107 protein-coding genes and 2 tRNA genes (2 of these 109 running past the window's edge) are annotated in these 113,187 nt (G+C 67.4%); 50 read left to right on the top strand and 59 right to left on the bottom strand.

Annotation, left to right across the window (positions count from 1 at the left end):
• Window positions 1-226, bottom strand: the 5' portion of a protein-coding gene (locus KXV01_RS05430; RefSeq protein ID WP_005411227.1) for a co-chaperone GroES. It extends 62 nt beyond the left edge of the window; only the first 226 of its 288 coding nucleotides appear in the window; it begins with the start codon at window positions 224-226; its stop codon lies off the left edge, out of view.
• Window positions 227-539: 313 nt separating this feature from the next.
• Here KXV01_RS05430 and KXV01_RS05425 point away from each other — a divergent pair, with 313 nt between their 5' ends.
• The 5 genes from KXV01_RS05425 (at window position 540) to KXV01_RS05405 (ending at window position 8,837) form a co-directional block, all read left to right on the top strand.
• Window positions 540-2,330: an endonuclease gene (locus tag KXV01_RS05425; RefSeq protein ID WP_049411829.1), complete on the top strand. Its 1,791-nt coding sequence runs from the start codon at window positions 540-542 to the stop codon at window positions 2,328-2,330.
• A gap of 68 nt (window positions 2,331-2,398) precedes the next feature.
• Window positions 2,399-2,737 (top strand): divalent-cation tolerance protein CutA, encoded by a 339-nt coding sequence (cutA, locus tag KXV01_RS05420; protein ID WP_005419675.1) that lies wholly within the window; start codon window positions 2,399-2,401, stop codon window positions 2,735-2,737.
• The gene (locus KXV01_RS05415; RefSeq protein ID WP_111096387.1) at window positions 2,734-5,115 is read left to right on the top strand and encodes a protein-disulfide reductase DsbD domain-containing protein; all 2,382 of its coding nucleotides are present in this window, start codon (window positions 2,734-2,736) and stop codon (window positions 5,113-5,115) included. The genes cutA and KXV01_RS05415 overlap by 4 nt, the downstream gene beginning before the upstream one ends.
• On the top strand, window positions 5,112-5,672 hold the full coding sequence (locus KXV01_RS05410; protein WP_049411820.1) for a TlpA disulfide reductase family protein: 561 nt from the start codon (window positions 5,112-5,114) through the stop codon (window positions 5,670-5,672). Before KXV01_RS05415 ends, KXV01_RS05410 begins: the two co-directional genes overlap by 4 nt.
• A gap of 642 nt (window positions 5,673-6,314) precedes the next feature.
• Window positions 6,315-8,837: a sulfite reductase flavoprotein subunit alpha gene (locus KXV01_RS05405; protein ID WP_099485515.1), complete on the top strand. Its 2,523-nt coding sequence runs from the start codon at window positions 6,315-6,317 to the stop codon at window positions 8,835-8,837.
• Window positions 8,838-8,929: 92 nt separating this feature from the next.
• Here the strand turns inward: KXV01_RS05405 and KXV01_RS05400 are convergent, their stop codons facing one another.
• The gene (locus KXV01_RS05400) at window positions 8,930-11,467 is read right to left on the bottom strand and encodes a methyl-accepting chemotaxis protein (RefSeq protein ID WP_111096650.1); all 2,538 of its coding nucleotides are present in this window, start codon (window positions 11,465-11,467) and stop codon (window positions 8,930-8,932) included.
• Between the two features lie 203 nt (window positions 11,468-11,670).
• Between KXV01_RS05400 and KXV01_RS05395 the strand changes: the two genes are divergently transcribed.
• Entirely contained in the window at window positions 11,671-12,510 is an 840-nt protein-coding gene (locus KXV01_RS05395) for an arylamine N-acetyltransferase (protein ID WP_049440936.1), read from the top strand.
• A gap of 65 nt (window positions 12,511-12,575) precedes the next feature.
• Here KXV01_RS05395 and KXV01_RS05390 read toward each other — a convergent pair whose 3' ends face one another.
• Window positions 12,576-12,947, bottom strand: coding sequence for a VOC family protein (locus KXV01_RS05390; RefSeq protein WP_049412954.1), 372 nt, complete (start codon window positions 12,945-12,947; stop codon window positions 12,576-12,578).
• Between the two features lie 82 nt (window positions 12,948-13,029).
• Between KXV01_RS05390 and KXV01_RS05385 the strand changes: the two genes are divergently transcribed.
• Complete coding sequence (locus KXV01_RS05385; protein ID WP_111096649.1) at window positions 13,030-13,746, top strand: ABC transporter substrate-binding protein; 717 nt, start codon at window positions 13,030-13,032, stop codon at window positions 13,744-13,746.
• Here KXV01_RS05385 and KXV01_RS05380 read toward each other — a convergent pair.
• Complete coding sequence (locus KXV01_RS05380) at window positions 13,730-14,641, bottom strand: LysR substrate-binding domain-containing protein (RefSeq protein WP_100478827.1); 912 nt, start codon at window positions 14,639-14,641, stop codon at window positions 13,730-13,732. The genes KXV01_RS05385 and KXV01_RS05380 overlap by 17 nt on opposite strands.
• 98 nt (window positions 14,642-14,739) lie before the next feature.
• On the opposite strand from KXV01_RS05380, the gene KXV01_RS05375 reads away from it, so the two are divergent.
• Window positions 14,740-14,883 carry a hypothetical protein gene (locus KXV01_RS05375; RefSeq protein WP_181452451.1) on the top strand — a complete coding sequence of 48 codons (144 nt, stop codon included), beginning with the start codon at window positions 14,740-14,742 and terminating at the stop codon, window positions 14,881-14,883.
• A gap of 7 nt (window positions 14,884-14,890) precedes the next feature.
• Here the strand turns inward: KXV01_RS05375 and KXV01_RS05370 are convergent, their stop codons facing one another.
• Window positions 14,891-15,457: a GIY-YIG nuclease family protein gene (locus KXV01_RS05370; protein ID WP_111096648.1), complete on the bottom strand. Its 567-nt coding sequence runs from the start codon at window positions 15,455-15,457 to the stop codon at window positions 14,891-14,893.
• A gap of 133 nt (window positions 15,458-15,590) precedes the next feature.
• Here KXV01_RS05370 and KXV01_RS05365 point away from each other — a divergent pair, with 133 nt between their 5' ends.
• The gene (locus KXV01_RS05365; RefSeq protein WP_100478829.1) at window positions 15,591-16,373 is read left to right on the top strand and encodes a D-alanyl-D-alanine carboxypeptidase family protein; all 783 of its coding nucleotides are present in this window, start codon (window positions 15,591-15,593) and stop codon (window positions 16,371-16,373) included.
• Between the two features lie 13 nt (window positions 16,374-16,386).
• On the opposite strand, the gene KXV01_RS05360 is transcribed toward KXV01_RS05365, so the two are convergent.
• Complete coding sequence (locus tag KXV01_RS05360; RefSeq protein ID WP_100478830.1) at window positions 16,387-16,980, bottom strand: TetR/AcrR family transcriptional regulator; 594 nt, start codon at window positions 16,978-16,980, stop codon at window positions 16,387-16,389.
• A gap of 16 nt (window positions 16,981-16,996) precedes the next feature.
• Window positions 16,997-17,593: an NAD(P)H-dependent oxidoreductase gene (locus KXV01_RS05355; protein WP_111096647.1), complete on the bottom strand. Its 597-nt coding sequence runs from the start codon at window positions 17,591-17,593 to the stop codon at window positions 16,997-16,999.
• 125 nt (window positions 17,594-17,718) lie between these two features.
• Here KXV01_RS05355 and KXV01_RS05350 point away from each other — a divergent pair, with 125 nt between their 5' ends.
• Window positions 17,719-18,246: a hypothetical protein gene (locus KXV01_RS05350; protein WP_049412944.1), complete on the top strand. Its 528-nt coding sequence runs from the start codon at window positions 17,719-17,721 to the stop codon at window positions 18,244-18,246.
• 33 nt (window positions 18,247-18,279) lie between these two features.
• On the opposite strand, the gene KXV01_RS05345 is transcribed toward KXV01_RS05350, so the two are convergent.
• Window positions 18,280-19,107 carry an isocitrate lyase/phosphoenolpyruvate mutase family protein gene (locus KXV01_RS05345; protein WP_049412942.1) on the bottom strand — a complete coding sequence of 276 codons (828 nt, stop codon included), beginning with the start codon at window positions 19,105-19,107 and terminating at the stop codon, window positions 18,280-18,282.
• Between the two features lie 165 nt (window positions 19,108-19,272).
• Here KXV01_RS05345 and KXV01_RS05340 point away from each other — a divergent pair, with 165 nt between their 5' ends.
• The 4 genes from KXV01_RS05340 to accC all read left to right on the top strand — a co-directional run bounded on the left by KXV01_RS05340 (window position 19,273) and on the right by accC (window position 22,648).
• A complete protein-coding gene (locus KXV01_RS05340; protein ID WP_099485502.1) occupies window positions 19,273-19,995 on the top strand; it encodes a DOPA 4,5-dioxygenase family protein in 723 nt (240 codons plus the stop codon).
• A gap of 293 nt (window positions 19,996-20,288) precedes the next feature.
• Window positions 20,289-20,732 (top strand): type II 3-dehydroquinate dehydratase, encoded by a 444-nt coding sequence (gene aroQ / locus KXV01_RS05335; protein ID WP_005419695.1) that lies wholly within the window; start codon window positions 20,289-20,291, stop codon window positions 20,730-20,732.
• Window positions 20,733-20,790: 58 nt separating this feature from the next.
• Complete coding sequence (gene accB / locus KXV01_RS05330) at window positions 20,791-21,270, top strand: acetyl-CoA carboxylase biotin carboxyl carrier protein (protein WP_111096646.1); 480 nt, start codon at window positions 20,791-20,793, stop codon at window positions 21,268-21,270.
• 10 nt (window positions 21,271-21,280) lie between these two features.
• Window positions 21,281-22,648, top strand: coding sequence for an acetyl-CoA carboxylase biotin carboxylase subunit (gene accC / locus KXV01_RS05325; RefSeq protein ID WP_049412937.1), 1,368 nt, complete (start codon window positions 21,281-21,283; stop codon window positions 22,646-22,648).
• A 132-nt stretch (window positions 22,649-22,780) separates the two neighbouring features.
• Here the strand turns inward: accC and KXV01_RS05320 are convergent, their stop codons facing one another.
• Window positions 22,781-23,155 (bottom strand): hypothetical protein, encoded by a 375-nt coding sequence (locus tag KXV01_RS05320; protein ID WP_049412934.1) that lies wholly within the window; start codon window positions 23,153-23,155, stop codon window positions 22,781-22,783.
• Entirely contained in the window at window positions 23,152-24,117 is a 966-nt protein-coding gene (locus tag KXV01_RS05315) for a hypothetical protein (RefSeq protein ID WP_049412932.1), read from the bottom strand. Before KXV01_RS05315 ends, KXV01_RS05320 begins: the two co-directional genes overlap by 4 nt.
• A gap of 164 nt (window positions 24,118-24,281) precedes the next feature.
• On the opposite strand from KXV01_RS05315, the gene prmA reads away from it, so the two are divergent.
• The 3 genes from prmA to fis all read left to right on the top strand — a co-directional run bounded on the left by prmA (window position 24,282) and on the right by fis (window position 26,403).
• On the top strand, window positions 24,282-25,202 hold the full coding sequence (prmA, locus tag KXV01_RS05310; RefSeq protein WP_049412961.1) for a 50S ribosomal protein L11 methyltransferase: 921 nt from the start codon (window positions 24,282-24,284) through the stop codon (window positions 25,200-25,202).
• Between the two features lie 42 nt (window positions 25,203-25,244).
• Window positions 25,245-26,012, top strand: a complete 768-nt coding sequence (locus KXV01_RS05305) for a DUF3426 domain-containing protein (protein ID WP_099485495.1) — start codon at window positions 25,245-25,247, stop codon at window positions 26,010-26,012.
• 115 nt (window positions 26,013-26,127) lie between these two features.
• Window positions 26,128-26,403 carry a DNA-binding transcriptional regulator Fis gene (gene fis, locus KXV01_RS05300; protein WP_005419706.1) on the top strand — a complete coding sequence of 92 codons (276 nt, stop codon included), beginning with the start codon at window positions 26,128-26,130 and terminating at the stop codon, window positions 26,401-26,403.
• Window positions 26,404-26,529: 126 nt separating this feature from the next.
• Here fis and KXV01_RS05295 read toward each other — a convergent pair whose 3' ends face one another.
• From KXV01_RS05295 to KXV01_RS05270, 6 genes are read right to left on the bottom strand one after another with little or no spacing between them, the layout of a single operon-like run.
• Window positions 26,530-27,525 carry a phosphatidate cytidylyltransferase gene (locus tag KXV01_RS05295; RefSeq protein ID WP_049412928.1) on the bottom strand — a complete coding sequence of 332 codons (996 nt, stop codon included), beginning with the start codon at window positions 27,523-27,525 and terminating at the stop codon, window positions 26,530-26,532.
• Complete coding sequence (locus KXV01_RS05290) at window positions 27,522-28,151, bottom strand: lysophospholipid acyltransferase family protein (RefSeq protein WP_005419712.1); 630 nt, start codon at window positions 28,149-28,151, stop codon at window positions 27,522-27,524. The genes KXV01_RS05295 and KXV01_RS05290 overlap by 4 nt, the downstream gene beginning before the upstream one ends.
• 13 nt (window positions 28,152-28,164) lie before the next feature.
• Window positions 28,165-28,602: a hypothetical protein gene (locus KXV01_RS05285; RefSeq protein ID WP_049412926.1), complete on the bottom strand. Its 438-nt coding sequence runs from the start codon at window positions 28,600-28,602 to the stop codon at window positions 28,165-28,167.
• Window positions 28,599-29,927, bottom strand: a complete 1,329-nt coding sequence (locus KXV01_RS05280; RefSeq protein WP_099494873.1) for a phosphatase PAP2/dual specificity phosphatase family protein — start codon at window positions 29,925-29,927, stop codon at window positions 28,599-28,601. The genes KXV01_RS05285 and KXV01_RS05280 overlap by 4 nt, the downstream gene beginning before the upstream one ends.
• The gene (locus tag KXV01_RS05275) at window positions 29,927-31,678 is read right to left on the bottom strand and encodes a bifunctional alpha/beta hydrolase/class I SAM-dependent methyltransferase (protein ID WP_099494872.1); all 1,752 of its coding nucleotides are present in this window, start codon (window positions 31,676-31,678) and stop codon (window positions 29,927-29,929) included. Before KXV01_RS05275 ends, KXV01_RS05280 begins: the two co-directional genes overlap by 1 nt.
• A gap of 34 nt (window positions 31,679-31,712) precedes the next feature.
• Window positions 31,713-32,330 (bottom strand): CDP-alcohol phosphatidyltransferase family protein, encoded by a 618-nt coding sequence (locus KXV01_RS05270; protein WP_099485488.1) that lies wholly within the window; start codon window positions 32,328-32,330, stop codon window positions 31,713-31,715.
• A gap of 213 nt (window positions 32,331-32,543) precedes the next feature.
• On the opposite strand from KXV01_RS05270, the gene purH reads away from it, so the two are divergent.
• Both purH and purD read left to right on the top strand, forming a co-directional pair.
• The gene (purH, locus tag KXV01_RS05265) at window positions 32,544-34,127 is read left to right on the top strand and encodes a bifunctional phosphoribosylaminoimidazolecarboxamide formyltransferase/IMP cyclohydrolase (protein ID WP_099495605.1); all 1,584 of its coding nucleotides are present in this window, start codon (window positions 32,544-32,546) and stop codon (window positions 34,125-34,127) included.
• A 61-nt stretch (window positions 34,128-34,188) separates the two neighbouring features.
• Window positions 34,189-35,472, top strand: coding sequence for a phosphoribosylamine--glycine ligase (gene purD / locus KXV01_RS05260; protein ID WP_099495604.1), 1,284 nt, complete (start codon window positions 34,189-34,191; stop codon window positions 35,470-35,472).
• A gap of 104 nt (window positions 35,473-35,576) precedes the next feature.
• Here purD and rpoH read toward each other — a convergent pair whose 3' ends face one another.
• From rpoH to rhlB, 6 genes are all read right to left on the bottom strand, one after another.
• On the bottom strand, window positions 35,577-36,452 hold the full coding sequence (rpoH, locus tag KXV01_RS05255; RefSeq protein WP_049412914.1) for an RNA polymerase sigma factor RpoH: 876 nt from the start codon (window positions 36,450-36,452) through the stop codon (window positions 35,577-35,579).
• 278 nt (window positions 36,453-36,730) lie between these two features.
• On the bottom strand, window positions 36,731-37,444 hold the full coding sequence (gene ung / locus KXV01_RS05250) for a uracil-DNA glycosylase (protein ID WP_111097312.1): 714 nt from the start codon (window positions 37,442-37,444) through the stop codon (window positions 36,731-36,733).
• Complete coding sequence (locus KXV01_RS05245; RefSeq protein ID WP_005411271.1) at window positions 37,441-38,283, bottom strand: response regulator; 843 nt, start codon at window positions 38,281-38,283, stop codon at window positions 37,441-37,443. The genes ung and KXV01_RS05245 overlap by 4 nt, the downstream gene beginning before the upstream one ends.
• 7 nt (window positions 38,284-38,290) lie before the next feature.
• Window positions 38,291-39,238: a permease-like cell division protein FtsX gene (gene ftsX, locus KXV01_RS05240; RefSeq protein ID WP_049441097.1), complete on the bottom strand. Its 948-nt coding sequence runs from the start codon at window positions 39,236-39,238 to the stop codon at window positions 38,291-38,293.
• 3 nt (window positions 39,239-39,241) lie between these two features.
• The gene (gene ftsE / locus KXV01_RS05235; RefSeq protein ID WP_005419728.1) at window positions 39,242-39,928 is read right to left on the bottom strand and encodes a cell division ATP-binding protein FtsE; all 687 of its coding nucleotides are present in this window, start codon (window positions 39,926-39,928) and stop codon (window positions 39,242-39,244) included.
• 160 nt (window positions 39,929-40,088) lie between these two features.
• The gene (gene rhlB, locus KXV01_RS05230; protein WP_088497439.1) at window positions 40,089-41,813 is read right to left on the bottom strand and encodes an ATP-dependent RNA helicase RhlB; all 1,725 of its coding nucleotides are present in this window, start codon (window positions 41,811-41,813) and stop codon (window positions 40,089-40,091) included.
• A gap of 507 nt (window positions 41,814-42,320) precedes the next feature.
• Between rhlB and trxA the strand changes: the two genes are divergently transcribed.
• From trxA to KXV01_RS05215, 3 genes are all read left to right on the top strand, one after another.
• Entirely contained in the window at window positions 42,321-42,650 is a 330-nt protein-coding gene (trxA, locus tag KXV01_RS05225) for a thioredoxin (protein WP_005411275.1), read from the top strand.
• 228 nt (window positions 42,651-42,878) lie between these two features.
• On the top strand, window positions 42,879-44,636 hold the full coding sequence (rho, locus tag KXV01_RS05220) for a transcription termination factor Rho (RefSeq protein ID WP_049441105.1): 1,758 nt from the start codon (window positions 42,879-42,881) through the stop codon (window positions 44,634-44,636).
• A 209-nt stretch (window positions 44,637-44,845) separates the two neighbouring features.
• On the top strand, window positions 44,846-46,420 hold the full coding sequence (locus KXV01_RS05215) for a sensor domain-containing diguanylate cyclase (protein WP_099495603.1): 1,575 nt from the start codon (window positions 44,846-44,848) through the stop codon (window positions 46,418-46,420).
• A 39-nt stretch (window positions 46,421-46,459) separates the two neighbouring features.
• Here the strand turns inward: KXV01_RS05215 and KXV01_RS05210 are convergent, their stop codons facing one another.
• The 11 genes from KXV01_RS05210 to KXV01_RS05160 all read right to left on the bottom strand — a co-directional run bounded on the left by KXV01_RS05210 (window position 46,460) and on the right by KXV01_RS05160 (window position 58,268).
• The gene (locus KXV01_RS05210) at window positions 46,460-47,362 is read right to left on the bottom strand and encodes a TonB-dependent receptor (protein WP_099495602.1); all 903 of its coding nucleotides are present in this window, start codon (window positions 47,360-47,362) and stop codon (window positions 46,460-46,462) included.
• A gap of 80 nt (window positions 47,363-47,442) precedes the next feature.
• Window positions 47,443-49,173, bottom strand: coding sequence for a bifunctional isocitrate dehydrogenase kinase/phosphatase (gene aceK, locus KXV01_RS05205; RefSeq protein WP_111097314.1), 1,731 nt, complete (start codon window positions 49,171-49,173; stop codon window positions 47,443-47,445).
• Between the two features lie 146 nt (window positions 49,174-49,319).
• Window positions 49,320-49,679, bottom strand: a complete 360-nt coding sequence (locus KXV01_RS05200; RefSeq protein WP_005419760.1) for a hypothetical protein — start codon at window positions 49,677-49,679, stop codon at window positions 49,320-49,322.
• Between the two features lie 53 nt (window positions 49,680-49,732).
• A complete protein-coding gene (locus KXV01_RS05195; protein WP_111097311.1) occupies window positions 49,733-50,149 on the bottom strand; it encodes a roadblock/LC7 domain-containing protein in 417 nt (138 codons plus the stop codon).
• Window positions 50,142-50,690, bottom strand: coding sequence for an ATP/GTP-binding protein (locus tag KXV01_RS05190; protein WP_049410698.1), 549 nt, complete (start codon window positions 50,688-50,690; stop codon window positions 50,142-50,144). Before KXV01_RS05190 ends, KXV01_RS05195 begins: the two co-directional genes overlap by 8 nt.
• On the bottom strand, window positions 50,683-51,648 hold the full coding sequence (locus KXV01_RS05185; RefSeq protein ID WP_049410695.1) for a hypothetical protein: 966 nt from the start codon (window positions 51,646-51,648) through the stop codon (window positions 50,683-50,685). The genes KXV01_RS05190 and KXV01_RS05185 overlap by 8 nt, the downstream gene beginning before the upstream one ends.
• A gap of 315 nt (window positions 51,649-51,963) precedes the next feature.
• Window positions 51,964-54,186 (bottom strand): NADP-dependent isocitrate dehydrogenase, encoded by a 2,223-nt coding sequence (locus KXV01_RS05180; protein ID WP_111097310.1) that lies wholly within the window; start codon window positions 54,184-54,186, stop codon window positions 51,964-51,966.
• A 315-nt stretch (window positions 54,187-54,501) separates the two neighbouring features.
• Complete coding sequence (locus KXV01_RS05175; protein ID WP_049410689.1) at window positions 54,502-55,014, bottom strand: hypothetical protein; 513 nt, start codon at window positions 55,012-55,014, stop codon at window positions 54,502-54,504.
• A gap of 45 nt (window positions 55,015-55,059) precedes the next feature.
• Window positions 55,060-55,353, bottom strand: coding sequence for a LysM peptidoglycan-binding domain-containing protein (locus tag KXV01_RS05170; RefSeq protein WP_049410686.1), 294 nt, complete (start codon window positions 55,351-55,353; stop codon window positions 55,060-55,062).
• A 284-nt stretch (window positions 55,354-55,637) separates the two neighbouring features.
• The gene (queF, locus tag KXV01_RS05165; RefSeq protein WP_049410682.1) at window positions 55,638-56,456 is read right to left on the bottom strand and encodes an NADPH-dependent 7-cyano-7-deazaguanine reductase QueF; all 819 of its coding nucleotides are present in this window, start codon (window positions 56,454-56,456) and stop codon (window positions 55,638-55,640) included.
• 492 nt (window positions 56,457-56,948) lie between these two features.
• Window positions 56,949-58,268: a M20 family metallopeptidase gene (locus tag KXV01_RS05160; protein WP_049410704.1), complete on the bottom strand. Its 1,320-nt coding sequence runs from the start codon at window positions 58,266-58,268 to the stop codon at window positions 56,949-56,951.
• A gap of 186 nt (window positions 58,269-58,454) precedes the next feature.
• On the opposite strand from KXV01_RS05160, the gene KXV01_RS05155 reads away from it, so the two are divergent.
• From KXV01_RS05155 to KXV01_RS05110, 10 genes are all read left to right on the top strand, one after another.
• Window positions 58,455-59,699 (top strand): efflux RND transporter periplasmic adaptor subunit, encoded by a 1,245-nt coding sequence (locus tag KXV01_RS05155; protein ID WP_049410679.1) that lies wholly within the window; start codon window positions 58,455-58,457, stop codon window positions 59,697-59,699.
• Window positions 59,700-59,773: 74 nt separating this feature from the next.
• Complete coding sequence (locus KXV01_RS05150) at window positions 59,774-63,007, top strand: efflux RND transporter permease subunit (protein ID WP_111097353.1); 3,234 nt, start codon at window positions 59,774-59,776, stop codon at window positions 63,005-63,007.
• Between the two features lie 34 nt (window positions 63,008-63,041).
• A complete protein-coding gene (locus KXV01_RS05145) occupies window positions 63,042-66,164 on the top strand; it encodes an efflux RND transporter permease subunit (protein WP_111097352.1) in 3,123 nt (1,040 codons plus the stop codon).
• Between the two features lie 286 nt (window positions 66,165-66,450).
• A complete protein-coding gene (locus KXV01_RS05140) occupies window positions 66,451-68,520 on the top strand; it encodes a TonB-dependent receptor (protein WP_111097351.1) in 2,070 nt (689 codons plus the stop codon).
• Between the two features lie 95 nt (window positions 68,521-68,615).
• Window positions 68,616-70,793 carry a YccS family putative transporter gene (gene yccS, locus KXV01_RS05135; protein WP_049439062.1) on the top strand — a complete coding sequence of 726 codons (2,178 nt, stop codon included), beginning with the start codon at window positions 68,616-68,618 and terminating at the stop codon, window positions 70,791-70,793.
• A 140-nt stretch (window positions 70,794-70,933) separates the two neighbouring features.
• The gene (locus KXV01_RS05130) at window positions 70,934-71,728 is read left to right on the top strand and encodes an SDR family oxidoreductase (protein ID WP_100478849.1); all 795 of its coding nucleotides are present in this window, start codon (window positions 70,934-70,936) and stop codon (window positions 71,726-71,728) included.
• Between the two features lie 98 nt (window positions 71,729-71,826).
• Entirely contained in the window at window positions 71,827-73,716 is a 1,890-nt protein-coding gene (locus tag KXV01_RS05125; RefSeq protein WP_111097350.1) for an MFS transporter, read from the top strand.
• Between the two features lie 229 nt (window positions 73,717-73,945).
• Window positions 73,946-74,233 (top strand): CD225/dispanin family protein, encoded by a 288-nt coding sequence (locus KXV01_RS05120; protein WP_005419784.1) that lies wholly within the window; start codon window positions 73,946-73,948, stop codon window positions 74,231-74,233.
• A 34-nt stretch (window positions 74,234-74,267) separates the two neighbouring features.
• On the top strand, window positions 74,268-74,546 hold the full coding sequence (locus tag KXV01_RS05115) for a CD225/dispanin family protein (RefSeq protein ID WP_005419785.1): 279 nt from the start codon (window positions 74,268-74,270) through the stop codon (window positions 74,544-74,546).
• Window positions 74,547-74,589: 43 nt separating this feature from the next.
• Window positions 74,590-75,015 (top strand): DUF2752 domain-containing protein, encoded by a 426-nt coding sequence (locus KXV01_RS05110; protein ID WP_005419786.1) that lies wholly within the window; start codon window positions 74,590-74,592, stop codon window positions 75,013-75,015.
• 583 nt (window positions 75,016-75,598) lie between these two features.
• Here KXV01_RS05110 and ampE read toward each other — a convergent pair.
• From ampE to KXV01_RS05085, 5 genes are all read right to left on the bottom strand, one after another.
• Window positions 75,599-76,486, bottom strand: a complete 888-nt coding sequence (gene ampE, locus KXV01_RS05105; RefSeq protein WP_049415384.1) for a regulatory signaling modulator protein AmpE — start codon at window positions 76,484-76,486, stop codon at window positions 75,599-75,601.
• Window positions 76,487-76,632: 146 nt separating this feature from the next.
• Entirely contained in the window at window positions 76,633-77,538 is a 906-nt protein-coding gene (gene nudC / locus KXV01_RS05100; protein ID WP_111096198.1) for an NAD(+) diphosphatase, read from the bottom strand.
• Between the two features lie 119 nt (window positions 77,539-77,657).
• Window positions 77,658-78,050, bottom strand: coding sequence for an iron-sulfur cluster insertion protein ErpA (gene erpA / locus KXV01_RS05095; RefSeq protein WP_005419789.1), 393 nt, complete (start codon window positions 78,048-78,050; stop codon window positions 77,658-77,660).
• A 31-nt stretch (window positions 78,051-78,081) separates the two neighbouring features.
• Window positions 78,082-78,546 (bottom strand): polymer-forming cytoskeletal protein, encoded by a 465-nt coding sequence (locus KXV01_RS05090; RefSeq protein WP_049415389.1) that lies wholly within the window; start codon window positions 78,544-78,546, stop codon window positions 78,082-78,084.
• Between the two features lie 4 nt (window positions 78,547-78,550).
• Window positions 78,551-79,294 (bottom strand): DUF6776 family protein, encoded by a 744-nt coding sequence (locus KXV01_RS05085; RefSeq protein WP_005411304.1) that lies wholly within the window; start codon window positions 79,292-79,294, stop codon window positions 78,551-78,553.
• A 179-nt stretch (window positions 79,295-79,473) separates the two neighbouring features.
• Here KXV01_RS05085 and KXV01_RS05080 point away from each other — a divergent pair, with 179 nt between their 5' ends.
• The 3 genes from KXV01_RS05080 to KXV01_RS05070 are packed head-to-tail and all read left to right on the top strand — an operon-like array spanning window position 79,474 to window position 84,258.
• Window positions 79,474-80,091: a DUF4126 domain-containing protein gene (locus KXV01_RS05080; protein WP_005419792.1), complete on the top strand. Its 618-nt coding sequence runs from the start codon at window positions 79,474-79,476 to the stop codon at window positions 80,089-80,091.
• A gap of 44 nt (window positions 80,092-80,135) precedes the next feature.
• A complete protein-coding gene (locus KXV01_RS05075; protein WP_049438871.1) occupies window positions 80,136-82,025 on the top strand; it encodes an EAL domain-containing protein in 1,890 nt (629 codons plus the stop codon).
• A gap of 1 nt (window position 82,026) precedes the next feature.
• Window positions 82,027-84,258: an ATP-binding protein gene (locus KXV01_RS05070; protein WP_111096199.1), complete on the top strand. Its 2,232-nt coding sequence runs from the start codon at window positions 82,027-82,029 to the stop codon at window positions 84,256-84,258.
• Window position 84,259: 1 nt separating this feature from the next.
• Here KXV01_RS05070 and bfr read toward each other — a convergent pair whose 3' ends face one another.
• The 3 genes from bfr to KXV01_RS05055 form a co-directional block, all read right to left on the bottom strand.
• A complete protein-coding gene (gene bfr / locus KXV01_RS05065) occupies window positions 84,260-84,730 on the bottom strand; it encodes a bacterioferritin (protein WP_005419804.1) in 471 nt (156 codons plus the stop codon).
• A gap of 142 nt (window positions 84,731-84,872) precedes the next feature.
• Complete coding sequence (locus KXV01_RS05060) at window positions 84,873-85,082, bottom strand: bacterioferritin-associated ferredoxin (RefSeq protein ID WP_005411309.1); 210 nt, start codon at window positions 85,080-85,082, stop codon at window positions 84,873-84,875.
• A gap of 203 nt (window positions 85,083-85,285) precedes the next feature.
• A complete protein-coding gene (locus KXV01_RS05055; RefSeq protein ID WP_111096200.1) occupies window positions 85,286-85,909 on the bottom strand; it encodes an RNA pyrophosphohydrolase in 624 nt (207 codons plus the stop codon).
• A 121-nt stretch (window positions 85,910-86,030) separates the two neighbouring features.
• Between KXV01_RS05055 and KXV01_RS05050 the strand changes: the two genes are divergently transcribed.
• A tRNA-Met gene (locus KXV01_RS05050) sits at window positions 86,031-86,107 on the top strand.
• 55 nt (window positions 86,108-86,162) lie between these two features.
• Window positions 86,163-86,237 (top strand) — tRNA-Gln (locus KXV01_RS05045).
• A gap of 323 nt (window positions 86,238-86,560) precedes the next feature.
• Here the strand turns inward: KXV01_RS05045 and rpsI are convergent.
• Together rpsI and rplM are read right to left on the bottom strand one after the other, a co-directional pair.
• A complete protein-coding gene (rpsI, locus tag KXV01_RS05040; protein WP_005411311.1) occupies window positions 86,561-86,953 on the bottom strand; it encodes a 30S ribosomal protein S9 in 393 nt (130 codons plus the stop codon).
• Window positions 86,954-86,955: 2 nt separating this feature from the next.
• On the bottom strand, window positions 86,956-87,384 hold the full coding sequence (gene rplM, locus KXV01_RS05035) for a 50S ribosomal protein L13 (protein WP_005414692.1): 429 nt from the start codon (window positions 87,382-87,384) through the stop codon (window positions 86,956-86,958).
• A gap of 196 nt (window positions 87,385-87,580) precedes the next feature.
• On the opposite strand from rplM, the gene coq7 reads away from it, so the two are divergent.
• The gene (gene coq7, locus KXV01_RS05030; RefSeq protein ID WP_099485897.1) at window positions 87,581-88,225 is read left to right on the top strand and encodes a 2-polyprenyl-3-methyl-6-methoxy-1,4-benzoquinone monooxygenase; all 645 of its coding nucleotides are present in this window, start codon (window positions 87,581-87,583) and stop codon (window positions 88,223-88,225) included.
• 82 nt (window positions 88,226-88,307) lie between these two features.
• Here the strand turns inward: coq7 and sugE are convergent, their stop codons facing one another.
• Window positions 88,308-88,628 carry a quaternary ammonium compound efflux SMR transporter SugE gene (gene sugE / locus KXV01_RS05025; protein ID WP_005419816.1) on the bottom strand — a complete coding sequence of 107 codons (321 nt, stop codon included), beginning with the start codon at window positions 88,626-88,628 and terminating at the stop codon, window positions 88,308-88,310.
• Between the two features lie 168 nt (window positions 88,629-88,796).
• Window positions 88,797-89,591 carry an adenosylmethionine decarboxylase gene (gene speD / locus KXV01_RS05020; protein WP_005411315.1) on the bottom strand — a complete coding sequence of 265 codons (795 nt, stop codon included), beginning with the start codon at window positions 89,589-89,591 and terminating at the stop codon, window positions 88,797-88,799.
• Between the two features lie 149 nt (window positions 89,592-89,740).
• Here speD and crp point away from each other — a divergent pair, with 149 nt between their 5' ends.
• Together crp and KXV01_RS05010 are read left to right on the top strand one after the other, a co-directional pair.
• Window positions 89,741-90,430 (top strand): cAMP-activated global transcriptional regulator CRP, encoded by a 690-nt coding sequence (gene crp / locus KXV01_RS05015; RefSeq protein ID WP_010482649.1) that lies wholly within the window; start codon window positions 89,741-89,743, stop codon window positions 90,428-90,430.
• Window positions 90,431-90,563: 133 nt separating this feature from the next.
• Window positions 90,564-91,325, top strand: coding sequence for a sulfite exporter TauE/SafE family protein (locus KXV01_RS05010; RefSeq protein WP_049415405.1), 762 nt, complete (start codon window positions 90,564-90,566; stop codon window positions 91,323-91,325).
• Window positions 91,326-91,495: 170 nt separating this feature from the next.
• Here the strand turns inward: KXV01_RS05010 and KXV01_RS05005 are convergent, their stop codons facing one another.
• The 10 genes from KXV01_RS05005 to KXV01_RS04960 form a co-directional block, all read right to left on the bottom strand.
• The gene (locus tag KXV01_RS05005; RefSeq protein WP_049415408.1) at window positions 91,496-92,212 is read right to left on the bottom strand and encodes a haloacid dehalogenase-like hydrolase; all 717 of its coding nucleotides are present in this window, start codon (window positions 92,210-92,212) and stop codon (window positions 91,496-91,498) included.
• On the bottom strand, window positions 92,209-93,003 hold the full coding sequence (trpC, locus tag KXV01_RS05000) for an indole-3-glycerol phosphate synthase TrpC (protein ID WP_111097157.1): 795 nt from the start codon (window positions 93,001-93,003) through the stop codon (window positions 92,209-92,211). Before trpC ends, KXV01_RS05005 begins: the two co-directional genes overlap by 4 nt.
• A gap of 74 nt (window positions 93,004-93,077) precedes the next feature.
• Window positions 93,078-94,109 carry an anthranilate phosphoribosyltransferase gene (gene trpD, locus KXV01_RS04995; protein ID WP_049415415.1) on the bottom strand — a complete coding sequence of 344 codons (1,032 nt, stop codon included), beginning with the start codon at window positions 94,107-94,109 and terminating at the stop codon, window positions 93,078-93,080.
• A gap of 16 nt (window positions 94,110-94,125) precedes the next feature.
• Complete coding sequence (locus KXV01_RS04990) at window positions 94,126-94,713, bottom strand: aminodeoxychorismate/anthranilate synthase component II (RefSeq protein WP_049415418.1); 588 nt, start codon at window positions 94,711-94,713, stop codon at window positions 94,126-94,128.
• Window positions 94,714-94,715: 2 nt separating this feature from the next.
• Complete coding sequence (locus tag KXV01_RS04985; RefSeq protein ID WP_049438876.1) at window positions 94,716-95,495, bottom strand: SIMPL domain-containing protein; 780 nt, start codon at window positions 95,493-95,495, stop codon at window positions 94,716-94,718.
• A 67-nt stretch (window positions 95,496-95,562) separates the two neighbouring features.
• The gene (gene trpE, locus KXV01_RS04980) at window positions 95,563-97,038 is read right to left on the bottom strand and encodes an anthranilate synthase component I (RefSeq protein WP_111097158.1); all 1,476 of its coding nucleotides are present in this window, start codon (window positions 97,036-97,038) and stop codon (window positions 95,563-95,565) included.
• A 304-nt stretch (window positions 97,039-97,342) separates the two neighbouring features.
• Window positions 97,343-98,278: a lipid kinase YegS gene (gene yegS, locus KXV01_RS04975; protein ID WP_111097159.1), complete on the bottom strand. Its 936-nt coding sequence runs from the start codon at window positions 98,276-98,278 to the stop codon at window positions 97,343-97,345.
• A gap of 252 nt (window positions 98,279-98,530) precedes the next feature.
• On the bottom strand, window positions 98,531-99,013 hold the full coding sequence (locus tag KXV01_RS04970; RefSeq protein WP_049415430.1) for a GNAT family N-acetyltransferase: 483 nt from the start codon (window positions 99,011-99,013) through the stop codon (window positions 98,531-98,533).
• 12 nt (window positions 99,014-99,025) lie between these two features.
• Entirely contained in the window at window positions 99,026-99,703 is a 678-nt protein-coding gene (gene rpe / locus KXV01_RS04965) for a ribulose-phosphate 3-epimerase (RefSeq protein WP_019661514.1), read from the bottom strand.
• Window positions 99,704-99,760: 57 nt separating this feature from the next.
• Complete coding sequence (locus KXV01_RS04960; protein ID WP_049415432.1) at window positions 99,761-100,090, bottom strand: DnaJ domain-containing protein; 330 nt, start codon at window positions 100,088-100,090, stop codon at window positions 99,761-99,763.
• A 141-nt stretch (window positions 100,091-100,231) separates the two neighbouring features.
• Here KXV01_RS04960 and KXV01_RS04955 point away from each other — a divergent pair, with 141 nt between their 5' ends.
• The 8 genes from KXV01_RS04955 to KXV01_RS04920 all read left to right on the top strand — a co-directional run bounded on the left by KXV01_RS04955 (window position 100,232) and on the right by KXV01_RS04920 (window position 108,042).
• A complete protein-coding gene (locus KXV01_RS04955) occupies window positions 100,232-101,158 on the top strand; it encodes a phosphoribosylaminoimidazolesuccinocarboxamide synthase (protein ID WP_049415440.1) in 927 nt (308 codons plus the stop codon).
• A gap of 143 nt (window positions 101,159-101,301) precedes the next feature.
• A complete protein-coding gene (locus KXV01_RS04950; RefSeq protein WP_049415443.1) occupies window positions 101,302-101,787 on the top strand; it encodes an Mpo1-like protein in 486 nt (161 codons plus the stop codon).
• A gap of 332 nt (window positions 101,788-102,119) precedes the next feature.
• On the top strand, window positions 102,120-104,948 hold the full coding sequence (locus tag KXV01_RS04945) for a monovalent cation/H+ antiporter subunit A (RefSeq protein WP_111097160.1): 2,829 nt from the start codon (window positions 102,120-102,122) through the stop codon (window positions 104,946-104,948).
• The gene (locus KXV01_RS04940) at window positions 104,948-105,340 is read left to right on the top strand and encodes a Na+/H+ antiporter subunit C (protein ID WP_049438879.1); all 393 of its coding nucleotides are present in this window, start codon (window positions 104,948-104,950) and stop codon (window positions 105,338-105,340) included. The genes KXV01_RS04945 and KXV01_RS04940 overlap by 1 nt, the downstream gene beginning before the upstream one ends.
• Window positions 105,337-106,872 carry a monovalent cation/H+ antiporter subunit D gene (locus tag KXV01_RS04935; protein WP_263467544.1) on the top strand — a complete coding sequence of 512 codons (1,536 nt, stop codon included), beginning with the start codon at window positions 105,337-105,339 and terminating at the stop codon, window positions 106,870-106,872. The genes KXV01_RS04940 and KXV01_RS04935 overlap by 4 nt, the downstream gene beginning before the upstream one ends.
• On the top strand, window positions 106,869-107,375 hold the full coding sequence (locus KXV01_RS04930) for a Na+/H+ antiporter subunit E (protein ID WP_049415453.1): 507 nt from the start codon (window positions 106,869-106,871) through the stop codon (window positions 107,373-107,375). The genes KXV01_RS04935 and KXV01_RS04930 overlap by 4 nt, the downstream gene beginning before the upstream one ends.
• A complete protein-coding gene (locus tag KXV01_RS04925; RefSeq protein ID WP_005411334.1) occupies window positions 107,372-107,656 on the top strand; it encodes a K+/H+ antiporter subunit F in 285 nt (94 codons plus the stop codon). The genes KXV01_RS04930 and KXV01_RS04925 overlap by 4 nt, the downstream gene beginning before the upstream one ends.
• Window positions 107,653-108,042: a Na+/H+ antiporter subunit G gene (locus KXV01_RS04920; RefSeq protein WP_049415456.1), complete on the top strand. Its 390-nt coding sequence runs from the start codon at window positions 107,653-107,655 to the stop codon at window positions 108,040-108,042. The genes KXV01_RS04925 and KXV01_RS04920 overlap by 4 nt, the downstream gene beginning before the upstream one ends.
• Window positions 108,043-108,090: 48 nt before the next feature.
• On the opposite strand, the gene KXV01_RS04915 is transcribed toward KXV01_RS04920, so the two are convergent.
• Both KXV01_RS04915 and KXV01_RS04910 read right to left on the bottom strand, forming a co-directional pair.
• The gene (locus KXV01_RS04915; protein WP_049415459.1) at window positions 108,091-109,056 is read right to left on the bottom strand and encodes a sodium:calcium antiporter; all 966 of its coding nucleotides are present in this window, start codon (window positions 109,054-109,056) and stop codon (window positions 108,091-108,093) included.
• Window positions 109,057-109,128: 72 nt separating this feature from the next.
• Complete coding sequence (locus KXV01_RS04910; protein ID WP_049415464.1) at window positions 109,129-109,785, bottom strand: hypothetical protein; 657 nt, start codon at window positions 109,783-109,785, stop codon at window positions 109,129-109,131.
• A 125-nt stretch (window positions 109,786-109,910) separates the two neighbouring features.
• On the opposite strand from KXV01_RS04910, the gene KXV01_RS04905 reads away from it, so the two are divergent.
• On the top strand, window positions 109,911-110,426 hold the full coding sequence (locus tag KXV01_RS04905) for a hypothetical protein (RefSeq protein ID WP_049415467.1): 516 nt from the start codon (window positions 109,911-109,913) through the stop codon (window positions 110,424-110,426).
• An 85-nt stretch (window positions 110,427-110,511) separates the two neighbouring features.
• Here the strand turns inward: KXV01_RS04905 and hmgA are convergent, their stop codons facing one another.
• Window positions 110,512-111,810 carry a homogentisate 1,2-dioxygenase gene (hmgA, locus tag KXV01_RS04900; RefSeq protein ID WP_049415470.1) on the bottom strand — a complete coding sequence of 433 codons (1,299 nt, stop codon included), beginning with the start codon at window positions 111,808-111,810 and terminating at the stop codon, window positions 110,512-110,514.
• Window positions 111,811-111,895: 85 nt separating this feature from the next.
• Window positions 111,896-113,008 carry a 4-hydroxyphenylpyruvate dioxygenase gene (hppD, locus tag KXV01_RS04895; RefSeq protein WP_180879589.1) on the bottom strand — a complete coding sequence of 371 codons (1,113 nt, stop codon included), beginning with the start codon at window positions 113,006-113,008 and terminating at the stop codon, window positions 111,896-111,898.
• A 129-nt stretch (window positions 113,009-113,137) separates the two neighbouring features.
• On the opposite strand from hppD, the gene KXV01_RS04890 reads away from it, so the two are divergent.
• Window positions 113,138-113,187 carry the 5' portion of a MarR family winged helix-turn-helix transcriptional regulator gene (locus KXV01_RS04890; RefSeq protein ID WP_049415475.1) on the top strand. 442 nt of this gene lie beyond the right edge of the window, so 50 of the gene's 492 nt are visible here — the first part of the coding sequence; the start codon lies at window positions 113,138-113,140; its stop codon lies beyond the right edge, outside the window.

Genomic DNA, 113,187 nt, shown 5'->3' with positions numbered 1-113,187 from the left:
TGTACGAACTGCCGGCGTACTGGCCGTAGATGACCTTGTCGCCGACCTTCAGCGACGGCGCGCGCACGTTGCCGTTGTCCAGCGGCTTGCCCGGGCCGACGGCCACGACCTCACCCTTGGTGGACTTTTCCTTGGCCGAGTCGGGGATGACGATGCCACCGGCGGAGATTTCGTCGGCTTCGATCGGCTTGACCACAACGCGGTCGTGCAGCGGCTTGATGCTCATAAGAGACCTCTTAAGTGATTGATTGGTCTAAAAAAGTCCGGCGATGTTAGCACTCACCCCAGGCGAGTGCCAGAACCGCACGTGAAGAAACCCGACAACGTCGGGAGCAGGGCAGAGATGGAGCCCCGCCGCCCCCTTTCAAGGGCGGAACTAAAAAAAATTTTCCCGCCCGCGCGCCTCGCCCAAGGCGTCGGTCCTGGACAATTTCGGTGACAAGCGTCGCACTGTCAGATATCTGACGTTCATTTACGACAAAGTGTCACTGGATCGGCCTTAGGCTCGGTCAGGCATTCCCAATCACAAGGAGCCGTCGATGCGATTGCTGTCCCCGCTTGCCGCCGCCTGCCTGCTGGCGCTGGCCACTGCGCCGGTCCAGGCCGAGGTCTTCATCAATGAACTGCACTACGACGACAGCACCGCCGCCGGTGACGTCGGCGAAGCGATCGAGGTCGTAGCCACTGCCGGTGAGGACCTGTCCGGCTACCGCCTGTACCTCTACAACGGCAGCAATCCGTCGGCCGCCACCGTCTATGCCAACAATCCGGTCCCGGCCGGCACCGCCGCCGGCTGCGGCAGCGCCACCATCGCCGTGGTCAACTATCCGACCAACGGCATCCAGAATGGTCCGAACGACGGCATCGCCCTGGTCGATGCCAGCGGCAAGGTGGTCCAGTTCCTCAGCTACGAGGGCGCCATCACCGCCTCCGGTGGCCCTGCCGCCGGCATGACCAGCCAGAACATCCCGGTGGCCGAAAGCAACAGCACGGGGCCGGGTACGTCACTGCAGCTGACCGGCAGCGGCAGCCAGTACACCCACTTCACCTGGGCCGATTCGGCCGGCCAGACCTTCGGCAGCTGCAACAACGGCCAGACCTTCAGCGGCGGTGGCACGCCAGGCCCGAACACGCCGCCGTCAGTCTCCACCACCACCCCGGCGCAGGGCAGCAGCACCTTCCCCGCTGCCGCCGACCTGGAAGTGGTGTTCAGCGAGACGGTGAACCTGGCCAGTGGCGCCTTCGCCCTGAGCTGCGGCACCTCCGGCACCGTGCCGCTGACCTTCCCGGCCAGCGGCCGCAGCGTGAAGCTGTCCACCAATACCGCGCTGGTGGCTGGTGAAGCCTGCCGCTTCGACATCCGCGCCGCGCGCATCACCGACCTGCAGGGCGCGCATCCGGCCGCCGACAGCCGCATCGCCTTCACCGTGGCCAGCACCGGCGGCAATCCGGACCCGGGCAACCCGGGCGTGCCGGCCGGCTACTACTCCAGGGTCAACACCAGCAGCCCCAGCCAGCTGCGCTGCTCGCTGCACGCCACCATCAAGGGCCATACCGCCTACCCGTACAGCGGCTCGGGCACCAGCACCTGGACCATCCTGGAAATCGCCGACGAGGATCCGAACAACCCGAACCGCATCCTCGATGCCTACCGCAACCGCAGCTACGCCAAGGTCAGTGACCGTGCGGGCACCGGCAGCGGCCTGACCTACAACCGCGAGCACACCTGGCCGAACTCGCTGGGCTTTGCCACCACCACCGGTGACAAGGGCCTGCCCTACGCGCCGTACACCGACACCCACATGCTGTACCTGACCGACGCGCAGTGGAACGCCGACCGTGGCAACAAGCCGTTCGGCAAGTGCGATGCCAGCTGCGGCGAGCGTGCCACCGAAGCCAACAACGGCCAGGGCGGCGGCAGCGGCGGCTATCCGGGCAACTCCAACTGGGTGCGCACGCCGGACGGCAACACCGGCACCTTCGAGGTGTGGGGCAAGCGCAAGGGCGACATGGCGCGTGCGGTGATGTACATGGCGATCCGCTATGAGGGCGGCAAGGATGCGGCCACCGGTCAGTCCGAGCCGGACCTGGAGCTGACCGACGACCGCAGCAAGATCGTCAAGACCAGCAGTTCGCCGGCCTACATGGGCCTGCTGTCGACGCTGATCGACTGGCACCTGTCCGATCCGCCGGATGATGCCGAGCGTGCCCGCAATGACGTGGTCTACAGCTTCCAGGGCAATCGCAACCCGTTCATCGACCACCCCGAGTGGGCGACCCCGGCCCTGTTCACCTCGGCCAAGCCAGCCACCTGCCAGCTGGCCAACTGACCGCGCAACGCTGCGGTCTACTGCCGCCGCCGGGCCCTGACCCGGCGGCGGCCCTATACTCGACGGTCATGCCGACCGTCGATCCCGTCCTGCTGCTGTTGACCACCTGCCCGGACCGGGCCAGTGCCGAGCGCATCGCGCACGCGCTGGTCGGCGAGCGCCTGGCCGCGTGCGTGACCCGCCTCGATGGCGCGCAGTCCACCTACCGCTGGCAGGGCGAGGTGACCACCGATGCCGAGCTGCAGTTGCTGGTAAAGACCACCGCGAGCCGCGTCGATGATGCAATCGCCCGGATCGTCGAACTGCATCCGTATGAACTCCCGGAGTGCATCGCGGTCGAAACCCGGGCCGGCCTGCCGGCGTATCTGGACTGGATCCGGGCACAGACCCGGGAGGACACTGATTGAAGACTCTGTTTGCGCGTGGCGCCGCCTTGTGCGCCCTGTTGTGGCTCTCGCTGCCCGCCTTGGCCCTGGATGAGAAGGACCTGCTGCCGGTGGACCAGGCGTTCGCGCTGACCGCCATCGCCCCCGAACGGGGCCAGGTGCAACTGCAGTTCAAGATCGCACCGGGCTACTACCTGTATCGCCACCGCACCAGCGTCAAGGCGGATCCGGCCTTCAATGCCGGCGCGCTGCAGATGCCCAAGGGTGACAGGCACCACGATGATTTCTTCGGCGAAGTCGAAACCTATCGGGAGCGCCTGCAGGCCACCCTGCCCGGCACGCCGACGGACGCCGCCGGCACCATCAGCCTGGAAGTACGCTACCAGGGCTGCGCCGATGCCGGCGTCTGCTACCCGCCGCAGAAGCGCGTGGTGCAGGTCACGCTGCCCGGCGGGGCTGTGGCGTCCACTGCGCCTCCCGCGCGCAGCGGTGCGGCCAGCCCGTTCAACAACCCGCTGGCCGGTGCCGGCAACAGCGGTGGCCTGCGCCTGCCGGGCGCGGCCAACAACAGCCAGGCGCTGCCGCTGCCGTCGGAACAGGCGTTCGGCTTCGATGCCATCGCCAGCGACGGCAACACCCTGCTGCTGCGCTTCAGCCCGGCACCCGGCTACTACCTGTACCGCGACCGCACTTCGCTGAAGCTGGAAGGCAGCGCCGGCGTGCTCGCCGACAAGCCGCGCTGGCCGGCCGCGCAGTCGCATCGCGACGAGCACTTCGGCGATGTCTCGGTGTACTTCAACCAGGTGGAAGTGCCGCTGCCGCTGCGCCGCACCGTCACTGATGCGGTCGACAGCACCCTGGTGGTGACCTTCCAGGGCTGCCAGACCGATGGTATCTGCTACCCGCCGATGACCCGTCGGGTGAAGCTGTCGATTCCGGCCGGCAAGCTCAACGCCGGCACCGGCCAGGCGCCAGTGCACGAGGAACCCGTCAATGCGCTGCGCGCTGCCGGTGCGCCGCGTGAATCCGCCAGTGGCCTACCGCTGCGCCTGCTGCCGACCGTACCCAACGACGGCAACGCCACTCCCGCCGCCACGGGCGGCCAGGGCGCAGGCAACGAGTTCGCCACCGACGCGCGTGGTGACAATGCGCTGCGCACGCGTCCGCCGGCGACCACCCCGAACCCGGACCGTTCGTTCGTCTGGGTGCTGCTGCTGGCGCTGGCCGGTGGCCTGGTACTGAACCTGATGCCCTGCGTGCTGCCGATCCTGTCGCTGAAGGTGCTGAGCCTGGCGCAGAGTGGCGAGAGCCCCGAGCGGGCGCGCAGTCATGCCCTCTGGTACACGCTGGGCGTGCTGGTCGCCTTCGCGGGGATCGGCGCGCTGATGGTGGGCCTGCGTGCGATCGGCAACGCCGTCGGCATCGGCTTCCAGCTGCAGCACCCGGGCGTGGTGGCGGCACTGGCCTACATCATGTTCGCGGTGGGCCTGAGCCTGTCCGGCGTGTTCACCCTCGGCGGCGGCATCGGCAACCTTGGCCAGTCGCTGGCCAGCCGCAGCGGCCCGGCCGGTGACTTCTTCACCGGTGCGCTGGCCTGCGTGGTCGGCAGTGCCTGCGTCGGCCCGTTCATGGGCGGTGCGATCGCCTACGCCTTCATTGCCCCGCCGCTGAAGGCGATGACCGTGTTCCTGTTCCTCGGCCTGGGCCTGGCGCTGCCGTTCCTGCTGATCGGCTTCGTGCCAGCGCTGGCCCGCCGCCTGCCCAAGCCCGGCCCGTGGATGGAAACGCTCAAGCACGTGCTGGCCTTCCCGATGTACGCCACTGCGCTGTGGCTGCTGTGGGTGCTGGGCAAGCAGCGCGGCGTGGACGGCATGGCGCTGGTGCTGGGTGGCCTGCTGCTGTTCGCGTTCGGCCTGTGGCTGTTTGAACGCAACCGCTGGACCGGCTCGCGTGCGGTGACCCTGCTCGGCGTGCTGCTGGCGATCGGTGCGCTGGTTCCGGCCTGGGGCGTGACCCAGCTGGCACCGCCGGCGAGGGCCGCACAGGCCGCCAGCGACAACGTGGTCGAGTATTCGCCGCAGCTGCTGGACCGCCTGCGCGCCGACAACCGCGTGGTGTTCGTCAACATGACCGCCGACTGGTGCGTGAGCTGCAAGGCCAACGAACGTGCGGTGCTGTCACGGCCGGAGTTCAAGGAACTGCTCAAGCGCACCAATGCGGTGTACATGCGCGGTGACTACACCAACGTCGACCCGCAGATCACCACGTTCCTGGAAGAGCACAAGGCGGTGGGCGTACCGCTGTACGTGGTGTACGGCCCCGGCGCGCCGCCGACCGTGCTGCCGACCCTGCTGACCCAGGCGGTGGTCGAGGAAGCGCTGCTGCGCACCGCACGATGAAGTGGCAACGGCCAGCGCTGCTGTGGACAGCGGTGCTGGCCGCCGGCCTCGGCCTGTGGGCCGGGCATCGATTGGCACCGGCGCCGACTGCGCGTGAGGCCATGCCAGGCGCGTCTGTTGTGGCGGCGGCACCCGCCCTGCAGGTCGGCGACAGCCTGCCCGCGTTGTCGCTGCCCGATCTTGAAGGCCGGCCCTTGGACCTGCGCCAGCACGCTGCCGGTCGCCCACTGTTGATCAATGTCTGGGCCAGCTGGTGCGCGCCCTGCGTGGAAGAGATGCCCGAACTGGCGCGCTTCGCCGCCACCCAGGGCGACAACGGCGTGCAGGTACTGGGCCTGGCATTGGACACCGCGGACGGTGTGCGCGGATTCCTGCAGCGGATACCGGTGGATTATCCGATCGTGGTCGAGACGCCAGGGCCACGCGATGCCAGCGTACAGCTGGGCAATACGCAGGGGCTGCTGCCCTACAGCGTGTTGTTCGATGCACAGGGACGGCTGGTGAAGGCGAAGCTGGGGCCGTTTGCCCACGGCGAGATCGACGGCTGGGCGAAGTGAGGGTGTTTTTTGCAGGGCTTGCAGCCCTGCACCCTGCTCAATGCAACGGCAACAGCCAAAGCCAAAGCGGGCATTCCGTGGGTTGGCGGGGCGGTGTCGGAGTGCGGGGACGCTGCAAGTACGTCGCTGTAAGCTTGGCAGCCGCATCCATGCGGCTGACACCCCGCACTCCGACACCGCCCCACCTCTGACAGTTCGCGGCTGTTGGTAGGTGTCGACCTTGGTCGACACATCTGTCAGATATCGATATTCAGAACGGAATCAGACCCCGTGCCGACCAACGGTCGGCACCCACCAAAGCAGAACGCCGTTCCGACAGATCGCAGGAAACTGTCGAAGGCGGGGTGGGTCCGGTTGAGGGGGTGTCCGCGGCATGGATGCCGTGACCAAGGCTACAGGGACGTACTTGCGCCGTCCCCCGCAACCGGACCCACCCCGCCTCCTCACAGGAAACCCGCTGTTGCTTCGGCTGTTGCTTCTAAGGTTGCCGGCCAGCGGCCGGCACTACCGCGGGTGCCGGGTGCCGCCCGGCCGGTACCTCCAGCTTGACCGCAGCCGGGGCGCCACGGAGAATTACGCGACTAATTCTCATTTGCTGTTGCGCAGGATGCGGGCGGCAGCCTCCCGGGCCCTCCTTCTTCGATGTTCAAGAACGTCCTGTTCCAACTGCACTGGCTGCTGGGCATCACCGCAGGTGCCGTCCTGGCCGTGATGGGCCTCAGTGGCGCCACGCTGTCCTTCGAGGACGAACTGCTGCGCGCCGCCAATCCCGGCTTCGCCGAGATCGCCGAGCACCATGCCGACGGACAGCCTCCCCTTGCACTCAGTGAGCTGGTGCCGCTGCTGCAGGCCGGCAGCGAACGCCCCCTGCAACGCCTGCGTATCGATGCCACCGGACAGCGGCCGTCGGTCGCGCGCTTTGCCGGGGGCAGGGAACACTGGGTGTACTTCGACCCGTACAGCGGTGAGCGCTTCAGCGCCCTGCGCGGCCAGGCGTTCTTCGACTTCGTCGAGGACCTGCATCGCCACCTTGCCGCGGGCGAACGCGGCAAGTGGATCACCGGCAGCTGTGCCATCGCCCTGCTGTTCTTCACCCTGTCCGGGCTCTACCTGCGCTGGCCACGACGCTGGTGGCACTGGCGCAGCTGGCTGGCAGTGGAGTGGAAACGCAGCGGACGCGGCTTCCTGTGGAGCCTGCACTCGGTCGTCGGCACCTGGGTGCTGCTGATCTACCTGATGAGTGCGCTGACCGGCCTGTGGTGGTCGTTCGACTGGTATCGCAGCGCGGCCAGCACGCTGCTGGGCGTCCCACCGGCGGCCAAGCACCAGGTTGCCACCGATGCGTCGCTGGACCTGCACCGCATTGAAGCCACGCTGTACGCGCTGCCGGGCGTGCGCGCCGGCTTCATTGACCTACGCCTGCCGGAGAAGCCCGGGCAGGCACTGAATGTTCGGGTGATGGCCGGTGATCCGTCGCAGCGCGGCGGCCACCATGATCGTGCGCACGACCTGCTGCAGCTCGATCCGGCCAGCGGTGCCGTTCTGGATGCCCGTCCGTACGCACGCCAGGGCGCGGGCGGACAGTTGGCCACCAGTGTGTTCGCGCTGCATTCGGGCAGCTACTTCGGTGTGCCCGGGCGCGTGGTGGTGATGCTCAGCAGCCTGGGCATGAGCCTGTTCTTCATCACCGGCTGGATGCTGTACCTGGACCGCCGCCGCAGCCAGCGTGCGGCGCGAGGGCTGCGCCAGGCGCTGCCGATGCCGGCCAGCGATGCCGGCAACGCCGCGTGGCTGGTGGTGCATGCCAGCCAGAGCGGACTGGGCGAACAGCTGGCGTGGCGCGCGGCGGCACAGCTGCAGGCGGCCGGCCATGCGGTGCAGGTGCTGCCGCTGGCGCGCATCGATGCCGCGCTCCTGCTGCGTGCATCGAGCGCGCTGTTCGTGCTGAGCACCTTCGGCGACGGCGAGCCGCCCGACGCCGCCCGGCGCGCAGCGCGGCAGTTGCTGGCACAAGCGCTGGACCTGTCGCGCCTGCAGTTCGGCCTGCTCGCGCTGGGCGACCGCCAGTACCCGCATTACTGCGGCTTCGGCCGCCAGTTCGATGGCTGGCTGATCGGCAACGGCGCGCGCCCGCTGTTCGAGCGTATCGATGTCGACGCCGCTTCGGTGCCGGCACTGCGCCAATGGCAGCAGCAGCTGGGTACGCTCACCGGCATCGTCACCGATGACAGCGTGCTGCCTGCGGCTACGCAGATGCATGCGTGGCGCCTGCTCGGCCGCGACCGCCTCAACCCGGGCAGCGTGGGCGGAGCCATCTGGCGTATCCGTCTTGCCGCACCGGCCGACGTGCAGTGGCAGGCGGGTGACATCCTGCACATCGCGCCCCGCCACAATGCGCAGCATGCCGGTGCCGTGTTGAAGGCGCATGGGCTGGATCCGCTGCAGCCACTGCTGGTCGATGGCCATCCGCGCACGCTGCTGGCGCTGGCCAGTGAACGCGAGCTGCCCGAGGCCGATGCTGCGCTGGCGGTGCAGGATGCCTGCCTGTGGCTGGCCGGGCTGCCGCTGCTGCCCAGCCGCGAGTATTCGATCGCCTCCTGCACGGATGATGGCGTGGTGGAGCTGGTGGTGCGGCTGGTGCATGACACCGCCGGTCGCGCCGGGTTGGGCTCGGGCTGGCTGTCGTTGCATGCGCCGATCGATGCCGGCATCGTCGCCCGCGTGCATCGCAACCCCGGTTTCCATCGCGTCATTGGCGCGCCGATGGTGCTGATCGGCAACGGCACCGGCATCGCCGGGCTGCGCAGCCTGTTGCGCGAAGCCGCCCGTGCAGGCGAGCACGGACACTGGCTGTTGTTCGGTGAACGCCAGCGTGCGCACGATTTCCTGTTCGCCGACGAGATCGAAGCGTGGCAGGCCGATGGCCATCTCGCGCGGGTGGACCTGGCGTTCTCGCGCGATGGTGACGGCGGTTATGTGCAGGATCGCCTGCAGGCGGCCACCGGAACACTGCGCGACTGGATGCAGCGCGGTGCGGTGATCCATGTCTGTGGCTCGTTGCAGGGCATGGCCGAAGGCGTGGACCAGGTGCTGCGAACCGCGCTGGGTGATGAAGCGGTGGAAACGCTGCTGGAGAACGGGCGCTACCGCCGCGACGTGTATTGATTCCTGCCGCCGAACGCTGGTGTGAGCCGAGCATGGGCTCGGCTCTACAGTGTTCGTGCAGCCGATGCAGCGCCGAGCCCACGCTCGGCTGACTAGGCCGCCGCGCGCGCCTGAGGTGTCGACTGCAACCGGAACGCGCCCACCGCTTCAGCCAGGGCACGCACCTGGACCTGCATCTGCGCCGTGGAGGCACCGGCCTCTTCCACCAGGCTGGCGTTGCGTTGGGTGCTGGCTTCCATCTGCACGATGGTCTGGTTCACCTGTGCGATGCCGGCATGCTGGTCCTGCGACGCACTGCGGATACCCGCCAGCAGGTCGGCCAGCTGCTGCACGCTGCCGACGATCTCGCCCATCGTGGTGCCGGCCTGTTCGGCCTGCTGGTTGCCCTGTCCCACACGCGCCACCGAATCCTCGATCAGGCCCTTGATCTGCTTGGCCGCCTCTGCGCTGCGTTGTGCAAGCAGGCGCACTTCCGCGGCCACCACGGCGAAACTGCGGCCCTGCTCACCGGCACGCGCCGCTTCCACCGCAGCATTCAGCGCGAGGATGTTGGTCTGGAAGGCGATGCCGTCGATCAGCTGGGTAATGTCGCCGATCCGCCGCGACGCCTCGCTGATGCGCTGCATGGTCGCCACCACCTGGCCGACGGCCTCGCCACCGCGCTGCGCCACCGCAGCCGCACCCTTGACCAGCGCGTCGGCACGGCCTGCGGCATCAGCATTGCGACCGACCGTATCGGTCAGTTCGTGCATGGAAGCGGCGGTCTCTTCCAGGTTGGCGGCCTGCTGCTCGGTGCGCTGTGACAGATCTTGATGACCGGCAACGATCTCGCCAACGCCGCTATCGAGACGGGAGGTGGCGTGCTGGATGCGGGTGACGATGCGGCCCAGCTGCGCGACCGTCGCGTTGGCATCATCGCGCATGCGCGCGAACACGCCCTGCAGCTCACCCTCCATGCGCACGCTGAGGTCACCACGGGCCAGCGCGGCCAGCAATGCCTGCAGGTCGCCGAGGTTGGTTTCAAACGTCGCCAGCAGGCGGTTGATGCTGGTCGACAACGTGCGCACGAAGCCCTGCTTGCCGTCCAGCGTGATGCGACCGTGCAGGTCGCCGTGTGCTGCAGCATCGACCAGGGCAGCGACCTCGGTTTCCAGCAGGGTCTCCAACGCACGACTACGCCATTCCACCGCTACGCCGAGGAATTGCCCTTCGTCGATGACGGGGTTGGCAATCAGCTGGTAGCGCGTGCCGGCATGGCCGATCTCGCGCTCTTCGCGCTGGCGCACGCCGGCCAGGCTGACCAACGCCGGATGCAGGCGTACCGCGTCGCTGCCCACCAGATCCTGGTCCCGGAGGTCCAGCTGCTCCAGCAGCGCCGGATTGGCGTACGCCACCAGGCCTTCTGCATCGATCACCATCAAACCGGTCTGCGCACTGTCCAATGCCTGGCGCACCCGGGTGTTGCCGCGCGCCACGGCACGCTCGGTCTCGATACGCGCGCGCAGGCGCTGCTGCATGTCGACCAGGCGCTGGGCCAGCTGGCCGATCTCGTCGTTGGCGTTGTAGACGCGCAGGGTGGTGTCCAGGCGGTCGTCAGCGATGTCGCTGGCGAAGCGCAGGGTGTCATGGATCGGCTGGCGCACTGCACGCAGCACCAGCACGAGGCTGGTGATCAGCACACCGGCGACCAGCAGCACGGTCAATGCAAACAGCACGCTCATGGTGCGCGCACCAGCCTGCTGGCGGGCCTGGGCACGGGCCAGTGCCGCGACCTGTGCCTGCTGGAATGCGGCCAGCGCAGGCGCTACACCCGCAGCGGCATCCAGCAGCGACTGCGCTTCCACATCCAGGCCGACACGGGCAGCGGTATACCCAAGCAACGCGGCCTGATACGCCTCCATTCCGGTGCGCAGGGTGTCCTGCGCATCCGCGGGCAGGCCCGCCAGCGCGAGATCGAACGGCAGCTTTTCTTCGCTGGCGCGGTCGGCGTGGGTGGAGTCACCGTCGAGCAGCAGCAGCGCCTCCTGCCGACGCATCTTCTGCAGGGACAACGCCAGCGCATCCCGCTGCTGCGCATCCACCTGCCCCTGCAGCGTGTCTGCAGCCTGTTGCAGCTGCGCGGCGAGGCCGGCCTCACCACGGCCCATCTCGTCGACCCGTTCGAACAGGGCAGCCACACCCTGCGAGAACGCGCCTGCAGCTTCGGTCAGCGCTTGCAGGGCCTTGCGCCGGCCGGCATCCATCGGCATCGCGCGCAGCACCTGCAGGTCGCTCTGCAGCGCTTCCTGCACGGCCAGCAGCTGGTCGCGATCGGCATCGTCGAAACTGCGTGCATACTGGATCTGCAGGCGGCGCGCTTCGGCCACCCGCGTGGCCAGGCGCGCGGCCAGATCACTGCCGCGCTGGTAGCTGGCCTGGCTGCGCGCAGCCTGCGTGTTGGCATGCCCGGTCCAGGCATAGACGGCGGCGATTGCGACCAGTCCCAAGCCACAGACCCACAAGGTCGCCTTGAGCTTGTTGGCTACGCTCAGCCGATGCGGTTGCAGCCACGGCAGCAGGCCGGAGGACGCCGGGCGCAGCGCCGCAAGCCGCGTGCGCAGGGACCGGAGGTGGAGGACAACGGCCGACATGACAGACTCCAGGCAGAAGGACGCACCTGTATCGGCCGGATTCAAGGCAACTTTAGAGCATTCGTCGTCCTGGCCCAGCGATGACTGGCGGACGCGGCCTTTGTACCGGGTGCAGGCGACGCTGGCGTGACACGACCATCGCCCTTGACCTCAACCCCGGTTGGGGGAGCACAGTGGACGCGCCTCCCCCTTCCGGTGCCTCCATGACCACCCTCGATGTCCCCCGCTACCTGCAGCGCCTGCAGCTGGATGCACCGCCACCGCTGACCCTGGCCGGCCTGACCCTGCTGCAGCAGCGACACAACGCAGTGCTGCCGTTCGAGACCCTCAGCTGCCTGCTGCGCGATGCGGTGCCGATCGACCTGGACAGCGTGCAGCGCAAGCTGCTGGACGAGCGCCGTGGCGGGTACTGCTTCGAACTCAATGGCGGCCTGCTGGCGCTGCTGCAGGCGTTGGGCTTCGATGCGCAGCCGTTGAGCGCCCGCGTGCTGCTGGCCGCCCAGGACGGCGAACTGACCGCACGTACCCATCTGCTGCTGCGCGTGCAGGTGGAGGGCGATGACTGGCTGGTGGATGCAGGTTTCGGCAGCCTGACCCCGACCATACCCCTGCGCCTGGATGATCCGCAGCCGCAGGCCACGCCACACGAGCGGTACCTGCTGCAGCGCCTGGCCGTTGACGGGGATTTCGTGCTGTCCGCCGAATCCGGCGACGGCTGGCGATCGATGTACCGTTTCGACCTGCACGTGCCCGCACCGATCGACAACGTGGTGGGCAACTGGTACGTGTGCACCCATCCCGACTCCAGCTTCCCTGGCCAACTGCGCGCGTCGCTGACCGGGCCGGACTGGCGACGCACCATCGGCAGCGGCAACTACACCGAGTACCGCCCCGGCCAGGTACCGGACAAGCGTCCGCTGCACGATGTTGCCGACGTGCGCGAGGTACTGCAGCAACGCTTCGGCATGCGGTTGCCCGAAGACCCGCGGCTTGACCCGGCGATCAATGACTGGCTGCAGCGCTCACGCGCCGCGACCTTGTAGCGCCGAGCCCATGCTCGGCTGAGCTTGGGCTGCTGGGTCAACAGCAGCCGAGCATGGGCTCGGCTCTACGCAACCGCGCGCGCCTGCAACGCAATCCGGTTGCCTTCACTGTCGCAGATCTCGGCCACGCGCCAGTCGCCCGCGTCGGCCGGCCCGAAGCGCAACGCAGCTCCCGCGCGCAGTGCACGCTCCAGGCTTACCTCCAGGTCATCGACGCCGATGTAGATACGCGCACCCTGCTCGGAGGGCCGGTAGTCCGCGCCGTGCACCAGCGCCACACTGGCACCGGCGGCCGGATCGGAAAACGGCAGGTAGGCCATCCGGCAGTCGTGCAGCACGATGGGTTCGCCCACCGCCACCTGCAGCCATTGCTGGTAGAACGCGATGGCCCGGGCCAGGTCACGGACCGGTATCTCGACGTGCAGGATCGGATTCATGCGCGCAGGATAACCGGATACTGACACCCCCTTGCAGGGCAGCGCTGGCATGCTGGGTGCCCCTTTCCTCGCGGAGTCCTGCATGTCCCTGGCCGACCATCGACGTACGCTGGCACCGCATGGTTTCTTGCGCGTGGCGATCAACCTGGGCAACCCGGTGCTGGCGCACGGCGATGCGCACTCACCGCGCGGACCGTCGGTGGAGCTGGCCACGACATTGGCGCAGCGCCTGGGTGTGCAGGCACGCTTCACCTGTCACGATGCCGCGGCCTCGGTGGTCGCTGCGGCAGGCGAAGACGGCTGGGATCTGGCCTTCCTGGCCATCGATCCGGCACGCGCCGACTGCATCGCCTTCAGTGCTCCGTACGTGGAGATCGAAGGCACCTATCTGGTGCGCGAGGATAGTCCTGCGCAGCAGGTGAACGACCTCGACCGCGAGGGGCTGCGCATCGCGGTGGGCCGCGGTGCAGCCTACGACCTGTTTCTCAGCCGTGAACTGCGCCACGCGATGATCGAGCGGGCTGAGACGTCGGCGGCGGCCATCACCCTGTTCGACCTGCAGCGCCTGGATGCCGCCGCCGGCGTGCGCCAGCCGCTGCAGGCATGGGCGCGGGCGCATCCCGGCCACCGCGTGCTGGCCGACCGTTTCACCGCGATCCAGCAGGCGGTGGCGGCGCCGGCGTCGCGCCCCGCCGACGCGCTGCAGGCGCTGTTCGAGGAAGTGGAGGCGATCAAGGCCGGCTCGCTGCTGGAGGAGGCGTTCGCGCGTGGCGGGCAGACGGTCACGCTGGTGCGATGAGTGTAGCGTCCGCCATGTGCCGCACGTGTTCGGCAGCCTGCGCGTGCAGCCAGTCGCGGAAGGCGAGAAAGCCGCGGTGGCGGGCCGATCGCTGCGGGTAGACCAGCCAATGCGGCCAGGCGGTTTTCAGGCGCAGGTTGGACAGCGCAACCAGTTGGCCGGACTCCAGCAACAAGCGCGCCCGCGTCACCCGCCCCAGCGCCACGCCCACCCCGTCCAGCGCCGCACGATGGTGTGCCTCCGAATCATCCAGCACCGCTACGAAGCGCGACGGCGGGGTCTGCCCGCTCAACGCGAACCAGGCACCCCACGCACCATCGGGGTCCCCCAGCAGCGGCCACTGGTTCAGTGGCACCCGGTCGATCCCTCCCATGCGTTCGATCAGCGCCGGGCTGGCCATCGGCAGCAGCCACTCGTCGAACAGCGGCTCAACCACCAGGCCCGGCCACTGCCCGCTGCCCAGCCGCAGCGCGGCGTCGAACTGGCGCTGCCGCTCGAAATCAATCAGGCGCTCGCTCGACTGCAGGTTGATCTCGATCTGTGGGTGCTCAGCCACGAAATGACCCAGGCGCGGCACCAGCCATGCCGACGCCATCGACGGCACCGCACTGATCGTCAGCACGTGCTCGGCGCGGGCCGCATAGGGCTGGAAGGCTTCGTTGATCGCATCCAGATGCGGGCCGACCTGGTCGAGCAGGCGCTGCCCCTCCAGGGTGAGGGCGACGCCACGCGGTTGGCGGACCAGCAGTGGCTGCCCGAGCCGCTCTTCCAACTGGCGCATCTGATGGCTGAGCGCACTGACGGTCAGGTTCATCGACGCCGCTGCCCGTGACAGGTTGCCCAGCCGCGCGGCGGCCACGAAACCCTGCAGGGCATGAAGGGGTGGACGGGACATCAGGCTTGAATTCCTCTCAAGGCATGCTTGCGGAAATGTCGCTTTTTGCCCGCCCATGCTGCCCGTATCGTGCAATCCACTCAAGTGGAGGGACGCTCATGAACATCTTCGGCAGCCTGTTGTTCCTGCACGGTCATGTGGCCAACGCCGAGCTGGCACGCGAGCTGGCCAGCCCGTCCACCGCCTCCCCTGCGTGCGCGGCGCGACCGGCCACGCCGCTTCAGCAGCCGGGGACCCGTTGAACGCGGCTCAACCTGCGTACCAGCGCTGGACGTGTTCAGGCAGCCATGGCATTGGGTCGATATCCAGCGCCCGGCAACCGTCGAGAGTGTCACGCAGCACGCGCTCGCCGGGGCCACCGGGCATGCGCAGGCCATCCTCTTCCGGAAGCTGCACCGCCACCCAGTCGTGCAGCCGGTCCATGCGCAGGCGCAGCGCAGCCTGCAGCCATGCCTTCAGCGGGTAACAGCGATAGCCCTGTTCGCCCAACGCATCAACCGCGAGCGACAACGCCTGGTTGGCACCACGTACCCACTCGGTGTGGCCTCCGGCCTTGTCCTGGACCGTCATCGGTGCCGGTGCGCGGTGCGCCTTGAACGGCGAACGCAGCTGCAGCTCCAGATCACGTGCATCGCGCTCGCTCTCTGCTTCCACCAGCGCACCGGCATCGAGGTCGAAGAATTCAAACCAGCGCCGGTGCAATGCGCTGATGCGTCCGAGCGGATCACGTGAGAAGCCGATCTTCGCGTAGTCCTCCCACGCACAAGGGAAGACGTAGGTGAAAACACGACCGTCGATGCGGATATCCGATTGCATGGGCGCAGGCTGCCTCCACCTCAGCCCGGGCGCAACCGGGCGCTACCGTGCACGCTGCAGCGCTCCGGCAGTGCGGCTTCGTGCAGCCGGCACCAACTATTCTTGCTGACTGTCGCTGCCATCTCCGCCCGCCATGCCGTCTGCTGCGCCCGCCCCCCTACCGATTTCGTCCATCACCCTGGAAGCGGCGACCTCCGCGGTGATCCACCAGCACAACGCTGAAACCGCGCGGCAACCGGCATCGCTGACCAAGCTGATGACCGCCTACGCCGCCTATGCGTGCGTCGAAGAGAACGGACGCACGTGGGACGACCCGGTCACCATCGCCGCCGACGATGTGCATGCCGTGGCCGATGATGAAACGCGCATGGGCCTGGTGCCCGGCGAGACAATCACCCTGGCACGCCTGCTGGAAGGGTTGATGGTGGTTTCCGGCAATGACGCTGCATTGGCGATCGCGCGCCACCTGGACGGATCGCAGGCGGCATTCCTGGAGCGCATGAACCGGCACGCACGCCAGCTCGGGCTGCGCAGCACCTGGTTTGCCAGCGTGTCCGGCATCACCACGCCGCACCACGTCTCCAGCGCGCGCGACATGGCGGTGCTGGCCGCCCGCCTGCTGAACGATCATCCGCAGATCCTGGCGATCACCGCGCAGCGCGCGTTCGCCCATGGCAGCTTCAACCGCAGCAACCAGAACGCGCTGCTCGGCGAAGACGGCGTGGACGGCTTGAAGACCGGCTACACCCAGGCCGCAGGCTTCTGCCTGGCCGCCACCGCGTGCCGGGCAGTGCCCGGGCGGGACCAGCCGGTACGCCTGATCACCGTGGTACTGGGCTCTGCAAGCCGCGACGCGCGCGACGCACTGGTGCGCAACCAGCTGGCCGCGGGATTCGCCGCCCTGGCCGGCGGCTGACCGCTCGTGCGGCTCAGCGCCGCTTGACCGTCGCCACGATCAGCCGCTGCAGCTCGGCCACGGCACCGGCCTTGTCCAGCGCGCCGGCAGCCACGCCCTCTGAAAGGGCTTCAGCCGCACCGAGGATGGCCCAGCGCCCCGCCAGCGACACCGTGCCGTCGGCGGCGAACGGGCCCAGCCAGACCTGGCAGTTGTCGATGAAATCCTGCTGGTAGCGCCGCCGCACCTCATACAGTTCCGGCGCCCCCACCAGCGCGGCGAGGATGCCTTGCACTTCACTGCCCTGGCTGAGGACGCAGTCGATGTAGCCGGAGGCGATGGCCGCCGCCCGATCGACCAGTTGCGCCCGGGCGCGGCCGATGCGCTCGTGGAAGACCACGGTCTGGCGTCCGTCATAGTCATCGTAGAGTGCCGCCAGCAAGCCATTGCGGGTCACGAAGTGATCGTAGGCCACAGGCTTGGTCACGCCCGCCGCCTCGGCCAGCCGCCCCAGCGTCAACGCGCCGGTACCTTCTCCGCGGACCAGTGCCCAGGCCACATCCAGCAACTGGCGGGTGCGTTGCTCCCGGGTCATTCGGCGGCGCGTGGGGGTGGCGTTGGCGGGCATCGGCGGAGCACGGCGATCAGCGCATCGGAACACCGATTTTACGGCCGATCGCCAGCGCGGTCTGCAGATGCGCTTCAGCGGCACCGGTATCGGCGTCCAACAGCAGGTCGGACGACAGCACGCGTGCGCCGCAATAGTCGAAGATGCCCATGTCGATCTGCGTCCTCATCGCCGCGTCGTAGCCACGACGTTCGACCATGGCTGCATCGGCGCCGCCCAAGCCGACCAGATGCACATTCAGGCGCTGCAGCTTCTTCACCAGCCTGCCCTGCGCATCCTGTGCGTAGGCCCAGTCGTTGGTGAACACACGGTCGATCCAGCCTTTCAGCAGTGCCGGGAACGACCACCAGTACAACGGGAACACCAGCACCAGCGTATCGGTGGCATCCAGCCGCGCGTGTTCGGCGGCGACATCGGCGGGTACCGCGCCGGTGCTGCGGAACAACGCCTGGTCCCGCGGGTTGAAGCGCGGATCGAAGCCTTCGGCCATCAGGTCGGCATAGGCCACGGTGTTGCCGGCGTCGGCCGCGACAATGGCATCACCGATGCGACGCGCCATCGCGTGGGTCAGCGAACCGGGCTCAGGGTGGGCGATGACAATGAGGCTGTGCATGTGGATCTCCAGGAATCAATACTTACCAATGGTAAGTAGTGATTCCAGGGAAAGCAGCGCCACCGGTGGGACGCTGTTTTCGCGTCCAACGTATAGTGCAGCGATGCCCTGTGGGACACCCGGACATGGATCGACGCCTGCCCCTGACGATACTGACGCTGCTGCTGTCGCTGCCATCCGCCTTCGCGGGTGACCTCAGTCCCAGTGACGCGAAGGCCCTGCGCGAAGATGTGCGCGCCCTGATGACTGCCTACGCCCGCGGCGATGCGGACTTCCTCATCGAGCGCACGCATCCCAGCCTCAAGCGGCTGGCCGGCGGCGATGAGGCCTTCCAGGCGATCACCCGCGATGCGTTGAAGACGCAGCACAGCACCGGCGTGGTGGTCATCAGCGAAGACGTCGGTGTGCCGACCCGGACCTATGCGGCCGGGGAGGAGGAAGTCTGCTTCGTGCCACGCCAATCCCTGGTACGGGTGCGTGAAACCCCGATGCGCAGCACCACGTTCATGGTGGCCGTGCGCCGCATTGGCGGTTCCGGGTGGACGTATCTGGACGGCACGGGGCTGCAGGACAATCCACGCCTGCTTCGCCAACTGCTGCCAGCGCTGGAACCCGGCGTGATCCTGCCCAAGCGGGAGATCGAGGCGTTGTAGTTGCCGGCCCTTCCCGCCATGCAGGGCGCGGGTCTACTGGAACAACGCATTCAAGGCAGCCCCGGACGCCGCCTGCTGCAGGCCATCGAAGCGTCCGTCCTGCACGATCGGCTGGGTCGCCTGCATCAGTCCACCCCACGCGGCACGCGCCAGCGCACCGCCCAGGCTGACCCGGCGAACGCCAAGTGCGGCGATGTCCTGCAGGCTCAGTGCTGTGGGTCCACCGACCAGCAGGTTTACTGGCTTCGAGCCCGCAGCGGCGACCACCGCACTGATCTGCTCAGGCGTACTGATACCCGGTGCGTACAGCACATCGGCACCGGCCTCGGCGTAGGCACGCAGGCGCCGCAGGGTGTCCTGCATATCCGGTACGCCCACGAAGAAATTCTCCGCTCGCCCGACCAGCAGCACGTCGCCGCCCGCGCGGTCGATGGCCGCACGCGCCGCGCGCAACCGCTCGACCGCCTGGTCGATGGGCCTCAGTGGTGCATCGGCCAGGCCGCTGGCGTCCTCGATCGACAACGCCGCAATGCCGGTATCGAGCGCCGCGGCCACCGCCTCCTCCACCGCCTGTGGCGTAGCGCCGAAGCCATCACCGAAGTCGGCATTCAATGGCAACGGGGTCGCCGCCGCCATCAGTCGCAGGTGCTCCAGCGTGGCCTGCAGCGATACCGCGCCGTCCGGCCGCCCCTCACTCCAGGCGCAGCCGGCACTGGTCGTGGCCAGGGCCTGGAACCCCTGCCGTTGCAGATAGCGCGCACTGCCGGCGTCCCACGGGTTGGGCAGCACGAAGCATCCTGCTGCATGCAGCTGGCGGAAGCTGGCGCGCTTGCGCAGGGTGTCGGCATCAGGCGAGGCCATGGCGGGCTCCGGGGCGGCAGACCTGCACCCTAGCCCGCCGTTCGGTCGCGCTCAAGGCGACGAAGGCAGCCGTGCATGAAGTGATGCCGGCTGCTTATTGGACGCCACCGGCGGCCCTGCCCGAGCGTGGTTGCCTGCCCACACAATGCCGTCACGGAGCCCCTCATGCACCCGGACCCGCAGCCCCTCATCGACGCAGGCGACGATGACGCCCACTGGGCCGACCTGCTCTCGCCCGCACGGCGCCGCGTGATCGCCTCGGCGGGGCTGGCCGCCGGCGGCCTGGCCAGCGCCTCCACCGCCGCCGCGCGCGTCGGCAGCGCCGTGAACACCACCGAACCCGGGCGACCCGGCTTCCGCGCCATCGTTCCGCCAGCAGCGAAGGGCCGCAGCCCCTGGGGCCAGGCCACCGCCAGCGAACCGACCCCGCGTCCGGCCAGCGTGCGCCCCGGCGAGGCCACGTTGCCCACCGCCCCGCGCGCCTACACCGACATCAAGAGCTACCACGCACATATCTATTTCGACGAGGACAGCTTCGAGAAGGCAGCCCTGCTGCGGCGCTGGGCCGCCGAGCGCTTCCCGGTGGAGCTGGGCAACTGGAACCTGGAGCCGCGTGGCCCGCACGTCACGCCCTCCTTCTACTTCGGCTTCACCAACGACCTGCTGCCAGTGCTGGTGCCCTGGCTGCAGCTCAACAGCCTGGGGCTGACCATCCTGATCCACCCCAATACCGGCGACGGTCGCGCCGATCACCTGTACTACGCGTTGTGGGTGAACCGCGCGCAGCCGGTGAACGCCTACAACTGGCCGGCGCCGCAACCGGGGGAACAGGAGCCGTTGGAGGAGGTATTCCCGAACGTGGTGCCCACGGTGCCGTTGGAGACCTGAGCGATCAGCTGCCAGGAAACTCCCTGGTGAGGGCACAGCGTGCTGCGCCCTACGCCTCCTCCTCCACGCAGGGTATGGCTCTGCCGATGAGCGGCCCGGGCGTGATCGTCGGCCTACGTGCCCGCATCCACCGCCTGCACGACGTTCAGCGCGCCTTGATCCGGCGTCCGCCATACGGCCACAAGCCCTCCGGCACATTTCAAACATACGATTGAAACGCTGCAAACTTCGCCGAACTGGACAGCATCCACCGGTTCCGCCAGACTGCCGCCCTTTCCCGTCTTCCGGATCCCATGGCGAAGCTGCTGGTCCTGCACGGCCCCAACCTCAACCTGCTCGGCACCCGCGAGCCGGAGGTGTACGGCCACACCACGCTGGCCGACATCGACCAGGCCCTGGCTGCCCAGGCCTCGGCCGCCGGGCACGCCGTAGAGAGCCTGCAGTCCAACGCCGAGCATGTACTGGTGGACCGCGTGCAGGCCGCACGCAACGACGGCACTGCCTTCATCCTGATCAACCCCGCCGCGTTCACCCACACCTCAGTGGCCTTGCGCGATGCGCTGGCAGCGGTGGCGGTGCCGTTCATCGAGATCCACCTGTCCAACCCGCATACCCGCGAACCCTTCCGCCAGCACAGCTTCTTCAGCGACAAGGCGGTGGGCGTGGTGTGTGGCTTCGGTGCCGACAGCTACCGCTACGCGATGGACGCGGCGCTGCTGCGCGTATCCGCCACCTGATTGTCGACCCGAGCGCTCACGGCGCTCTCCTCACCTAGAAGAAACCAAAGAGGCCCTCATGGATCTGCGCAAAATCAAGAAGCTGATCGACCTGCTGGAAGAGTCGAACCTGGCTGAAATCGAAATCAAGGAAGGCGAAGAGTCGGTGCGCCTGTCGCGTGCTCCGGTCGCTGGTTATGCCGCGCCGGTCGCCGCCCCGGTGTACGCCGCCCCGGCCGCTCCGGTGGCGCAGGCCATGCCGATGCAGTCGCCGACCGAAGCCTCCACCGGCGGCACCGCCAAGCCGGGCCCGGCGCTGCCGGAAGGCCATGTGCTGCGCTCGCCGATGGTCGGCACCTTCTATGCCTCGTCCGCGCCGGACAAGCCGGCCTTCGTCACCGTGGGCCAGCAGGTCAAGGAAGGCGAGACCCTGGCCATCATCGAAGCGATGAAGATGTTCAACCCGATCGAAGCCGACACGTCCGGCACCATCGTCGCCATCCTCGGCGAGAACGGCCAGCCGGTGGAGTTCGACCAGCCGCTGTTCGTGATCGGCTGAGGGGCGCGCCATGCTCGACAAAGTTGTCATCGCCAACCGAGGGGAGATCGCGCTGCGCATCCTGCGCGCGTGCCACACCCTCGGCATCCGCACCGTGGCCGTGCATTCCACGGTCGACCGCAACCTCAAGCACGTGGCCATGGCCGACGAGTCGGTCTGCATCGGTCCGGCGCCGTCGCCGCAGAGCTACCTCAACATCCCGGCACTGATCGCCGCCGCTGAAGTCACCGACGCCCAGGCCATCCACCCGGGCTACGGCTTCCTGTCGGAGAACGCCGACTTCGCCGAGCGCGTGGAAGAGTCGGGCTTCATCTTCATCGGCCCCAAGGCTGACACCATCCGCATGATGGGTGACAAGGTCGAAGCCATCCGCGCGATGAAGGCCGCCGGCGTGCCGTGCGTGCCCGGTTCGGGCGGCCCGCTGGGCGAGGACATCGTCGCCAACACCAAGATCGCCCGTGAGATCGGTTATCCGGTCATCATCAAGGCGGCCGGCGGTGGCGGTGGCCGTGGCATGCGCGTCGTGCACGCCGAAGCCTCGCTGAAGACCTCGATCGAAACCACCAAGAGCGAGGCCAAGGCCGCGTTCGGCAATGGCGAGGTCTACATGGAGAAGTTCCTGGAGAACCCGCGCCACGTGGAGATCCAGGTGCTGGCTGACGGCCAGGGCAACGCCATCCACCTCGGTGAACGCGACTGCTCGATGCAGCGCCGCCACCAGAAGGTGGTGGAAGAAGCACCGGCACCGGGCATCACCGCCGAACAGCGTGAGCAGATCGGCAAGGTGTGCACCGAAGCCTGCATCCGCATCGGCTACCGCGGCGCGGGCACGTTCGAGTTCCTGTACGAGGACGGCCGCTTCTACTTCATCGAAATGAACACCCGCATCCAGGTGGAACATCCGGTCACCGAAATGGTCACCGGCATCGACCTGGTGGCCGAGCAGCTGAAGATCGCCGCTGGCCAGAAGCTGTCGATCAAGCAGAGCGACGTGGTGCTGACCGGCCATGCCATCGAGTGCCGCATCAACGCCGAAGATGCTGAGACCTTCGTGCCGAGCCCGGGCACCATCACCGGCTTCCATCCGCCGGGCGGCCCCGGCGTGCGCGTGGATACCCACATCTACAGTGGCTATCGCGTGCCGTCCAACTACGACTCGATGATCGGCAAGCTGATCGTGCACGGACCGGACCGCGAAACCGCCATCGCCCGCATGCGGGTGGCGCTGAGCGAGATGGTGGTCGATGGCATCAAGACCAACATCGCCCTGCAGCAGCGGATCATGCGTGACAAGGGCTTCCAGGCCGGTGGCCAGAACATCCACTACCTGGAAAAGCGCCTTGCCGAGCGCAAGAACAAGCCGATCGCGCTGACCTGATCGGCGCCAGGCACTGGACATGAAAAGGGCGGGGAAATCCCCGCCCTTTTTTTTTGTTGCTGTAGAGCCGAGCCCATGCTCGGCTTGCTGGAAAGCTCAGCCGAGCGTGGGCTCGGCTCTACAGCCGGCGCATCAGCGCTTGCTGGCCGCTTCGGCCGGAATCTGCGAATTGGCCAGCGGCCGCACGCCATTGGGCGAGGTCGGATCGACGATCACCATGGTCTCGGTCGAGCCATCCGGCCACACTACCTGGAAGGTGCTGCCGGCCGGCAGTGAAGCGAACGGCATGCCCGTCTGCGCGCGATAGACCGCAGCGACCTGGCTGGCGCCGGCGCGGCGCACGTCTTCCTGCGCCTTCACCGTGGTCAGTTCCACCTTCGACAGATGCCGGTACCGATCCTCGTAGGTATCGATCATCAGCAGGCCGACCGCACCGGCAGAGTAGGCCACGAACAGCGCCACCCAGAACCAGAACTTGGCCCCATGCAGGAATCGACGGTAATTCATCGCCCGTCCCTCTTTCCAATCAATCGCTTGATCCATTCCTTCATTTTCCCAGCACCTTGCCGCGATACCGCAGCGTCATACACGAAATCCCGGAAATCCTGCGCTCCATCCTGCGAACAGATCCCTCCGTTCGCACAAAAACTGTTGACCAGCACGCTGTCCGCTCCACACGGTAGACCGAGTTCGCAGGCCGCAAGCCGCCATGCAAGCTCACTGAGCTGTTCGCCCGCCACCAGGCCGTCGAGTGCGCTGTCACCGGCGGCACGCACGCCCATGCCCGGCGCGATCGCCATATAGGCCTCCGGGTCACGCGAAGTGCGCACGCGCTCGACCAGGTCACGGCGGTACTCGGCACTGTCATGCAACGGCTCGCCCTCGGCGAACAGCGATGCTTCCGCGGCCAGATTGCCCTGCGCGGCCGCCTTGCGGCGCTCGGCCAGCACCAGTGCCGCACCCAGCTTGTCGCCCGGGACGAAGCCGCCGCACCGCTGCGCCACGCGCTCGCGCGCCTCGATCATCGCCGGCGCCGCGGTCAGGCCCAACCCGCTCAGTACGTTGTTGTCCAGACGGTAGCCACCCGGATCGAGCGCGTACTGCGCGCAATAGTCATACACGCGGCTGAGCATCCAGCGCGCTTCATGGTTACCTGTATCGGCCTGCACGCGCAGGCGCTGGGCGTAGGCATACAGATCGCTGGCGTCTTCGATGTCGGCGCGGAGGTCCAGCGGCAGGCCCGACGGCAGCATGTTGCCGCGCTCGACGGTAGCCAGCCGGCGCGCCAGGGCTTCCGGCACCACCGGCAACGCCACTGCGCTGTCGCGGCCGGCCACGACGGTCGGCAGGTCCGGCGACGCTGATGTCACGCCCGCCGCATGGCCACTGGCCCGGTACCCGGCCACGCCCAGCACGGCCACCGCCGGCAGCACGAGCAACCAGGTTTTCAGGGTCGGGGCGAAGGCCATCGGCGGCGGTGAGCGTTCACGGCGCACAGGAAAGTCCCGAGTTTAGCAAGGCCCGGCGGGCCTGTCTGAACTGCCCCCGTTCATCTCAAGGCGGCATCTCAGGCAATACGGAGACGCCCCGATGGTCTAGCATGGGCCCCTTTCCCGTGATTGCCCCCACCGCCATGCCGTTCCTGGAACTGACCCTGCGCTGCACCGAAGCCACCCAGCCCCGCTATGAGAATGCGCTGGAGGACGTCGGCGCACTGGCCGTGACCCTGCTCGATGCCGAAGCCGACACCAGCAACGAACAGGCCATCCTCGAACCCGGCGTGGGTGAAACGCCGCTGTGGGACACCCTGGTGCTGAGCGCACTGTTCCCCGCCGACAGCAATGCGCTGTTGCTGCTGGCCGCCCTGGAATCGTTCGATCCGGAACTGGACTGGAGCAACGGCAGCTTCCGCGCCGTCGAGGATGAAGACTGGGAACGCGCCTGGCTGGACCAGTTCCAGCCGATGGATTTCGGCTGCCGTACCTGGATCGTGCCGTGGAACCATGAACTGCCGGACGCCGCGCAGGCCGCCGATGCCGCCGTGGTGCGGCTGGACCCGGGCCTGGCTTTCGGCTCGGGCACCCACCCGACCACCGCCCTGTGCCTGCGCTGGCTGGACCAGCTGGCCGTGGACGGCCAGTTGCAGGGCCAGCGCGTGCTCGACTTCGGCTGCGGCTCGGGCATCCTCGCCCTGGCCGCGCTGAAGCTGGGTGCCGCCGAAGCGATCGGCGTGGACAACGATCCACAGGCACTGGTCGCCACCGCCGACAATGCCGAGCGCAACGGCGAGCAGGCGCGCATGCACGTGTACCTGCCGCAGGACGAACCGGTCGCCACCTACCCGATCGTGGTCGCCAACATCCTTGCCTCGGCACTGGACGCGTTGGCCGAGCTGCTGGCCGCGCGCGTCGCTGCCGGCGGCCGCATCGCCCTGTCCGGCATCCTGCAGGGCCAGGAAGGCGAACTGCTGCAGCGCTACGCCGCATGGTTCGACGACCTGCAGGCGACCCAGGATGGCGACTGGATGCGCATCACCGGCATACGCCGCGCCTGATCGTGATTGAATGACCGCTGGATCCGAGCCCGCACCCTGAGCATGTCCGAGCCGAACCCGCCGCGCCGCCCCTTGGCCACCTTCCTGCGCCCCGCGTCGGAAGGCGAGGCTGCACCTGCGACCGATTCACGCACGCCCGACCCGGTGATGCATGACATCCCGCCAGCCCAAGCCCGCAGCCCCCTCGAAGCGGCGCTGCCACCGATGGCGGAAACGCGACAGAGCGATGACATCGTCAACCTCGACGAAGCGGCCGTGATCGAACCCGTCCTTGCCGCTCCGGTCCCGCAGGCCGTGGCCGGAGATGCACCCAGTTTCCTGGGCACCTCGCGGCCACGCGCACTGCCGACGCCACGCTGGCACTGGGGGCTGGTCGCCGGACTGGCACTGCTGCTGGTCCTGCAGAGCGTGCTGGCCGATCGAGCGCGACTGGCCGCCGACGCGGGCAACCGCGCCTGGCTGGGCGCACTGTGCGGCGTACTGCGCTGCAGCCTGCCGGCCTGGCATGAACCCACCGCGTTCACCATGACCAGCCGCGAGATCCGCCCCCTGCCAGGCCAGGCCGGCGTACTGCAGGTGCAGGCCAGCATCCGCAACGATGCGCGCTGGGCACAGGCCTGGCCGGATCTGCGCCTGTCGCTGTCCGATGCCGATGGCCGGTTGATCGGCAGCGGCGTGTTCGCACCGGCGCAGTACCTCGGCGAGAACCCCGGCGCGGCCGTGCTGGAACCGGGCCAGAGTGCACGCATTGCGTTCCGCGTGCAGGAACCCGCCGCATCCACCGTCGCATTCACCTTCGACTTCCTCTGAGCAGGATAGAGGCGACCAGCCGTGGCAGGTCGGGCACGCTCGCGCTAGACTGGCCGCCACCACCTCGTCCGGCCGCGCGCTCCGCGCGCACGGGCCAACCGAATCGGGAACCCCCTTGAACGCTGTCCTCTCTCGTCCTGACAACAGTCGTGGCGCTCCCCGGCCACCGCTGCGTGAACACGTCGCCCAGTCCGTGCGCCGCTACCTGCGTGACCTTGATGGCTGCGACGCGGACGATGTCTACGAGATCGTCCTGCGTGAGATGGAAATCCCGCTGTTCGTGGAAGTGCTCAACCACTGCGAAGGCAACCAGAGCCGCGCCGCAGCGATGCTGGGCATCCACCGCGCCACCCTGCGCAAGAAGCTGAAGGAATACGGCATCAGCGCGTAAGCGTGCGTGGGTAGTGCCGGCCGCTGGCCGGCAACCCCATGAACGATGGCAGGAAGTTGCAGTTGCCGGCCAGCGGCCGGCACTACCCGTGGACCCACGCCATGCGTGGATGGAAGCCCGGCAGAATCACCCGCCTCCGCCGGCCTTCCAGTAGTACCTCACCACATGGAAGAACACGGGCGCGGCGAAGCACACCGAATCCAGCCGGTCGAGCATGCCGCCATGGCCCTCGATCATGTGGCCCCAGTCCTTGATGCCACGGTCGCGCTTGATCGCCGACATCACCAGCCCCCCCCAGAACCCCATCAGGTTGATCAGCAGCGACAGGCCGAACGCCTGCAGCGGCGTGAACGGCGTGATCCACCACAGCGCCGCTCCCAGCGCGCTGGCACTCAGCACGCCACCCACGAAGCCCTCCACCGTCTTCGACGGCGACAGCTTCGGCGCGACCAGACGCCTGCCCAGCAGCTTGCCCCAGATGTACTGCAGCACGTCCGAGGACTGCACCACGATCACCAGGAAGGCGAACAGCAGCACGTTGCGCGACGGGTCATGGCCCGGCACGTGCAGGTTCAGCAGCAGCGGCACGTGCGAGATGCAGAACACGCAGATCATCAGCCCCCACTGCACCTTCGCGGTGCGCTCCAGGTAGTGCGTGGTGTCACCACCGATGGTCGACAGGATCGGCAGGAACAGGAACGCGTAGACCGGAATCAGCAGCGTGTACATGCCGTACCAGTCGATCCACACCAGGTAGTACTGCCACGGCAGCACGATGTAGAACGCGGCCAGCAGCGCGTAGTAGTCGCCCGAGCGGGTCGGTGCCAGAGTGATGAACTCGCGCAGCGCGAACAGCGAGATGATCGCAAACAGTACGATCACCCCGGCGCGACCGAAGAACAGCGCCAGCCCGACCACGATCGCCATCACCCACCAGGCGCGGATGCGCGACACCAGGTTGGCGATGACCGCACTGGGCTGCCCACGCTGCCGCCAGCGCAGGGTCTCGGCCACCAGCGTGGCCAGCACCAGCACCGCGCCGACGCCGGCAAACAGCAGGCCGGTCTGCTGGCCCACGCTGCGCGCGGCCAGGTCACCGGACACGTCCATCAGATAGCTCATGCGCGCCCTCCATTCGGCGCCAGGTCCAGCAGCGCCTGCCGGCTGCGGGCCAGGAATGCAGCCTTGTCCTCGTCGGCCTGCAGCCGCAGCGGCGTACCGAAAGTGGCCGTGCACAGCAGCGGCAGCGGCAGGAACCGGCCCTTGGGCATCACCCGCTTCAGGTTGTCGATCCACACCGGCACGAACTCCAGCTCCGGCCGTTGCCGCGCCAGATGGTAGATGCCGCTCTTGAACGGCAGCAGTGGCTCATCGCCCACATTGCGCGTGCCTTCCGGGAACAGGATCAGCGAGCACTCTTCGTCCACGGCATCGCGCAGTACCTGCAACGGGTCCTGCTGGCGATGGCCGGCCTCGCGCTCGACCAGCACGCCGTTGAACACCGCATCGATCAGGTAGCGGCGCAGGCCGTCGCGTTGCCAGTACTCGGCAGCAGCCACCGGGCGCACCTGGCGCCGCAACGCCGGTGGCATCGACGACCAGATCAGCACGAAGTCACCATGGCTGGCGTGGTTGCCGTAGTACACGCGGCGCTCGCTGGACGGCGCACAGCCGATCCACAGCGCACGGGCGCCGGTCACCACGTGGATCGCGCCACTGCAGGCGCGTGCAATCAATTCGGCGAACATCGGTCCCTCCGGTTCACGTCTGCGGCCACAACACGGCGATTACCAGCAGTGCAAACTGCACGGCCGTCAGCAGGTACTGCCGCAACAGCAGGCGGCGCATACCGGCCCAGCGCAGGTCCCAGCCGCGCAGCGGCGCGTCGGGCTGTGCGCGGCGCAGGCCACTGTCGTGCAGCAGCTGGTCGGTACGGCGCGCAGCGGCTTCGCCGTCCAGGCCTTCATCGCGCAGCAGTTGCAGCAGGCCGGCGTCCAGCCCGACCCGCCATGCGTGGTAAGCCTGTGTGATGCCCGCGGCAATGCTGAGCAGCAACAGGCCGGCGGCGATCATCGCCAGCCCCGCTTCGATGCCCAGCAGCAGCAGCGCCACCAGCAGCAGCCCCAGCGACAGCAGCGCGGGCCAGCGTCCCTGGCGCAGCAGCAGTTGCATGGTCGCCAGATCGGGAACCGGACTCATGCGCCTGCCCCCGCCGCATCAGCAATGGCGCGCAGATGTGCCGGGCCCAGCACGATGCCGGGGCGTGCAGCGCGCACGATCGCCACCGCCGCTTCGGCATCGGCGGCACGCCCACTGCGCAGCAGCCAGGCGGCAACACCGGCGGCACTGCGTGAGTAACCCAATGCGCAGCACACCAGCAGCGGCCCCTGTACCCGCAGTCGCTCAATGGCCTCGGCCGCCTCGCGCAGCTGGTGCGGCGTGGGCACCACCAGGTCCAGCATCGGCACGCTGGCATACGCCGCGCCCGGCGCGCGGCAGGACAGCTCGGCACAGGCATCGACCACGCCCACCAGCGGTGCTGGCAACGCCGCGCGGGGAATACGCCCCAGCCACACGCCATCCGTCACCGGCACCGGCTGCGGCGCACGCCGCGTCCACAGCCGCGAATTGATCCAGGCCGCGCCCAGGTACGGCGCCAGCAGCCAGCGTGCCGCCATGCTCAGGCGACCATCGGCGCGCTTCTGGAACACCGCCGTACCCAGCCCGGCATAGGCCAGCGCCACCAGCAGCAGCGACACCACCGGCCACAGCAGCCACAACGCCGTACCCCGCAGCAGAACCACCGGCACCAGCAGCACAGCGGCCCCCAGCAGGTACAGCGCGGCCAATCGCCACCGCTTGGCATGCCGCGCGATGCGCCAGGCACGCAGCGGTGGCGTGCCCTGCTCCGGCCACAACCACACGCACAGCCAGCCGGCCAGCAGGCCGGTCGGGATGTCGATGAAATGATGCTGGAACGTGGTCAGCACCGAGACGCCGATCAGCAGCGCCCACACATGCAGTACCCAGCGCCAGGCACCGTGCAGGTACTGCGCGAACTTCACCCACAGCACGATCAGCAGCACGATGTGCAGCGATGGCGCCTGGTTGAACGGCTTGTCGAAACCCAGCAGCACATCGAACAGCCAACCGAACACGCCGCCGATCTCCGGCCGCTCGAAACTGAAGCGCAGCGGCCACAGCAGGAAGCAGCTCACCGCGATCAGCTGTGCACTGAACAGCCGCAATGCGTGCCGGTCCAGTTCGAGGCGCTGTCGGCACAGGAAGAACGAAACCGCGTAGAACAGGTCGATCGACCAGTACGGCACGATCGTCCATGGCACGAACGGAATCTGCGTTTCCCAGCCGAACGCCATCACCGGCAGTTCGGCGTGGCGGCCGGCCATCCAGTTGGCGAAGCCGTAGCTGGCAAAGAAGAACGGGCCCAGCAGGGCCAGCCACAGCAGCGCGCGCCGCCAGGGGCGCCCCGCCGTGGCAAGCGGAGTTGCAGCCAGCGTCGCCATCACGCGGTCCGGCGTGCCAGCGACACAGTGAAGATGCCGAAGTCATCGATGCGCTGCGCCACTTTCTCGAACCCGGCCAGGCGCACCAGTTCATCCATTTCCTGCTGGGTGCGGCGGCGCATCACCCATGCGGCGCCACCACGATGACTGGTCAGCGCGCGGGCGATGAACTCCAGCTGCGGGTGCCAGGGCTGGCCGGTGTAGGCCAGGTAGCCACCCACCGGCACCGTTGCGGCGATGCCCTGCAGCGAGCGCAGCACGGCGTCGTTGTCGGGGAACAGTTCGTACAGGCCCGATACCACCGCCAGCGTCGGCGCCGGGTCGACCTGCGCCAGCTGCACCTGATCGAACGCATCGCCCTGTTCGAAACGGGCGATGTCGGACGCACCGAGGCGCTCGATCAACGCCTGGCCCTGGGTCACGTTCAGACCGCTGAAGTCGCGCAGCACGATGCGCTCGGCGCGTTGCTCGCCCTGGCCCAGCGCTTCCAGTACATAACGGCCATGGCCAGCGGCCACGTCCAGCACGCGCACCGGCATGCCCTGCCCGCGCAGGCGCTGGGCGGCATCGCGCAGCAGTTCCTGCAGGTGCCGACCGCGAATGCGGATGCCGCGCCAGCCGATCGCATCCAGGTAGTTGCGGTCGACCAGGCGACCCAACGGGCCCTTGCCACGTGCTTCGTCGCGATAGATGTAGTCCAGCGTGCTGCCCGAATCGAAACCGGTCTGCAGGCCCAGTGCAATGCCCTCGGACAGTCTGCCGCCAAAGCGCAGGCCACCGCGCACCACGCGCCAGCGCAGATCGGCCAGGCTGTTGCGCTCGGGCGGCCAGGCCAGGATCTCAGACTCTTCAAATGTCGGCCCATGGCGGTGCGCATCGCGACGCGACAACTCGCGCAACGGCTCGGCGAAACGCGCCTGGATGAAGCGGCGGATGCGCGCCAGTGCCGGTGCCCGATCACGCTCGCCCAGCGTGTCGTGGAAGAAGCCCGGCAGATGCACGCGCTCCTTGATCGGGCTGGACAGGCGCTCGTAGAAGCGGTCCTGCGGGCCACGGTGGACGACGAAGTCCGAGCCGGACACCAGCAGCTGCACCGGCACGCTGATCGCCTGCGCATCGGCGACGATGCGATCGGCCGCCTCGTACAGGCCCAGCAGCACCCGCACCGAGATTGGCCGGGTGATCAGCGGATCGGTGCGGTAGCTCTCCACCCGCGCCGGATCGTGGGTCAGCCATTGCGGCTTGACGTAACTGTTGACGAAGAAGTTGCCGCGCAGCTTCTGCATCAATGCCAGGCCCGGGCGTGCGAATGGCACGTACAGCTTCACCTTGAACGCCGGGGAGGCCATCACCAGCGCACGCAGGCGTGGCGCGTAGTCGTGCACCCAAGTGGCGGCGACCACGGCGCCCACGCTCTGCGCGATCACCACGATGTCTTCCACCGCGATCCCATGCTCGGCGCCGATGTGGGCGATGAAGCTGTCCAGGTCGCGCACCAGCGCCGGAAAGCCCGGTGCATCGCCACGCGCGCCCGGCGAACGGCCATTGCCGCGCGCATCCCAGGCGAAGAAGGCGGTGTCAGGCAGGTCCAGCTCATCGACCAGATGGGTGACACGCCCGGAGTGCTCGTGCCCACGGTGCAGCAGCACGATGGCCCGGGTGGCCGGGGTGGCGGTGGTGCCCGCCCAGTACCGGTAGAACAGCGGTACCTGGTCGAAGCTGTGGAATTCCCGTTCCTGCGCCTGACGCATGCAATCTCCTGATTGTCTTTTTCTATCTGCTTGATTAATTTGGCGAAACTGCGGTTTCCCGCAGTCCGCGACGGACCCGGTTGATCATCGTCAGCACGCACAGCACCGCCATGGCCGCGGCCACGCCCGTGACCGTCATCGCGCCAACCCACTCAAACGCCAGCAGCAGGCCCAGCGCACCGATCACGAAGGCGCGGTCGCTCTTGCCCATCGGGCCGTCATAGCGGCGGCTGGCGCCGACCATCAGCCCCAGCACGCCGGCGTATTCGCTCAGCGCCGCGGTCCAGGCCAGCAGCCACAGCGCCTCCGGGCGCACGCCCGGCACGCTGAGCAGGCTCAGGTACAGCGCCGCATCGGCGATCACATCGCACAATTCGTTCAGATAGGCCCCCAGCCGCGACTGCTGGCCGAATTCGCGGGCCAGCATGCCGTCCACCGCGTTGAGCGCCATGCGCAGCAGCATCCACAGCGGCAGCAGCAGGTACAGCCATGGCTGCGCCGGCGCGCAGCACCAGACGGCGCCGGCCACCAGCAGCGAGACCACGGCAGCGGCCACGGTCACCGCATTGGCGGTGATCCCCATGCGGTACAGGCCGCGTACGGCCGGGCGCAGGAGGTCCTGAAAACGTCCCTTCAATGCATAGATCGACACGATCCGAACCCGCTGATCCTTGGCAGTTCCGGCACAGCCTACCCGATTGGGGCCGCGCGCCCCATCGAATTGATTGCCGCCCCCCCCCCCCCCGGCCAGACTGTGCCGAAGGCGGCCACAGGCCATCGGTGCGGGTTGATTGCCACCACCAGCGCCCGCCACCGGCCCCCACCGCCTACAATATCGGCCCCGCTCCGCTGCCGATTCTGTCCCATGACTGCTGATCTGTTGCCCGTCCGCCGGGCCCTCCTCTCCGTTTCCGACAAGACCGGTCTGGTCGAGCTGGCCACTGCGCTGGCGGCACGCGGCGTGGAGCTGCTGTCCACCGGCGGCACCGCCAAGGCGATCCGCGAGGCGGGCCTGGCAGTGAAGGACGTGGCCGAGGTCACCGGTTTCCCGGAAATGATGGACGGCCGGGTCAAGACCCTGCACCCGATGGTGCACGGCGGCCTGCTGGGCCGCTCCGGCCTGGATGACGCGGTGATGGCCGAGCACGGCATCGGCGCCATCGACCTGCTGGTGCTGAACCTGTACCCGTTCGAATCGGTCACCGCCAAGGCCGACTGCACCCTGGCCGACGCGGTCGAGAACATCGACATCGGCGGCCCGGCCATGCTGCGTTCGGCGGCCAAGAACTTCGCCCGCGTGGCAGTGGCCACCGACCCGTCGCAGTACCCCGAGCTGCTGGCCTCGCTGGAGGCCAACGACGGCCAGCTGTCGGCCGCCACCCGCTTCGCGTTCTCGGTGGCCGCGTTCAACCGCGTCGCCCAGTACGATGCGGCGATCAGCAACTATCTGTCGGCGGTCACCGCCACCGACGCCGCCGTGCCGGTGCGTGCCGAGTACCCGGCACAGATGAACTCCACCTTCGTGAAGGTGATGGACCTGCGCTACGGCGAGAACCCGCACCAGAGCGGCGCGTTCTACCGCGACCTGTACCCGGTGCCGGGCACGCTGGCCACCTTCCAGCAGCTGCAGGGCAAGGAACTGAGCTACAACAACCTGGCCGATGCCGACGCGGCGTGGGAATGCGTGCGCCAGTTCGATGCGCCGGCCTGCGTCATCGTCAAGCACGCCAACCCGTGTGGCGTGGCCGTCGGCGCCGGCAACGGCGATGCCTACGAGCTGGCCTACGCCACCGACCCGACCAGCGCCTTCGGCGGCATCATCGCCTTCAACACGCCGCTGGACGCCGCCACCGCCAAGGTGATCCTGGACCGCCAGTTCGTGGAAGTGCTGATTGCCCCGGACTACGAGCCGGCTGCGCTGGAATACGCGCAGAAGAAGGCCAACGTGCGCGTGCTGCGCATCCCGCATGGTGACGGCCTGAACAACTTCGACAGCAAGCGCGTCGGCTCGGGCCTGCTGCTGCAGTCCTCGGACAACCGCGGCATGACCCGCGACGAGCTGAAGGTGGTCAGCAAGCTGGCGCCGACCGACAAGCAGTTCACCGACCTGCTGTTCGCCTGGAAAGTTGCCAAGTTCGTGAAGTCCAACGCGATTGTGTACGCCAAGGACAACCGCACGATTGGCGTGGGCGCCGGCCAGATGAGCCGCGTGTACTCGGCGCGCATCGCCGGCATCAAGGCTGCCGATGCGAACCTGGTGGTCGAGGGTTCGGTGATGGCTTCCGATGCGTTCTTCCCGTTCCGGGACGGCATCGACGCCGCCGCTGCCGCCGGCATCAAGGCGGTCATCCAGCCGGGCGGTTCGATGCGCGATGCCGAAGTGATCGCCGCCGCCGACGAACATGGCCTGGCCATGGTGTTCACCGGCGTGCGCCACTTCCGCCACTGATCCGCATCACCAAGCCGGGCCCTGCCCGGCTTTTCTTTTCCGTATCCGAGAACCCTGTCCCATGAAGATCCTCGTCATCGGCTCCGGCGGCCGCGAACACGCCCTGGCATGGAAGCTGGCCCAGTCCTCCCGTGTCACCGACGTGATCGTGGCGCCCGGCAACGCCGGTACCGCCTGCGAAGACAAGTGCCGCAACGTGGCGGTGAAGGTGACCGATATCGACGGCCTGCTGGCGCTGGCCCAGGCTGAAGGCGTGGCGTTGACCGTGGTCGGCCCGGAAGTACCGCTCGTGGCCGGCGTGGTCGACCGCTTCCGCGCCGCCGGCCTGCGCATCTTCGGGCCGACCGCCGCCGCCGCGCAGCTGGAAGGCAGCAAGGCCTACGCCAAGGACTTCCTGGCCCGCCACAACATCCCCACCGCGTTCTATGCCGTGCACACCGACGTGGACGCTGCCCTGGCCTACATCCGCGAGAAGGGCGCACCGATCGTGGTCAAGGCCGATGGCCTGGCCGCCGGCAAGGGCGTGATCGTCGCAATGACGTTGGCCGAAGCCGAAGACGCAGTGCGTGACATGCTCTCCGGCAACGCGTTCGGCGATGCCGGCGCCCGCGTGGTGATCGAGGAATTCCTCGGCGGCGAGGAAGCCAGCTTCATTTCGATGGTGGACGGCGTGCATGCGCTGCCGATGGCCACCTCGCAGGACCACAAGCGCGTCGGCGACGGCGACACCGGCCCCAACACGGGTGGCATGGGCGCGTACTCGCCGGCGCCGGTAGTGACGCCGGAGGTGCATGCACGCGTGATGCGCGAAGTGGTGAACCCGACCGTGCAGGGCATGATCGCCGACGGCATCCCGTTCACCGGTTTCCTCTACGCCGGCCTGATGATCGATGCCAGCGGCGCGCCGAAGGTGATCGAATTCAACGTGCGCTTCGGCGATCCGGAAACCCAGCCGGTGATGCTGCGCCTGCAGTCGGACCTGGTCGAGCTGGTGGAAGCGGCGATTGATGGCCGCCTGGACCAGGTAGAAGCGCAGTGGGATGCGCGCCCGTCACTGGGCGTGGTACTGGCCGCGAAGCCCTACCCGGAAGCGCCGATCACCGGTGACGTGATTTCCGGCCTGGGCGACGTGCCAGCCAGCGCCAAGGTGTTCCATGCCGGTACGGCGTTGGATGCCCACGGCCAGGTGGTCAGTGCCGGCGGGCGCGTGCTGTGCGTGGCGGCACTGGGTGACAGCGTGCGTGATGCGCAGACGAAGGCCTATGCCGGCGTGGCCAAGGTCAGCTGGGCCAACGAATTCCACCGCAACGACATCGGCTGGCGCGCGATCGCGCGCGAGGGGTGAGGCGGGTGCGGCATCAGGGCATCCACGTGGCGTGGATGAGAACGCCGCAAAAAACAAAAAGGCCCGGCAATGCCGGGCCTTTCTTCATTCCAACGCCTTCCCGCTTACGCGGTGAACAGCGCCTTCATCTTCTTCAGCGCGTTCGCCTCGACCTGGCGGATGCGCTCGGCGGACACGCCGTACTCGTCGGCCAGCTCCTGCAGCGTCACCTTGCTGTCGGCATCCAGCCAGCGACGACGGATGATGTCGCGCGAACGCGCATCCAGTTCGGCCAGGCCTTCGCGCAGCAGCTGCATCTGGTTGTCTTCGTTGTCCTCGCGCTCGTAGGCCATCGACGGGTCTTCGTCATCGGCAACCAGGAACGCAGCCGGCGACGGCGGTGCGTGTTCGTTGTCCTCGTCGGTCGGCGCATCGAAACCGATATCGCGACCGGACAGGCGCGACTCCATTTCCATGACCTCGCGCTCGGACACGTTCAGGTCCTTGGCCACCGCGCTGACTTCCGCCGCGTTCATCCAGCCCAGGCGCGTCTTCGACTTGCGCAGGTTGAAGAACAGCTTGCGCTGCGCCTTGGTGGTGGCGACCTTCACGATGCGCCAGTTCTTCAGGATGAACTCGTGCATTTCGGCACGGATCCAGTGCACGGCGAAGGAGACCAGGCGCACCCCCATGTCCGGGTCGAAGCGCTTGACTGCCTTCATCAGGCCGATGTTGCCTTCCTGGATCAGGTCGCCCAGGGCGAGGCCGTAGCCGTTGTAGCCGCGGGCCACGTGCACCACGAAGCGCAGGTGCGAATGCACCAGCTCGCGGGCGGCGTCCAGATCGTTGCCGTCGCGGAAGCGACGGGCCAGGTCCTGTTCGTCATCGACCGACAGCACCGGGATCTGGTGCACGGCACCGATGTAGGCGTCCAGCGAACCGAGCGCACTGGGAATCGGGAGATTGTTTGCCACAAGGGCAGTAGAGGTGTTCTGGCTCATAGGCACCCATCTTAGCAGTCCGGGATTTGGACTGCTAAAGGAGGAAAAAGTTCCAGCATCCTATTGATGCAACACTGGCCCCAAACAGAGCCCTACCGTAGCGCGATTTGATGACAGTGGCGAGCACGCTTTTCGGGATTCACAATCCCTTGCAATTCAAGCAATTACCTGCCGTAAAGCGGCCGATTCCAGTCAAGCGGAGCTGAACGGGCCGTTCTGGAGGCCCATTCAGGCCCGGGGACGTTGCCCGGTGTTCAGGCCCAGCGGCCCGCCGGCACTCAGAGCGCCGAACGCGGCGGCAGCGACCAGTCGATCGGGGTCTGGCCGCGGCGCTGCAGGTACTCGTTGGCCATCGAGAAATGCCGGCAGCCGAGGAAGCCACGATGGGCCGACAGCGGCGACGGGTGCGGCGACTTCAGCACGCGATGGTGACGGGTATCGATGACCTTGCCCTTCTGCTGCGCATAGGCACCCCACAGCATGAACACCAGGCCTTCGCGTTCGCGGTTGAGCACGTCCACCACGTGATCGGTGAAGCCCTCCCAGCCACGTCCCTGGTGGGCGCCAGCCTTGCCCTCTTCCACCGTCAGCACGGCATTGAGCAGCAGCACCCCACGTTGCGCCCACGGAATCAGGCAGCCGTGGTCCGGGCGCGGGATGCCGAGATCGCTCTCGATCTCCTTGTAGATGTTCAGCAGCGACGGCGGCACCGGCACGCCCGCCGGCACCGAGAAACTCAGGCCATGCGCCTGGCCGCGGCCGTGGTACGGGTCCTGCCCGAGGATCACCACCTTCACCTGCTCGAACGGCGTGGCGTCGAACGCGGCGAAGATCTGCGGGCCGGGCGGGAACACCGCCGCACCACTGGCCTTGCGCTGGCGCAGGAAGCTGGACAGCTCGCGCATCTGCGGCTGCAGCAGGTAATCGCCGACATGCTGCTTCCAGCTCGGTTCCAGCTGGATCGTCGGGGTGTCAGCTACTTCATCCATCATCGAATCAGGGGTCCATCGTTCAATCGGGCCAGGCGCAGCTGGAACAGCACCTTGGTGACCAGCAGCCGCTCTTCGATCGGCTTGAGCACCAGGTCGTTGGCACCGGACTGCAGCAGCCCGGTCTGGTTGTGCGGGTTGCCGTCACCGGTCATCACCAGCACCGGCAGGCGGCGCTTGCCGTAACCGAAGTCCACGCGCACGCGCTGCACCACGTCGCGCCCACTCAGTTCGCCCTTCAGGGTGACATCGGTCAGCACCAGGTCGATGCGGTGGCGGCTGCGGCCCAGCGACTCGGCAGTGAGCAGGGTGAATGCCTCTTCGGCGCTGACCACGTGCAGGACGTTCAACTGCTGCCGCTCAAGCATGCGCTTGGTGGCCTCGGCCACCACGCGGCTGTCCTCGATGTAGAGGATGGTGGCGCCGGGGATGGTCTGCGGCTGCACGTAGCCACGGATGAAGGTCGCCAGTGCCTCATGGCCCAGCGCCTTGTCGAAATAGTCGGTGACGTACTCGGTGAAGCGACGCTGCTCCAGGTGCTGCTGGGCATCGCCGGACACAACGATCACCGGCACATAGGCCTGACCGGCGGCTTCGCGCACCATCCGCGCCAGCGCCAGACCGTCGCCATCGCGCAGGGTCAGCGAGGTCGTCACCAGGTCCACCGGGCCCTGCGCCAGCGCCTGCTGCGCATCCTCGATGCTGTCGCAGCCGATCACCTCCACGCCCGGCAGGTCACGCTGCAGGACATCGGCGATCAGCTTGCGGACCAGCTTCGAACCATCGACCACCATCACCCGCGTCGCGGGCCCTTCAAGGTGCTTCAGCGCTTGCGGTTGCATGCCGGTCTCAGGTGTCGGTCGGGCGGGTCTGGCGGAGGAAGTGGCCGGTTACCAGCCAGGCGCCCAGCCAGCCCAGCAGCAGCGTGCCGACCAGGACCAGGCCGCCGTGCAGCAGGTCCAGGCCATGCAGCACGAACGGGCTGCCGTAGCTGCGCGAGAGTTCGGCCAGCGGCACGCGCAGGGCGGCACCGGCGGCGCCGATCAGGGCCAGCGCTACCGCGCCGGCGCCCAGCCCGTACCACGCGCCCAGGTACAGGAACGGGCGGCGGATGAAGCCATCGCTCGCGCCGAGCAGCTGCAGCACGCCGATCTCTTCGCGACGGGCCTGGATGTCAAGGCGCACCGTGTTGCCGACCACCAGCGCGGCGCCCACGCCGAGCAGCACCGACAGCACCTGCACCAGACGTGCACCGAACGCCAGCCAGGCGTCCAGGCGCTGGCGCCACAGCGCATCGTGCTGCACCAGATCGGCCTCGGGCAGGCTTTCCAGCGCGCGTGCCAGACGTGCGTCGTCCTTGCCCTGGCCCGGGGTGATCACCAGCAGCGAGGGCAACGGATTGTCGTTGAGCGCATCGATCGCCTCACCGAGGCCGGCATCGCGCAGTTCCTGCAGGCCCTGCTCGGGTGTGCGCACATTCACTCCGGCCACATCATCGCGGTCGCGCAGCTGGCCGGCCAGGCGAAGCGCACCGGGACCATCGACGTTGCTCTTCAGGAACACGTTGATGTCGCGCGACTGCTGCACGCTGCCGGCGAACTGCTTGAGGTTGTCCAGCGCGATCGACAGCCCCAGCGGCAACGCCAGGGCCAGCGCCATGACCATCACGGTCAGCAGGGTCGCCCACGGCTTGCGGCAGGCGCGGCCCAGGCTGAACACCACGCTGTGCACGTGGTGCTGGAACCAGACGCCCACGCGCGACGGGGCGGCGGCTTCGCTGTTTTCGTTCTTCGCCATCGGTTACTCCGCCAGGTCCTGCGGCGAGATGTCATCCACCAGCCGGCCGTGGTCGAGGATCAATACGCGCTTGCGCATGCGGCGCAGCAGCGGCAGGTCGTGGCTGACCACCAGCACGCTGGTACCGCGCGAGGGCAGCTCGGCGAACAGGGCCATGATCTCCGCTGCCAGGGTCGGGTCGAGATTGCCGGTCGGCTCATCGGCCACCAGCAGCTTGGGCTCGCCGACGATGGCGCGGGCGATGCCGACGCGCTGCTGCTCGCCGGCCGACAACTGCGAGGGCAGTGCTTTCTCACGATGGCCCAGGCCCATGCGCTCGAGCACTGAACGCACGCGCTTGTTGATGTCGCCCCGGCGGGTACCACGCAGGATCAGCGGCAGCGCCACGTTCTCGGCAATCGAGCGATCCATCAGCAGGCGGTGGTCCTGGTAGACCGCCCCCACCGCGCGTCGGTGGCGCGGCACGTCGCCGCCGCGCACCTTCAGCAGGTTGCGCTCGTCGAACACCACCGCGCCGCGGCTGGGCCGCTCGTCGAGGTGGATCAACTTGAGCAGCGTACTTTTACCCGCACCGGAATGGCCGGTGACGAACAGCATCTCGCCCGGCGCGACCTCGAAGCTGACATCGGTCAGCGCCTCGTGGCCACCGGCGTACTGTTTGCTGACATTGTCGAAGCGCAGGACACTCATGCCCCGATTATGCAGGACCGGCGCGACGGCGTGGAGATGGTCACGGGATCGGTAGTGCCGGCCGCTGGCCGGCAGCTATGTGGGTTGCCGGCCAAGGTGGGTGCCGACCGTTGGCCGGCACACCTTTCAAGGCCACCCGACCAAGGTCGGGTGCTACCCGCTAGTTGCCCGACAGCATCCGGCGGATCTTGCGGCCGATGCGGGTCAGGAACGAATCGCCGGTATCGGCGGCGGTACGCACCGGCTTGGCCACCACCTGCACCGGGGTGACCGGGCTGGCGCCGTTGCCGGCGTTGGCCTGCACACCCTCTGCACCCTCGACCGGACGGCCGTGGCGACGACGACGGCGCTTGCGCGGCTTGTGTTCACCATCCACGGCAGCGTCCGGTGCACCTTCGGCGCGCGGCGGACGCGGTGGACGCGGGGCCTGGGCAGCGGCGCCTTCAGCACCGGCGACCGGGGCGGCAGCCCCCTGCTCGCCTTCCACGCGCGGCTTGCGCGGGCCGCGCGAACGGCGCTCGCCGCTGCGCTCGCCGTCACGGCCACCACGACCACCACCACTGCCGGAACGACCGCCACTGCGGCCGCCACCCCGACGCTCTTCTTCGGCGGCGCGGGCTTCGCGCGCTTCACGGAAGATCTGGCCGACGCTTTCGTTGTCCTCGCCTTCCTCGCCTGCAGCCGGCGCCGGGCGTTCCGGGCGCGGCAGCGGCGTCAGCAGTTCCTTGGTGACCGGCTCGGAGGGAATCTTCTGCTCGATGTAGGCCTCGATGTCCGGCAGGCCCATCGCGTAGCGTTCGCAGGCGAAGCTGATCGCATCACCTTCTTCACCCAGGCGCGCGGTACGGCCGATGCGGTGCACGTAGTCTTCGGCATCGAACGGCAGGTCGTAGTTGTAGACGTACTTGATGCCATCGATGTGCAGGCCACGCGCGGCCACGTCGGTGGCCACCAGGATTTCCAGCTGGCCCTTCTGGAAGCGGTTGAGCAGGCTCTCGCGCTTCTTCTGCGGCACATCGCCGGACAGCACGCCGACACGGTAGCCGGCCTTTTCCAGCGAGCGGGCGACGCGCTCGACGAAGACCTTGGTGTTGACGAACACCATGGTCCGCGCGCCTTCGCTGCGCGACAGCAGGCCCAGCAGCAGCGGGATCTTCTCGTCGTCGGCCGGGAAGTAGATGCGCTGGCGCACGCGGGCAGCGGTGATGGTCTCGGCTTCGACCACCAGCTTCTGCGGCTCGTTCATGTGCTCGTAGGCCAGCTCCAGCACGCGATGGCTGAGGGTGGCGCTGAACAGCAGGGTCTGGCGGATGGTGCGTTCCGGCATGCGGCGCAGCAGGAAGCGGATGTCCTTGATGAAGCCCAGATCGAACATGCGGTCGGCTTCGTCCAGCACGCAGATCTCGCAGGCATGCAGCGAAACCACCTTGTGCTGCTTGACGTAGTCGATCAGGCGGCCCGGGGTGGCGATGATCACGTCCACGCCCTGCTGCAGCAGCTCGCGCTGCTTGTCGTAATCCACGCCACCGTAGACCAGCGCGAAACGCAGGCCCAGGTCGGAACCGAACTTCACCGCATCCTTGTGGATCTGGATGGCCAGCTCACGGGTCGGGGCGAGGATCAGGGCGCGGGGATCTTCCGGCTTGCGGTCGGCCAGCGCCGGACGGGTCAGCAGGCGGTTCACGACAGCCACCAGGAAGGCCAGGGTCTTGCCGGTACCGGTCTGGGCCTGGCCGGCAACATCACCACCGGGCAGCGCGACCGGCAGGGTCAGCGCCTGGATCGGGGTGCAGCGGGTGAATCCGGCTCCTTCAAGGCCGGCCTGCAGGGCCGGGTGCAGCTCGAAGGAGGAGAAGGTCAAATCGGTCAGCGGTTTGTCGCTCATGAGTCCGTCTTGGTATGGCCGCCGGCCCGTGGGGCGGCTGGCACTTCATCGTCTGGGGGCACCGTCGCAACTGCGGCCCCTGCGGCGGGTTGGCAGGCAGGGACCACCTGGTCCGCACGCCGCGCAATGCCCCAGTTTACCGCACTCGGGCAGGCAAACCGGAATGCGGCGTCTCACGGCATGCAGAGACACCACCTTCACCCAGCCACACCGGACTTGAACGGCCCGCACGGGGCGCTGGTGTCGCCGACTGCCAGCCCCATCTTCAGGAAGACAGTGAAATCCGACACATACCGGCCATCGAAGCGATCACGATACGCTGGGTTCCAGCCGGCGCCTGTCCCTGCCCCGCGATAGGGGTACACTGCCGGCCGTGAGCGTCCAGGCATCCCGCCGAACGCACCGCGGCAGTGCGCCGCGAGGCAACGACGAGGGTCGCGCCACCGGGCAAGGCCCAGTTCACCCACCTCCGGCATGGCCGGGTGCAATCCAAGACGAGAAACCAAGATGAGCGACAAGGTTGTACATGTCGGCGACGCCGACTTTGATAGCGCAGTGCTGAATTCCAAGGAACCGGTGCTGGTCGATTTCTGGGCCGAGTGGTGTGGCCCCTGCAAGATGATCGCCCCGGCGCTGGACGAGCTGGCCGATGCCTACCAGGGCCGCGCCAAGATCGCCAAGGTCAACGTTGACCACAACCGTGCGCTGGCCGCGAAGTACCACGTGCGTTCGATTCCGTACCTGGTCGTGTTCAAGGATGGCGAGAAGGTCGGCGAGCAGATCGGTGCGGTGGGCAAGGCCCAGCTGGCCGGCCTGCTGGACAAGGCCCTGGCCTGATCCTGCCGGTCTCCGGCAGCCGCCGAGCGCGGCTGCCGGCGGGCGCACCACGCCCATGATGAATGCTGTTCCCGGCGACCCTTGCATGGCGCCGCAGGCCGATGATAGTGTCGGCATATCCGGCCGCGTTCGCGTGCCGCACCCTCTGGACGCAGTTTCTTCCAGACCCATTCCCAACGTTCGCCGCCCCAGCCGGGCGCTCGCACCGTCAAGCGAGGAATAACGCTCTTGTCCGATAACACTTCCGAAACCGGCAGCGCTGATGCGCCCGCCGAAAAGCGCGTGCGCAAGCCCCGCGTGAGCAAGGCCGCCGCCCCGGCAGCCGCAGAAACCAGCGCCGCTCCGGCGCAGCCGACCCTGCCGCTGGCAGCTGCGCCCGAAGCACCGGCGCCGGCCGCAGCACCTGCGCCGAGCGCGCCCGCCGCCGAGGCCCCTGCCAGCAGTGGCGGTGGCGAGGGTGGCGAGGGCCGCGAATCCGGCCAGCCGCGGCAGCAGAATCACCAGGGGGGTGGCCAGAACCAGGGCCAGAACCCGTACAACCAGAACGGCCAGCAGGGCCAGCAGGGCCAGGGGCAAGGTCAGGGCAACCGACGCGACCGCTTCCGCAACCGCCGCGACCGTGACCGCAACAACCGCTTCCGCGACGATGGCATGTCCAATGACGGCGGCGAACAGCAGCCGTTCGTGCCGCGCCCGCACGCCAACGTGCCCGAGGGCTTCCCGGTCTACTCGCTGAGCGACCTCAAGCGCATGCCGGCACAGAAGCTGCTGGAAATCGCCGAGCAGCTGCAGATCTCCGAAGGCGTGGCCCGTGCCCGCAAGCAGGACGTGATCTTCGCCCTGCTGAAAGTGCTGACCCGCCACGGTGACGGCGTCGCCGCCGACGGTGTGCTGGAAATCCTGCCGGATGGCTTCGGTTTCCTGCGCGCGGCCGAAGCCAGCTATCTGGCCGGACCGGACGACACCTACATCTCGCCCAGCCAGATCCGCCGCTTCAACCTGCGCACCGGCGACCACATCTCCGGCCGCATCCGCTTCCCGAAGGACGGCGAGCGCTACTTCGCGCTGAACATCGTCGACACCATCAACGGCGAGCCGATCGAAGCGTCGAAGAACAAGGTGCTGTTCGAGAACCTGACCGCACTGTTCCCGCGCCGCCGCTTCACCCTGGAGCGTGGCAACGGTTCGTCGGAAGACATCACCGGCCGCATCCTCGACCTGATGGCGCCGCAGGGCAAGGGCCAGCGCTCGCTCATCGTGTCGCAGCCGAAAGCCGGCAAGACGATGATGATGCAGCAGGTCGCCACCGCCATCACCACCAACCATCCGGACGTGCACCTGATCGTGCTGCTGATCGACGAGCGCCCGGAAGAAGTGACCGAAATGCAGCGCACCGTGCGCGGCGAAGTCATCAGCTCGACCTTCGACGAGCCGGCCGCGCGCCACGTGCAGGTGGCGGAAATGGTCATCGAGCGCGCCAAGCGCCTGGTCGAGCACAAGAAGGATGTGGTGATCCTGCTCGACTCGATCACCCGCCTGGCCCGGGCCTACAACAACGTGGTGCCGAGCTCGGGCAAGGTGCTGACCGGTGGTGTGGACGCCAACGCCCTGCACCGCCCGAAGCGCTTCTTCGGTGCCGCGCGCAACGTGGAAGAAGGCGGCAGCCTGACCATCATCGCCACCGCGCTGGTCGACACCGGCTCGAAGATGGACGAGGTGATCTACGAAGAGTTCAAGGGCACCGGCAACAGCGAAGTGCACCTGAGCCGTCGTATCGCTGAAAAGCGCGTGTTCCCGGCCATCGACATCAACCGTTCCGGTACCCGCCGCGAAGACCTGCTGATCGAACCGGAGCTGCTGCAGAAGATCTGGATCCTGCGCAAGCTGCTGCATCCGATGGATGAAATGGCCGCGATGGAATTCCTGCTCGACAAGATGAAGAACACCAAGTCCAACGACGAGTTCTTCGGTTCGATGAAGCGCTGATCCACGGCATTGCATTGAAAAGAACCTGCCGCCCGCTGCGGCAGGTTTTTTTTTGGCTGCAGGGCGACCTGTTTCACTTTGCCGCCGCTGACTTTTGGCGATAATTCGCCCGACACCCTGCCCGGCCCCAAGGGCGTGGCCACCGATTCCCGCTGTCGCCCCTTCCGGAGAACCGGTCGGGTCCAGCCTACTGCCGGATCCGTCGACGCATGCGAACGCTGTCCCCCCGCCTCAACCTGGGCAAGCTGATCCTCGCCCTGGCCCTGCTCAGCGCCATCATCGCCCTGGCCAATACCCTGCTCGCCAGTTACCGCGTGCAGCGCGACCAGCTGGTCGGCAACACGCTGGAGGCCAACCGCGTCTATGCCACCAAGCTGGCCGAGACCACCCAGAATTTCCTGCTGGCCGCGCAGCAGGAGCTGGCCTACGCCGCCACCCGGCTCGGCCAGAATGATCTCGATCCGGCACAGGCCCAGGATGAAGCCAGCCGGCTGCAGCTGCAGACCAACAGCTTCAACTCCTCGCTGGTGGTCGACGCCGATGGTCTGGTGATCGCCACCTCGCCGCAGACCCTGCAGCTGCAGGGCGAGATCCTGCACAGCGCCGGCAACAACGCCGCACTGGCCGCGCGCCAGCCGATGATCAGCGATCCCTACCAGTCGACCACCGGCAAGCTGCTGGTCTCGCTGTCGCATCCGATCTTCGACCGCAGCGGCCACTACCGCGGTTACGTCAGCGGCACCCTGTACCTGCGCCAGCGCAGTGCGCTGCACACGCTGCTGGGCAAGCACTATTACCGCGACGGCTCGTACCTGTACGTGGTGGACCGCAATGGCCGCCTGTTGTACCACGCCGACGGCAAGCGGGTCGGCGACTACGTGGTCGGCAACCCGGCGGTGAAGGCAGTCGTGCGCGGTGAACGCGGTGCGCAGCAGGTCCGCAACAACCTGGGCGTGTCGATGCTGGCCGGCTATGCACCGGTACCGGCCACCGGCTGGGGCATCATCGCCCAGCGGCCGACCGAGGCCACGCTGCAGCCATTGTCACGGTTGATGACCGCGGTGATCTGGAATGCGATCCCGCTCGGCCTGCTGTCACTGCTGGTCACCTGGTGGTTCGCCCGTCGCATCTCGATGCCGCTGTGGCAGCTGGCGCGAAACGTGCAGGGTGGCGAGGACACCGGCAACGCGATCAGTCACGTCAGCGGCATCCGCGCGTGGTACTTCGAGGTGGCCCAGCTCAAGCAGGCGGTGCTGCACAGCTTCAACGCGCTGCAGGACCGCATCGGCACGCTCAGCCGCGCCAACCGCACCGATCCGCTGACCGGCCTGCTCAATCGCCGCGGCCTGCAGCAGGCGCTGGATGCATTGCAGGTGCAGGGCATTCCGTTCGCGATCCTGGCGCTGGACATCGATCGCTTCAAATCGATCAACGACAGCCACGGCCATGACGTCGGTGACGCCGCCATCGTCCATATCGCCGACCAGATGCGCCGCTACTCGCGCGACAGCGACATCCTCTGCCGCGCCGGCGGCGAGGAATTCCTGCTGCTGTTGCCGGGCATCAGCACCGACTCGGCGCGCCAGGCCGGCGAGCGCCTGCGCCAGCACATCGCCGATCATCCGTTCGCACCGGTCGGCACCATCACCGTGTCACTGGGCGTGGCCCACTTCCCCAGCTTCCATGTCGATGCCGAGCAGGCGCTGCGGCTGGCCGACAAGGCCCTGTACATGGCCAAGGAACAGGGCCGCAACCGCGTTGTGGTCTACCCGTACGCGGACTGAGACGCGGCCGGCCTGACCGACCACTTCACCGCGTCGGGCTCAGCGCTGCGCCAACGGTGTCAGCAGGCGCAGGCCGCGCTGGGTGCCATCGACCATGTACACGCCCCCGGCAGGCAGCAGATCACTGCCCGCCTGTCCGGCGGCATCCGGCTTGCGCCACGGTGCGGCCTGGCGCGGGCCGGGGATGAAGGCACGCCAGCGGCCATAGCGTTCCGGCTGGGCATTGCCGTTGCTGCCGGTGTCGCTGTTCAGGGCGAAGTTCACCGGCACGCGCACGGTCCAGAAGTCGCGCGTGCTGTTCTCGCCGGTGGTCGGCGGGACGAAGGTCCACTTGCGGGCGCCGCTGATGCTGGCCTTGGCGAGCAGGTCGCGCATCTTGGCCAGGGTCCGCTCCGGCGCGACCACGGTCATGTTCACCTGTTCGGCAATGACGTCGGCCACGGTCCCGTCGCGGGCCACCTTGACCAGCAACAGCACATCACCCTGCCCACCACTGCGGAAGACATCCTCGGGGTAGCGCGGTGGCGGCATGCTCTTCCGGGTCACCGAATCGGTAGCCTTCGGGTCATACTCACTGAAGTCGACACCGGTCATGCTGACCTGGTAGCTGCCGTCGTCCTGCTGCTTGCCACGCAGGCGCACCCGCAGTGGTGCGTGGACCGCCACCGGCTTGCCATCGCGCAGCGTCGGCTCGAACTGCCAGCCACGGATGGTGCCCTCCACGAATGAGGCGATACCCGGTGCGAGCATCGCCTGCTGGTCCAGGACCAGCGCGCTGACCGAGCCGTCGGCCGCCACCTCGATACTGCCCGACAGCGCCATGCTCATCTCGGCGGTGGCACGCACGGCGCGCGCGTTCTGGGCGACGGCCTCGGCTGGCAGCAGGGGGGCCCCGGCGGAGAACGCCAGGGCCAGCGCAAGGAACAGGTGGGAACGCATCATTGCCGGATCCGTGGTGATGAAGTGAGCACCGAGCGTACCGCAGTCCAGACCGGATCGGCACGCGCTTGACGCCACGCCGTTCAGGCCAGGCGATGGGCCGCTGCATAGGGCGGCGTATCCGGATAATCACCCGCGACGAAGCGCGCCTGCAGGTCCTGCCACCACGTCGGATCGAACAGGTGCCGGTAGTGCTCCCTCACCGCCGCCAGTTCGCTGGCGGGCAGGCCCATGAACGGCCCGAAGCGCTCGGGAAACACGTCGCGTGGACCGACATGGAACCAGGGCTCGTCGGCCATGGCGTCCTCCGGCGTACGTGGCTGCGGCCAGGTGCGGAACACGCAGTCGCTGACCAGGCACAACTCGTCATAGTCGTAGAACACGGCCCGGCCATGCCGGGATACGCCGAAGTTCTTCGGCAGCATGTCGCCGGGGAAGATGTTGTTGCGCGCCATGTCGGTGATCGCCTGCGCATAGTCCAGTACCGCCGCGCGCACGGCCTCACCGCCCTGCTCGCGCAGGTACAGGTTCAATGGCCGGAAGCGGCGCTGTACGTAGCACAGTGCCACTTCCACCTCTTCGCCATCGACCCGCACGGTCTGCGCGCATTGCTGCAGCAGCTCTTCCAGCAAGGCCGGTGCGAAACGGTCTCGCGGGAAGCGCAGGTGGCGATACGGCTGCGCATCGAGCAGGCGGCCGACGCGGTCGAGGTTGAACACCAGCGCGTACTTCTCTTCCACCTGCTGCCGCGACATCGCCTTGGGCCAGGCGAAGCGGTCGCGGATCAGCTTGAACACCAGCGGATAGCTGGGCAGGGTGAACACCGCCATGACCATGCCCGGCGTGCCTTCGGCGGGCACCAGCCGCTCCTGCGGATGCTCGTTGAAGTGGCGGAAAAAGGTGCGGTAGCGCTCGGTCTTGCCCTGCTTGGCGCGTCCCAGCACCGTGTAGATCTCATCGATGGGCTTGCCCGGCAGCAGGCTGCGCAGGAACACCACCGCATCGCCGACCGTGGCGAGGTCAGCCTGGAAGTAACTGCGCGATACACCGAACAGGTGGGCGACGTCGCGACGACGGGTCAGCACCGCGTCGGCACGCAGGCCACGCTCATCGTTGACCAGTGCGATCACGCACGGTGAGAAGCGGTGCTCGCCGAACACGCGGCCAACCAGGTAGGCACGGCGCTCGCGATAGAACACGGTGTCGAGCAGCTCGATGCTGCGCACCGGCGTATCGCCCCAGTGCGCCAGATCATCCTGCAGGCGCACGGCGATCGCCGCCGCGCAGCGCAACTGGTGCGCATACGGAATGTCGAAACGGTAGTCGGCCAGCACGCGCTGCAGGGCCTCCACCGGCCGCGTCGGCGAGACGGCATAGGTATGCCGGGCGACCGGATGGGTGATCGCGTCGGACGGCTCGACATCGAAGGCGATGAACTCCAGCGCCGGATCCACGCCACGGATGGAAAACAGGCGCCGCGACAACGTGTTGTAGAAGGTCTTGTACAGTTCGGCGTCGATCAGCCCCCGCAGCAGTGCGCTGTACTGCGCATGCACCTGCAGCCACAGCGCGCGCTCGCCGATCGCTTCGCCGGCGAGGCGGCGCAGTGCATCCATCTGCTCGGCGATGCACAGGTCATACAACGCGATGCGCTCGACTGCATCCTGGCGCGCGCCCGCCCAGTCACGCTGCTCGAAGCGCTGCCGTGCACGGGCGGTGATCGCCGCGAAGCGGGCATGGTACTGCTCGAAACCATCGCGGATGGCGCCGGCGATGCGCGGCGCCAGCTCGGCAGCGATGTCAGGCTCGGACATGCAGGGCTCACCCGGAAGGACCGGCTTCACCATACGCTGGCGTGTGCAATGGCGTCGAGTGCGAAGGTAGTGCCGGCCGCTGGCCGGCAGCACCTGGACCGTCGATGGATCGATGCAGACGCCGGCCAGCGGCCGGCACTACCGGCTCAGATCGCCAGTTCGGCCTCTACGTCCTGCACCTTGCGTCGGGCCAGTGCAAGGTTGGACTTGGTCCGGTCCAGCACGATGTAGAAGAACAGGCCCTTCTTCTTCGCGACCGGTCGCATGATGTGGTACGCCTTGCCCAGCGAGATCAGGATATCCTCGATGCTGTCATTGAGGTTCAGCGAGGCGGCGGTCTTCATCTTGGCCCGGATCACTTCGGTATTGCCGGCGGCGGCCACTTCCATGTCCATGCCGGCACCGGCTTCGCCGAGCAGCATGCCGCTTTCGTAGTCGACCAGCGCCACTGCCTGCGCGCCGTCGATGCCCATCAGTGCGTTCAACGATTCATTCAATCCAGCCACGTCGCACCCCTTGTCGATGTTGGTTCGAGCCCCTCGTTCCCCTGCGGCCGGGCTCACGATCCGCCGAGTTCGGCCAGGATCGCCTGGCCACATTCCCTGCTCTGCCACAGCACCTGCCCGATCACGCTGCGCTGGTCGCAGGCCGCCATCAGCAGCAGCGGCGCACGCCCTTCGGCCTGGATCGCCAGCATCAGCACCTTCCCGCCGATCGCTTCGAGCATCAGCGTCTGCAGATCGCCCAGGACCAGTTCGCGCCCCACCGCTGCGGCCAACGCCAGCATCGCGCTGGTCATCGCCGCCAGCCGTTCACCGCGCCCGTCGGCTCCGGCGCTGACCAGGGCGAAGCCATCAACGCTGGCCAGGACCACGGTACGTACCCCTTCGACCCGCTGCTGCAGGTCCTGCAGCAGGGGTTGCAGGCGCTCACGCTGGCCGGCGTCGGGCAATACCGCCATCTGCCCGTCAGCCATGCGCAGCCACCAGTGCGTGCGCTTCCATTTCGCTCATCAGTACGTCCATCAGCAGCAGTCCCTGTTCCCGGTCACGGGCATCGATGGCCAGCAGCGGCAGTGGCTGGTCGTCCAGGCAGGCTCGGCTGGCCCAGTCATCCAGTGCCGCCTGCGGCGCCTGGTCGAGGTGGGTGACCGCCACCACCAGTGCCAAGGACGATGCAAACGGCTGCAGCACCTGCAGGTAGTCCTGCAGCTCGCTGGCCAGGCCCGCGCGACGTGCGTCCAGCAGCAGCACCGCGCCCCGTGCACCCTGCAGCAGGATCGGCCACAGGAAGTCGAAGCGCTGCTGGCCGGGCGTTCCGTACAGCCGCAGGCGCTCGCCGTTGGGCAGGTCGATGTCTGCATAGTCCAGCGCGACGGTGGTGGAGGCCTTGTCGGCACCGAGGCGATCACTGTTGGCCACATCGGTGTCGACTACGGCGCCGGCCGCGATGCTGCGCACCAGCGTCGACTTTCCGCTGCCCATGCCGCCCAGCACCACCACCTTGTGCTCACGCATTGCGCTCACTCCCACGCAGGTGCCGCCACAGGCGGGCAAGCAATCCGTTGTCGGTGCGGGTGCCACCGGTCGCCACCATCGGCGCCGCCGGGGCGGCCTGCAGCTGCGCGTAGCCACACAGGTAGGCCGCGTGGATGAAATCGCGAACGGCCGCCGCCGGCAGCTCAAGCAGCATCGCGCATTCTTCAACCGTGCACGCGCGCTTGAGCAGCAGCGAGCACAGGCGGAATCCATCGTGGTCGTGCCCCAGCACGCGGAAATCCGGCCAGCGCAGCAGCTTCACCGAAGCGCCGCGCAGGCGTTCGTCCAGTGCCTGCCAGTGGCGGCTGCGTTGCGCCCATTGCCACAGCAGCGGCCGCAGCGGCTGGCGTGGTCGCTCACCAGCCAGTGCCTGCAGGCGCGCCGGCGTCAGCGCATCCAGCTGCAGGCGTTCGAACGCATCGGCCAGGCGCTCCACCAGCACGCTCGCGGGTTCCTGCAACAGCACGGCCTGGTCGTGCTCCAGATCCATCAACAGCAAAGGTTCGCCCGCATCACTCAACAGTGCCTGGCCATGGCGCAGCGGCAACCGCTCGCGCAGCAGGCGGGTGATGGCGTGTGCGCCATCGGCCAGACGTATCAGCGCGGGTGCGGGCATGGCCAGGGGCTCCGGTGCCAACTGCATGCGACGCAGCGCGCGGCCGATGGCACCGTCGTCGAGCACATCCTGGTGTCCGTCGCCGTCGCGCAGTTGGCCGCCGTTGTCCTCGATCCAGCATTGCAGGCGCGGTCGCTGCTGGCGCATGCGCTGGGCCGCGTTGCGCAGCGCCGGGGTATCGCGGATGACCAGCAGGTCGCAATCGTCCAGGTCCTGGCTGCGGCGGACCTGGCCGTCCGGCAGTGCCGACGCCAGGCGCAGCCGTTGCAGCAGGGCCTGCTCGCCCTGGATGTCGGTCCCCACTACCAGCACGCGTGCCATCCGTGTTCCCCGGGCGACCACCTCCCCGGTGGTCTCGCGTCGCCAAGGCTAGGGTTTGCCGACGAAGGCCGTCGTGATCGACTGCTCAGATTGAGCGGGGCTACATCGGCGTGCTGATCGGTTCTGCGACGGCCATCGCGGGCAAGTTTCATGCCCCGTTGACGGCAGTCCGACAGCTGACGGATGTCACGGTTTCATCGCTCGGGGTCGGATCCCTTTTGCGCGCAGAAGGGATCTGACCCCGAGCGGCCCCGGAAAAAGAAAACCCGCGCCGAAGCGCGGGTTTCCATGTTGCGGCAGGCGAACGGCGCTGGATCAGCCGCGCAGCTGCTCCAGCGCGGCGTTGAAGGTCGCGCTCGGGCGCATCGCCTTGCTGGCCTTGGCCACATCCGGACGGTAGTAGCCCCCGATGTCCACGGCCTTGCCCTGCACTGCGATCAGCTCGTCGACGATCTTCTGCTCGTTGTCGGTCAGCGCCTTGGCCAGCGGGGCGAAGCGCGCCTTCAGTGCGGCGTCCTCGTCCTGCGCGGCCAGGGCCTGCGCCCAGTACAGCGCGATGTAGAAGTGGCTGCCGCGGTTGTCGATGCCACCCAGCTTGCGCGACGGCGACTTGTCGTTGTCCAGGAACTGGCCGTTGGCTTCGTCCAGCGCCTTGGCCAGCACACGGGCGGCGGCGTTGTCATAGCGGTTGCCCAGGTGTTCCAGCGACGCGGCCAGGGCCAGGAACTCACCCAGCGAATCCCAGCGCAGGTAGTCCTCTTCGACGAACTGCTGCACGTGCTTCGGGGCCGAACCACCGGCGCCGGTCTCGAACAGGCCACCACCGGCCATCAGCGGCACGATCGACAGCATCTTGGCGCTGGTGCCCAGCTCCATGATCGGGAACAGGTCGGTCAGGTAGTCGCGCAGCACGTTGCCGGTCACCGAGATGGTGTCCTCACCCTTGCGGATGCGGGCCAGCGAGAACGCGGTCGCTTCCACCGGCGGCAGGATGCGGATGTCCAGGCCGGTGGTGTCGTGGTCCTTCAGGTACTGCTCGACCTTGGCGATGACCTGCGCGTCGTGGGCGCGGGCGGCATCCAGCCAGAACACGGCCGGGGTGCTGCTCAGGCGGGCGCGCTCGACGGCGAGCTTGACCCAGTCCTGGATCGGCGCGTCCTTGGTCTGGCACATGCGCCAGATGTCACCGGCTTCCACGGCGTGCTCGAACACCACGGTGCCGGCATCGTCGGTGACCTTGACCACGCCATCGGCAGCGATCTGGAAGGTCTTGTCGTGCGAGCCGTACTCTTCGGCCTTCTGTGCCATCAGGCCGACGTTGGGCACCGAGCCCATGGTGGCCGGGTCGAAGGCGCCGTGCGCCTTGCAGTCGTCGATGACGGCCTGGTACACGCCGGCGTAGCAGCGGTCCGGAATGACCGCCTTGGTGTCCTGCAGCTTGCCTTCGGCGTTCCACATCTTGCCGGAGTCGCGGATCATCGCCGGCATCGAGGCGTCGACGATGACGTCGCTCGGCACGTGCAGGTTGGTGATGCCCTTGTCCGAATTGACCATGGCCACGCCCGGGCGCTGTGCGTACTCGGCAGCCAGGTCGGCTTCGATCGCAGCACGGGTGGCTTCCGGCAGCGACGGCAGGCGCGCAGCCAGGTCACCGATGCCGTTGTTGGCGTCGAAACCGGCCTGCTTGAGCACTTCGGCGTGCTTGGCCAGCACGTCCTTGTAGAACTCATTGACCGCCACGCCGAACATGATCGGGTCGGAGACCTTCATCATGGTCGCCTTCAGGTGCAGCGAGAACAGCACGCCCTGGGCCTTGGCATCGGCGATCTGCTCACCGATGAACGCGGCCAGCGCCTTGCGGCTCATCACGGCGGCGTCGACGATCTCGCCGGCCTTGACCGCAGTCTTTTCCTTCAGCACGACGGCGCTGCCGTCCTTGCCGTGGAAGGTGATCTTCAGCGAACCCGCGTTGGCGACGGTGGCCGACTTTTCGCTGCCATAGAAGTCACCGGCGGCCATGTGCGCGACGTGCGACTTCGAATCGGCCGACCAGGCACCCATGCGGTGCGGGTGCTTGCGCGCGTAGTTCTTCACCGACAGCGGTGCGCGGCGGTCGGAGTTGCCTTCGCGCAGCACCGGGTTCACCGCACTGCCCTTGACCTTGTCGTAGCGCGCCTTGTAGTCGCGCTGCTGATCGTCGGCCGGGGTTTCCGGGTAATCCGGCAGCGGATAGCCCTGGTCCTGCAGTTCCTTGATGGCCGCCTTCAGCTGCGGCACCGAGGCGGAGATGTTCGGCAGCTTGATGATGTTGGCGTCCGGGGTGGTCGCCAGCTGGCCGAGCTCGGCCAGGTCGTCGCTGACCTTCTGCGCGTCGGACAGCAGTTCCGGGAACTGCGACAGGATGCGGCCGGACAGCGAGATGTCACGGGTTTCCACCACGATGCCGGCAGTGGCGGTGTAGGCGTCAACGATCGGCAGCAGCGACTGGGTGGCCAGGAACGGTGCTTCGTCGGTCAGCGTGTAGAGGATCTTGGACATGGGGGACTTGGACTCTGTAGCAATGCTCAGGGGAAGGCCGGCGCCAGCGCCGGGCCACGTGCAACCGTGTCGCGCGCGGGGTTGGCCCCCGCGCTTTCCCCCGTCGCCGTCAGGGTGGGCGCGCGGCGGGGAAACCCCTGCATTGTCGCGTTTTCGGCCGCGCGGGGCAAAGCTGTGCCATACGCGGCGGTACTGCATGCCGGCAACGCTGTGATCCATCGACGCCTGGATGAAGCCGACCATCATCCAACAAAAAAGGACGCAGCCTCGCGGCTGCGTCCATCGTGAGCCCTGCCGGGAGAGAGTCGGCTGGACTTACTTGACCTCGAACTCCTGCGGCGTTCCGGCCGCCTTGCCATCGACGGTGACTTCGGCGCGGTACTTGCCGGCCGGCCAGCCCTTTGCATTCTTGAAGGTGACGTTGGTGGTTTCCGCACCGCTGGTGTTCAGCGTGGCATTCTGTTCGCCGGCCACCTGGCCGTCCTGGTAGGTCAGCTTCGCGCCAACGGTGACGTTGTTGGCAGCACCGTCGGTCTTGACCGAGACGATGATGTCGTCCTTCGGCGCGAACAGAGCCGTCGTCGCAACCGACTTGTCGGCGGCTGCGGTCTTGCCGACCGTGACCGACGAGACGCTGACAGCAGCGGCTTCGGCCATCGGCGGCGGCGCGCCGGTCATCGGGGCCGGTGCTGCCGGTTCGGCCGGAGCAGTCGCTGCCGGAGCGGCATTGGTGTCGGTCGACTCTTCTTTCTTCTTGCAACCGACCAGGGCGACGCTGCCCAGCAGGGCGGCGATCAGGGCGGTCTGGAGCGGGGTGGTCTTGATCATTCGGGGTTCCTCCCAGGGATTCTCGGATGGCGTTCGATCGCCGGCTTACTTCGGCGGCAGTTTCAGGGTCTGGCCCGGGAAGATCTTATCCGGGTCATCAAGCACATCGCGGTTGGCTTCGAAGATCTTCTTCCAGGCATTGGCGTCGCCCAGATGCTGCTTGGCGATCTTCGACAGCGAGTCCCCCTTCTGCACGGTGTAGGTGCCGCCGCTGACAACGTCGGCGGTGCTGTCCACCGAGGCGCTGACGCCGGAAAAGTCCGCCTTCGGTGCCTGTTCGGCGGTACTGTCGACGCTGCTGCTGACGCCGGAGAAATCGGCTTTCTTCTCGGTACTCATCCACAACTCCCGTCTGCATGACTACGTGATTGGCACGGTGCCATGGAGGTTGTTAAATGGGGATGGTGCAGATGTGAAGCCGCCCCCGGGGGCGACTGAACAATCGGGGGAATGGACGCCCGGTAGTGCCGGCCGCTGGCCGGCTGTGCCAGGGGATCCGGCCTTGGCCGATTGCCGGCCAGCGGCCGGCACTACCCGTAACCGCCTGCGAACCATGGTAGTGCCGGCCGCTGGCCGGCGCGCGCCGGGCATGGCCCGGCACAACGGGTAACCGCCTGCGGCGGTTACTGCCGCAGCTCGCGGTAGGTCGCGGCCGGGGCGGCGATGCCCCGGCTGGCACGCCAGGGATTGATGTCCAGGCCACCGCGGCGGGTGTAGCGGGCCTCGACCTCCAGCCAGTGCGGCCGGCAGCGCGCGGACACCTCGCTGAAGATCCGCTCAACGCACTGCTCGTGGAACTCGGCATGCTCGCGGTAGCTGACCAGATAGCGCAGCAGGCCGGCGCGATCGATCTTCGGCCCGCGATAACGCAGGCTGACCGTGGCCCAGTCCGGCTGGCCGGTGACCGGGCAGTTGGACTTCAGCAGCGCCGAGACCAGGGTCTCCTCCACCACCTCGCCCGCATCGGCGGCGAGGAAGTCCGCCTGCGGCGGGCCGTAGCAGTCGATCTCCACGTCCAGCCCGTCGATGGATTCGCCGAGCGGCGTCTCGCGCAGCTCCGGCAGGCCGAACTCCACCTGGACCGGCGCACCGGCACAGGCCGACAGATCCGCCACGATGCGCGCGCGCAGCGCCTCGGCGCTGTCGATGCGGGTGCTGTTGAGGGAGTTGAGGTACAGCTTGAACGACTTCGATTCGATCAAACGCGGCGAAGTGCATGGCACCTGGACGGTGGCGACGGCGACCTGCGGCTTGCCACGCGGGTCGAGCCAGCTCAGCTCGAAGGCGTGCCAGCGGTCGTGGCCGACGAATGGCAGCGCGGCGTCATCGAGGCCGATCTCGGCGCGGGCACCGCTGCGGGGGATCGGGAACAGCAGGCCGGGATCGTACTGCGACGGGTAACTGACCTCGCGACCGAGGCTGGAATCCTGTGGGGTGTTCATGGAGGTCATTGTATCGCGCGGAGACCGGGCCTTCGGCCGGGCCGGCCAACGGCGGAGCCCCTCCGTGGTGGGGTGTTGGGTCGTCGAAAGCCTGGATTCCCGGAAGTGGGCCGGGCGGATGGGGCTGGCGGGGACGCCGTGAATCCGTCCCTGGAGGCTTAGCCGCGCCATCCATGGCGCGGATACCCCGCCAGCCCCACCCGCCCGGCCCCCCCGACAGATTTCTGCCGCCGATCCACCACGGGAAAGATCAGAAAATCAAAATCCGATCCTTCGGACATTTTCGATGTCTGCCATCCACGCATGGCGTGGATTTACCGGCAAGCCACGGGATCGGGTCTGGAGGAAAGCCCCCCGAGTCAGGGGGCGGCCGCGAAGCGGCAGGGGTCTGGAAGCTGGTAAGGGGGGCCCACCGTTCGCGCAGCGAACTGTGGGAGCGACAGCGCGCATGCGATGTCGCGTACCCAGGGCTGCAAGCCCTGCCGGTAACCCTTACCCCGCCGGAGTACCGGCACCGTGCAGGTAATCCAGGCTCACCTGCAGCAGCGCACGCAAGCCCACATCCAGCGCCTTCTCATCCAGCAGGAACTTCGGCGAATGGTTGGCCGGCGCCGTCGCCGGGTCGATGCCCACGCTGGTGGACCCGACGAAGAAGAACATGCCCGGCACTTCCTTCGCGTACAGCGAGAAATCCTCCGCGCCCATCTGCAGCGGCGGCTCGTACACATTGTCCTTGCCCACCACCGCCTGCAGGCTCGGCAGCATCTTCGCGGTCAGCGCCGGGTCGTTCACCGTGGCCGGGTTGCCCTCCGATTCGTAGATGTCGGTCACCGCCTTCGCACCGTGCGCGGCGGCCGTGTGCTCGGCCACGTTGCGCAGGTCGGCGAAGATCTGCTGGCGCATGCCTTCGTCGAAGGTGCGGATGGTACCGACCATCTCCACTTCATCCGGAATGATGTTGTAGCGGATGCCGCCGTTGATCGCGCCGAAGGTCAGCACGGCCGGCTGCTTGGACAGGTTGGCGCGGCGGCTGACGATGGTCTGCGCGGTCCCCACCAGGTCGGCGGTGGCGACGATCGGATCAACACCGTTCCACGGTGCCGAGCCATGCGTCTGACGACCGATCACCTTGATCCCGAAGCGATCCGAGGCGGCCATCAATGGGCCGCCGCGCACAGCGATCTGGCCGGCCTGCACGCTGGAGAACACATGCAGGCCGAACACTGCCTCCGGCTTGAAGTCGGCAAACAGCCCTTCCTTCAGCATCAGTGCGGCACCGCCCTCTTCCGGCGGCGGCGCGCCTTCCTCGGCCGGCTGGAAGATCAGCATCACCTGGCCCGGCAGGTCCTTCTTCATTGACACCAGCGCTTCGGCCACGCCGAGCAGGGTGGCGGTATGCGCGTCGTGCCCACAGGCATGCATCACGCCCACGGTCTGCCCGCGGTACTGGTCGGTGGCCCTGGAGGCGAACGGCAGGCCGGTCTGCTCGGTCACCGGCAACGCGTCCATGTCCGCACGCAGTGCGATCTTCGGGCCCGGCCTGCCGCCCTCGATGATCGCCACCACGCCGTGGTGGGCGATGCCGGTCTTCGGCTTCAGGCCCATCGCACGCAGGCGCTTGGCGACCTCGGCCGAGGTGCGCGCCTCGCGGTTGGACAGCTCCGGGTGCTGGTGGAAGTCACGACGCCATTCGACCACCCGGGCCTGCAGCCGCTGCGCGGCGGCGGTCACTTCCGGGCGTTGCCCGTCCTGGGCATGGGCAAGCGCCGGCATGGCCAGCAGCAGGGCGGACAGCAGCAGCGAACGGCGCATCGCAATCTCCACAGCAAGAGGGTTCCAGCTGAATGTAGGGCAACACCGGCGCCACGGGAACCTCCGGCGCCGCATCCGGTCTTAGCGCCCGTCCCATCCGTCATGCAGGAAACGTGATGTGGCACAGGTATGCTTTGCGCATTGTCCCGGCGTCCCGTCCGGTCCAGCCCTCTCGGAGTCCTCGTAATGTCACGTGTTTGGAAGATCGTGCTGCTGGTCGTGGCGGTGCTGGTGCTGGCCGTGGTCGGCCTGCGCGTCATCGGCGGGGGCAAGGACAAGGCGGGAAAACCTGCTGCGGGCGCGCGCCAGGGCGGCGAAGATCCGAATGCCGGTCCAGTGCCGGTGACCGTGGTGGAGGCCACGCGCCAGGACGTGCCGGTGTATGCCAGCGCGCTGGGTACGGTGACCGCGATGAACACCGTCACCGTCAGCCCGCAGGTCGGCGGCCAGCTGATGAGCCTGAATTTCCGTGAAGGCCAGGAAGTGAAGCAGGGTGATGTGCTGGCGGTGATCGATCCGCGCACCGCCCAGGCCAGCTACGACCAGGCCGCGGCAGCCAAGCGCCAGAACGAGGCCCTGCTCGCCACCGCGCGCTCCAACTACCAGCGCTCGAACGCGCCGGAGTATCGCCAGTACGTCGCCAAGACCGATCTGGATACGCAGCGAAACCAAGTGGCACAGTACGAAAGCGCCGTGGCCGCCAACGAGGCCAGCATGCGCTCGGCGCAGGTGCAGCTGCAGTACACCCGGGTCACCGCACCGATCTCCGGCATCGCCGGCATCCGTGCAGTCGACGCGGGCAACGTGGTCAGCGCCGGCACCGCGCTGGTCACGCTCACCCAGATCCATCCGATCCACGTACTGTTCAACCTGCCCGAGCGCCAGCTCGGCGATGTGCGCCAGGCGCAGGCCGCCGGCACGGTACCGGTGGCGGCGCTGGACCGCGCCGATTCGCACGTGCTGTCCGCAGACGGCAAGCTCGATGTGGTCGACAACCTGATCAGTGCCGACAGCGGCACGTTCAAGGCGCGCGCCGTGTTCGACAACACCGACAACGGCCTGTGGCCGGGCCAGTTCGTCAACGTGCGCATGCAGCTGCGCACCATCGGCGGCGGCGTGGTCATTCCGACCCAGGCGGTGCTGCGTGGCCCGGACGGCGAGTACGTCTATGTCGTGCAGGGCGACAACACGGTGAAGATGCAGACCGTGCGCAGCGGCGTGGAAGTGGGCGACAGCCAGGTGCAGATCGCCGAAGGCCTGAAGGGCGGCGAGCGGGTGGTCAGCGAAGGCCAGTTCCGCCTGAAGCCGGGCAGCAAGGTCACCGCGCTGAAGCCGGGCGAGACCCCGGCCGCGCCGACCGAGGCCGAGCTGAAGGCGGCCGAGCAGAAGAACGGTGGCGGCGGTGGCCGTCGCGGTGGTGGCCCGCGCTGAGCGCAGGCCACGGTTCTCCCTCGCGCCGGCGGACCTGCCGGCGCCGACATTGAAGTGACAGCAAGGATCCGTCCGTGGGCTTTTCGACGATCTTCATCCGCCGCCCGATCGCTACCTCGCTGTTGATGGCGGGCCTGTTGCTGCTGGGCATCCTCGGTTACCGCAAGCTGCCGGTGTCGGCGCTGCCGGAAATCGATGCGCCCAGCCTGGTGGTGACCACCCAGTACCCCGGCGCCAACGCCACCACCATGGCCTCGCTGGTCACCACGCCGCTGGAGCGCCAGTTCGGGCAGATCTCCGGGCTGGAACTGATGACGTCGGACTCGTCGGCCGGGTTGTCGACGATCATCCTGCAGTTCTCGATGGACCGCGACATCGACATCGCCGCGCAGGACGTGCAGGCGGCGATCCGTCAGGCCACCCTGCCCTCATCGCTGCCCTACCAGCCGGTGTACAACCGGGTGAATCCGGCCGACGCGGCCATCGTCACCCTGAAGCTGACCTCTGACACGCGCCCGCTGCGTGACGTCAACAACTACGCCGACTCGATCCTGGCCCAGCGCCTGTCGCAGGTGCAGGGCGTCGGCCTGGTCTCGATTGCCGGCAACGTGCGGCCCGCCGTGCGCATCCAGGTCAATCCGGCGCAGCTGTCGAACATGGGGCTGACCCTGGAACAGCTGCGCAGCGCGCTGACCCAGGCCAACGTCAACGCGCCGAAGGGTTCGTTGAACGGCAAGACCCAGTCCTACAGCATCGGCACCAACGACCAGCTGGCCAGCGCCGCCGAGTACCGCGACACCATCATCAGCTACAAGAACGGCCGCCCGGTGCGGCTGTCGGACGTGGCCGAGGTGGTCGATGGCGTGGAGAACGACCAGTTGGCCGCCTGGGCCGATGGCAAGCCGGCGGTGCTGCTGGAAGTGCGCCGCCAGCCGGGCGCCAACATCGTGCAGACCGTCGAGCGCATCCGCGCGCTCCTGCCGCAACTACAGGGCGTGCTGCCGGCCGACGTGCACCTGGAAATCTTCAACGACCGCACCGAGACCATCCGCGCCTCGGTGCATGAGGTGCAGTTCACCCTGATCCTCACCATCGGCCTGGTGGTGGCGGTGATCTTCGTGTTCCTGCGCCGGTTGTGGGCCACGATCATCCCGTCGGTGGCAGTGCCTTTGTCGCTGGCCGGCACCTTCGCGGTGATGGCCTTCGCCGGCATGTCGCTGGACAACCTGTCGCTGATGGCGCTGGTGGTGGCCACCGGCTTCGTGGTCGACGATGCGATCGTGATGATCGAGAACATCGTGCGCTACATCGAGCAGGGCAAGAGTGGCAAGGAAGCGGCCGAGATCGGTGCGCGCCAGATCGGCTTCACCGTGCTGTCGCTGACCGTCTCGCTGGTCGCCGTGTTCCTGCCGCTGCTGCTGATGCCCGGCGTCACCGGCCGCCTGTTCCATGAGTTCGCCTGGGTGCTGAGCATCGCGGTGGTGCTGTCGATGCTGATCTCGCTGACGCTCACCCCGATGATGTGCGCCTACCTGCTCAAGCCCGACGCCCTGCCCGAAGGCGAGGACGCGCATGAGCGTGCAGCGGCGGCCGGCAAGCAGAACCTGTGGACGCGCACCGTCGGCCTGTACGAGCACAGCCTGGACTGGGTGCTGGGCCACCAGCGCCTGACCCTGGCCGTGGCCGGTGGCGCGCTGGTGCTGACCGTGCTGCTGTACGTGCTGATCCCCAAGGGCCTGCTGCCCGAACAGGACACCGGCCTGATCACCGGCGTGGTGCAGGCCGACCAGAACATCGCCTTCCCGCAGATGGAGCAGCGCACCAGGCAGGTGGCCGAAGCACTGCGCCAGGATCCGGACGTGACCGGCGTGTCGGCCTTCATCGGCGCCGGCAGCATGAACCCCACCCTCAACCAGGGCCAGCTGTCGATCGTGCTGAAGGAGCGCAGCCAGCGCGATGGGCTGGAGGAGATCCTGCCGCGCCTGCAGAAGGCGGTGGCCGGCATTCCGGGCGTGGCGCTGTACCTGAAACCGGTGCAGGACGTGACCCTGGATACCCGCGTGGCCGCCACCGAGTACCAGTACTCGCTGTCGGACGTGGATTCGGCGACGGTGGCGACCCAGGCCACGCGCCTGACCGAAGCGCTGCGCAAGCGCCCGGAACTGGCCGACGTCGACAACAACCTGTCCAACCAGGGCCGCGCCCTGGAGCTGAACATCGACCGCGACAAGGCCAGCGTGCTGGGCGTGCCGATGCAGACCATCGACGACACGCTCTACGATGCGTTCGGCCAGCGCCAGATCTCGACCATCTTCACCGAGCTCAACCAGTATCGCGTGGTGCTGGAAGTGGCACCGGAGTTCCGCACCAGCACCGCGCTGATGGAACAGCTGGCGGTCGCCTCCAACGGCGCCGGCGCATTGACCGGCACCAATGCCACCAGCTTCGGCCAGGTCACCTCCTCCAACTCGTCCACCGCCACCGGCATCGGCGCGCAGAACACCGGCATCACCGTCGGCGCCGGCAACATCATTCCGCTGTCGGCACTGGCCGAAGGCAAGGTCAGCAGCGCACCGCTGGTGGTCAGCCACCAGCAGCAGCTGCCTGCGGTGACCGTGTCGTTCAACGTGGCGCCGGGCTATTCGCTGTCCGAAGCGGTGCGAGCGATCCAGGAGACCAAGGACAGCCTGGACATGCCCGCCCACCTGCATGCCGAGTTCATCGGCAAGGCCGCCGAGTTCACCGGCAGCCAGACCGACGTGGTGTGGCTGCTGCTGGCCTCGCTGGTGGTGATCTACATCGTGCTGGGCGTGCTCTACGAGAGCTACATCCACCCGATCACGATCATCTCCACGCTGCCGCCGGCCGGTGTCGGCGCGCTGCTGGCGCTGATGCTGTGCGGGCTGAGCCTGTCGGTGGATGGCATCGTCGGCATCGTGCTGCTGATCGGCATCGTCAAGAAGAACGGCATCATGATGGTGGACTTCGCGATCGAGGCGCGTCGCGCCGGTGCCAACGCGCACGAGGCGATCCGCCGTGCCTGCCTGCTGCGCTTCCGCCCGATCATGATGACCACCGCCGCAGCCATGCTCGGCGCACTGCCGCTGGCGCTGGGCACCGGCATCGGTTCGGAACTGCGCCGCCCGCTGGGCATCGCCATCGTCGGTGGCCTGCTGCTGTCGCAGCTGGTGACGCTGTACACGACGCCGGTGATCTACCTGTACATGGAACGTTTCTCGGAGTGGCTGGCACGCCGCCGCGAGCAGCGTGCGCTGCGCGATGGTTCGCTGCAGGAGCCGCAGGCATGATCCACGCCCCGCTGCTGCCGTGGGCGGCCGCACGATGAACCTGTCCGGTCCCTTCATCCGCCGCCCGATCGGCACCGCACTGCTGGCCATCGGCCTGTTCATGGTCGGCCTGATCTGCTACCTGCGCCTGGGCGTATCGGCGCTGCCGAACATTGAGATCCCGGTGATCTTCGTGCATGCCAGCCAGTCCGGCGCCGACGCGGCGACCATGGCCTCGACGGTCACCGCGCCGCTGGAACGCCACCTCGGCCAGCTGCCGGGCATCGACCGCATGCGCTCGTCGAGCTCGGAAGGCAGCTCGCTGGTGTTCATGATCTTCCAGAGCGGCCACAACATCGATTCGGCGGCACTGGATGTACAAACGGCGATCAACTCGGCACAGGCCGACCTGCCCTCGGGCATGGGCTCGCCGATGTACCAGAAAGCCAACCCGAACGACGACCCGGTGATCGCCATCGCGCTGACCTCGCAGACGCAGTCGGCCGACGAACTGTACAACGTGGCCGACTCGCTGCTGGCGCAGCGCATCCGCCAGATCAGCGGCGTCGCCTCGGTCGACATCGCTGGCGCGTCGACGCCGGCGGTGCGCGTGGACGTCAACCTGCGCCTGATGAACGCGCTGGGCCTGACCGCCGATGACCTGCGCAACGCGGTGCGCGCGGCCAACGTGACCTCGCCCACCGGCTTCCTCAGCGATGGCAACACCACCACCGCGATCATCGCCAACGACTCGGTGGCACGCGCCGCCGACTTCGCCGACCTGGTGGTCAAGACCCAGGGCGACGGCCGGGTGATCCGGCTGAAGGACATCGCCAACGTCTACGACGGCCAGCAGGATGCCTACCAGGCGGCCTGGTTCGACCACAAGCCGGCGGTGGTGATGTACGTGTTCACCCGTGCCGGCGCCAACATCGTGGAGACCGTGGACCGGGTCAAGGCGCAGATCCCCACCCTGCGCGACTACCTGCAGCCGGGCACCACGATGACGCCGTACTTCGACCGTACGCCGACCATCCGTTCGTCGCTGCATGAAGTGCAGATCACCCTGCTGATCAGCCTGGCGATGGTGGTGCTGACCATGGCGCTGTTCCTGCGCCGGCTGGCCCCCACCCTGATCGCGGCGGTGACCGTGCCACTGTCGCTGGCCGGCGCCGCGCTGGTGATGTACGTGATGGGCTTCACCCTGAACAACCTGAGCCTGCTGGCGCTGGTGATCGCGATCGGCTTCGTGGTCGACGATGCGATTGTGGTGATCGAGAACATCATGCGCCACCTCGACGAGGGCATGCCGCGCATGCAGGCGGCGTTGACCGGTGCGCGCGAGATCGGCTTCACCATCGTCTCGATCACCGCCTCGCTGGTGGCGGTGTTCATCCCGCTGCTGTTCGCCAGCGGCATGATGGGTGCGTTCTTCCGCGAGTTCACCGTCACCCTGGTGGCAGCCATCGTGGTCTCGATGGTCGTCTCGCTGACGTTGACCCCGGCGCTGTGCAGCCGCTTCCTCAGCGCCCATGACCACAGCGCGCCGCCGTCGCGCTTCGGACGCTGGCTGGATGCCGGCCACGAGCGCATGCTGCGCATCTACACCGTGTTCCTGGACTTCTCGCTGCGCCACGCGCTGCTGCTGTCGCTGACGCCGCTGATCCTGATCGGCGTCACCATCTTCCTGTTCGGGGCGGTGAAGAAGGGCGCGTTCCCGCCACAGGACACCGGCCTGATCTGGGGCCGCGCCAACTCCAGCGCCACCGTGTCGTTCGAGGACATGGTCGCGCGCCAGCGCCGCATCACCGACATGCTGATGGCCGACCCGGCCGTGAAGACGGTGGGTGTACGCCTGGGCAGCGGCCGCCAGGGCTCCAGTGCACAGTTCAACATCGAGCTGAAATCACGCAGCGACGGCCGCCGCGAAACCACCGCACATGCGCTGGCGCGACTCAGCGCCAAGGCCGATCGCTATCCCGACCTGCAGCTGCGCCTGCGCGCGATCCAGGACCTGCCCAGCAACGATGGCGGCGGTTCCAGCCAGGGCGCGCAGTACCGCATTTCCCTGCAGGGCAACGACCTGGCCGCACTGCAGGAATGGCTGCCCAGGCTGCAGGCGGAACTGAAGAAGAACCCGAAGCTGCGCGACGTCGGCACCGACGTGGACAATGCCGGCCTGCGCCAGAACATCCAGATCGACCGCGCAAAGGCCGCGCGCCTGGGCATCACGGTGGGCGCCATCGACGGCGCGCTGTACGGTGCGTTCGGCCAGCGCCAGATCTCCACCATCTATTCGGACATCAACCAGTACAGCGTGGTGGTCAATGCCCTGCCCTCGCAGACCGCCACTCCGGCGGCGCTGGATGAGGTCTACGTGCGTGCGCGCAACGGCGACATGGTGCCGATCACCGCGGTGGCCACGCAGATGCCTGGCCTGGCCCCATCGCAGATCACCCACGAGAACCAGTACACGACGATGGACCTCAGCTACAACCTGGCTCCCAACGTGAGCATGGGCGAGGCCAAGGCGATCATCGACGCGACCGTGGCCGGCATGCGCATGCCCGGCGACATCCGCCTGGCCGACGATGCGGGCTTCGGCTTCAACTCCGATCCCAGCGACATGCTGATCCTGGTGTTCGCCGCAATCCTGACCGTGTACCTGGTACTGGGCATGCTCTACGAGAGCCTGATCCACCCGGTCACCATCCTGTCCACGCTGCCGGCGGCGGGTGTCGGTGCGCTGCTGGCCCTGTTCGGCACCAACACCGAGCTGTCGGTGATCTCGATGATCGCGCTGGTGCTGCTGATCGGCATCGTCAAGAAGAACGCGATCATGATGATCGACTTCGCACTGGTGGCGCAGCGCGAGCATGGGCTGGCGCCGCGCGATGCCGCACGCGAGGCCAGCATCGTGCGCTTCCGCCCGATCATGATGACCACGATGGTCGCGATCCTGGCCGCAGTGCCGCTGGCCATCGGCCTGGGTGAAGGGTCCGAGCTGCGCCGCCCGCTGGGCATCGCGATGATCGGCGGCCTGCTGTTCTCGCAGAGCCTGACCCTGCTCAGTACGCCGGCGCTGTACGTGATCTTCTCCTGCCTGGCCGAGCGCTGGCGCGCCCGCCGCGCGCGCAGACGCGAAGCGAGGCTGCTCAAGCGCGCACAGCGGGCGTAGTAGAGCCCATCCACGCATGGCGTGGATCTAGTTCTCGGTACTGCGAATCTGCCGGCCAGCGGCCGGCACTACCACGGGCACGGAGGGTGGGTGCGGACCGTTGGTCCGCACGCCTCCGGGTTTGACGTGCTGTAACGAAAAGAGAACAATTCCTCTCCAGCCATGGTCCTGCGCCCCTTCGCGGCGCCCCGCTGCCCTCTCTGGCAAGCCTGCGTGATCCCAGCCATCAACCTTTCCCCCCATGCGGGCGGATGGCGCGTGGCCGTTCGCCGAGGATGACTGAACCATGCTCCTGCACCCGCTCTGCCGCCCGGCCCTGCTTGCCGTTTCCCTGTCACTGGCCTGTGCCGCGCATGCCCAGTCCGTACCCGAGCGCACCAATCGGAACCGCAGTGCCACCGATCTGGATGCGGTGAAGGTCACCGCCGAACGCACCCACGCCGATACCGGCGCCCTTGGTGATCGCGTGCTGCGCGATACCCCGTTTGCGATCACCGCCGTGGGCCGCGAGCAGATCGAGCAGCGCCAAGTGGTCTCGCTGGGCGAAGCGTTCCTGCTCGACCCTTCGGTCACCACCCAGGTCAGCGCCTATGCCAGTGGCTGGAGTTCGCCGATCCGCAACCGTGGCATCGACCTGAACTTCGACAGCTATCGGGTCAATGGCCTGCAGGTCTCCTCGTGGGGTACCGAGTGGCCGCTGGAAGTGATGGAACAGGTCGATCTGCTGAAAGGCCCGGGCGGATTCCTTTACGGTTTCGGTGCCCCCGGTGGCATCGTCAACTACATCACCAAGAAGCCGACCGACACGCCCACCTTCTCCGCCCAGCTGGGCTGGCGCGAGCAGGGCATCGTCAGCGGCGGGATGGACGTCGGCGGCCGCTTCGGCAACGAGCAGATGTTCGGTTATCGTTTCAACGCCTACCGGGAAAAGGGCGAAACCTTCAACGGTGGCCACGTCGATCGAAAGGTGGGCGCACTGTCGCTGGACGCGCGCCTGAACGAAGCACTGATCTGGACCTTCGACGGCGTGTTCCAGTCACGCGACCTGCGCGAGGAATCGCCGCAGTACTACTTCCGCGGACTGACCTCGTTGCCACGACCGATCGCCGAGAATTCCGGCAACAGTGTACCCGGCACCTACTACGACACTCGTTCCAGCCTGTTGTCGACCCGCTTGGACTGGCAGATCAACAGCGACTGGAAAACCAGCCTGAGTTATGGCGTCACCACCTCGTGGAATGACGTCAACAAGATCTTCGCCTACATCGATTCGCCCAATGGCGACTATGACGTCAACGTCTATGAACTGGGTGGCAAGAGCGAGTGGAAGCTGGCGCAGGCGATGCTGCAGGGCAGCTTCCACACCGGTCCGCTGCAGCATCAGGTGGTGGCAGGCATCAGTCACCAGACCGGGCTGGGCTGGGACCGTCCCTACGAATGGCGCCTGATCGGCCGCGCCAACCTGTACCAGCGCCATGCCATCCGCCATGACGCCGTCGGTTCACGGGTGATGACCCGCGGCGACGAGACCGTGCAGCAGGCCGTGTTCGCAAGCGATACCGTCGATCTCGGCAGCGGCTGGTCGGTGCTGGCGGGCTGGCGCTACAACGATTACGAGACCAAGGGCCGCTACCACACCTATCCGGTCACACCGACCTATGCCGTGATGTTCAAGCCCAGCGAGGCGGTCACCCTCTACGCCAGCTACATCGAATCGCTGGAAGCGGGCAGCCGCGTAGGCAACAACTACGTCAACGCCGGTGATGTGCTCGACCCGACCCTCAGCAAGCAGTACGAGATCGGCGCGAAGGCCGAGGCCGCGCGCTGGAATGCGAACGTGGCGGCGTTCCGGCTGGAGCGTGGCGCAAATATCGATGAACTCACACCGGCCGGCAAGCGCCTGGTGCAGGACGGCATCACGCTGTACGAAGGCATCGAAGCCAGTGCCGACCTGCACCTCAGCGATGTCCTCACGGTTGGCGGAGGCGTCACCTGGCTTGACCCGACCTACGACAGGCTGTCCCCGGCCAGCGTCGCACAGGAAGGCAACCGTACCGCCGGTGCAGCGCGCTGGAGTGGGGTCGTGCACGCCACCTACCAGCTGCCGTGGGTGGATGGGCTGGAGTCCTACGCCGCGGTGCGCTATTACGGCGATGTCTGGTACGACGCCGACAACACCCTGAAGCTGCCCGACTACACGCTGGTCAATGCAGGCATCGGCTACCGCCTGCTCGCCTCCGGTCATCCGGTGACCGTGCGCGCCAGTGTCGAGAACCTGGCCAACCGGAAGTACTGGTCCAACGCCGGCACAGGCCTGCCACGCACGTTCGCTGTGAGCGTGCGATTCGACATGTAAGGCCCGGCACCACCGTGGGTGCGGATCGTTGGTCCGCACTCCATATTTCACGCGCAGCCCGCAATAATGGTGGAAGACCCTTCCACCGAGCCTGCATGTCCGCCCGCCACTCCCGCCTCAGCCGCCTGTGGGCCCACGAAAAGGCCAGCTACGGCCTGCGCGTGTTCATCGCGCTGACCGCGGCCGTGGCCGTGTGCTGGCAGTTCGAGGCGCTGACCGCCCTGCCCGGCGTGTTCCTCGGCATCATCGCAAGCGCCATCGCAGAAACCGACGACAACTGGTGGGGCCGGACCAAGGCCGTGGTGTTGTCCCTGTTGTGCTTCTGCATTGCGGCGGCTTCGGTGATCTGGCTGTTCCCGTGGCCGTGGATCTTCATCGGCGCGCTGGCACTGTCCACCTTCGGTCTGACCCTGCTTGGCGCGCTCGGCGAGCGCTACGCATCGATTGCCCAGGCCACGGTGACGCTGGCGATCTACACGATGATCGGCCTGGAACAACATGGTGCCAGCGACCTGCACAGCGCACTGGAAGCGGTCAGCCATCTGCTGGCCGGTGCGGTCTGGTACGGGCTGTTGTCGATCCTGTGGACCGCGTTGTTCGCCAACCGGCCGGTGCGCGAACGCGTGGCGCGGCTGTACCTTGAATTGGGCCGCTACCTGCAGCTGAAGGCTGCGCTGTTCGAGCCGGTGCGCGAAGCCGACCTGCAACGTCGCCAGCTCGACCTGGCCGAACAGAACCGCCGTGTGGTGGGTGCACTGAACGAGGCCAAGACAGCGATCCTGGCCCGCTTCGGCCGCTCCGGCCGGCCCGGGGTGAACTCCGGCCTGTACCTGCGCCTGTACTACATGGCGCAGGATTTCCACGAGCGCGCCAGTTCCTCGCACTACCCGTATGGCGCGCTGGTGGACGCCTTCTTCCACAGCGATGTGCTTTACCGCTGCCAGCGCCTGCTCGACCTGCAGGGCCAGGCCTGTGCCCGCCTGGGCGAGGCGATCCGGCTGCGTCGTCCGTTCGTATACGGCGAAAGCAACCAGCAGGCCGGGCGCGACCTGGCCGACGCGCTGGCCTACCTGCGTGACCAGCAGCGCCCGCAGTGGCAGCGCCTGCTCGGCTCGCTGGACCTGCTGGTTCACAACCTGCGCAGCATCGAGCGCCGCCTGCTGGATGCCGAACGTTCCGAAGCCAGCCTGGACAACGTCGACACCCGCCTGCGCGACAGCAACCCGCATACCCTGCGCGAGATGGGCGTGCGCATCCGCCAGCAGCTCACGCCCGGCTCGGTGCTGTTCCGCCATGGCCTGCGCATGGCACTGGCGCTGATCGCCGGCTTTGCAGCGATCCGGCTGTTCAATGCGCAGAATGGTTCATGGGTACTACTGACCATCGTGTTCGTGTGCCGGCCCAACTTCGGCGCCACCCGCCAGCGCCTGGCACAGCGCATCGTCGGCACCGTCGCCGGACTGGTGCTGACCTGGGCGCTGCTGCAGCTGTTCCCGCAGCTGCACGTACAGCTGCTGATCGCACTGCTGTCGGCACTGTTGTTCTTCTTCACCCGCACCGACCGCTACCTGGTGGCATCAGGCGCGATCACCGTGATGGCGCTGACCTGCTTCAACCTGATCGGCGATGGCTTCGTGCTGATCGTGCCGCGCATGGTCGATACGGTGTTGGGCTGCGCGATCGCAGCGGCGGCAGCATTCCTGATCCTGCCTGACTGGCAGGGGCGCCAGCTGCATCTCGTCCTGGCACGCGTGCTGGACACTGCGGCTCGCTACCTGGATTCGGTGCTGGGCCAGTACCGCAGCGGCATGCGCGACGACCTGGCCTACCGCATCGCCCGCCGCGACATGCACAACGCCGACGCCGCGCTGTCCACCGCGTTGTCGAACATGCTGCGCGAACCCGGCCACGTGCGCCGCAACCTGGATGCCGGCTTCCGCTTCCTGGCGCTGTCCAACACGCTGCTGGGGCATCTGTCGGCGCTGGGTGCGCACCGCGACCAGGTGGACAGCTACGCTGGCGATCCACTGGCGCTGGCCGCGGGCGATCGCGTGCGCAAGGCACTTCAGCAGCTGGCGACGGCGCTGACCGCGCGGCAACCCGTCGCGGAAGATGACAACGACGCCGACCGCGCGGTGGCCGCCGAGCTGGAGCAGATCGACGAGGCGATGCCGCCGAAACTGCAGTTGATCCGTACCCAGATGGCGCTGGTGCTGCGCATGCTGCCGAAGGTGCGTGCAGCGGCCAATGAGGCGGTGACCAACCTGACCTGATCCCTCATCGCTGATCGGGCATCCCATCCACGCATGGCGTGGATCTGCTGCGCTGCGTGCAACGGCGCGTTGCACCTGGCGATGCAGTTCGATCACGCCGCCACGCGGATACTGGGCAGCTCCCGCCCCGGATCATCACCATGAAAATCGAACTCAGCGGCCGCACCGCGCTGGTGACCGCCTCCACCGCCGGCATCGGCCTGGCCATCGCCCAGGGCCTGGCCAGCGCTGGTGCGCGGGTCGTTCTCAATGGCCGCAGCACCGACAGCGTCGAGCGCGCCCGCCGGCACCTGCTCGCGGCCGTGCCGGGAGCCGACGTGCTCGGTGTCGCCGCCAACCTCTCCGATGCGGCCGGTGTCGATACGCTGCTGGCTGGGCTGCCGAAGATCGACATCCTGGTCAACAACGCCGGCATCTTCGGCCCAGAGGATTTCTTCCAGACCGATGACGCCACCTGGGAGCGCTACTGGCAGACCAACGTGATGTCCGGCGTACGCCTGTCGCGTGCGCTGCTGCCAGCGATGGTCGATGCCGGCTGGGGCCGCGTGCTGTTCATCTCATCCGAATCGGCGCGCAACATCCCGGCCGACATGATCCATTACGGGGTCAGCAAGACCGCGCAGCTGTCACTGTCGCGCGGCCTGGCCAAGCGCGTGGCCGGCAGTGGCGTCACCGTCAACGCGGTGCTGCCTGGCCCGACCCTGTCCGACGGCTTCGCGGCGATGTTCGAGGATGAACGCCGGCGCAGCGGCAAGCCACTGGAGCAGATCGGCCGCGAGTTCGTGATGGCGCATCGGCCGTCTTCGGTGATCCAGCGCACCGCTACGGTCGAGGAAGTGGCCAACATGGTGGTGTACCTGGCCTCGCCACAGGCCTCGGCGACTTCCGGGGCAGCGCTGCGCGTGGACGGCGGCGTGGTCGACGACATCGTCTGAGGGTGCTGGCAGGTGTGCGGACCAACGGTCCGCACCCACAGGTCCGCACCCACAGCGGATGGGCAGGAATGCTAGGCTGCGCCGGTCAAGGAGGTTCCATGTCCGGTCACAACCAGTTTGCCCTGCTGCGCCAGCGCCGTTTCCTGCCGTTCTTCGTCGTACAGGCGCTCGGTGCGTTCAACGACAACGTGTACCGGCAAGCGATCATCAGCATGTTGCTGTTCATGGCCGTGCCAGAGGAGGAACTCGGGCTGTACGCCACGTTGGCACCGGCCATCTTCATCCTGCCGTACTTCCTGTTCTCGGCACTGGCCGGGCAGATCGCCGACAAACTGGAAAAATCGCGGCTGATCGTGATCACCACCACCATGGAGATCGTGATCATGTCGCTGGCGGCCGCCGGTTTCCTCACCCAGAGCCTGCCGGTGCTGCTGGTCGCCCTGTTCTGCACCGGCATGCAATCGACCCTGTTCGGCCCGGTGAAGTACTCGGTGCTGCCGTCGGTGCTCAGGCCCGAGGAACTGACCGGCGGCAACGGCCTGGTCGAGATGGGGACCTCGATGTCGATCCTCTCCGGCATGATCGTCGGCGGCCTGGTGTTCACCGTGGCCGGCAGCCACGGTACGGTGGTGGCTGCGTGCGCGATCATCGCCCTGGCGGTCTGCGGCAACATCGCCGCGCGCCTGATTCCCAGGGTCGATGCCGGCGATCCGAACCTGAAGATCAACTGGAACCCGTTGCCGGAATCGCTGGCGGTACTGCGCATGGCGCGCCAGCAGAAGGCCGTACGCAACTCGATCCTGGGCGTGTCCTGGTTCTGGTTCGTCGGCACCGTGCTGACTTCGCAGTTGCCGGCCTACGCGGTGACCAACCTGGGCGGCCAGCCGACCCTGTACATCTTCGCGCTGGCCCTGTTCTCGGTGGGCACCGGCGTCGGCTCGCTGCTGTGCGAGAAGCTGTCAGCGCGTACGGTGGAAATCGGCCTGGTACCGCTGGGCGCGTTCGGCATGACCGCGTTCCTGCTGGACCTGTACTTCGCCCGCAGCGGCGAAGCGACGGTGCACGGGCTGACCATCGCGACGTTCCTGCAGCAGCCCGGCAGCATCCGCATCGTCATCGACCTGGTCGGCATCGGCCTGTTCACCGGCATCTTCGTGGTGCCGCTGTTCGCACTGATCCAGAGCCGCACGCCGAAGGCGCAGATGTCGCGCGTGTTCGCCGCACTGAACATCCAGAACTCGGGCTTCATCGTCGCTGCGGCGTTGCTGTCGCTGGCCGCGCACAAGCTGCTGCACTGGACCATTCCGCAGCAGTTCCTGGCGCTGGCCATCGCCAACGCGCTGGTGGCGATCTACATCTTCACCATCGTCCCCGAATTCCTGATGCGCTTCCTCAGCTGGCTGATGGTGCGCACCCTGTACCGGCTGCGCCCGCACGGCATCGAGGCCAACGTGCCCGACGAAGGCGCCGCACTGCTGGTCTGCAACCACGTCAGCTACATGGACGCGCTGATCCTGTCGGCGACGATTCCGCGCCCGGTGCGCTTCGTCATGTACTACAGGATCTTCAACATCCCGGTAATGCGCTGGATCTTCCGGACCGCCAAGGCAATCCCGATCGCCGGTGCTCGCGAAGACCCGGCACTGATGCAGCGCGCGTTCGACGAGATCGACGCTGCTCTGGCCGAAGGCGAACTGGTCTGCATCTTCCCCGAGGGTGCGCTGACCCGCGACGGGGAGATGGCGCCGTTCAAGTCCGGCGTCGAGAAGATCCTCGAGCGGCGGCCGGTGCCGGTGGTGCCGATGGCCCTGCGCGGCATGTGGTCGAGCATGTGGAGTCGCCGCGACAGCCGCCTCGGCCGCATGCGGGTGCCGCGCCGTTTCCGCGCTACCGTCGAGGTCGTGGCGGCACCGGCCGTCGATGGCCACGCCACCCGCGCCCCGGTGCTGGAGGCGCAGGTACGGGCCCTGCGTGGCGATCACGCCTGACCGGCCCAGCGGCCGCCGGTAGCCCTTCCAGGCGATAGCCCCAATCCTTGGAATGACGGCCTCTGTTTCATGGCAGAGGCCCGTCAAATAGCGCCCAGTCACGGGCCACACACTCCACCATCTGACTGTAAACGCATACATGCAGCGCAGGTTGAGGTAGATTACGCACCCACAGGGGGGAGGTTCGGCCAATGCACCATGGCCGGCCACCAAGGAATGGAGTCTTGCTTTGAATCAACCGCCACCGCTCAGCCGTCCGGTCTACATCCCCAACCATCTGGTCTGGGCGATCCTGACGACGCTGTTCTGCTGCCTGCCGTTGGGCGTGGTGTCGATCGTCTATGCCTCCCAGGTCGATGGCCGCCGCGCGGCCGGCGACCTGCCGGGGGCCTACAGCGCGTCGCGCAAGGCGGGCTGGTGGGCGGTGGCTTCGGCCGTGGCCCTGCCGGTCCTGTTGCTGTTGTGGTTCGGGCTGTTCGGCGGCTTGGCCGTACTGGGCGCTCTTTCCGACCAATGATTCACCACCACCACCCATCAAGGAGCTTGAACCCATGAATACCGCCACTCCGCAGGTCCCGAACAATCTGGTCTGGGCCATCCTGAGCACCCTGTTCTGCTGCCTGCCGGCCGGCATCGTGTCGATCGTCTACGCCGCCCAGGTCAACGGCAAGCTGGCCGCTGGCGACATCGCCGGTGCCCAGGAATCCTCGGCCAAGGCCAAGAAGTGGGCCATCTGGTCGGCCATTGCCGCCGTCGTGGTCGGCGTGCTGTACGGCATCCTGATCGTCGCTCTCGGCGGCATGGGTGCGATGAGCAACAGCGGCTACTGATCCGCGTGGACGGATCCGGCGCCTGCGCCGGATCCGTTGCTGCATGTCCGCACTGCCCACCCGATCCCGACTGGCCCGCTGGGCACCGCTGCTGGCCGCCACCGGCCTGGCCGCCGGTGCCGCGCTGGTGCTGCGCAACGTCAATCCGTATGTCGCCGGCAATCCCTTGCCGAGCTGCCCGCTGTACGCGCTGACCGGCCTGTACTGCCCGGGCTGTGGCAGCACCCGCTGCCTGTATTCGCTGGTCCATTTCGACCTGCCCGGCGCGATGGCGATGAACCCGCTGCTGGTCATCAGCCTGCCCTTCCTCCTGCTGATGCTGCTGAACGTCGCCGGCATCCGTCCGCGCCTGCTGGACCCGCTGATGCGGGTGCTGGCCAATCCCACGTTCTGGCTCTGGGTACTGCCCGGGTATGCGCTGCTGCGTAACCTGCCTTGGGCACCGTTCACGGCGTTGGCACCGGTCTAGTTTCCAGCCAACGGCGCAGCCCCTCGTGGTGGGCGGCGTTTGAAGGCAGAAGCCCTGGGGTTGGCCGGGCGGGATGGGTTTGCGGGGGACGCCGTGAATCCGTCCGTGGAGGCTTGGCCGCGGCATCCATGCCGCGGACACCCCCGCAAACCCATCCCGCCCGGCCACGGACAGTTTCCGTGTGCGTCCACCACGGAAAAGAAAGAGAAGATCAAAAGCGGAAGCGGATCGCTTCGCTCTGTATCCACGCATGGCGTGGATCGACCGTGTCGACCAAGGTGGACACCCACCGGCAGTCGCGGTTGACCCACCGTCACCGGGAAACTGTCGGGGGTGGGGCGGTGTGGGGCAGCAGGACCGTTGGCGCCATGGATGGCGCCATCGAGCCGCCCCCAGGGACGGGTTTACGGCGTGTCCTGCAGCCCCACACCGCCCCGCCCAACCCTCAGCAATCCAGAGCCGCTTTGGCTTTGGCTCTGGCTTTGGCTCTGGCTTTGGCTCTGGCTTTGGCTCTGGCTTTGGCTCTGGCTTTGGCTCTGGCTTTGGCCTCTGCAGGTGCAGGGCTGCAAGCCCTGCAAAACAACTACGTCACCCAACCTGCAATCACCAGCAACGCGAGGATCGCCAGCCACAGCAGCAGCATCCGCCACACCAGGCTCATCGCATCACGCAGGTCCGGCAGCCGCTGCCACACCGGCAACAGCCCCGCCTCGGTGTAATCGTGCGCGTCCTCGCGCAGCTCGGCGTTGACGCTGGCCCGCGCCACCGCGCCCAGGAACCCGATGGTGCCGGCCAGGCGTTCGCCATGGGCCTGGCGCCAGGCCTTCCACGCCGTATCGAAGTTGCCGACCAGCGCCATCGAGAACGCCATCAGCTGCGCTACCGGCCACTCGATCCAGCCCAGCAGGCGCTGCGCCAGCGCCAGCGGCTCCACCGGCACGCGAGCACGCATCGGGCTTTCCGCCATCAACGCCAGCAAGCGGTAGCCCAGCGCACCGGCCGGGCCCAGCAGCAGGAACCAGAACAGCACCGCGAACCAGCGACGCAGCGCATTGAGCACGGTCGCTTCGACCAGCGACGGCACATCTTCGCGCAGGCTGCCACCGGCGGCCTGCAGATTGCGCACGGCGGCCTGCCGCGTCGCGGCGTCGTCCGCATCAATGATCGCTTCGATATCACGATCCAGGTCGCGCGGCCCCCAGCACCAGGCCAGCACGGCCACGCCCAGCAGCAGCGACGGCAGGCCGAACAGCACTCCGCGCAGCAGCCACGCCAGCAGCCCCATCAGCAGCAGCGGCGGCAGCAGCGCCAGTGCCACTCCAGCCGGTCCCTGCCAGGCCTTGCCACCACGCGCGTCCAGCCAGCCCAGCCAGCGCCGGAAGCCGTCGAAACGGCGCATCGAGGCGGCAGCGGCCGGGGCAACGTGGCCCAGGGCCAGCGCCACCAGCACGGCGGCCAGAGTGGTGAACATGGCAGGTCTCCCTACGAAACAGAACGCTCGGCGTCGCTACCTTACCTGTCGCAGCGGTGCCCTCGCGGGTGAACCGGACTGTAACCCGGGCCGTGTTCAGGTGGCGGCAATACAGCTGCCACGACCGGCCCTGCCGAAACGCCGACTCAGCCTCGCTGCTGGCGGTACCAGTGTTCGATCAGGCTCCGCGAAATCGAGATCGGTGGCGACAGGCGGATGCCCTGGCCGTCGTCCTCCACATCGCGCGCCAACGCGGCGCCGACCTCGTCGGCACTGAACCAGCGCGCGTCTTCCAGCTCGCCATCCACGGTCGGCAGGTCGTCATGCGCCTGTGCACGGAAGCCGACCATCAGCGCGCCGGGGAACGGCCACGGCTGCGAACCGAGGTACTGGCAGGCGGTCACCCGCACCTTGCTCTCCTCATGGACTTCGCGCACCACGGTCTGCTCGAAGGTCTCGCCGGGTTCGACGAAGCCGGCCAGCACCGAGTAACGGCGCGGGGCCCAGTTCGACTGCCGGCCAAGCAGCAGCCGGCCCTGGTTTTCCACGGCGACGATCACCGCCGGATCGACGCGCGGATAGTGTTCGGTGGAACACTGCGCGCAACGGCCGACGAAGCCGCCACGGGCAAACGCCACCGTGCCGCCGCATACGCCGCAGAAGCGGGTGCGCGAGTGCCAGTAGGACATGCCACGGGCATAGCTGAAAGCGGTGGCATCGGCCATCGGCCACAACAACGCAGCCTGGCGCAGATCGAGTCGGCGTGGCGCGTTCACGGTGACATTGGTGGCTTCAACCGAGAACCATGCCTGATCACCGCGCAGCCCCAGGAAGACTGCGGCGCCCGGGCCACCGCCGATGTCGGCGCCGGTCAGCGCCAGCGGCTGGTCGTCATCGCCGGTGAAGGCACTGCCGTCCTGATCGAGCACGAGGATGCGCGCGCCCGGCCACAGGCGTGCCAGTGCATCGGCATCTTCGCGCAGGGCATCGGCGCGCTCCAACGGTTCGCCAACGAAGGCGAAACCGGAAAGCGGCGAAGGAGTATTGGGCATCCGCCAAGCGTGCCGCCAATCGATGCAGGTGGCAAGCCGCAGGCTTCGCGGAAACCGCCTGTCGGTGTGCCTCTTGCTCCACACACCTTGTCGCGCGGGACACAGGCCCCGCGCCCTGCTTACATGCTGAAACTGCTGCCGCAGCCGCAGGTGGTCTTTGCGTTCGGGTTGCGGATCACGAACTGCGCACCCGTCAGGCTCTCGGTGTAATCCACCTCCGCGCCCATCAGGTACTGCAGGCTCAGCGGGTCGACCAGCAGGGTCACCCCGCTGGTCTGTACCGCCAGGTCATCCTCGGCACGGTTCTCGTCGAACTCGAACCCGTACTGGAAGCCCGAACAGCCGCCTCCCTCGATGTACACACGCAGGGCCAGGTCGGGGTTGCCCTCTTCCTGGATCAGGGATTTGACCTTGGCGGCCGCCGACTCGGTGAAGTTCAGCGGGCGCTCCAGCGACTGGTAATCGGGCGCGGCAACCGGGGTGGCGCCGGGCAGGGAGACTAGCGTGCTCATGCTGCCAGCATGGGGGTGCCGGGGATGGCTTTCAAGCCATCGCCTCGGCCAGCTTGCGACGCGCGGCGGTATCGCCCTTGCCATCCGGGGCGTCTTCGCCTTCCGGCGCCGGCAAGGCTGCCATCGGGGCGCTGGCATGGATCAGGCGGCCGTTCAGCTGCGCGCCCGCGTTCATCTCAACCACCTGGTAGTGGACGTTGCCGTTGACCCGTGCGCTCGGGGTCAACTCGACCTTCTCGGTGGCGTGCACATCGCCGTCCAGGCGGCCGCTGATGACCACCACCTGGGCCCGGATCTCGCCCTCGATCACGCCATGCTCTGCGACCGTCAGGGTCGCGCCGCTGGCGCCTTCGGCGGCGATCACCTTGCCGTGGATGCGGCCTTCCACATACAGGCCCCCGCTGAATTCCACATCACCGCGGATCACCACCTGGTTGCCGATCAGGGCATCCACCACCAGCTGGCCTTCACGGTTGGATTTGCTGCTTCCGAACATCTGCCTACTCCCCTTTGCTGGCCGGCGCACCGGCCTGTTTCCAGTCGAATACCTGGGTGGTACCCCCCGTACCACTCCCCAATGTCACCCGCACGCGTTGCGGGGTGAAGTCAGCCGGCAGCATCACGCTGCCGGTGAGCTGCTGGAAGTACCGGAACGAGTAGTCCTGTCCCGGCACCTTGCTGCGCTGGTGCAGATCATCCCAGCTGATCGTGGCCAGCTTGCCGTTCTTCACGCCTTCCACGGTGAAGCGCATCTGCCCCTGGCTGATGGCCCCGCGGTTGAGGTTCTGGGTCAGCACGGCGGTGTACTGCCAGGTGCCGGCCGCTTCCGGGCTGAACTCGATCGAATGGGTGTTCAGGCCCTTGCGCTGGCTGGTCGAGCCGACCAGCCGCTCATAGAAGGCAACATCGGCGCGCAGCCCGGCGATTTCCTCATCGCGCTCGGCCAGCGAGGACTGCACCTCGGTATTGGCGGCACGGCTGATGCGGTCGGAGGCTTCCAGCGTGGCCTGCTTCTGGCGCAACTCGGTCAGCTGTGCCTGCAGCGTCTCGGCACGCTTCTCGGCGGCCTGCAGGCGCTGGCCCTGGGCATCGCGCGGGGTGGCCATCCAGCAGCCGCCGAGCACCGCCAGCACCAGGCTGAGCAGCCAGATGCCGCCGATCACCAGCAGGCGGCGACGGTCGGCAGGCGGTTGCGGCGCGCCGGGCAGGCGGACCTGCACGCGCATGGGAGGACGGTTGGTCATGGGTGGTTTCCGGGGTATCGCAAGGGCGACACCGGTACGGCCCCTGTGGCAAACGACGGGCTAGTGTATGACAGGACGGGTGGGTTTCCTGCGCAGCGGCCGGCCACGGTCTGTGGCGTTCAGGCACGCCATCGTCGATAGTGTGGCCCCCTGCACAGTTCCGTCGCCGGAGCATCGCCATGACCGAAGCCCACCTGTTCGTGATCGGCATCCTGCTGGCCTGGCTGGCCGGTATCCGCGTCTACCTCACCGTGTTCGGTGTCGGCCTGGCCGGTCTGCTTGGCTGGGTCGACCTGCCCCCCGCCCTGCAGGCCACCGAATCATGGTGGGTGCTGGGCACCTCGGCGGCGCTGGCGGTGGCCGAGTTCTTCGCCGACAAGATCCCTGGCGTGGATTCGGTGTGGGACCTGGTGCAGACGCTCGCGCGCGTACCCGCCGGCGCATTCCTTGCGGCGGCCACGCTGTCGCCGGATGGCCAGCTGGGCACCGGTGCGCTCGCCGCCGGTGCCGGCGTCGCCCTGGCCAGCCATGGCCTGAAGGCCGGTACCCGCGCCCTGCTCAACACCTCGCCGGAACCGGCCAGCAACTGGGTCGCCTCTGCGGCCGAAGACACCGTCGTGATCGGTGGCCTGGCCCTCGCGCTGGCACACCCGTGGATCGCGCTGATCGTGGTGCTGGCCTGCAGCCTGGCCGGTGCGCTGCTGGTGTGGCTGGTCTGGCGCGCCCTGTGGAAGGGTGTGCGCTGGCTGGCGCGCGGTGCATCGGCAGCACCGCCAGGGCACACCGGTACCGGCTGAGCGCCGGGCTTGTCGCATAATGTACGCGAACACCAGGAGCACCGATGGCCGCAAACGAATCCCCCGCGGGCGCCCGCCCGGGACGCGCTGAAACCCCTCCGGCCGACCATTGGCAACGCTGGGCCCCCGAGACGGCACCTCCGGCCGTGGACCCGCCGATGGCGGCGACCCCATCTCCTGTCGCGGCCGATGCGTCTACGCCGGCCAACAGCGCGCCGCCGCCGCTGCCCGGCCCGATCGCACTGGCCGACGCCGGCAACAACGATCTGGCCCCGTCGCCATCGGACTCGCCCTACCGCGTGCTGATCGTTGAGGACGATCGCGCGCAGGCCCTGTTCGCGCAGAGCGTGCTGCACGGCGCCGGCATGCAGGCGATCGTCCACAACGATGCCGATGCCGCGCTGCAGGCCATCAAGGAGCACCGCCCCGACCTGATCCTGATGGATCTTCATCTGCCCGGCCTGGACGGCATGCGCCTGACCGCGCTGATCCGCCAGCAGCCCGGCCTGCAGCTGCTTCCGATCGTGTTTCTCAGCGGTGATCCGGATCCGGAGCGCCAGTTCGAAGTCCTCGACAGCGGCGCGGACGACTACCTGAGCAAGCCGATCCGGCCCCGCCACCTGATCGCAGCGGTGGCCAACCGCATCCGCCGCGCACGAGCCCAGGCCGCGACCCTGCCCGGCGCCACCGGCGCACCGGCCACCAGCAATCCGGAAACCGGCCTGCCGACGCGCCACCACGTGCTGCAGCAGCTCAACACCGCACTGGCCCACCGCGATCAGGGCGGCGTGTTCTTCATCGAAGTGGCCAGCGCGCTGGGCCTGCGCGAACGCTATGGCTATGCCGCGTTTGAACGGCTGATGGTGCAGGCCGGGCAGCGCCTGGCCGAAGCCGGCCATCCGCACCTGCTGGCACGCCTGAACGACAACAGCTTCCTGCTGCTGGCCCGCAGCGCCGACGAGGACGCCCTTGAAAGCATCGCTGCCAGCCTGCGCGAGCAGCTGTCGGCACGTGCCTTCGTGATCCGCGACGACGAATCCGTGCACCTGCGCGGCGTAGTCGGCTATGCACCGCTGTCGCCGGGCTTCGACGATGCCAACAGCGCGTTGGAAGCCGTCGAGCGCACCACCCTGCAGGCGCGCCTGCTCAGCGCCGGGGTGGCCGGCCATGTGCACCGCCAGGCAGTCACCGAACAGGAACACCTGGCGCTGCTGGAAGGACAGCTGGAACTGGCCTATCAGCCGATCGTCGCTGTTGCCGGCGGCAACACCGCGCAGTACCAGTTGCTGTTGCGCCTTCGCCAGGCCGACGGCACCGTGCTGGCGGCCGGGCAGGTGATCCCGGCCGCGGAAGCCGCAGGCCGCATCGCCGATCTCGACCAGCAGGTGATGGATCACGCGCTGGGGCTGCTGGACCTGTACCGCCACGCGACGCAGCCACTGAACCTGTTCGTCTCGCAGTCGCTGCGCACCCTGCAGCGCGACGCCTTCGCCGACTGGCTGCTGGAATCACTGCAGCAGCGCGACCTGCCGGGCAGTGCACTGGTGATCGACGTGCGCCTGCCGGACGCACTGATCCACACCGTGCCGCTGCAGCAGTTCTGCCAGCGCATGGCCAGTGCCGGGGTGCGCTTCTGCCTGAGCCAGTTCGAACCCAGCGGCGAGGCCGATGCCCTGCTGAACCAGTTGCCGCTGTCGTTCGTGCGCATGGCTGCGCGCTTTTCCAGCAGCCATGCCAATCCGGCCACGCGCGAGGAGCTGCGCAAGGCGATCGATCAGGCCCATGCCGCCGGGCTGCAGATCATCGGCCAGCAGATCGAGGATCCGCAGGCTGCGGCGGCGATGTGGGTCGGCGGCGTCGACTACATCCAGGGCAACATGGTGCAGTCGGCCGGCAGCGACCTGAACTTCGACTTCCACAACGCGGTGCTCTGACGTGCCGCTGTGGGGCGTGCTGCTGGTTGCCCTTGCCGCGGCCACCATCGCGCTGATGGTGCTGGGCCTGCGGCTTCGCGCGCGCGACCGTGCGCTGGCGCAGCTGCAGCGCACGCACGGCGCGCTGGCCGCTGAACGGGACCAGCTACGCCATACCACTGAACGCCAGGGCCAGCTGGAACAACAGCTGCTGCAGGCCAAGCAGGCCGCCGAGGCGGCCGTGCTGGCCAAGGGCGAGTTCCTGGCCACGATGAGCCACGAGATCCGCACCCCGCTCAATGGCATCCTGCCGATGCTGGAGCTGATCGCACGCGGGCCACTGGGCGAGGACCAGCGGCAGATGCTGGCCACCGCCTCGGCCAGCTCGCAGCAGCTGCTGCGCATCGTCGACGACATCCTCGACTACTCCCGGCTGGAAGCACAGGCACTGGAGCTGGAAATCACCAGCTTCAACCTGCGCGATCTGCTCGATGGCGTGGTGCAGCTGATGCAGCGTGCCGCCGACGCCAAGGGCCTGGCACTGGGCCTGCAGCTGGACCCATCGGTGCGCCTGCCGGTGCGCGGCGACCCGGTGCGCCTGCGCCAGGTGCTGAGCAACCTGCTGGCCAATGCGATCAAGTTCACCGCCCGCGGCCAGGTGCAGCTGCGCGTGCTGCGCCTGGGCGAAAGTGCCGCGCAGCACCAGCTGCGCTTCGAGATCATCGATACCGGCATCGGCATCGACGACACGCTGCAGGCACGCCTGTTCCAGTCCTTCAGCCAGGCCGACGCATCCACCACGCGCATCTACGGCGGCACCGGCCTGGGCCTGGCCATCTGCAAGCGCATCATCGACCTGATGCACGGGCGTATCGGTGTGCAGTCCACGCCCGGCCAGGGTGCTACGTTCTGGTTCGAGATCCCGCTGCTGAAGGTTCCTGGCGACCTGCCGGCGATGGCGCGTGCGCCGGCACCGCTGCTGCTGTTCAGTGCCGATGCAACGCTGCAGGCCCGCATCGAGCGCGTCGCTGCCCACCATGGGCTGCAGGTGCAGCTGCTGACGCAACTGGACAGCGTGGTCGAACGCCTGCGCGCTCCCGCGCGGCCCGGAAAACCGGCACCAGCCTGGCTGCTGGTCGATGCGCGCGCACGCCGCAACGGCGAGGCCACGCTGCAGCTTGCACTGGGGGAACGCGGCGACGATGCACTGCAGGTACTGTGGCTGCAGGAGGATGCGATTGCGCAACGCCCGCGCCAGCACCGGCTGCCCTCCCACTTCGACGACGCCGCCCTGCATGCACTGCTGGCGGCACCGGTCGCCTCTGCCCGCCCCGCTGCGCTGCTGGCCAGCGCGGAACACGAGCAACCGGCTGCCACGCTGCCGCCGCTGCATCTGCGCGTGCTGGTGGTGGAGGACAATACGGTGAACCGGATGGTGGCCGAGCAGCTGCTGCGGGTGTTCCAGTGCGAGGTGCGCAACGCCGCCGATGGCGAACAGGCACTGGCCGCCCTCCGCGAAGGCGGGCTGGACATCGTGCTGATGGATTGCCAGATGCCGGTGCTGGACGGCTACGCCGCCACGCGCCGCTGGCGCGCCGAAGAAGCGGAAACCGGGCATGCGCGACTGCCGATCATCGCGATGACCGCCAATGCGATGGCCGGCGACCGCGAGCGCTGCCTGCAGGCCGGCATGGACGATTACCTGTCCAAGCCGATCGCGCGCGCCACGCTGCATGCGCTGCTGCAGCGCTGGGGTGGCGATAAAGCGGCATCACCTGCACGGCCTTCTGTAGAGCCGGGCCAGGCCCGGCTGACGGCCAACAGCAGTCACGCTCCCTCAGCCGAGCACGGCTCGGCTCTACAGGACGATGACAGCCGAGTCGGCTCCAGGCCACAGCCGGTGCTCGACCGCGATGTGCTGGATGAACTGCACGCGGTGATCGGCGATGCTGCCACCCAGATCGTCACGGTATTTCTTGAAGATGCGCCGGCGATGGTGCAGCAGTTGCAGCTGGCCGCGCGCAACAGCGATGAACCGCGCATGCAGGCCGTCGCGCACAGCCTGAAATCATCAAGCGCGAACGTGGGGGCGTTGTCGCTGTCGGCGATCGCGCAGCGGATCGAGCACGAGGCCCGTAGTGGCAGCCTGCAGCGCCCCGCAGTGGCGGTGGCGCTGCTGGTTGCGGAATTCGCCCGGGCGCGCGTTGCACTGACGGGCTACCTGGCACAGCATCGCGCCGGCCAGGACCGCTGATTCACTCTTCCAGCTTGCTCAGCAGGTACTTCGGCTCGCCGATGCGCTCGATCAGGTCGAGCTGGGTTTCCAGCCAGTCGATGTGTTCTTCCTCCGAGTCGAGGATCTTCACGAACAGCTGGCGGCTGACATAGTCGCCGACCGAATCGGAATAGGCCACCGCCTCGCGCAGGGTGACCACGCCATCGCGTTCCAGCGACAGGTCGCACTGCAGGATTTCGGTCGGGTTCTCGCCGATGCGCAGCTTGCCCAGCGCCTGGAAGTTCGGCAGGCCTTCGAGGAACAGGATGCGGTCGGCGAGCATGTCGGCATGCTTCATCTCGTCGATCGATTCCTTGTACTCGTGTTCGGCCAGTTCCTTGATGCCCCAGTTCTTCAGCATCTTGGCGTGCAGGAAGTACTGGTTGATCGCGGTCAGCTCGTTGTAGAGGACCTTGTTGAGGAATTCGATGACCTTGGTGTCGCCCTTCATGGGGTTGCTCCTGCACGCTGAAAACGCAGGCACTTTAACGCCTTGCGCGCGGTGGTGAAGGAACGCGAATCGTGCGCATTGGCCTGCGCGGCTGCAGGTGAAGGACGCGAAAGCGCGGCGTCAACAGGCCGCGAGGAAACGATCAGGCGACCTGGGCGAGGCCCAATACCGGCAGCGGCAGATCGTGCGTCGCGCGTGCCTTGGCCAGCAGGTCGCCGGCCATGTCCAGGCACGAACCGCAGGTGGCACCGCAACCGGTACGCATGGTCAGTTCGGCCACCGTGCTGACGCCATGGCTGGCGGCTTCGCGGATCTGGTGGTCGGTGACTCCGTTGCAGATGCAGACGTACACAGGCGGGAACCGGGCTGGCAGGCCAGAAGCGGCCTGTTGCGTATTCCAATGGAAACGAGAATGGTTGTCAATCAGAGAGCTGAACCATTCTCGATACCGTTCAGAGTCGGATTGACCGGCCCGCCGGACAGCCAAGTCCTGCTGGAGACAGCCGGCGGGTACGCGTTGTGGCGGATCGGCCGGCAGCCTGCGTGGCCTCCCACTCAAACCGCCCCGGACTCCCCCTTGGCCTTGCGCGGCCAGTAGACGCCGCGCTTGGGCGTGCGCTTCCGGGGCCTGTCGTGGCCGGCTGCGTGGCCCGGCATCCAGGCCTCGGCGGCACTCTTGGGCATGGCGCTGACGCCCTGCCCGGCCACCCCACGCGCCAAAGGCGCCAGGTGTCGCAGCGCGCGCGCATAGACGCCACGCTTGAACATCACCACATGCTCCACCGGGTACCAGAAGTCCACCCACCGCCAGTGGTCGAACTCGGGCGAGTCGGTATGGTCCAGCTGCACATGCGATTCATCGCCGGTCAGGCGCAGCAGGAACCAGACCTGCTTCTGCCCGATGCAGACCTGCCGCTCATTGCGGCGGATGGCCCGCGCCGGCAGCTTGTAGCGCAGCCAGCCGGGCGTCGCCCCGAGCACTTCCACGTGCTCAGGCAGCAGGCCGGTCTCTTCCTGCAGTTCACGATACATGGCCTCGACAGGCGTCTCGTCGGTGTTCATGCCACCCTGCGGGAACTGCCAGCCGTCCCGGCGCACGCGTCGTGCCCAGAACACCTGGCCGTCCTGCCGCATCAGCACGATGCCGACGTTCGGTCGATAGCCGTCCGGATCGATCACGATGCGGACTCCTAAGAAAATCTACTGGTCGGGACTATCCCATGCCCTCTGTCGGCCCACAAGCACGGCACAAAAGTGTTGACAGGGCCGATACACATCCGCAGAATAGCGGGCTCACCAAGGCTATGTAGCTCAGCCGGTTAGAGCACAGCACTCATAATGCTGGGGTCGGTGGTTCGAGTCCACCCATAGCCACCACATTGAAAATCAAGTTGTTTTTCAGTGTGGAAAGTGAGAAAATAGTTGCACGTTTTGCCCCGTCGCCAAGCGGTAAGGCACCTGACTCTGACTCAGGCATTCGGTGGTTCGAATCCATCCGGGGCAGCCAAATTAAAAGCAAAAGGCCAGATCGAAAGATCTGGCCTTTTGCTTTTAATTTGGTCACGCATTCCACCTTATCCCCGCGCCTGTCGGCGCGCGCCCTTGAACAACAAGGGGGCTGCTCTCCAGAGAGAGGCCCGGGGTCGGATCCTTTTCCAAAGGAAAAGGCTCTGACCCCACCCCTTCCGAGATGCGGAACCACGGGTAGTGCCGGCCGCTGGCCGGCAACCAGGAAATCCATGACCCCAGAACGACAAAAGCCCGGCCGAAGCCGGGCTTTTGCTTTCCCATCCAGCGGGCTCCCGAAGGAGCCCAACCAGGCGCGGTAGATCAGCGCTTGGAGAACTGGGTGGCGCGGCGGGCCTTGTGCAGACCAACCTTCTTACGCTCGACTTCACGGGCGTCACGGGTCATGAAGCCAGCCTTGCGCAGCTCGGACTTCAGGGTTTCGTCGTACTCGACCAGAGCACGGGCGATGCCCAGACGGATCGCACCGGCCTGGCCGGTGGTGCCGCCGCCAGCGGCGGTGACCAGGATGTCGAAGCTTTCGGTGTTCTTGGTCAGCTCGAGCGGCTGGCGCACGATCATGCGCGCGGTCTCACGACCAAAGAACTCGTCCAGCGGACGACCGTTGACGGTGATGTTGCCCGAACCCTTGCGCAGGAACACGCGAGCGGTGGAGGACTTGCGGCGGCCAGTGCCGTAGTTTTGAGTGATAGCCATGATTAGATATCCAGAACCTGCGGCTGCTGTGCGGCGTGCGGATGCTCAGTGCCGGCGTAGACCTTGAGCTTGCGGTACATCTGGCGACCCAGCGGGCCCTTCGGCAGCATGCCCTTGACGGCGATCTCGATCACGCGCTCCGGGTGGCGCTCCAGCGCCTGGGCCAGGGATTCGGTCTTCAGGTTGCCGATGTAACCGGTGAAACGGTGATACATCTTGTCCTGCAGCTTCTTGCCGGTGACGGCAATCTTTTCTGCATTGATGACGACCAGGTAGTCGCCGGTATCAACGTGCGGGGTGTAGACCGGCTTGTGCTTGCCACGCAGACGGCGGGCCAGCTCGGTGGCGAGACGGCCCAGGGTCTTGCCCTCGGCGTCGACGAGGTACCAGTCGCGCTGGACGGTCTCGTTCTTGGCAGTGAAAGTGCTCATGAAGAACTCTATGTTAGGTCGGGCTCATTGCGGCGAACGGCTCGCCGGAACTCTGCCACGCGTTGTGAAAGGTGAAGCGTAAGAGGCGGGATTGTACGCAGGTCCAGCCCCCGGTGCAAGCCGGTCATGCCCTGGGTTGGCAGGGGGCCGGAGCCGGGGGAGAATCGAGGGGTCTTCCGTCCCACCGCGTACCGCCATGACCGTGCTCCGCCAGACCACACCGCTGGACCACCTGCTGACCGAAGCGCAGCGCGCCCTGGACACGGTGTTCGGCAACCCGCCGGCGGCCCGCCCCTACCCGGCCGCGGACACCAACGAACCGGGCATGGGCACCGCTGAACGCCGCCACGCGGCCGGGCTGATGCGGATCAACCACGTCGGCGAAGTCTGCGCACAGGGCCTGTATTTCGGCCAGGCCGCCGTGGCCCGCGACCCTGCCACGCGTGAACACCTGCTGGAAGCGGCCCAGGAAGAGACCGACCATCTGGCCTGGTGTGCCACCCGGCTGGCCGAACTGGACAGCCGCCCGAGCCTGTTCAACCCGCTGTGGTACGCCGGCAGCTACACCATCGGCACCCTGGCCGGGCTGCGTGGCGACGGCTGGAACCTGGGGTTCGTGGTCGAGACCGAGCGCCAGGTGGAAGCCCATCTGGACGAGCACCTGGTCGACCTGCCGGCCGGCGACCTGCGCAGCCGTGCGGTCATCCAGGTGATGAAGGAAGACGAAGCCCGCCATGCGGAGCACGCCGAGCAGGCCGGCGCACGCCGCCTGCCGTTCCCGATCCCGGGCGTGATGGCGCTGGCCTCCAGGGTGATGAAGACCATCGCCTACCGCATTTGAAGGGTCGCCCGCACCAACGGTGCGGGCCTACCAGGAGGTGCGGGGGGCGACGGTGGGGCCCGACCGTTGGTCGGGCCATCCATCAGTTGGGCGACACCAGCTTCAAGCCGATCACGCCGGCCACGATCAGGCCCACGCAGGCCAGACGGGCCGGCGACGCACTGTCATTGAACAGGTAGATGCCGAGCACAGCCACGCCCATGGCACCGATGCCGGTCCAGATCGCATAGGCGGTGCCGACCGGGATGCTCTTCATCGCCTGGCTCATCAGGTACAGGCTGATCAGGGCCGATACCACCGTGGCAACGGTGGGCAGGGGTTTGCTGAAGCCTTCGGAGTACTTCATTCCGAGGGCGAAACCGATCTCGAACAGGCCGGCCAGCAGCAGGTAGATCCAGGGCATGGGTGGGGGCTCCTTACCTTTTTTGACAAAAACGAAACGGCCCGGTGTTTTCACACCGGGCCGTGGGTCGGTACATCACCGTGGAACTGTAACGCGTGCGGGGCACTGGTTCCACGGGGCGGGTCGTCCCGCCTGGGTGGCGATGCCTGCGGGCATCGCACATGGGGCTTACTCGGACAGGTTCCGGCCGTGGAACAGCTCTTCGATCTCGCGCTTGAGCAGCGCTTCGATCTTCATGCGTTCCTTGAACGACAGGTTCTTGGCCTTTTCCTCGAACAGGTACTGGTCCAGGTCGAAGTCCTTCAGGTGCATCTTCGTGTGGAAGATGTTCTCCTGGTAGACGTTGACGTCGAACATCTCGTAACGCGACTTGATGTTCTTGGCAAGGAAGTTCTGGATCGAGTTGATCTTGTGGTCGATGAAGTGCTTCTTGCCCTTCACATCGCGGGTGAAGCCACGGACGCGGTAGTCCATGATCACGATGTCCGACTCGAGGCTCTCGATCAGGTAATTCAGGGCCTTCAGCGGGGAAATGACGCCACAGGTGGCCACGTCGATGTCCGCGCGGAACGTGGCGATACCTTCCTGCGGATGGGTTTCCGGGTAGGTATGGACCGTGATGTGGCTCTTGTCCATGTGCGCGACCACGGCGTCGGAGATCAGCTCCTTGCCGGCCAGCTTCTTGTCGATCACCGGTTCTTCGGAGATCAGGATGGTCACCGAGGCACCCTGCGGATCGTAGTCCTGGCGGGCCACGTTCAGGATGTTGGCGCCGATGATCTCGGCGACATCGGTCAAGATCTGAGTCAGCCTGTCGGCGTTGTACTCTTCATCGATGTATTCAATGTAACGCTGACGCTCCTCTTCGGTGCGCGCGTAACACACGTCATAGATGTTGAAGCTCAGCGCCTTGGTGAGGTTGTTGAAACCCTGCAGCCTCAGGCGAGGCAACGGCTTGACCACGGCGGTCGATTCCTGTGTAAGAAGGGAAAGGGGGAATTATGGGGCAAACTGCCCCCGGGGGGAACGTGAAGACGCAAGAGTTCTGGCACACTGTTTGCCCTTAACAATTGCGCTGGTTAAGCTCCGCTATCGACCCCGTGAATCCGTTCATGCGCAGAGGGAGCGCCCCTATCGTGTCAACCGTGCGCCTAGCTAGCAGTCCACTGGCCCTGGATATCGCCACAATCGATCGTTTCCTGGCGCACAGCCACAGGCGGCGATATCCCACCCGTACCGACGTCTTCCGGCCCGGAGACCCGGCGGGAACCCTGTATTACGTCATCAGCGGCTCGGTTTCGATCATGGCCGAGGAAGATGACGATCGCGAGCTTGTGCTGGGCTACTTCGGTGCCGGCGAGTTCGTCGGCGAGATGGGCCTGTTCGTCGAATCGGACCGCCGGGAGGTGATCCTGCGCACCCGTACCGCCTGCGAGCTGGCTGAAATCAGCTACGAGCGCCTGCATCAGCTGTTCCTCGGCCCGCTGTCGGCCGATGCCCCGCGCCTGCTGTACGCGCTGGGCCAGCAGATTTCCAAGCGCCTGCTCGACACCAGCCGCAAGGCCAGCCGCCTGGCATTCCTGGACGTTACCGACCGGATCGTGCGCACCCTGCACGACCTGGCGCAGGAACCGGAAGCGATGAGCCACCCGCAGGGCAGCCAGCTGCGCGTCTCGCGACAGGAACTGGCGCGACTGGTCGGCTGCTCGCGCGAAATGGCCGGCCGCGTGTTGAAGAAGCTGCAGACCGACGGCCTGCTGCATGCCCGCGGCAAGACCGTGGTGCTGTACGGCACCCGTTGATTGCCAGGCAACCCAACGCTGCGGCCATCCTGATAGAGCCGAGCCGACGCTCGGCTGATGCAGCCCGAAGGCAGCCGAGCAGGGGCTCGGCTCTACACGGCCCCTGCGCGGCCCGCTGGGCTAGGCTCGATGCATGGAGCTGAGCAGCGAATTCTGGTGGTTCATCCTCATCGGCCTGGGCGCACAGCTGGTGGACGGTGCATTGGGCATGGCGTTCGGCCTGGTGTCCTCGTCGGTGATGCTGAGCATGGGCCTGCCCCCGGCACAGGTCAGCGCCAGCATCCACACCGCTGAAGTGTTCACCACTGGCGCCTCGGGGGTGTCGCACCTCGCAGCCGGAAATGTCGATAAACGCCTGTTCCTGCGCCTGGCCCTGCCCGGCGCAGTGGGCGGTGCCGTGGGCGCGTACGTGCTCACGCAGATCCCGGGCGAGATCATCCGGCCACTGATCTACCTGTACCTGCTGGTGCTGGCGATCATCATCCTGGCCCGCGCCGCTGGGCGCTGGATGCCCAAGGGCGAGATCCGCCGGGTGCCGGTGCTGGGCTTCTTCGCCGGCCTGCTCGACGCCAGCGGCGGCGGTGGCTGGGGGCCGATCGCGACGTCCACCCTGCTCGCCCGCGGCGGCCAGGCGCGCACCACCATCGGAACAGTCAACGCAGCCGAGTTCGTGGTCACGTTGACGGTGTCAGCGACCTTCCTGATGTCGATGGGCGTGCAGCATCTGCAGATCGTCGCCGGCTTGCTGATCGGCGGCATGATGGCCGCGCCGGTGGCGGCGATCCTGGTCAAGCGGGTGAAGGAGCGCTGGGTGCTGGTGGCCGTCGGCGTGCTGGTGCTGGGCATCAGCCTGTTCCAGATCGGGCATGCGGTGTACGGGTACCTGGGGCGCTGAGCGCTTGCCGGGCATGGCCCGGCGCTGGCTGCACGGGATTCGGTAGTGCCGGCCGCTGGCCGGCAAACCCCGCAGGCCCTTCCGCAGATCATGACGTTGCCGGCCAGCGGCCGGCACTACCGGGTCGCAGCCCGGCACTCCGTCATCCCATCCCCGGCGGACTCCGCGCGTTACGCCTTGTCGCCGCCGCGGTCCACGCATCCCCAGTTGAGGATGCGGGTGCCGACTGGCAGCACGCGGCGGAAGAACGCCACCCGCCCCGGCTTCGGGTTCACCACTACCGGCGCCTTGGCCGCCAGCAGCAGCGGCAGGTCGGCGGTGCTGTCGGAATAGGCGATATCGATGTCGCCATAGCCGCGCTCGCGCAGCATGCGCATCTTCTCTTCGTTGTGGCAGTGCCGGGTCGGGCCAACACCGCCCAGCCGCGGGCCGACCTCGGTACCGATCACCGGTACGTCCTGATGGGCGACGAAGGCCAGGATCGCGCGCGCCAGCTCGGGCGGCGCGCCGGTGGCGACCACCACGCGATCGCCCTTGGCGCGGTGCGCGGCGAACACCTCCAGCGCCTGCGGCAGCAGTTTGGCGCGCATCTGCGCCTGGTTGCGCAGCACGTAGGCATCGATGACCTTGTTGAAATCGCGCGCACGATGCAGGCCGAAGCTGCCGATCCACACGTAGACCGAAATGCCCGCGCGACGGGTCGGCAGCATCGCCACCATCGGCCCGGCAATCGGCGTGACCAGCAGCGCCGCCAGCATGCGCAACGGGTTGCGCTTGATCAGCGAGGCGAACAGGTGGGTACCCGAATCGCCGTCGTAGAGGGTGTGGTCGAAGTCGAAGACCACCAGCGGCGCATCCTCGCGCGGCGTCGGATAGTGCGTTGTCATGTTGCGAAGAATAGCTGACGCAGGCCCTCGCCCGGCTCTTCCACGCGCATGAAGGCCTCGCCGACCAGGAAGGCATGGATGCCTGCATCGCGCATCAGCGCCACGTCCTGCGGGCCGAGGATGCCGCTCTCGGTGACCAGCAGGCGGTCACGCGGCACCGCATGCTGCATGTCCAGCGTGGTCTGCAGCGACACCTCGAAGGTGCGCAGGTTGCGGTTGTTGATGCCGATCATCGGCGCCGGCACCTGCAGCGCACGCTCCAGTTCATCGATGTCGTGCACTTCCACCAGCACGTCCATGCCCAACGACAACGCCAGCTCGGACAGCGTGGCCAGCTGGGTGTCGTCCAGCGCGGCGACGATCAGCAGGATGCAGTCGGCGCCCAGCACGCGCGCCTCGTACACCTGGTAGGCGTCGATGACGAAGTCCTTGCGCAGCACCGGCAGCGTGCAGGCTTCACGGGCCTGCTGCAGGTAGGTATCGGCGCCCTGGAAGAAGTCCACATCGGTCAGCACCGACAGGCAGCTGGCGCCACCGAACTCGTAGCTGACGGCGATGTCGGCCGGGCGGAAATCCGGGCGGATCACGCCCTTGGACGGGCTGGCCTTCTTCACCTCGGCGATCACCGCCGGGTCGCCGTTGGCCACGGCCGCCTGCAGCGCGCGCACGAAGCCGCGTACCGGCGGGGCGCTGGCCACGGCGGCCTGAAGCGCCTCGAGCGGGCGCTGGGCGCGGCGCTGGGCCACTTCTTCGGCCTTGCGGGCCAGGATCGTCTGCAGGATGTCGCTCATCGTCTTCGATTCGGTGCGGGGGCGCTGAGGACGGCCATTATCGGCCATCGACGGGGTCAGGCTGAACCGCGCGCTCAGGCAACCAGCGCGCGGGTGGTCTCCACATACTGCTGCAGGCGCTGGCGGGCGCTGCCATTGGCGATGGCGGCACGGGCGCGGGCCAGGCCGTCGCCGATGTCGCTGGCCACGCCGGCCACGTACAGCGCGGCGCCGGCATTGAGCGCGACGATGTCCAGCGCCGGGCCGGGCTCGTTGTCCAGCACCGCGCGCAGCATCTGGATGGACTGCTCCGGGCTGTCCACGCGCAGATTGCGGCTGGCCGACATGGGGATGCCGAAGTCCTCCGGGTGGATCTCGTACTCGCGCACCTTGCCGTCGCGCAGCTCGCCCACCAGGGTGCCGGCACCCAACGAGATCTCGTCCATGTTGTCGCGGCCCCAGACCACCATGGCGCGCTCGGTGCCCAGTTCGCGCAGCACGCGCGCCTGGATCCCCACCAGATCGGGATGGAACACGCCCATCAGCACCGACGGGGCGCTGGCGGGGTTGGTCAGCGGACCGAGGATATTGAAGATGGTGCGCACCCCCATCTCGCGCCGGACCGGCGCGACGACCTTCATCGACGGATGATGGATCGGCGCGAACATGAAGCCGATGCCGGTCTGCTCGATCGCTGCGGCCACCTGCGCTGGCTGCAGCTCGATGGCCGCGCCCAGTGCTTCCACCGCATCGGCGCTGCCGGACTTGGACGACACGCTGCGGTTGCCATGCTTGGCCACGCGCGCACCGGCTGCGGCGGTGACGAACATCGCGCAGGTGGAGATGTTGAAGGTGTGCGAGCCATCGCCACCGGTGCCGACGATGTCGACCAGGTGGGTGCTGTCGGCCACCGGCACCGCCAGCGCGAATTCGCGCATGACCGTGGCGGCGGCGGCGATCTCGTCGATGGTTTCCTTCTTCACGCGCAGGCCGGTGAGGATCGCAGCGGTCATCATCGGCGAGACGTCGCCGCGCATGATCTGCCGCATCAGGTCGACCATTTCGTCGAAGAAGATTTCGCGGTGCTCGATGGTGCGTTGCAGGGCTTCCTGGGGGGAGAAGCTCATGGGAATGCTCCTTGGATCAGGCCGCCGGGCGCTGCAGGAAATTGCGCAGCAGGGCGTGGCCGTGTTCGGTGAGGATGGACTCGGGGTGGAACTGCACGCCTTCCACCGGGAACTGGCGGTGGCGCAGGCCCATGATCTCTTCGATCGAGCCGTCCTCGTTCTCGGTCCAGGCGGTCACTTCCAGGCAGTCCGGCAGGCTGCTCTTGTCAACCACCAGCGAGTGGTAGCGGGTGGCCTGGTAGCGGTCCGGCAGGCCGGCGAACACGCCCTTGCCTTCATGGCGGATCGGCGAGGTCTTGCCGTGCATGATGTTGCCGGCGCGGATGACGGTGCCGCCGTAGACCTGGCCGATGCCCTGGTGGCCCAGGCACACGCCGAGGATCGGCGTGGTCGGGCCCAGGCGCTGGATCAGCTCCAGCGACACGCCCGCTTCGTTGGGCGTGCACGGGCCGGGCGAAATGACAATGCGCTCGGGCTTCTGCGCGGCGATCTCGTCCACGCTCATCGCATCGTTGCGCACCACCTTCACTTCGGCGCCCAGCGTCTGCAGGTACTGCACGAGGTTGTAGGTGAAGCTGTCGTAGTTGTCGATCATCCACAACATGGTCAGGTTCCGTCGCTTATCAGGAAAATGGCGTACACGTTTTCGGTGTAGGTGATGGGGCCGGCTTCAACGGATTCGGGCTCAGCGGGCGCAGGCGCCGAGGCGGGCGCGTAGCTGCCGGTCACCGAGATCCTGTCGAGATCCCGGCCGTCTTCGCCCGGCTGCGGCCATTGACCGGCCTGGATGCCGTAGGCGAAGTCCGGCGCCACATCGGAGATGCTGTACAGGCCACGCACTTTTGTTCCATAGGCCCTGGCCAGCCCCTGCGCCGACTCGCGGGTCTTGGCCGCCGCCTCGCCCTTGAGCTCGCGGCGCAGCGCCACTTCGCCCGAATAAGTCGGGGCAATGCTGCTCACCTGTACGTTCTCGTCGGCCTTCAACGCACCCAGCACATCCTGCATCGCCTTCACGCTGGCAAAGCTGGCGCGCAGCTGGCGTGACACGCGGGTGCCGATGAAAACCTGCCGGTTCTGCTCATAACGCGAGGCAGGACCAATCCGCAGGTTGTCCGCGCGCACGCTGCCTTCCACCGCCTTGTGCTGCTTGAACAGTGCCAGCACGCGGGCAACGTTGTCCTGCACGCGGCGGCGCGCGGCGTCGGCATCCATGTCGGTCTCTTCGATGTTCAACTGCAGGCCGAACCGGTCCGGCATCACCACGCGACGCGCCTCGCCCTTCACCAGCAGGTGCGGCTGCGACGGAATGGTATTGGCCTGCGCCCACGCAGACGGGGCCATCGTGGCCAGCAGTGACGACCACAGCAATGCGCTCAGCAGCTTCATGCGGTACTCCTTGTCTTGAATGGGAACAGCGGACGGTGCCGCGGCGCAGGCCACGGCACGGGGAGGATCACAGGCCCTTGGCGGCCTGGGCGACGGCGCGGAACAACGCGCGGCCCTTGTTCATCGTCTCGTCCCATTCCTTGTCCGGGTCCGAGTCGTAGACGATGCCGGCGCCGGCCTGCACGTACAGGCGGCCGTCCTTGATCACCGCGGTGCGGATCGCGATCGCGGTATCGGCATCGCCGTGCCAGCCGATGTAGCCGATGCTGCCGGCGTAGACATTGCGCTTGATCGGTTCCAGCTCGCGGATCACTTCCAGCGCGCGGATCTTCGGCGCGCCACTGACCGTGCCGGCGGGGAAGGTGGCACGCAGCACGTCGGCGTAGCTCAGGCCCGGCTGCAGCTGCCCGGTCACTTCGCTGACGATGTGCATGACGTGGCTGTAGCGTTCGATCACGAACTGCTCGCCCACTTCCACGGTGCCGGCCTTCGAGACACGGCCGGCATCGTTGCGGCCGAGGTCGATCAGCATCAGGTGCTCGGCGCGCTCCTTCGGATCGGCCAGCAGCTCGGCTTCCAGCGCCAGGTCCTGCTCGGGCGTGGCGCCACGCGGGCGGGTGCCGGCGATCGGGCGCACGGTGACTTCGCCATCCTGAAGGCGTACCAGGATTTCCGGCGAGGAACCGACCACCTGCAGGTCGCCGACATCCAGGAAATACATGTAGGGCGACGGGTTCAGTGCACGCAGCGCGCGGTACACATCCACCGGGCGCGCCTTGAACGGCACGCTCAGGCGCTGGCTGAGCACCACCTGGAAGATGTCACCGGCGCGGATGTACTCCTTGCTGCGCTGGACCGCATCGACGAACCCTTCGCGGGTGAAACCGGAGACGAAGTCGGACTCGTCCAGCACGTCGCTGTTGAGCGGTGAGGGATAACCGGCGCCCGGTGCACGCAGCTTGGCAGTCAGTGCATCCAGGCGCGCCTGCGCCTGCTCGAAGGCACCGTCGACACGCGGGTCGGCATGCACGATCAGGTACAGCCGGCCCTTGAGGTTGTCGAATACCGCCAGCTCGTTGGAATCCAGCAGCAGGATGTCCGGCGTACCCAGCTCATCGCGGCCGGCCGGCGGGGCCAGGCGTGGTTCGATGTAGCCGATGCATTCGAAGCCGAACCAGCCAACCAGGCCGCCGGTGAAGCCCGGCAGGCCTTCCAGCTTGGGCACCGAGTGGGCGCTGCGCAGCGCCTCGACTTCGGCGAACGGGTCGGCCACTTCGCGGGTGTCCACCACCTGGCCGTCTTCGCGCACGGTCAGCGTGTGACCATGGAAGGCGTACACGCGACGCGCCGGCAGGCCGATGATCGAGTAACGACCAAAGCGCTCGCCGCCTTCGACGGATTCAAACAGGTAGGTATTGGGGCCGTCGGCGAGCTTCAGATAGACCGAGAGCGGCGTGTCCAGGTCGGACAGCACTTCGCGGACGACGGGAATGTGGGTGTGGCCTTCAGCGGCCTGCTGCTGAAACTGAGCGTGCGAGTTCAAGACGACTTTCCTTCCGGGACACAGCGTTATGGGGGCGGACGACGGCAACGGGCCACCATCGCCACCAACGGCGTGCGGAAGAAAGAGTATGCGGGGTCGTCAGGCTGGACACCCCTTGACTGTATCGCAGCTTGCGCGGCAGGGGAACCCTGGGAAACTGAACCACGGGACGGCCGGGCCCTGCCACGGTCACCGGTGGCGGCGACCGGCGCGGGAACCGGTAGAGTCGACTGTCAGTCGACTTGCGCGCGTAGCGCGGGGTTTTACGCCGTCGGAACGAAGAGCAGTCGACTAACAGTCGACCCTACCCCTGCCCGGCCAGCAACGGGCAGCCAGCCGGCAGATGCATCCGCACCCGGCCCGGCACGCACTCGATGCGGAACCGGTGGGCCTGCACCGGTTCGCCGTCCAGATTCAGGGTCAGCGCCTTGGGCGCGTCGATCTGCAACCACGACAGCCGCGCGCGCGTGGCCAGCTGTTCGAGCGCCGCCTGGGTGCCCGACTTCAGCATCTGGCCGAGGGTGGCGGTGACCTCGCCTTCCAGCTCCGGCAGCACGGTGACATCCAGCAGCCCATCGTCGATCAGCGCCTGCGGGCACAGCTGCTGGCCGCCACCGGCCTGGCGCCCGTTGCCGATGCCCAGCGCGATGAAGTCACCTTCCCAGGCGAAGTCCGGGCCGGACAGGCGCGCGTTGATCGGCTCGATGCGGCCGAGCTTGGCGATACCGGTAATGACGTAGGCCAGCCCACCCAGCATCTTCTTCAGCCCGGCATCGGTCTCCACGGTGACCTGCGTGCCGAAGCCGCCGCTGGCGAGATTGGCGCACCACCATTGCGTGCCATCGGCGTCCACGCGCAGAAGATCGATCGCATGCGGGGTCGCCTGCCCGATCAAGGCGAAGGCCTCCTTCGGCTCAGTGGGAATGCCGGCGGCAGTCGCGAAATCGTTGGCGGTCCCCATCGGAATCAGCGCCAGCGAAGGCAGCGCTTCTGCCGGTTCCTCACGATGGGCCAGCGTCTCGGCCACCGCGCTGAGCGTGCCATCGCCACCGGCGGCCACGATCACGTCCACGCCATGATCGATGGCCTCGGCCACGTAGCGTTCGGCGTCGCCGTCTTCCCAGGTCACCCGCACCTCCAGCTGCACGCCCTGCCCGCGCCAATGGCCAACGGCGTCGCGCAGTTCATCGTTGCCAGCCGATTTGCCGTTGAGGATCAGGCGCCAGCGCGGGGTGGTCATGCGGTACTTCCAGGACAGGGCGGCACAGGCTAGCAATGCGCTGTTTGTCCGCGGTGAATGTCACGCAGGTGTCATTCAGCTGCTGGAGAATGGAAGGCCATAGCAGGGACGACGGATGGAGGCAGGATCAGCCTCCCACGCATGCAGCGAGGCCACGCCAGTGATTGGCGTGGCTTTTTTTTGGGGGGGTACGCAGGGAGTGCGAACCAAGGTTCGCACCCACCGGGTCGCGGTACGCAGCCACCACACGCCTCACCCGTTGGCGAAATCGTGCAGCGCCTGCCCCTGCAGCCGGTACACGGTCCACTCGTCCTGCGGTTTGGCACCGGCGGCGGTGTAGAACTCGATGGCCGGAGTGTTCCAGTCCAGCACCGACCATTCGAAACGGCCGCAGCCTTCGGCCACGGCCTGGCGTGCGATGTACTTCAGCAGCGCCTTGCCGGCACCCACGCCACGCTTTTCCTGGCTGACATAGAGGTCTTCCAGGTAGATGCCCTTGCGGCCCAGCCAGGTGGAATAGTTGTAGAAATACACCGCATAGCCGATCGCTTCACCATCGGCTTCGCAGATCAACGCCCGCGCCGTGGCATCGGGTCCGAACAGGCTCTCGGCGATGCCGATCTCATCGGTCTGCACCGAATGCTCGGCCCTCTCGTAGATGGCCAGCTCGCGGATGAAATGCAGGATCAGGCCAGCATCGGCCACGGTGGCCGGGCGGATGTTCAACACGGCCACCGTACTCATGGCTCAGCCCCGTGCCGCAGCGACGTTGGCGCGCATCTGCGCGATCACGTCCTGGTAGCTGGTCCTGGCGTTGAAGATGGCCGAACCGGCGACAAAGGTGTCGGCGCCCGCGGCAGCAATCTCGCCGATGTTGTCGGCCTTCACGCCGCCGTCGATCTCCAGGCGGATGTCCTTGCCGCTGGCGTCGATCATCTTGCGCACCACTTTCAGCTTGTCCAGCGCCGAGGGGATGAAGGCCTGGCCGCCGAAGCCCGGGTTGACCGACATCAGCAGCACCAGGTCCAGGTCATCCAGCACCCAGTCCAGGATGTCCACCGGGGTGGCCGGATTGAGCACGATGCCCGGCTTGCAGCCCAGCGAGCGGATCAGCTGGATGGTGCGGTGCACGTGGCGACTGGCCTCCGGGTGGAAGCTGATGTAGGTGGCACCGGCTTCGGCGAAGTCCGGAATGATGCGGTCCACCGGCTCGACCATCAGGTGCACGTCGATCGGCGCGGTCACGCCGTGCTTGCGCAGGGCCTGGCAGACCATCGGGCCGATGGTCAGGTTCGGCACGTAGTGGTTGTCCATCACGTCGAAGTGGACCCAGTCCGCGCCGGCGGCGAGGACGTTGTCGACTTCCTCGCCGAGGCGGGCGAAGTTGGCGGACAGGATGGAGGGGGCGATGAGGCAGTTGGACATGGCCGGGGCCTTCGGAACGGGGAAAGGGTTCTCCCGCCCGCAGGCGGGACTGTGAGATCAGCGCTTGCGCAGGGTCTTGATGCGGTCGTAGGCGGCGTTGATGCGCCGCGACTTCTGCTCGGCCTGCTGCTGCAGCTCGGGGGCGGCGCCGCCCAGCTTGTCGGGGTGGTACTGGGAGATGAGCCTGCGGTAGGCGCGCTCGATCTCGGCATCGGTGGCCTCGGAGGTCAGCCCCAGCTCCCGATACGGGTTCTCCTTGTTCAGGCGGAACCAGTCCGAGTCGAAGGCATGGCCGATCAACAGGCCGACCACCGCGCCGAACAGCGGATTGGGCCGGAACAGCAGGGCGCCGGCGATGAATCCGAGCAGTTTTCCGTACCAGCGCATGGCGCTCCGGGGTCGACCGACGAAATGGACGCTCATTTTACGTCACAGCGGGCCCGGACCGCTTTACACTAGGCCGCCCGCTGGTCAGCGGGCCCGCCGGGTCCGTTGGGCAGCCGTATCGACAACGCCCCAGGAGTGCCCGTGCCAACCACGCTGTTGCAATCCGATCTCCCCGGCCTGCCCTTGCGCCATCGCGGCAAGGTGCGTGATGTGTTCGATATCCCGCGCGAGCGGCTGCCTGCAGGGACCCCACCGGGCGACTACCTGCTGATGGTCGCCACCGATCGCCTGTCGGCGTTCGACGTGGTGCTGCCCGACCCGATTCCGGGCAAGGGCGAGATGCTCTGCCAGGTCTCCAACTTCTGGTTCGCCAAGACCGCGCACCTGATGCCCAACCACCTGACCGGCATCGAGGTGGCCAGCGTGCTGCCCGAAGGCGTGGACCCGGCGCTGTACGCCAAGCGCGCGGTGGTCACCCGCAAGCTGAAGCCGGTGCCGGTGGAAGCGATCGCCCGCGGCTACCTGATCGGCAGCGGCTGGAAGGATTACCAGCGCACCGGCAAGGTCAGCGGCATCGACCTGCCCGACGGCCTGCGCCAGGCCGAACAGCTGCCCGAGCCGATCTTCACACCCTCGACCAAGGCCGCGGTCGGCGACCATGACGAGAACATCGATTTCGACGCGATGGTGAAGCAGGTCGGTGCGGAACTGGCCGAGCGGGTGCGCGACGCCACCCTGCGCATCTACAAGTTCGCCGCCGATTACGCCCGCGAGCGCGGCATCATCCTGGCCGACACCAAGTTCGAGTTCGGTACCGACGCCGATGGCCGGCTGTACATCATGGACGAGATGCTGACGCCGGATTCGTCGCGTTACTGGCCGGCCGACGAGTACGAAGTGGGCACCAGCCCGCCGAGCTACGACAAGCAGTTCGTGCGCGATTACCTAGAGACGCTGGACTGGGGCAAGACCGCCCCGGGTCCGAACATCCCGGCCGACATCATCGAGCGCACCCGCGCCAAGTACGCCGAGGCGCTGCAGCGCCTGGCCGGGATCAGCGTCGACTGATCCGCCTGCGCCCCCCCGGCCGGAAAGGCTGGGGGGGTGCGTTCGGTAGTGCCGGCCGCTGGCCGGCAACCTCATGAACTCGGCTATGCTCTGGATTGCCGGCCAACGGCCGGCACTACCGTTGTCCGAGGAAGCAACGCAGCATGCAGACATCCACCGAGCTTGCGCGGCCGATCGACCGCTATTTCGCCAGCTATTCCGACGACCATCGCAACGTGATCAACCAGCGCATCCACGTGGTGGCGGTGCCGGCGATCCTGTGGTCGGTGGTGGCCCTGCTGTGGTGCCTGCCACCGCTGATCACCTGGTTCCAGTACGGCATCTGGGCGGCGTTCGCGATGTTCAGTGCCTGGTGCTTCTACAACAAGCTGTCGCGCCCGCTGGGCATCGGCATGCTCATCCAGTTCTTCGTGTTCGGCTGCCTGTGCCGCCTGCTGGAGGCCGAGATCGGCCTGCAGGCGCTGCGCTGGCTGGCCGTGGGCGTGTTCGTGGTGGCCTGGATCGCGCAGTTCATCGGCCACAAATTCGAGGGCCGCAAGCCGAGCTTCCTGACCGACCTGACCTACCTGCTGATCGGCCCGGCCTGGGTGATGGCCAAGTTCTACCGCAAGCTCGACTGGCGCTACTGATCTGCCGGCGGCCGACAGCGGCCATCGTTTCCTGAACGAGCGGAATCCGTCACCCACACTCCACGGCGGCCCTGCCAGCCTGCGCCGGTGAATCGCCCCCACGTCCCGCCCGTCGACGGCAGCCCCTGTGCGACAGGGCCTGCGGTCTCCCTGCGTGGGCGTAGGGTGTCCCCCGAGGGCAACCGGGGAGGGACTGCAGGAACGTGATGTTGCGCCGCAGAAAAAATGAATCAGCGAACGTTACATGCAGTTGATCGCTGTTCGATGGGTTTCGGCGACATTTCGCAGCCTGTTATTCTCCCTGACCTGCTCGTGAATCATGGATTCCCTGCATGCTCCCCAGCCTGCCCCTGCTGCTGGCCCTGCCGTTCCTGATGGCAGCGGCTGTTGCGGCCTTCCCCCGTAGTTCGCGCTCGACCGCTGCCTGGCTGGCGGCACTGGCGCCGTTGGGCGGGCTGGCCATCCTCGGCTGGCTGACCCCGGCGGTGCTCGATGGCCAGGTGGTCCGCACCCTGGTCCCTTGGCTGCCACAGATCGGCCTGGACTTCACCCTGCGCCTGGACGGGCTGGCCTGGATGTTCGCCGGGCTGGTGCTCGGCATCGGCGCCCTGGTGGTGCTGTATGCGCGCTACTACCTGAGCCAGCAGGACAACGCGCACCGCTTCTACTGCTACCTGCTGCTGTTCATGGGCGCCATGCTGGGCATGGTGCTGTCGGGCAACCTGCTGTTGCTGATGGTCTTCTGGGAAATGACCAGCATCAGTTCGTTCCTGCTGATCGGCTTCTGGTCGCACCGCCAGGACGCCCGCGAAGGCGCGCGCATGGCGCTGGTGATCACCGGCGGCGGCGGCCTGGCCCTGCTCGGTGGCGTGCTGCTGATCGGCCGCATCGTCGGCAGCTTCGACCTGGACGTGGTGCTGGCCGCCGGCGAGCAGATCCGCGCCAGCGCGCTGTACCCGTACGCACTGTTCCTGGTGCTGGCCGGTATCTTCACCAAAAGCGCGCAGTTCCCGTTCCACTTCTGGCTGCCGCACGCGATGGCCGCGCCGACCCCGGTCTCGGCCTACCTGCACTCGGCCACCATGGTGAAGGCCGGCGTGTTCCTGCTGGCGCGGCTGCATCCGGCGCTGGCCGGCAGCGACCTGTTCTTCTATACGGTCAGCGGCATCGGCGCGCTGACCCTGCTGATCGGTGCCTGGAACGCGATCTTCCAGCACGACCTGAAAGGCCTGCTGGCGTACTCGACCATTTCCCACCTGGGCCTGATCACCCTGCTGTTCGGCCTGTCCACGCCGATGGCGGTGGTCGCCGGCGTGTTCCACATCCTCAACCACGCCACCTTCAAGGCCTCGCTGTTCATGGCCGCCGGCATCATCGACCACGAAACCGGCACCCGCGACATGCGCAAGCTCGGGGGGCTGCGCAGGCTGATGCCGTTCACCAGCGCGCTGGCGATCATCGCCTCGCTGGCGATGGCCGGGATCCCGCTGCTCAACGGCTTCCTGTCCAAGGAAATGCTGTTCGCCGAAGCGATTACGGCCGGCGGCCCGGGCATCATGCGCACGGCGGTGTCGATCGCTGCGTTGCTGGCAGGCGTGTTCGGCGTGGCCTACAGCCTGCGCTTCGTGCACGACACCTTCTTCGGCGCTGGCCCGCACGACCTGGACCGCGTGCCCCACGAGCCGCCGCGCTGGATGAAGGTGCCGGTGGAGCTGCTGGTGGTGATCTGTGTGGCGGTGGGCGTGGCACCGGCACTGACCGTGGCACCGGTGCTGCATGCCGCTGCGGCGTCGATCCTCGGCACCGCCATGCCCGAATACAGCCTGGCGGTGTGGCACGGCTTCAACCTGCCGCTGGCGATGAGCGCGATCGGCGTGGTCGGTGGCGTGGCGCTGTACTTCGGCCTGCGCAGGCTGATCAACCTGCATGCCGTGACCAATGTCAGCACGGGCCGCAATGTGTTCCACGCCCAGCTGGACGCTGTGTCCGCGCTGGCCATGCGCCTGACCAGCCGCATCGCCAACGGCAGCCTGCAGCGCATGCTGCTGGGCCTGGTGCTGGTGGCGATCGTGGTTGCCGCGGCGCCGTTCGTGGCCAACCCAGCCTCGCCGAACTGGACCGCGCCGCAGCCGATTCCGCTGCTGGGCTGGGCCCTGTGGCTGGTGATGATGGCCTGCGCGGTCGCCACCCTGCGCATCTACAAGCAGCGCCTGCTGGCGGTGCTGCTGGTCGGCGGCGTCGGCCTGATGGTGGCGCTGACCTTCGTGTTCCTGTCCGCGCCCGACCTGGCCCTCACCCAGCTGCTGGTGGAGATGGTGACGCTGGTGCTGATGCTGCTGGGCATGAACTACCTGCCTGCGCAGTCCGGGCCGGAGCGGCCGCGCTGGCGCAAGCGCCGCGACGCGGTGATCGCGATCATCGCCGGTGCCGGGCTTGGCGCGCTGGCCTATTCGGCGATGACCCTGCCGCCGAACACCATGGCCGGCGAGCTGCTCGCCCGCGCGTTGCCCGAGGCCTACGGCCAGAACGTGGTCAACGTGATCCTGGTCGACTTCCGTGGCTTCGATACCTTCGGCGAGATCACCGTGTTCGGCATCGCCGCGCTGGTGGTGCATGCGCTGCTGCGGCGTACGCGGATGGCGCCGGAGCAGATCATGCCCGGCCCGCCGATCAAGCTGCCGGTACCGGCCGACCTGGCGCAGATCATGTTCCCGCTGACCCTGACCGTGTCGATCTTCCTGTTCCTGCGCGGGCACAACGCACCGGGTGGCGGCTTCATCGCCGGCCTGGTCTTGGCAGTGCCGCTGCTGATCCAGTACGTGATCCAGGGCACTGCATCGGTGGAGTCGCGCTTCGGCTTCGACTACATCCGCTGCATCGGCATGGGCCTGCTGATCGCCCTGCTCAGCGGCAGCGCGTCGATGCTGTTCGGCGTGCCGTTCCTGACCAGCGGCCATCTCGACCTGCACCTGCCGCTGATCGGCGAGGTACCGCTGGCCAGCGCAATCGGCTTCGACATCGGCGTCTATCTGGTGGTGTTCGGCGGCGCCATGCTGATGCTGTCGATGATGGGCACGATCAAGCCGTCGCGTACCCGCACCGCCCGCAAGGGTGAGATCGACCTGCAACGCCGTTCGGCCCGCACCGGGGAGATGCACTGATGGAACTGGCCCTGGCTACCGCGATCGGCGTGCTGACCGCCATCGGCATCTACCTGCTGCTGCGTGCACGCAGCTTCGATGTGATCCTCGGCATGACCTTCCTGTCCTACGCCACCAACCTGCTGATCTTCGCCGGCGGCCGGGTGGTGCTGGGCAAGGCGCCGGTGCTGCAGGAAGGCGTGGACAGCCACCTGGGCAACTACACCGACCCGCTGCCACAGGCGCTGGTGCTGACCGCGATCGTGATCGCATTCGCGATGACCGCGGTGAGCATTGTGCTGGCCATGCGCAGCCGCAGCGACAACCACAGCGACCACGTGGATGCGCACGAGCCGGATGACGACCTCCAGGATGGAAGTGTGCCGCCGCACCAGGGCGAGGACCGCGCATGAACCATCTGGTGATCCTGCCCATCCTGATTCCGCTGCTGGGTGCCGCGCTGTCGCTGTTCGTCGAACACCGCCGCTATGGCCCCAGGGTGCAGCGGGCGGTGGCCTGGACCGCGCTTTCGGCGCTGGCGCTGGCAGTCGGCCTGCTGTTTGCCACCACTGCCAGTGGTGAAATCAACGTCTACCTGCTTGGCGACTGGCCGTCACGGCTGGGCATCGCGCTGGTGGCCGACCGGCTGTCGGCGTGGATGCTGCTGACCACCCTGCTGCTGGCCATTCCCTGCCTGCTGCACGCCTGCTCGGGCTGGGACCGCCGCGCGCCGCACTTCCATGCGCTGTTCCAGTTCCAGCTGGTCGGCCTCAACGGCGCGTTCCTGACCGGCGACATCTTCAACCTGTTCGTGTTCTTCGAGGTGATGCTGATCGCCTCCTACGGCCTGCTGCTCAGTGGTGGCCGCGGCCTGCGCATGCGCATCGGCCTGCACTACGTGGTGTTCAACGTCACCGCCTCGACCCTGTTCCTGGTCGCGCTGGGCCTGCTGTATGCCTCGCTGGGCTCATTGAACATGGCCGAGCTGTCGCAGCGCATCGCCGAGCTACCGCCGGCACAGCTGACCCTGGTGAAGGCGACCATGGGCCTGTTGCTGCTGGTGTTCTGCGCCAAGGCCGCGCTGATGCCGCTGTACCTGTGGCTGCCGGAAGCCTATTCGCGCGCACCGGCGGCGGTGGCGGCGCTGTTCGCGATCATGACCAAGGTCGGCCTGTACTCGGTGCTGCGCATCCAGATGCTGTGGTTCGGCGACGATGCCGGCGCGATGGCCGGCTATGGCCGCGACTGGCTGCTGTGGGCCGGCGTGGCGACGCTGGTGCTGGGCGGCCTCGGCGCGCTGGCCGCCACCCGCCTGCGCGTGCTGATCTCCTACCTGGTGATCGTGTCGGCGGCCACGCTGTTCATCGCCTTCTCGGTGGGCACGCCACAGGTGCTCTCGGCGGGCCTGTACTACCTGCCGCACAGCAGCTTCGTCGCTGCCGCGCTGTTCCTGGTTGCCGACCTGATCCGTCGCCGCCGTGGTGGCGCCAGCGACCGCAAGGAAGTGGTCGCGCCGATGCCGGGCAAGGAGACGCCCGCCGTGCTGTTCCTGATCGGCGCGGTGTCGGTGGCCGGCCTGCCGCCGCTGTCCGGCTTCCTGGCCAAGGCCGCGCTGCTGGCCGGCATGCCGGCGCAGTACACCGCCCCGGTCTGGACCGCTGTGCTGGTCAGCAGCCTGCTGGTGATCATGGGCCTGACCCGGGGGGGCATCCGCCTGTTCTGGCGCGTGCCACCGATTGATCCGGAGGCACCGAAGCCGCGCAAGGCTCCCCTGCGCCGGGTAGAGCTCTATGCCGCCTGCCTGCTGCTGGCCTACGGCATCGGCATGACCCTGGCCGCTGCACCGTTGATGCGCTACACCGACGCCACCGCCGCACAGCTGCTGCACCCCAGCGAGTACGTGCAGCAGCTGCGCGCGACCACGCCGGAGATCCGCCAGCCATGACTGCCCAGCGCTCCCTGTTCCGTCGCCTGATTCCGTCGCCGATGCTCAGCATCATGGTGGTGGCGTTCTGGCTGCTGATGTCCGACAGCTTCACCCTCGGCCAGATCGTGCTGGGCCTGCTGCTGGGCGTGGTGGTGCCGCTGTTCGCTGCACGCCTGGACCGCGAGTTCGCGCGCATCGGTACGCTGCGGCCGCTGCCCAGGCTGGTGTGCGTGACTCTGTGGGACATCCTGATGTCCAACATCCGTGTCGCCCTGCAGGTACTGGGGCCGGAGAAGAACATCCACCCCGGTTTCATCTGGCTGCCGCTGGACATCGCCAACATCCATGGCATCGCTGCGCTGACCAGCATGATCACGCTGACCCCGGGCACGGTCTCGGCCGCGCTCAGCGACGACCGCAAGTACCTGCTGGTGCACGTGCTGCACCTGGAGGACCCGCAGGACCTGATCGATACGATCAAGCGCCGTTACGAGGCGCCGTTGATGGAGATCTTCCCATGACCGGTTTTGAAGTCATCCAGACCACCCTGGTGGTGTGCATGCACGTGGTCGGCCTGGCGATGCTGCTGGCCACCTGGCGGCTGTTGCGCGGGCCGACCGTGCCCGACCGCATCCTCGCGCTGGACACGCTGTCGGTGACCGCGATCGCTGAGCTGATGCTGTTCGGCATGTACCTCAACTCGCCGATCTACTTCGAGGCGGCGCTGATCATCGCCATGCTCGGCTTCGGCAGCACCGTGGTGCTGAGCAAGTTCGTGCTGCGCCGGGACATCGTCGAATGATCACCGTGATCCAGATCGTTCTGTCGATCCTGCTGCTGTTCGGCTGCTTCTTCATCCTGGTCGGCGCACTGGGCCTGGTGAAGCTGTCCACCTTCTTCAAGCGCCTGCACGCACCGACCAAGGCCAGCACGCTGGGGGTGGGCTGCGTGCTGGTGTGCTCGGTCTGCTACCACATCTTCCTCGGCCAGGACCCGCAGCCGCGCGAGCTGCTGATCACCGTGTTCCTGTTCATCACCGCGCCGATCAGCGCGCACATGATGGCCAAGGCCGCGCTGTCGCTGCTGATGGAGACCCGCCCCAGCCTGCCGGGCAACGAGCGTGCCGCCGAGGAGCAGCTGCCGCCACCGGAACCGGTGCGGGAAGAAGAAACCACGCAGAACCGGTAGGTGCCGACCGCTGGCCGGCACGAACAGCAGCCGAGCGTGGGCTCGGCTCTACAGCGCCGGTGCGCCGACCAGCAGCAGTTCCAGCACGAACCAGCCTACGAACGCGACCAGCAGTATCCCGCCTTCGCCACGACTGATCTTCAGGTCGCCGCGCAGCATCGGGTAAAGCACCAGCGCAAACGCCAACAGCGCCGGCAGTTCCAGGCGCACGAACGAGGCCGGCAAGGCCAACGGCTGCAACACCGCCATCGCACCGATCACCAGCAGCAGATTGACCACGCTGGAACCCAGAACGTGGCCGAGCACCATGTCGCCATGCCCGCGACGCGAGGCGGCAATGGCGGTGGCCACCTCCGGCAGTGCGGTGCCGATCGCCACCGGCAACAGGCCGACCAGCAACGGCGTCCAGCCCAATGCGGCACCGAAGTCGGCGGCAGCACCCACCACCAGGCGCGCGCCCCAGTACAGGGTCAGTGCGGCGATCAGCACGCGCAGCACGTTCAACGGCAGGCTGGTGCGGCTCAGCGCGGATTCGGCGATGGCTGCCTGCACCTCGGCGCTCTCGACGCGGCCGCGGCGCAGCAACAGCACCTGCATGACGATGAAGCCCGCCACCAGCACGCCGCCTTCCCATCGCACCAGGCGACCATCCAGACCGAACAGGATCAGCAGCACGCCGGCCGCCAGCAGCGACCACCACAGCACCGCCTGCAGGCGCGCGCGCAGCAGCAGGGGGGCGGCGATGGCGGCCACCGCCAGGGTCAAACCCAGATTGACGATGCTGCTGCCCACTGCATTGCCCAGTGCCAGCTCCGGTTGGCCGACCGCCAGCGCACGTGCGTTGACCGCCAGCTCCGGCAACGAGGTGGTCACGCCGAGCAGCAGCAGCCCGGCAGTGAACGGGCTGGCCCCGAAGCGCTGGGCCAGGCCGGAGACGGCCTTGACGATGGAGTCCCCGCCCAGTGCCAGCAGCAGCAGGCCGAGCAGGAACCAGGCAATGGCAATGGCGATCATCGAGCACTCCCCAGCAGTGGTGGCGCGATTCTACGCTTGGCCCGAGCGCATGGCTGGGCGGTGGATCAAGGATCAGCCACAGCCTTCCGCATAGTCGACCTGCGGGGTCTGCCCGACCCGCCAGGCACCCACCCGGCCATCGGCACCGAGCGCGAAGTCGATCACTGCCCCGCCCTCCTGCGCCGGCCGCACGCGCAGGTGCTGGGCCTTCTCGTCGTACTTGTCGGGACCGACGTCAGCGCGCTCGGGATACAGCACCTGCAGCTCGCCCAGGGTCATGCCGACCTTGCCGCCACCCGGTGCGGTGATGGTGGCGCTGCGCACGTCGTAGCGCACCAGCTTGCGGCCTTCGATCATCAGCCGCGGGTCCTCGGCATCCTGCGGGCGCAGGAAGTAGCAGCCGTCGTTGCCGTCGTCGGCGGGCAGCGGCCTGCCGGCGGCATCGGTGCCCAGCCCCTGCAGTGGCGTGCCAAAACCACTGCGGACTTCGGCGATGCCGGTGCCCAGCTTCGCACCAGCGAAGCCGTCCAGGCGGGCTGGACTGTCCTTGCGGGGGTCGTTCGCCGGGCGGGCCGCCAGATCAGGATCCGTCGACTGGGCGGGACCGGTCGCCGAGGCGGTTTCCGCGGGGGTGTCGCTGCCGCTGCCAGCGGCGCCCTGCTTGTCCGGGCCGCCACTGCAGGCGGCGAGCGAAAGGAGCAACAGACCAGCAATCGGGAGGTGCTTCATCGGTGCGGTTCCCTGGCACGAAGGTAGCTGCACGCTAGCGCAGCGCGCGTGCAGAAGCTGCATTGTCATCGCGGTTTCATCGCCCTCGTTCAGGCTCGGCGTGCACCGACCTGGCTGTCCCTTCCATGCAACCGCGCAAGACCGAACTCGCCCGAACCGCGCTGCAGGCCCACCGCGCGCCGCTGGACATGCGCCAGCGCCGGTTGCTGATCCTGTGCGACGGCCAGCGCAGCATCACCGACCTGACCGTCCTGCTCGGCCAGGATGCGCCCGCGATGGTCATCCAGCTGGTGCAGGCCGGTTACCTGAGCACCGGGACCGGTGCCGCAGCCCCGCCACCGCCGCCGCCGCCGGCAACACCTGCCGCAGCGGCGGCCACAGCGGGCGAGCGCCGCCGCTCGCTGGTGGCTGCGCGCATCTACGTGCTGGGCATCCTGGAAATGCAACGCCACCCGCAGGCGGCGGCCTTGTTCCGCGACCTGCAGCAGGCCCGCGCGGAAAGCGACGTACTGCAGGTGCTGCAATCAGCGATGCAGATGCTGCCCGGACTGACTTCGGTGGGCTATTGCCAGCGTGTACGCCAACGCCTGCTGGAGGCGCTGCCGTTGGAGCACTGCGACGCGTTCGCCGAGGTGGCCTGAAGAAAAAAGGGGACGGAGGGGATTAAGTCGTTTCAAGCACACGTGCGCTGATTGCGGCTTAATCCCCTCCGTCCCCTTTTCCGGGTCAGCGGTAGTTGTTGCGCAGGCCGTTCCAGCACTGCTGGTAATCGCCCTGGCGGTGGCCGGCGGCCAGTGCCTGTGCGGTCGGGCGGATCACCGCGCGGGTCTCGAACATGAAGGCCATCGTGTCCTTGATCACGTCCGCCTTGGACAGATCGGCATTGGACGCCTTGTCGAAGGTCGGTGCGTCCGGGCCGTGGCCGCTCATGCAGTTGTGCAGCGACGCGCCGCCCGGCACGAAGCCTTCGGCCTTGGCATCGTAGGCGCCATGCACCAGGCCCATGAACTCGCTGGCGATGTTGCGGTGGAACCACGGTGGACGGAACGTGTTCTGCGCCACCAGCCAGCGCGGCGGGAAGATCGCAAAGTCCATGTTGCTGGTTCCCGGCGTGTCGCTGGGCGAATGCAGCACCAGGAAGATCGACGGATCCGGGTGGTCGTAGCTGATCGAGCCAATGGTGTTGAAGCGACGCAGGTCGTAACGGTACGGCGCGTAGTTGCCGTGCCAGGCCACCACGTCCAGCGGCGAATGGTCGATCGGCGCACGCCACAGGCGGCCCTCGAACTTGGCGATCAGCTCGAAATCGCCATCGACATCCTCGAACGCCGCGTGCGGGGTTTCGAAGTCGCGCGGATTGGCCAGGCCGTTGGAACCGATCGGGCCAAGGTCGGGCAGCTTCAGCAGCGCACCGTAGTTCTCGCAGATGTAGCCGCGACTGGGGCCATCCGGCAGCTCCACGCGGAACCGCACGCCACGCGGAATCACTGCGATCTGCTGCGGCTCGATCTCGATCACGCCCAGCTCGGTCAGCAGGCGCAGCGCGCCCAGCTGCGGCACGATCAGCAGCTCACCGTCGGCGTTGTAGAAGTAGCGGCCGACCATGTCGCGGTTGGCAGCGTAGAGGTGGATGCCCACGCCGGCATGCGCATCGGGCGAACCGTTGCCCCCCATCGTGTACAGGCCTTCGACGAAGTCGGTCGGCGACTCCGGCAGCGGCAGCGGACTCCAGCGCAGCTGGTTCGGCGAGGCCGGCTGTGCGCCGAAATCACAGTGCAGCTGCGACTGCGCGAACGGGGTGAACTCGCCATGGGTCACCGCCGGGCGGATCCGGTACAGCCAGCTGCGGCGATTGCTGCCGCGCGGCGCGGTGAAGGCGGTGCCGGTCAACTGTTCGGCGTACAGGCCGTGGGCCACCTTCTGCGGTGAGTTCTGTCCGACCGGCAGCGCGCCGGCGACGGCCTCGGTGGCGAACTCGTTGCCAAAGCCGGACTGGTAGCCACGGGCGGTGATGGCGGGGGACATGGGAACTCCAGAGATTGCCGGCCAGCGGCCGGCACTACCATTCGGACAGGCAATGTCGACCGGAAGCCGACATTGCCTGCAGACCTTACAGCACGCCGCGGCGGATCTGGTCGCGCTCGATGCTCTCGAACAGCGCGGTGAAGTTGCCTTCGCCGAAGCCCTCGTTGCCCTTGCGCTGGATGATCTCGAAGAAGATCGGGCCGATGCAGTTCTGGGTGAAGATCTGCAGCAGCTTGCGCTGATGGGTTTCCGGATCGGCATCGATCAGGATCTTGTTCCTGGCCAGGCGCGGCACGTCTTCACCGTGGTTCGGCACGCGCTGGTCGATCACGTCGAAGTAGGTCTCCGGGGTGTCGAGGAAGTCCACGCCCTGCGCGCGCATCGCTTCGACGGTCTCGTAGATGTTCTCGGTGAAGCAGGCGATGTGCTGGATGCCCTCGCCCTTGTACGCGTCCAGGTACTCGTTGATCTGGCTCTTCGGGTCGGACGATTCGTTCAGCGGGATGCGCACGATGCCGTCCGGCGCGGTCATCGCCTTGGACACCAGGCCGGTCTTCAGTCCCTTGATGTCGAAGTAGCGGATCTCGCGGAAGTTGAACAGGCGCTCGTAGTAGTCCGACCACTGCTGCATGTTGCCGAAGTACAGGTTGTGGGTCAGGTGGTCGATGAAGGTCAGGCCGAAGCCCACCGGGTGCAGGTCGGCACCGGCGATCGGCTCGTAGTCGCCGTCGTAGATGCTGCCGGCGCTGCCATAGCGGTCGACCAGGTACAGCATGCAGTCGCCGATGCCCTTGATGACCGGCGCGCTGACCGCCTTGCTGTCCGGCTTGAAGGCGATGGCTTCGGCGCCGTTGCCCAGCGCGGTCTGGTAGACCTCCTGGCCCGGCTTCTTGAAGCGGATGGCGAAGCCGCAGGCGCACGGACCGTGCTTTTCGGCGAAGTCGGCGGCGAACGAATCGGGGTCTTCATTGACCAGGAAGTTGACGTCGCCCTGGCGATAGACGGTAATCGGACGCTGCTTGTGCTTGAGCACCGCGCTGAAGCCCATCTTCCGGAAGTACTCGTGCAGCTCCTGGCCGCGGCCGGCCGGGGCGGCGAATTCGACGAACTCGAAGCCGTCGATGCCCATCGGGTTCTCGAAGGTGGTGACCTGCATGCCGGGGTTGGGGTGCGAGGTAGTCGGGACTGCGGTATTCATGGCGTGGCTCCGAATCGGTACCGCATCGGTACAAACCAGGTGCGGGCAGGTAGGGACCCGGCGAGAATGCAGGGTCTGGACCTCCCCCTTATAGTTACACTTGAAACCACCAGCAAGGTGCACCGCAACATGAGCCCCGATCCCGCCTCGACCCGCCTGCGTGCCTCGCACGTCCTGCT

Source organism: Stenotrophomonas sp. Ps181, assembly GCF_025697425.1.
GTDB lineage: Bacteria > Pseudomonadota > Gammaproteobacteria > Xanthomonadales > Xanthomonadaceae > Stenotrophomonas > Stenotrophomonas sepilia.
This window is presented reverse-complemented; position numbering and strand designations above follow the sequence as displayed.

Coding starts and splice junctions, on each gene's coding strand:
- KXV01_RS05425 (WP_049411829.1), top strand. CDS start 540: ATGCGATTGCTGTCCCCGCTTGCCGCCGCCTGCCTGCTGGCGCTGGCC.
- cutA (WP_005419675.1), top strand. CDS start 2,399: ATGCCGACCGTCGATCCCGTCCTGCTGCTGTTGACCACCTGCCCGGAC.
- KXV01_RS05410 (WP_049411820.1), top strand. CDS start 5,112: ATGAAGTGGCAACGGCCAGCGCTGCTGTGGACAGCGGTGCTGGCCGCC.
- KXV01_RS05405 (WP_099485515.1), top strand. CDS start 6,315: ATGTTCAAGAACGTCCTGTTCCAACTGCACTGGCTGCTGGGCATCACC.
- KXV01_RS05400 (WP_111096650.1), bottom strand. CDS start 11,467: ATGTCGGCCGTTGTCCTCCACCTCCGGTCCCTGCGCACGCGGCTTGCG.
- KXV01_RS05395 (WP_049440936.1), top strand. CDS start 11,671: ATGACCACCCTCGATGTCCCCCGCTACCTGCAGCGCCTGCAGCTGGAT.
- KXV01_RS05390 (WP_049412954.1), bottom strand. CDS start 12,947: ATGAATCCGATCCTGCACGTCGAGATACCGGTCCGTGACCTGGCCCGG.
- KXV01_RS05385 (WP_111096649.1), top strand. CDS start 13,030: ATGTCCCTGGCCGACCATCGACGTACGCTGGCACCGCATGGTTTCTTG.
- KXV01_RS05380 (WP_100478827.1), bottom strand. CDS start 14,641: ATGTCCCGTCCACCCCTTCATGCCCTGCAGGGTTTCGTGGCCGCCGCG.
- KXV01_RS05375 (WP_181452451.1), top strand. CDS start 14,740: ATGAACATCTTCGGCAGCCTGTTGTTCCTGCACGGTCATGTGGCCAAC.
- KXV01_RS05370 (WP_111096648.1), bottom strand. CDS start 15,457: ATGCAATCGGATATCCGCATCGACGGTCGTGTTTTCACCTACGTCTTC.
- KXV01_RS05365 (WP_100478829.1), top strand. CDS start 15,591: ATGCCGTCTGCTGCGCCCGCCCCCCTACCGATTTCGTCCATCACCCTG.
- KXV01_RS05360 (WP_100478830.1), bottom strand. CDS start 16,980: ATGCCCGCCAACGCCACCCCCACGCGCCGCCGAATGACCCGGGAGCAA.
- KXV01_RS05355 (WP_111096647.1), bottom strand. CDS start 17,593: ATGCACAGCCTCATTGTCATCGCCCACCCTGAGCCCGGTTCGCTGACC.
- KXV01_RS05350 (WP_049412944.1), top strand. CDS start 17,719: ATGGATCGACGCCTGCCCCTGACGATACTGACGCTGCTGCTGTCGCTG.
- KXV01_RS05345 (WP_049412942.1), bottom strand. CDS start 19,107: ATGGCCTCGCCTGATGCCGACACCCTGCGCAAGCGCGCCAGCTTCCGC.
- KXV01_RS05340 (WP_099485502.1), top strand. CDS start 19,273: ATGCACCCGGACCCGCAGCCCCTCATCGACGCAGGCGACGATGACGCC.
- aroQ (WP_005419695.1), top strand. CDS start 20,289: ATGGCGAAGCTGCTGGTCCTGCACGGCCCCAACCTCAACCTGCTCGGC.
- accB (WP_111096646.1), top strand. CDS start 20,791: ATGGATCTGCGCAAAATCAAGAAGCTGATCGACCTGCTGGAAGAGTCG.
- accC (WP_049412937.1), top strand. CDS start 21,281: ATGCTCGACAAAGTTGTCATCGCCAACCGAGGGGAGATCGCGCTGCGC.
- KXV01_RS05320 (WP_049412934.1), bottom strand. CDS start 23,155: ATGAATTACCGTCGATTCCTGCATGGGGCCAAGTTCTGGTTCTGGGTG.
- KXV01_RS05315 (WP_049412932.1), bottom strand. CDS start 24,117: ATGGCCTTCGCCCCGACCCTGAAAACCTGGTTGCTCGTGCTGCCGGCG.
- prmA (WP_049412961.1), top strand. CDS start 24,282: ATGCCGTTCCTGGAACTGACCCTGCGCTGCACCGAAGCCACCCAGCCC.
- KXV01_RS05305 (WP_099485495.1), top strand. CDS start 25,245: ATGTCCGAGCCGAACCCGCCGCGCCGCCCCTTGGCCACCTTCCTGCGC.
- KXV01_RS05295 (WP_049412928.1), bottom strand. CDS start 27,525: ATGAGCTATCTGATGGACGTGTCCGGTGACCTGGCCGCGCGCAGCGTG.
- KXV01_RS05290 (WP_005419712.1), bottom strand. CDS start 28,151: ATGTTCGCCGAATTGATTGCACGCGCCTGCAGTGGCGCGATCCACGTG.
- KXV01_RS05285 (WP_049412926.1), bottom strand. CDS start 28,602: ATGAGTCCGGTTCCCGATCTGGCGACCATGCAACTGCTGCTGCGCCAG.
- KXV01_RS05280 (WP_099494873.1), bottom strand. CDS start 29,927: ATGGCGACGCTGGCTGCAACTCCGCTTGCCACGGCGGGGCGCCCCTGG.
- KXV01_RS05275 (WP_099494872.1), bottom strand. CDS start 31,678: ATGCGTCAGGCGCAGGAACGGGAATTCCACAGCTTCGACCAGGTACCG.
- purH (WP_099495605.1), top strand. CDS start 32,544: ATGACTGCTGATCTGTTGCCCGTCCGCCGGGCCCTCCTCTCCGTTTCC.
- purD (WP_099495604.1), top strand. CDS start 34,189: ATGAAGATCCTCGTCATCGGCTCCGGCGGCCGCGAACACGCCCTGGCA.
- rpoH (WP_049412914.1), bottom strand. CDS start 36,452: ATGAGCCAGAACACCTCTACTGCCCTTGTGGCAAACAATCTCCCGATT.
- ung (WP_111097312.1), bottom strand. CDS start 37,444: ATGATGGATGAAGTAGCTGACACCCCGACGATCCAGCTGGAACCGAGC.
- KXV01_RS05245 (WP_005411271.1), bottom strand. CDS start 38,283: ATGCAACCGCAAGCGCTGAAGCACCTTGAAGGGCCCGCGACGCGGGTG.
- ftsX (WP_049441097.1), bottom strand. CDS start 39,238: ATGGCGAAGAACGAAAACAGCGAAGCCGCCGCCCCGTCGCGCGTGGGC.
- ftsE (WP_005419728.1), bottom strand. CDS start 39,928: ATGAGTGTCCTGCGCTTCGACAATGTCAGCAAACAGTACGCCGGTGGC.
- rhlB (WP_088497439.1), bottom strand. CDS start 41,813: ATGAGCGACAAACCGCTGACCGATTTGACCTTCTCCTCCTTCGAGCTG.
- trxA (WP_005411275.1), top strand. CDS start 42,321: ATGAGCGACAAGGTTGTACATGTCGGCGACGCCGACTTTGATAGCGCA.
- KXV01_RS05215 (WP_099495603.1), top strand. CDS start 44,846: ATGCGAACGCTGTCCCCCCGCCTCAACCTGGGCAAGCTGATCCTCGCC.
- KXV01_RS05210 (WP_099495602.1), bottom strand. CDS start 47,362: ATGATGCGTTCCCACCTGTTCCTTGCGCTGGCCCTGGCGTTCTCCGCC.
- aceK (WP_111097314.1), bottom strand. CDS start 49,173: ATGTCCGAGCCTGACATCGCTGCCGAGCTGGCGCCGCGCATCGCCGGC.
- KXV01_RS05195 (WP_111097311.1), bottom strand. CDS start 50,149: ATGGCTGACGGGCAGATGGCGGTATTGCCCGACGCCGGCCAGCGTGAG.
- KXV01_RS05190 (WP_049410698.1), bottom strand. CDS start 50,690: ATGCGTGAGCACAAGGTGGTGGTGCTGGGCGGCATGGGCAGCGGAAAG.
- KXV01_RS05185 (WP_049410695.1), bottom strand. CDS start 51,648: ATGGCACGCGTGCTGGTAGTGGGGACCGACATCCAGGGCGAGCAGGCC.
- KXV01_RS05180 (WP_111097310.1), bottom strand. CDS start 54,186: ATGTCCAAGATCCTCTACACGCTGACCGACGAAGCACCGTTCCTGGCC.
- KXV01_RS05175 (WP_049410689.1), bottom strand. CDS start 55,014: ATGATCAAGACCACCCCGCTCCAGACCGCCCTGATCGCCGCCCTGCTG.
- KXV01_RS05170 (WP_049410686.1), bottom strand. CDS start 55,353: ATGAGTACCGAGAAGAAAGCCGATTTCTCCGGCGTCAGCAGCAGCGTC.
- queF (WP_049410682.1), bottom strand. CDS start 56,456: ATGAACACCCCACAGGATTCCAGCCTCGGTCGCGAGGTCAGTTACCCG.
- KXV01_RS05160 (WP_049410704.1), bottom strand. CDS start 58,268: ATGCGCCGTTCGCTGCTGCTGTCCGCCCTGCTGCTGGCCATGCCGGCG.
- KXV01_RS05155 (WP_049410679.1), top strand. CDS start 58,455: ATGTCACGTGTTTGGAAGATCGTGCTGCTGGTCGTGGCGGTGCTGGTG.
- KXV01_RS05145 (WP_111097352.1), top strand. CDS start 63,042: ATGAACCTGTCCGGTCCCTTCATCCGCCGCCCGATCGGCACCGCACTG.
- KXV01_RS05140 (WP_111097351.1), top strand. CDS start 66,451: ATGCTCCTGCACCCGCTCTGCCGCCCGGCCCTGCTTGCCGTTTCCCTG.
- yccS (WP_049439062.1), top strand. CDS start 68,616: ATGTCCGCCCGCCACTCCCGCCTCAGCCGCCTGTGGGCCCACGAAAAG.
- KXV01_RS05130 (WP_100478849.1), top strand. CDS start 70,934: ATGAAAATCGAACTCAGCGGCCGCACCGCGCTGGTGACCGCCTCCACC.
- KXV01_RS05125 (WP_111097350.1), top strand. CDS start 71,827: ATGTCCGGTCACAACCAGTTTGCCCTGCTGCGCCAGCGCCGTTTCCTG.
- KXV01_RS05115 (WP_005419785.1), top strand. CDS start 74,268: ATGAATACCGCCACTCCGCAGGTCCCGAACAATCTGGTCTGGGCCATC.
- KXV01_RS05110 (WP_005419786.1), top strand. CDS start 74,590: ATGTCCGCACTGCCCACCCGATCCCGACTGGCCCGCTGGGCACCGCTG.
- ampE (WP_049415384.1), bottom strand. CDS start 76,486: ATGTTCACCACTCTGGCCGCCGTGCTGGTGGCGCTGGCCCTGGGCCAC.
- nudC (WP_111096198.1), bottom strand. CDS start 77,538: ATGCCCAATACTCCTTCGCCGCTTTCCGGTTTCGCCTTCGTTGGCGAA.
- erpA (WP_005419789.1), bottom strand. CDS start 78,050: ATGAGCACGCTAGTCTCCCTGCCCGGCGCCACCCCGGTTGCCGCGCCC.
- KXV01_RS05090 (WP_049415389.1), bottom strand. CDS start 78,546: ATGTTCGGAAGCAGCAAATCCAACCGTGAAGGCCAGCTGGTGGTGGAT.
- KXV01_RS05085 (WP_005411304.1), bottom strand. CDS start 79,294: ATGACCAACCGTCCTCCCATGCGCGTGCAGGTCCGCCTGCCCGGCGCG.
- KXV01_RS05080 (WP_005419792.1), top strand. CDS start 79,474: ATGACCGAAGCCCACCTGTTCGTGATCGGCATCCTGCTGGCCTGGCTG.
- KXV01_RS05075 (WP_049438871.1), top strand. CDS start 80,136: ATGGCCGCAAACGAATCCCCCGCGGGCGCCCGCCCGGGACGCGCTGAA.
- bfr (WP_005419804.1), bottom strand. CDS start 84,730: ATGAAGGGCGACACCAAGGTCATCGAATTCCTCAACAAGGTCCTCTAC.
- rpsI (WP_005411311.1), bottom strand. CDS start 86,953: ATGGCTATCACTCAAAACTACGGCACTGGCCGCCGCAAGTCCTCCACC.
- rplM (WP_005414692.1), bottom strand. CDS start 87,384: ATGAGCACTTTCACTGCCAAGAACGAGACCGTCCAGCGCGACTGGTAC.
- coq7 (WP_099485897.1), top strand. CDS start 87,581: ATGACCGTGCTCCGCCAGACCACACCGCTGGACCACCTGCTGACCGAA.
- sugE (WP_005419816.1), bottom strand. CDS start 88,628: ATGCCCTGGATCTACCTGCTGCTGGCCGGCCTGTTCGAGATCGGTTTC.
- crp (WP_010482649.1), top strand. CDS start 89,741: ATGCGCAGAGGGAGCGCCCCTATCGTGTCAACCGTGCGCCTAGCTAGC.
- KXV01_RS05010 (WP_049415405.1), top strand. CDS start 90,564: ATGGAGCTGAGCAGCGAATTCTGGTGGTTCATCCTCATCGGCCTGGGC.
- KXV01_RS05005 (WP_049415408.1), bottom strand. CDS start 92,212: ATGACAACGCACTATCCGACGCCGCGCGAGGATGCGCCGCTGGTGGTC.
- trpC (WP_111097157.1), bottom strand. CDS start 93,003: ATGAGCGACATCCTGCAGACGATCCTGGCCCGCAAGGCCGAAGAAGTG.
- trpD (WP_049415415.1), bottom strand. CDS start 94,109: ATGAGCTTCTCCCCCCAGGAAGCCCTGCAACGCACCATCGAGCACCGC.
- KXV01_RS04990 (WP_049415418.1), bottom strand. CDS start 94,713: ATGTTGTGGATGATCGACAACTACGACAGCTTCACCTACAACCTCGTG.
- KXV01_RS04985 (WP_049438876.1), bottom strand. CDS start 95,495: ATGAAGCTGCTGAGCGCATTGCTGTGGTCGTCACTGCTGGCCACGATG.
- yegS (WP_111097159.1), bottom strand. CDS start 98,278: ATGACCACCCCGCGCTGGCGCCTGATCCTCAACGGCAAATCGGCTGGC.
- rpe (WP_019661514.1), bottom strand. CDS start 99,703: ATGTCCAACTGCCTCATCGCCCCCTCCATCCTGTCCGCCAACTTCGCC.
- KXV01_RS04960 (WP_049415432.1), bottom strand. CDS start 100,090: ATGCGCTGGTACGGAAAACTGCTCGGATTCATCGCCGGCGCCCTGCTG.
- KXV01_RS04950 (WP_049415443.1), top strand. CDS start 101,302: ATGCAGACATCCACCGAGCTTGCGCGGCCGATCGACCGCTATTTCGCC.
- KXV01_RS04945 (WP_111097160.1), top strand. CDS start 102,120: ATGCTCCCCAGCCTGCCCCTGCTGCTGGCCCTGCCGTTCCTGATGGCA.
- KXV01_RS04940 (WP_049438879.1), top strand. CDS start 104,948: ATGGAACTGGCCCTGGCTACCGCGATCGGCGTGCTGACCGCCATCGGC.
- KXV01_RS04935 (WP_263467544.1), top strand. CDS start 105,337: ATGAACCATCTGGTGATCCTGCCCATCCTGATTCCGCTGCTGGGTGCC.
- KXV01_RS04930 (WP_049415453.1), top strand. CDS start 106,869: ATGACTGCCCAGCGCTCCCTGTTCCGTCGCCTGATTCCGTCGCCGATG.
- KXV01_RS04925 (WP_005411334.1), top strand. CDS start 107,372: ATGACCGGTTTTGAAGTCATCCAGACCACCCTGGTGGTGTGCATGCAC.
- KXV01_RS04920 (WP_049415456.1), top strand. CDS start 107,653: ATGATCACCGTGATCCAGATCGTTCTGTCGATCCTGCTGCTGTTCGGC.
- KXV01_RS04915 (WP_049415459.1), bottom strand. CDS start 109,056: ATGATCGCCATTGCCATTGCCTGGTTCCTGCTCGGCCTGCTGCTGCTG.
- KXV01_RS04910 (WP_049415464.1), bottom strand. CDS start 109,785: ATGAAGCACCTCCCGATTGCTGGTCTGTTGCTCCTTTCGCTCGCCGCC.
- KXV01_RS04905 (WP_049415467.1), top strand. CDS start 109,911: ATGCAACCGCGCAAGACCGAACTCGCCCGAACCGCGCTGCAGGCCCAC.
- hmgA (WP_049415470.1), bottom strand. CDS start 111,810: ATGTCCCCCGCCATCACCGCCCGTGGCTACCAGTCCGGCTTTGGCAAC.
- hppD (WP_180879589.1), bottom strand. CDS start 113,008: ATGAATACCGCAGTCCCGACTACCTCGCACCCCAACCCCGGCATGCAG.